General features: G+C 69.9%; 56 protein-coding genes, 3 tRNA genes and 1 pseudogene. 14 read left to right on the top strand and 46 right to left on the bottom strand.

The genetic code is table 11. The features are described 5' to 3' along the window. The 12 genes from H5J26_RS32110 to H5J26_RS02245 all read right to left on the bottom strand — a co-directional run. Positions 1 to 473, bottom strand: a 473-nt coding sequence (locus tag H5J26_RS32110) for a response regulator transcription factor (RefSeq protein ID WP_303647131.1), incomplete at its 3' end; no start/stop codon positions are given. After that, the gene (locus H5J26_RS02295; protein ID WP_181763941.1) at positions 454 to 681 is read right to left on the bottom strand and encodes a ferredoxin; all 228 of its coding nucleotides are present in this window, start codon (positions 679 to 681) and stop codon (positions 454 to 456) included. The genes H5J26_RS32110 and H5J26_RS02295, both read right to left, overlap by 20 nt. Next, positions 678 to 1289, bottom strand: a complete 612-nt coding sequence (locus tag H5J26_RS02290; protein WP_309237746.1) for a flavin reductase family protein — start codon at positions 1287 to 1289, stop codon at positions 678 to 680. The genes H5J26_RS02295 and H5J26_RS02290 overlap by 4 nt, the downstream gene beginning before the upstream one ends. A gap of 41 nt (positions 1290 to 1330) precedes the next feature. Beyond that, entirely contained in the window at positions 1331 to 2107 is a 777-nt protein-coding gene (locus tag H5J26_RS02285) for a thioesterase II family protein (protein WP_181763939.1), read from the bottom strand. 44 nt (positions 2108 to 2151) lie between these two features. Continuing rightward, positions 2152 to 2430, bottom strand: coding sequence for a phosphopantetheine-binding protein (locus H5J26_RS02280; protein ID WP_181763938.1), 279 nt, complete (start codon positions 2428 to 2430; stop codon positions 2152 to 2154). Further along, a complete protein-coding gene (locus H5J26_RS02275; protein WP_181763937.1) occupies positions 2423 to 3832 on the bottom strand; it encodes a salicylate synthase in 1410 nt (469 codons plus the stop codon). Before H5J26_RS02275 ends, H5J26_RS02280 begins: the two co-directional genes overlap by 8 nt. Continuing rightward, positions 3829 to 5448, bottom strand: a complete 1620-nt coding sequence (locus H5J26_RS02270; RefSeq protein WP_181763946.1) for a (2,3-dihydroxybenzoyl)adenylate synthase — start codon at positions 5446 to 5448, stop codon at positions 3829 to 3831. Before H5J26_RS02270 ends, H5J26_RS02275 begins: the two co-directional genes overlap by 4 nt. 59 nt (positions 5449 to 5507) lie before the next feature. Further along, on the bottom strand, positions 5508 to 5726 hold the full coding sequence (locus H5J26_RS02265) for an MbtH family protein (RefSeq protein WP_309237745.1): 219 nt from the start codon (positions 5724 to 5726) through the stop codon (positions 5508 to 5510). Between the two features lie 35 nt (positions 5727 to 5761). Beyond that, complete coding sequence (locus H5J26_RS02260) at positions 5762 to 17455, bottom strand: non-ribosomal peptide synthetase (RefSeq protein WP_181763936.1); 11694 nt, start codon at positions 17453 to 17455, stop codon at positions 5762 to 5764. Further along, positions 17452 to 31266 (bottom strand): non-ribosomal peptide synthetase, encoded by a 13815-nt coding sequence (locus H5J26_RS02255; protein ID WP_181763935.1) that lies wholly within the window; start codon positions 31264 to 31266, stop codon positions 17452 to 17454. The genes H5J26_RS02260 and H5J26_RS02255 overlap by 4 nt, the downstream gene beginning before the upstream one ends. Positions 31267 to 31375: 109 nt before the next feature. Further along, positions 31376 to 33055, bottom strand: a complete 1680-nt coding sequence (locus tag H5J26_RS02250; RefSeq protein ID WP_181763934.1) for an NAD(P)/FAD-dependent oxidoreductase — start codon at positions 33053 to 33055, stop codon at positions 31376 to 31378. A 14-nt stretch (positions 33056 to 33069) separates the two neighbouring features. Continuing rightward, the gene (locus H5J26_RS02245) at positions 33070 to 34692 is read right to left on the bottom strand and encodes an NAD(P)/FAD-dependent oxidoreductase (protein WP_181763933.1); all 1623 of its coding nucleotides are present in this window, start codon (positions 34690 to 34692) and stop codon (positions 33070 to 33072) included. A 707-nt stretch (positions 34693 to 35399) separates the two neighbouring features. Here H5J26_RS02245 and H5J26_RS02240 point away from each other — a divergent pair. After that, on the top strand, positions 35400 to 36584 hold the full coding sequence (locus H5J26_RS02240) for a cytochrome P450 (RefSeq protein ID WP_210770916.1): 1185 nt from the start codon (positions 35400 to 35402) through the stop codon (positions 36582 to 36584). A 52-nt stretch (positions 36585 to 36636) separates the two neighbouring features. Here the strand turns inward: H5J26_RS02240 and H5J26_RS02235 are convergent, their stop codons facing one another. Together H5J26_RS02235 and H5J26_RS02230 are read right to left on the bottom strand one after the other, a co-directional pair. Beyond that, positions 36637 to 37119: a DUF1707 and DUF4190 domain-containing protein gene (locus H5J26_RS02235; RefSeq protein WP_181763932.1), complete on the bottom strand. Its 483-nt coding sequence runs from the start codon at positions 37117 to 37119 to the stop codon at positions 36637 to 36639. Between the two features lie 171 nt (positions 37120 to 37290). Next, entirely contained in the window at positions 37291 to 38805 is a 1515-nt protein-coding gene (locus tag H5J26_RS02230) for an MFS transporter (protein ID WP_181763931.1), read from the bottom strand. 386 nt (positions 38806 to 39191) lie between these two features. On the opposite strand from H5J26_RS02230, the gene H5J26_RS02225 reads away from it, so the two are divergent. Further along, entirely contained in the window at positions 39192 to 39764 is a 573-nt protein-coding gene (locus H5J26_RS02225; protein WP_181763930.1) for a TetR-like C-terminal domain-containing protein, read from the top strand. A 12-nt stretch (positions 39765 to 39776) separates the two neighbouring features. On the opposite strand, the gene H5J26_RS02220 is transcribed toward H5J26_RS02225, so the two are convergent. From H5J26_RS02220 to H5J26_RS02180, 9 genes are all read right to left on the bottom strand, one after another. After that, the gene (locus H5J26_RS02220) at positions 39777 to 40547 is read right to left on the bottom strand and encodes an SDR family oxidoreductase (protein WP_210770915.1); all 771 of its coding nucleotides are present in this window, start codon (positions 40545 to 40547) and stop codon (positions 39777 to 39779) included. A gap of 37 nt (positions 40548 to 40584) precedes the next feature. After that, positions 40585 to 41790: an acyltransferase family protein gene (locus H5J26_RS02215; protein ID WP_181763928.1), complete on the bottom strand. Its 1206-nt coding sequence runs from the start codon at positions 41788 to 41790 to the stop codon at positions 40585 to 40587. Positions 41791 to 42070: 280 nt separating this feature from the next. Then, positions 42071 to 43249: an acyl-CoA dehydrogenase family protein gene (locus H5J26_RS02210; protein ID WP_181763927.1), complete on the bottom strand. Its 1179-nt coding sequence runs from the start codon at positions 43247 to 43249 to the stop codon at positions 42071 to 42073. 4 nt (positions 43250 to 43253) lie between these two features. Continuing rightward, positions 43254 to 43961: a 4'-phosphopantetheinyl transferase family protein gene (locus tag H5J26_RS02205; protein WP_181763926.1), complete on the bottom strand. Its 708-nt coding sequence runs from the start codon at positions 43959 to 43961 to the stop codon at positions 43254 to 43256. Further along, on the bottom strand, positions 43958 to 44707 hold the full coding sequence (locus H5J26_RS02200; protein WP_181763925.1) for a class II aldolase/adducin family protein: 750 nt from the start codon (positions 44705 to 44707) through the stop codon (positions 43958 to 43960). Before H5J26_RS02200 ends, H5J26_RS02205 begins: the two co-directional genes overlap by 4 nt. Continuing rightward, positions 44704 to 45459 carry a dihydrodipicolinate reductase C-terminal domain-containing protein gene (locus H5J26_RS32175; RefSeq protein ID WP_181763924.1) on the bottom strand — a complete coding sequence of 252 codons (756 nt, stop codon included), beginning with the start codon at positions 45457 to 45459 and terminating at the stop codon, positions 44704 to 44706. The genes H5J26_RS02200 and H5J26_RS32175 overlap by 4 nt, the downstream gene beginning before the upstream one ends. Continuing rightward, positions 45452 to 45751: a hypothetical protein gene (locus H5J26_RS02190; protein WP_235980309.1), complete on the bottom strand. Its 300-nt coding sequence runs from the start codon at positions 45749 to 45751 to the stop codon at positions 45452 to 45454. Before H5J26_RS02190 ends, H5J26_RS32175 begins: the two co-directional genes overlap by 8 nt. Further along, a complete protein-coding gene (locus H5J26_RS02185) occupies positions 45748 to 47199 on the bottom strand; it encodes a class I adenylate-forming enzyme family protein (RefSeq protein WP_181763923.1) in 1452 nt (483 codons plus the stop codon). Before H5J26_RS02185 ends, H5J26_RS02190 begins: the two co-directional genes overlap by 4 nt. Positions 47200 to 47205: 6 nt before the next feature. Then, positions 47206 to 48729 carry a nitroreductase family protein gene (locus H5J26_RS02180; RefSeq protein ID WP_181763922.1) on the bottom strand — a complete coding sequence of 508 codons (1524 nt, stop codon included), beginning with the start codon at positions 48727 to 48729 and terminating at the stop codon, positions 47206 to 47208. Between the two features lie 332 nt (positions 48730 to 49061). Between H5J26_RS02180 and H5J26_RS02175 the strand changes: the two genes are divergently transcribed. Together H5J26_RS02175 and H5J26_RS02170 are read left to right on the top strand one after the other, a co-directional pair. Further along, positions 49062 to 49961, top strand: a complete 900-nt coding sequence (locus tag H5J26_RS02175; RefSeq protein ID WP_235980306.1) for a helix-turn-helix transcriptional regulator — start codon at positions 49062 to 49064, stop codon at positions 49959 to 49961. 228 nt (positions 49962 to 50189) lie between these two features. After that, positions 50190 to 51563 (top strand): aminotransferase class V-fold PLP-dependent enzyme, encoded by a 1374-nt coding sequence (locus H5J26_RS02170; RefSeq protein WP_181763920.1) that lies wholly within the window; start codon positions 50190 to 50192, stop codon positions 51561 to 51563. An 88-nt stretch (positions 51564 to 51651) separates the two neighbouring features. Here the strand turns inward: H5J26_RS02170 and H5J26_RS02165 are convergent, their stop codons facing one another. From H5J26_RS02165 to H5J26_RS02155, 3 genes are all read right to left on the bottom strand, one after another. Beyond that, positions 51652 to 52809, bottom strand: a complete 1158-nt coding sequence (locus H5J26_RS02165) for a ThiF family adenylyltransferase (protein ID WP_181763919.1) — start codon at positions 52807 to 52809, stop codon at positions 51652 to 51654. Positions 52810 to 52872: 63 nt separating this feature from the next. Beyond that, complete coding sequence (locus H5J26_RS02160) at positions 52873 to 53919, bottom strand: ketoacyl-ACP synthase III family protein (protein ID WP_181763918.1); 1047 nt, start codon at positions 53917 to 53919, stop codon at positions 52873 to 52875. Positions 53920 to 54017: 98 nt separating this feature from the next. Continuing rightward, positions 54018 to 54782, bottom strand: coding sequence for an SDR family oxidoreductase (locus H5J26_RS02155; RefSeq protein WP_181763917.1), 765 nt, complete (start codon positions 54780 to 54782; stop codon positions 54018 to 54020). Positions 54783 to 55174: 392 nt separating this feature from the next. Here H5J26_RS02155 and H5J26_RS02150 point away from each other — a divergent pair, with 392 nt between their 5' ends. After that, positions 55175 to 56830: an FAD-dependent monooxygenase gene (locus tag H5J26_RS02150; RefSeq protein WP_181763916.1), complete on the top strand. Its 1656-nt coding sequence runs from the start codon at positions 55175 to 55177 to the stop codon at positions 56828 to 56830. Between the two features lie 107 nt (positions 56831 to 56937). Here the strand turns inward: H5J26_RS02150 and H5J26_RS02145 are convergent, their stop codons facing one another. From H5J26_RS02145 to H5J26_RS02130, 4 genes are all read right to left on the bottom strand, one after another. Then, the gene (locus H5J26_RS02145; RefSeq protein ID WP_181763915.1) at positions 56938 to 57375 is read right to left on the bottom strand and encodes a VOC family protein; all 438 of its coding nucleotides are present in this window, start codon (positions 57373 to 57375) and stop codon (positions 56938 to 56940) included. 54 nt (positions 57376 to 57429) lie between these two features. Next, on the bottom strand, positions 57430 to 58299 hold the full coding sequence (gene rfbA / locus H5J26_RS02140) for a glucose-1-phosphate thymidylyltransferase RfbA (protein ID WP_181763914.1): 870 nt from the start codon (positions 58297 to 58299) through the stop codon (positions 57430 to 57432). A 41-nt stretch (positions 58300 to 58340) separates the two neighbouring features. Then, positions 58341 to 59345 carry a dTDP-glucose 4,6-dehydratase gene (rfbB, locus tag H5J26_RS02135; RefSeq protein ID WP_181763913.1) on the bottom strand — a complete coding sequence of 335 codons (1005 nt, stop codon included), beginning with the start codon at positions 59343 to 59345 and terminating at the stop codon, positions 58341 to 58343. A 61-nt stretch (positions 59346 to 59406) separates the two neighbouring features. Next, a complete protein-coding gene (locus tag H5J26_RS02130; protein WP_181763912.1) occupies positions 59407 to 60531 on the bottom strand; it encodes a nucleotide disphospho-sugar-binding domain-containing protein in 1125 nt (374 codons plus the stop codon). A gap of 771 nt (positions 60532 to 61302) precedes the next feature. On the opposite strand from H5J26_RS02130, the gene H5J26_RS02125 reads away from it, so the two are divergent. The 5 genes from H5J26_RS02125 (at position 61303) to H5J26_RS02105 (ending at position 67486) form a co-directional block, all read left to right on the top strand. Continuing rightward, positions 61303 to 62448 carry a 3-deoxy-7-phosphoheptulonate synthase gene (locus H5J26_RS02125; RefSeq protein WP_235980334.1) on the top strand — a complete coding sequence of 382 codons (1146 nt, stop codon included), beginning with the start codon at positions 61303 to 61305 and terminating at the stop codon, positions 62446 to 62448. A 125-nt stretch (positions 62449 to 62573) separates the two neighbouring features. After that, positions 62574 to 63359 carry a 2,3-dihydro-2,3-dihydroxybenzoate dehydrogenase gene (locus H5J26_RS02120; RefSeq protein WP_181763910.1) on the top strand — a complete coding sequence of 262 codons (786 nt, stop codon included), beginning with the start codon at positions 62574 to 62576 and terminating at the stop codon, positions 63357 to 63359. Between the two features lie 104 nt (positions 63360 to 63463). Further along, the gene (locus H5J26_RS02115; protein WP_303647130.1) at positions 63464 to 64126 is read left to right on the top strand and encodes an isochorismatase family protein; all 663 of its coding nucleotides are present in this window, start codon (positions 63464 to 63466) and stop codon (positions 64124 to 64126) included. A 76-nt stretch (positions 64127 to 64202) separates the two neighbouring features. Beyond that, positions 64203 to 66143, top strand: coding sequence for an anthranilate synthase family protein (locus H5J26_RS02110; protein WP_181763909.1), 1941 nt, complete (start codon positions 64203 to 64205; stop codon positions 66141 to 66143). Between the two features lie 119 nt (positions 66144 to 66262). After that, complete coding sequence (locus H5J26_RS02105; protein ID WP_181763908.1) at positions 66263 to 67486, top strand: FAD-dependent monooxygenase; 1224 nt, start codon at positions 66263 to 66265, stop codon at positions 67484 to 67486. Between the two features lie 72 nt (positions 67487 to 67558). Here the strand turns inward: H5J26_RS02105 and H5J26_RS02100 are convergent, their stop codons facing one another. From H5J26_RS02100 to H5J26_RS02055, 10 genes are all read right to left on the bottom strand, one after another. Further along, entirely contained in the window at positions 67559 to 71458 is a 3900-nt protein-coding gene (locus H5J26_RS02100) for a DNA-directed RNA polymerase subunit beta' (RefSeq protein ID WP_181763907.1), read from the bottom strand. Between the two features lie 126 nt (positions 71459 to 71584). Continuing rightward, complete coding sequence (gene rpoB / locus H5J26_RS02095; protein WP_181763906.1) at positions 71585 to 75070, bottom strand: DNA-directed RNA polymerase subunit beta; 3486 nt, start codon at positions 75068 to 75070, stop codon at positions 71585 to 71587. 492 nt (positions 75071 to 75562) lie between these two features. Then, complete coding sequence (rplL, locus tag H5J26_RS02090) at positions 75563 to 75952, bottom strand: 50S ribosomal protein L7/L12 (RefSeq protein WP_181763905.1); 390 nt, start codon at positions 75950 to 75952, stop codon at positions 75563 to 75565. A 108-nt stretch (positions 75953 to 76060) separates the two neighbouring features. Beyond that, positions 76061 to 76600 carry a 50S ribosomal protein L10 gene (gene rplJ / locus H5J26_RS02085; protein WP_181763904.1) on the bottom strand — a complete coding sequence of 180 codons (540 nt, stop codon included), beginning with the start codon at positions 76598 to 76600 and terminating at the stop codon, positions 76061 to 76063. 294 nt (positions 76601 to 76894) lie between these two features. After that, positions 76895 to 77740 (bottom strand): hypothetical protein, encoded by an 846-nt coding sequence (locus H5J26_RS02080; protein ID WP_235980304.1) that lies wholly within the window; start codon positions 77738 to 77740, stop codon positions 76895 to 76897. Between the two features lie 194 nt (positions 77741 to 77934). Then, the gene (rplA, locus tag H5J26_RS02075; protein WP_181763902.1) at positions 77935 to 78657 is read right to left on the bottom strand and encodes a 50S ribosomal protein L1; all 723 of its coding nucleotides are present in this window, start codon (positions 78655 to 78657) and stop codon (positions 77935 to 77937) included. A gap of 107 nt (positions 78658 to 78764) precedes the next feature. Then, positions 78765 to 79202: a 50S ribosomal protein L11 gene (gene rplK, locus H5J26_RS02070; RefSeq protein ID WP_181763901.1), complete on the bottom strand. Its 438-nt coding sequence runs from the start codon at positions 79200 to 79202 to the stop codon at positions 78765 to 78767. A 165-nt stretch (positions 79203 to 79367) separates the two neighbouring features. Further along, positions 79368 to 80237, bottom strand: coding sequence for a transcription termination/antitermination protein NusG (gene nusG / locus H5J26_RS02065; protein ID WP_181763900.1), 870 nt, complete (start codon positions 80235 to 80237; stop codon positions 79368 to 79370). Between the two features lie 70 nt (positions 80238 to 80307). Further along, positions 80308 to 80577 carry a preprotein translocase subunit SecE gene (secE, locus tag H5J26_RS02060; RefSeq protein WP_309237747.1) on the bottom strand — a complete coding sequence of 90 codons (270 nt, stop codon included), beginning with the start codon at positions 80575 to 80577 and terminating at the stop codon, positions 80308 to 80310. A 119-nt stretch (positions 80578 to 80696) separates the two neighbouring features. Then, positions 80697 to 80769, bottom strand: a tRNA-Trp gene (locus H5J26_RS02055). 178 nt (positions 80770 to 80947) lie between these two features. On the opposite strand from H5J26_RS02055, the gene H5J26_RS02050 reads away from it, so the two are divergent. The 3 genes from H5J26_RS02050 to H5J26_RS02040 all read left to right on the top strand — a co-directional run bounded on the left by H5J26_RS02050 (position 80948) and on the right by H5J26_RS02040 (position 84735). After that, on the top strand, positions 80948 to 82186 hold the full coding sequence (locus H5J26_RS02050; protein WP_181763898.1) for a pyridoxal phosphate-dependent aminotransferase: 1239 nt from the start codon (positions 80948 to 80950) through the stop codon (positions 82184 to 82186). Positions 82187 to 82308: 122 nt separating this feature from the next. Then, positions 82309 to 83328: an adenosine deaminase gene (locus H5J26_RS02045; protein ID WP_181763897.1), complete on the top strand. Its 1020-nt coding sequence runs from the start codon at positions 82309 to 82311 to the stop codon at positions 83326 to 83328. A 147-nt stretch (positions 83329 to 83475) separates the two neighbouring features. Continuing rightward, positions 83476 to 84735 (top strand): MFS transporter, encoded by a 1260-nt coding sequence (locus H5J26_RS02040; RefSeq protein WP_181763896.1) that lies wholly within the window; start codon positions 83476 to 83478, stop codon positions 84733 to 84735. Between the two features lie 52 nt (positions 84736 to 84787). Here the strand turns inward: H5J26_RS02040 and H5J26_RS02035 are convergent, their stop codons facing one another. The 6 genes from H5J26_RS02035 to H5J26_RS02010 form a co-directional block, all read right to left on the bottom strand. Next, positions 84788 to 85843 carry a UDP-N-acetylmuramate dehydrogenase gene (locus tag H5J26_RS02035; RefSeq protein WP_181763895.1) on the bottom strand — a complete coding sequence of 352 codons (1056 nt, stop codon included), beginning with the start codon at positions 85841 to 85843 and terminating at the stop codon, positions 84788 to 84790. Between the two features lie 102 nt (positions 85844 to 85945). Beyond that, on the bottom strand, positions 85946 to 86380 hold the full coding sequence (locus tag H5J26_RS02030) for a MaoC family dehydratase (RefSeq protein ID WP_181763894.1): 435 nt from the start codon (positions 86378 to 86380) through the stop codon (positions 85946 to 85948). A gap of 5 nt (positions 86381 to 86385) precedes the next feature. Then, on the bottom strand, positions 86386 to 86865 hold the full coding sequence (locus H5J26_RS02025; RefSeq protein ID WP_181763893.1) for a MaoC family dehydratase N-terminal domain-containing protein: 480 nt from the start codon (positions 86863 to 86865) through the stop codon (positions 86386 to 86388). A 100-nt stretch (positions 86866 to 86965) separates the two neighbouring features. Next, entirely contained in the window at positions 86966 to 87130 is a 165-nt protein-coding gene (gene rpmG, locus H5J26_RS02020; protein WP_046706212.1) for a 50S ribosomal protein L33, read from the bottom strand. Positions 87131 to 87220: 90 nt separating this feature from the next. Continuing rightward, positions 87221 to 87293: transfer RNA gene (locus H5J26_RS02015), tRNA-Met, on the bottom strand. Between the two features lie 46 nt (positions 87294 to 87339). After that, positions 87340 to 87412, bottom strand: a tRNA-Thr gene (locus H5J26_RS02010). A gap of 234 nt (positions 87413 to 87646) precedes the next feature. On the opposite strand from H5J26_RS02010, the pseudogene H5J26_RS02005 reads away from it, so the two are divergent. Beyond that, positions 87647 to 87946: pseudogene (locus H5J26_RS02005) on the top strand (hypothetical protein); the annotation flags it as partial.

Raw genomic sequence — 87946 nt, 5'->3', positions numbered from 1 at the left:
CCGTCGGCGAAGAGCCCGTGGCGCTGCGCCGACGCCACCGCCTCCGCACGCCCCGAGACGCCCAACTTCCGGTACACACCGCCCAGGTGGGCCTTGACCGTGTGCTCGGAGATGTTCAGCCGGCGTCCGATCAGGCGGTTGGAGAGGCCCGACGCCACCAGGCCCAGCACCTCCTCCTCCCGCAACGTGAGCTGCTCGCGGCTGCTGCTGGGGCTTCGCCTGCCGACGGCACGCGGCCTCGTCCCCTCCTGTGACGGCGGGGCGGAGGCCAGATGGCGGGCCTCCATCACCGCGGTGAGGTCCTGCAGCGCCTCCGTCACCCGGGCGAGCGCGGCCTCCAGGTCCACCTCGTGGTGACGGGCCGGGTCCGCCGGGTGCGCCGGTTCGACGAGGAAGATGTCCCGGGCGTCCGGGGACTCCTCGCTGCCGGATGCGGGCCAGGAGCGTACGGGGTCAACTCGGGCTGACGACATTGCCTGTATCGACCTCCACGATGCTGATGGCCTCGCCGGGGCATCCCCAAGCCGCGTCGTACACGGCGTCATCGGGTTCGATCCCGGTCCGGAGCGCTTCGGTGCTCCCGTCCTCGCCGGGCCCGAAGTGCTCCGGAGCCAGCCCTTGGCACAGGCCGGATCCGACGCAGAGACCGACGTCGACACCGACCTTCCAACCGCCACTCATATCGATCTCCTCCTGTTTCCGTTGATCTGCCGGGCTTCCAGGGAGACCCCCGGCACGTTCGCTTCCTCGCCTGCATCTGGTCCGGGCCACTCCGCGTAGCGGCGCAGCCCGTACACAAGCGGCCTCGGCTGCGCGTCCAGCTGCACGGTGCCGTCCACGCGGCCGGTCACGATGGTGTGGTCTCCGGCTTCCACAGCCTGGTGGAGAACGCACTCGACGGTGGTGTGCGCGTGATCACGCAGAGCGGGCAGCGACCACCGGGGGGTCGGCTCCCAGGCGATGCCGGAGAACCGCCGCGGCTCGCGCGAGGAGAAGCGCGCGGCGCACTCCTCGCCGTTGCTCTGCAGCAGGTTGACCGCGAAGGCGCCGGTCTGGTGAAGCACGCCCAACGTCTCGCTGCCGGTACGCAGACACACGAGCAGCATCGCCGGGTCGAGGGAGACGCTGCACAGGGAGGAGACGGTCATGCCGTACGGGGCGCCGTCCTCGCCGAGAGCGGTCACGACAGCGACACCGCTCGGAAAGGTGCTCATGAGCCGGCGGAACTGTTCCGGTGGGAACGCCTCCTCCACGGGAGGACCGCCGGGCGGTGCGGTGTGCTGTGTCACGGATCCGTGCTCCTTCACAGGAGTAGGGGAAGAGCCGTCCATCACGCCGGAGCCTTGACCGTCGGGGCGAGCCGCTCCATCAGCTCTTCGAGCAGCTCGGCGCGCCGCGGTACGAGATAGAAGTGGTCGCCCTCGAACTGCCGCAGGTCGAACTCCCGGGTGGTCGTCTCCCGCCACTCCCGTGCCTCGGACTCGGTCACTTCGGTGTCCTGGTCGGCGATGAAGCCGTGGACCGGGATGTCCAGGGGCGGGTGGCCGCTGTGCTCGTAGGTCTCCAGCATCCGGTAGTCGCCGCGGGCGGCACCGAGGATCAGCTCGCGGAGCTCGGGGTCGTCCAGCACTTCGGAGCTGCTTCCGTCGAGCCTGCGCAGCTCCTGGAGCAGCCCCGCGTCGTCCCGCTCGTGCACCATCGCGCGGCGCTGCCGGTGCGGGGCGGGCAGGCCGGAGACGAACAGCATCTCGGGACGCACGCCGAACTGCGGCATCCGCTGCGCCACTTCGTAGGCGACCACGGAGCCCATGCTGTGTCCGAACAGGGCGAGCGGACGGTCCGCCAGCGGGCGTGACGCCTCCGCCACGGCCTGGGCGAGTTCCTCCAGGTTCTCCATGACCGGCTCGACGATCCGGTCCTCCCGCCCGGGGTACTGCACGGTCCGTACCTCGACCGTCTCCGGCAGGTGGGACTGCCAGTCACGGAAGAAGCTCGCCGAACCGCTGGCGTGCGGGAAGCAGAGCAGACGCATCCGGGCGTCGGGCCTCGGCCTCGGTGTGCGGAACCAGAGCTTGCACCGCGCGGCCGTGTCGTCGTGGGTCTCCAAGGCAACTCCTCGTTTCCTCGCCTCGTGTGCGGTGACGGAAGACGTCATCGGTCGGAGCCGCCCGCGCCGGCCTCCTCGCGGCTGCGGGAGGCCAGCTCGTACCAGCCGAGCAGGGTGGGGTTCTCGTAGAGCTCACGCAGGCTGACCTCGACGCCGCGGTACCGCCAGCGCGTGGCGAGCGTCATCATCGCCATGGAGTCCAGCCCGAGTTCGATCAGATCGCTGCCGTCCCCGACGGCGCTCTCCTCCACCCCGATCTGGGCGGCAACCGCCGAACGCATCTCGTCGAGGCCGAGCGGCCCGTTGTTCGTCTCCTCACGCATCGCGCGCTCCATTCCCCTTGTTCGTGTCGGTCTCCTCGGCGGGCACGATGTTGAGCGCGACGCTGCGCAGCTTCTCGCACGTCTCCTCGAACTCCCGCTCGGGGTCGGACTGTTCGACGACGCCTGCTCCGGCCCGCAGCCAGGCCAGGCCGCCCTGTTCGAAGACGGTCCGCAGTGTGAGGGCGGCGTCCATGGTCCCGTCCTCGTCGACCGTCAGCACCGTGCCGCTGTAGAGCCCGCGTTCGCCCTGCTCGTAGCGCTGGATGCACTCGTACGCCGCGGACTTGGGCACCCCTGACGCCGTGACGGCGGGAAAGAGCGCCGTGAGCGCGTCCCAGTTCCGCACGCCCTCGGGGAGCCGCCCGGAGACCGAGGACGCGAGATGCTGGACGGTGCCGCGTTCCTTGATGCTCATCAGGTCGTTCACGGCCACGGTTCCCGGGACGCACAGCTCGGCCAGTTCGTCATAGGCGACCTTGGCGGAGATGGCGTGCTCGAAGATCTCCTTGCTGTCGCTGAGAAGCTGGTCGTGCAGACGCCGGTTCTCCTCGCCGTCCTCGGTGAGCCTGCGGGTGCCGGCCAGCGGCTGGGTCACCACGTGACCGTCCGCGGTGACCTCGACGACCGTCTCCGGGCTGAACCCCACTGCCCGCAGGCCGCCGACGTCGAGCAGGAACGACCGTGCCGGATTGTTGCGCCGGCGCCCGAGCACGTACGTCGCGGCGGGGTCGAACCGGGACGGCAGCGGTACGACACGGGAGAGGACGACCTTCTGCAGCTTGCCGCTGCGGATCTCCTCGACCGCCTCGTGCACGATCTTGCAGTAGGCCTCGCTGTCGCCGCTGCGCTCGATGTCGACGTGCTCCGCGCGGTGACCGGGCTCGGCCGTCGGCTCACTGACGAGTGCCGTCAGCTCCGGCAGCCGCCCGGGGTCGAGGCTGCGGACGAGTGCCTCGCCGTCCTTCAGGCGCACCTCGCTCTCGGGTACGAACAGGTGCAGCAGGGGCGCGTCACCCCCGTCGGCGGGGAGACCGGCGTTGGCGTACGACAGCTCGAAGGACGCGATGCCGTAGGCCCGCCAGTCCTCCACGGGGAACTGCGCGGTCAGCCGTGCGACCTCGTCGAGAGGGCGCTCGCTCCACGGGGCGGCGTTGACGCCCTCGCCGGTCCGCAGCCGCACCTCGGTGCGCTCCACGGTCAGTTCGGCCGCGGCGCCCATTCCGATCGAATAGGTGCCGGCGTTCTCGTAGACGAGATACGGGCCGCTCGTCACCGCGCCGGCCAGGCGTGCGGCGACCAGCACGGGATCCCCGCTGAAGGGGACGGTCGTGCAGTGATATCGCTGAATCGGGGCCTCCACTGCGGCGCCACCTCCAGAAGTCGACAGCGAGGTTGTGGTCATCGGGGCTCCCCCGGGGCGATACGGCGGGCCAGTTCGGCTGCCAGCTGCTGCTTGCTGATCTTCCCGACGCTGGTGAGCGGCCATGACTCCTCCAGCTCCAGCCGGTCGGGCAGCTTGTACTCGGCCAGCCCGCGTTCGCGCAGGAAGCGCTTCACGGTGACGAGGCCCGGGGGATCCCCGTCGGGTATCACGAAGGCGCAGATCCGCTCGCCGAGCATCTCGTCGGGCAGCGCGGCCACGGCGGCATCGCGTATGGAGGGGTGGGCCACGAGGTGGTCCTCGATCTCCGTGGCGGAGACCTTCTCCCCGCCGCGGTTGATCACATCGCGGATGCGGCCCTCGACCGACAGATGGCCGGTCGGTCCGCGCCGCACGAGGTCGCCGGAACGGTAGAAGCCGTCCTCGGTGAACGCGGTGCGGTTGTACTCCTCCGCCTGGTAGTAACCCCGCAGCGTGTACGGGCCGCGCACCCACAGCTCCCCCAGCTCGCCCACGGGGACCTCCTCGCCGGCGGCGTCCACCACGCGCACCTCGTCGGCGGGGGCGAGAGGACGGCCCTGAGTGGTGGTCACCAGCTCCTCGGGGTCGTCGAGCCGCGTGTAGTTGAGCAGCCCCTCGGCCATGCCGAAGACCTGCTGGAGACGGCATCCGAGTGTGGGGCCGACTCTGGCTGCGGCGTCGGACGCCAGACGTGCTCCGCCCACCTGGAGCAGCCGCAGACTGGAGAGGTCGGCGGGCACCCACTCGGCGGCCTGCATCCACAGCAGTGCGAGCGGCGGTACGAGCGCGGTCGCGGTCACCCCTTCCTTCTCGATCAGGGGGAACGCCTCCGGCGGGTTGCCGTTGGCCGCCAGTACGACGCGCCCGCCGGTGTGCATCACGCCGAGGATGCCGGGGCAGGCCAGCGGGAAGTTGTGGGCGATCGGCAGCGCCGCGAGGTAGACGGTCGACTCGTCGAAACCGCAGACCTCCGCGCTGGCACGCAAGTTGTACGCGTAGTCGTCGTGCGTGCGCGGGATGAGCTTGGGAACTCCTGTGGTGCCGCCCGAGAGCAGCAGTACGGCCACCCCGGCGGGATCGGGCGACGCCGTGGCACGCGGCTCGGCGTCCACCTTCTCCAGCGACGTGAACTCTGCCGGATCGCCCAGCACCAGCACATGCCGCAGGGTGTCCACCCCCGCGTCCAGTTCGCGCGCCAGGTCTCTGTAGTCGAAGCCGTCGAAGGTGTCCGCGACGACGTACGCGACAGCTCCGGAGAGCTCGCACAGATGCCGGATCTCGGTACGGCGGTGACTGGGAAGCGCCATCACAGGCACTGCCCCCAGGCGGAACAGAGCGAAGCAGACGACCACGAACTCGGGCACGTTGGGGAGTTGGACGACGACCCGGTCGCCCGGCTGCACGCCCAGGTCCTGCAGTCCGGCGGCACGGCGGTCGGCGGCGGCGTCCAACTCGGCGTAGGTGAACCGGCTGTCGCCGTGGACCAGTGCGGTGCGCGGTCCGTAGCGTTCCGCCCAGTCCCGAAGCAGTCCGCCCAGCGTCCGGCCCTGCCAGTAGCCCTCCCGCCGATAACGGGCCGCCACTTCCTCGGGCCACGGCACGAATCCGTCGAGCAGGTTCGCCGCGTGCTGCCCGGGTTGCTGCGTGTCCCGGCCCGGCCGGTCCGTCGCTTCGCTCAACACGGCGCGGAACCCATCGATTCGGCGAGGCTTCTGGGCCGCATGTCCGTCCAGTTCTCGTTGATGTAGTCCAGGCAGGCCTCCCGGCGGTCCTCGCCGTGTGCCACGGTCCAGCCTTCGGGTACGTCCGCGAACGCGGGCCACAGCGAGTGCTGGCCCTCGTCGTTGACGAGGACGAAGTAATCGGCGTCCGGGTCCTCGAAGGGGTTCGTCACGATCTTGCTCTCCCTTGTGTCAGCTGGTCTGTCGGTCAGGGCCTGTCCGGGGCGTCGCTGCCGGCGCCGCCGCTTCCCAGATCGGATTCGAGTACTTGCGCGATCTCTGCGAGCGGACCGGGCTGGAGCATGTCCTTGTGTTCGCACTCCATCCGGTGCTCTTCGATCCGGCCGGTCACGTACGGCCGCCACCCCTCGGCCGCGGGGCTCACGCCTGCCGGGGGCCGCGCACCGAAGAAGCGCACGTCGCCGTCGAAGCGTCCGGGTTCCCACTCGGGGAGGAGCCGGTTGTTGTTGGCGAAGACCTCCACCATCGAGGCGAGGCTGCGCTCGTCCAGGCTGGCCAGTGCGCTGCCCTCGCTGCGCAGCACCTCGATGACGGCGGCACGGTCGAGGGGGCCCTCGCCCAGGCTCTGGGGGGTGTGACCGACGAAGTCGAGCAGCACTGCCAGCATCGTCGCCTCGTCGATCTCCGCTCCGTCCGCGTCGGGCAGCGAGGGCACCGCGGCGTAGGGGTCCAGGAGGGCGAGCGTCCCGACGGACTCCCCCCGGCGCTGGAGCTCCACGGCGGTGGCGTGCGCGACGACACCGCCGAACGACCAGCCCAACAGGTGGTACGGGCCGGACGGTTGGACGCCCTGCATCTGGTCGGCGCAGTCCGCCGCGATCTGCGCGACCGACTCCGGCAGGGGTTCGGGCTCGGCCAGGCCGCGTGCCTGCAGGCCGTACACGGGCCGCCCCTGAAGGTGCCGCGTGAGTCCGGAGTAGACCCAGCTCAGGCCCCCGGCAGGGTGAACGCAGAACACCGCGGGCAGCTCCCCGCCGCCGCGCAGCGGAAGCAGCGGAGCCAAGGCGTCCTCGGGGGCGTCGGTTCCCAGACGGGCAGCCAGACCTGCGACGGTCGGGGCCTCGAAGAGGCTGCGGATCGCGACGTCCACACCGAGTGTGGAACGGATCCGGGTGACCAGCCGCGCGGCCAGCAACGAGTGCCCGCCGAGTTCGAAGAAGCTGTCGTCGACGCCCACCCGGGGCACGCCCAGTACGTCGGCGAACAACGTGCACAGCAGCTCCTCCTGCGGCGTGCGCGGTGCCCGCCCCTGTGCTGCGGGAGCGCTGTGCGGCTCGGGGAGCGCGCGGCGGTCGAGCTTGCCGTTGGAGGTCAGCGGCAGCCGCTCCAGCACGAGCACGTCGGCGGGCACCATGTACTCCGGCAGCAACTCGGCGAGTTGCTCCCGCAGTTGCTCGGCGACCGGATGCGCTCCGGGCTCGGGCACGGCGTAGGCGGTGACCTGCTTCTCGCCGGGCTGCGGCTCCCGTACGACCGCGGCGCTCTGGGCGACACCGGCGCACCGGGCGAGCGCCGCCTCGATCTCGCCGAGCTCGATGCGGAAACCGCGGATCTTGACCTGGTTGTCGGCCCGTCCCACGAATTCGAGCACGCCCGAGGGCCGCCACCTGGCGATGTCGCCCGTGCGGTACATCCGGTCCCCGGCTCCCGCGAACGGGGCGGCGACAAATCGCTCCGCGGTGAGGTCGGGTCGGCCCGTGTAGCCGCGGGCCATGCCGTCGCCGGCGATGTACACCTCGCCGGGAACGCCCGGCGGAACAGGCTGGAGACGCTCGTCGAGGACGTACACGCTCATGCCGTCGAGAGGCCGGCCGATGGGCACGGTGCCGCCGGTTCCGGTCTCCTCCGCCTGCCCCGCCATCCGGTGGTGGGTGGCGAAGAGGGTCGTCTCGCAGGGCCCGTACCCGTTGCAGACCACGGCGTCCGGGAACCGGTCACGTACGCGCTGCACGGCGCCGGGCGCGACGACGTCCGCACCCGTCCAGACTTCGCGTACTCCCTCGAAGCAGTCGGGGGCCTCCTCCGCGAGCATGTTGAACAGCCCCGCTGTCACCCACAGCCGGGTGACGCCGTTGCTGCGGACCATGCGGCGCAGCTCGGCCGGGTCCAGGTCGCCCGGGGGTGCGACGACGACCTCGCCGCCCGCGAGCAGCGGGGACCAGAACTCGAAGACGAGCGCGTCCCAGGCGTGCGGCGAGTACAGCAGGGTCGTCTCCGGCCGGCCGCTCCAGCAGCTGTCGTCGGCCATGTCCACGATGGCCGCGTGCGTGGCGGCCACGCCCTTGGCGGTTCCGGACGAGCCCGAGGTGAACATCACCGCCGCCACCTGATCCGGATGGCAGGGAGCACCCGGGTCCGGGTGGTGCTCAGGGGCGTCGGTGCCGGTGCCGCCTTCCGAGCCGGTGCCGCTTTCCGCGCCGGTCCCGCTGCCGACGACGAGCGCCGAACCGGCGGCGCCCACCAGCGCGTCGTGCTGATGCGCCTCATCGGTGAGCAGTACCCGGGCCCCGCTCTCGGCGAGCAGCAGGCGCATCCGCGCCTCGGGCTGCCCCTGCGGCAGCGGAACGTACGTGCCGCCGGCCTTGGCTATCGCCAGCAGCGCGACCGGCAGAGCCGCCGAACGCTCCATCAGGACGGCCACACCGCTCTCCGGCCGCACGCCGAGTCCTGACAGCCGGTGTGCGAGACGGCCGGCCTCCGCGTCGAGCTCCTTGTAGGTGAGGGTGCGGGCGGCCGAGCGCACGGCGACCGCGTCGGGCTGTGCCGCGACCAGTTCGGCGAAGCGCCCGGGGACCGTACGGGAGACGTCTGCGCGGTCGACGGGGGCACCCTGCCATTCGCCGTTCAGCGCCTTCAGCTCTCCCGTGGTGCATACGCCGATCTCCTCGATGCGCCGGCCGGGATCGGCGGAGACGGAGTCGAGCAGCTGGATGAGGCGTTCGGTGAGCGCTTCGACGGTGCTCCCGTCGAACAGGTCGGTGCTGTACTCCACGACTCCGTGGATGCCGTCCGCTCCTCCGTGTTCGTCGAGGCGTTCCGCGAGATTGACGGTCAGGTCGAAGCGCGCGGCGCCCGTGTGCACGGGCTCCAGAGAGGCCCGGATGCCGGGCAGCCGAAGATCGGCGGGCGGGGTGTTCTGGAATCCGAGCAGCACCTGGAAGAGCGGCTGCCGGGCCAACGAACGTGCCGGACGCAGCGCCTCCACCACACGCTCGAACGGCAGGTCCTGGTGGGCGAAGGCGGCCAGGTCGGCTGCCCGCACCCGGTGCAGCAGTTCGCCGAACGTCGGATTGCCCGAGGTGTCGGTGCGCAGCACAAGGGTGTTGAGGAACAGCCCGACCAGATCGTCCAGCGCCTCGTCGGTACGGCCCGCCACAGAGGTGCCGACAGGGATGTCGTCGCCCGCTCCCATCCTCTTCAGCAGCACCGACAGCCCTGCCTGGAGCACCATGAACAGGCTGACGCCTGTCTGCGCGGCGACCTGCGCGAGCCCGCGGTGCAGGGGCCTGTCGATCTCGAAGGCGATGCCTGCGCCCCGGTAGCCGGCAACTGCCGGACGGGGCCGGTCCGTGGCCAGTTCGATGTGCTCCGGAAGTTCCGCGAGCGCTTCGGTCCAGTGGGCGAGCTGCCTGCTGGTGAGGCTCTCCGGGTCGTCCTCGTCGCCCAGCAGGTCCTGCTGCCACAGCGCGTAGTCGGCGTACTGCACGGGAAGGGGCGCCCACTGCGGGGCACGTCCTTCCAGGCGGGCGGCGTACGCCTCGGACAGGTCGCGTGCGAGCGGCCCCATCGACCAGCCGTCGCCCACGATGTGATGGAACGACAGCAGAAGCACGTGGTCTTCGGCTCCGCACACGAACAGCCAGGCCCGCAGCATGGTCTGCGTGGCCAGGTCGAAGCCCTCCCGCGCGGCCGATGCCAGTTCCTCGGCCAGGGCGGCCGGACGGCTCCCTTCTCCGTCTCCGTCATCTCCGTCCAGTTCCACCAGGCGGATCTGCGTGTCCGCCTGCTGCGGATCGAGCACCTGCTGGTACGGCTCGCCGTCGGCCTCGGGGAAGACCGTGCGAAGCGACTCGTGCCGTGCCACGACGTCGTTCAGCGCGGACTGCAGGGCGGCGCGGTCCAGTACGCCCGTCAGCCGCAGCGACAGGGGCATGTTGTACGTGGCGCCCCCGTCCATCTGGTTGAGGAACCACAGCCTGCGCTGCGCGAAGGACAGCGGCGGCCGGGCCGGGCGGTCAGCGCGCAGGAGCGCTGCCCGCGCGGGCTGTGCGTCGTCGACCAGCGCTGCCAGCTGAGCCGGTGTGGGTGCCTCGAAGAGGCTTCTCACGGCGAGTTCGACACCGAGCGCCGTGCGGATACGGCTGACCAGGCGGGTGGCGAGCAGGGAATGACCGCCGAGGGCGAAGAAGTCGTCCTCGGGTCCCACTGCCGTCAGGCCCAGCACCTCGGCGAACAGGCCGCAGAGGGACTCCTCCTGGGCCGTGGCAGGGGGCCGGCCGTTCTCGCCGACGGTGGCTCCGGGCTCCGGCAGCGCCTTCCGGTCGATCTTCCCGTTGGGCGTCAGCGGCATCTCGTCCAGCACGACGAACACGTCCGGCACCAGGTGCTGCGGCAGTGACGCGGCAGCGCGGGTGCGGAGCCTGGCGACGTCGGTGCCCTCCCCGGGGGACGGCACGTTGGCGTAGTCGGTGAGCGGTCCGTCCGCGCAGCCCTCGGGCACGCGCACGTATGCCGTGCCGCAAGCCGCAGCGTCGCTCCCGGCGACGGTGAAGAGGACGTCGAGTGCACCGTCGTCCCGGCCCGGTGACCAGGTCACCGCGGTGCGGTGGCCGAACTCCTCGCCGAGGGCGTGGAAGACCTCCGGGTCCACCGCGGCGCCGGAACCACCCGGCCCGCGCAGGTCGTGCTGCGCCTCCTGGACCGATCCGCCCTCCGCCAGCCGTCGCCAGGCCGCGACCTCGTCCGCGATACGGGAGTTGGGCACGCCTGTCACCCGTAGGGCCGTGGAGCCGTTCTCCGACAGCACCGCCCGCAGAGCGTCCAGGTCCGCGAGGTCGGTACCCCAGTGCAGCTGCCGCTCACCGGTCGCCACGGAGGCGCCGCCGGGCGTGGAGGATTCGCCGGAGCGCTTGCGCAGGACGACGTCGTAGCGGTGGCCGACGAGTTCGTGGGGTCCCCGGCCACGCTTGACCTGTATGTCGACCTCTTCGACGGCGGGCACGCTGCGGGGCAGCGCGAGGAAGAACTCCGGTGCCAGCAGCAGTTCCTGCTCGGCTGACGTCGCGTTCCGCACCGCCCTCAGCACCTGCTCCGCGTCGCCGCTTCCGGGACGGCCCAGCCGCACAGCGGTCTGCAGTGCGGGCAGCAGACGCAGATTGCGGATGTCGCCCAGGAACAGCGCGCCGCCGGGGGCGAGGAGGCGCATCGCCTGCTCCACCACGCGCGCCATGTAGCCGGCGCCCGGGAAATACTGCGCGACCGAGTTGACCACGACCGTGTCGAAGTGGCCCTCGGGGAGCCCCGTGATGTCGTCGGCAGCCTGGCTGCGCAGATGCACCCGTCCCGCGAGCTGCGGGATGCGGGCCGACTGGGCGCGTACGTGCTCGACTGCCGCCGACGACAGATCCGTTCCCCAGTACTCCTCGCAACGGGGAGCGACCCGGGAGAGGATCAGGCCGCTGCCCGCTCCGATCTCCAGCACCCGGCGCGGGCGGAGAGCCAGGACGCGTTCCACGGCCGCGGCTCGCCACTCGCGCATCTCCTCCAGCGGGATCGGGGAGCCGTCGTAGCTGCTGTTCCAGCCGGAGAAGTCCTCCCCGAACGGGACGTCACGGTCGTCGGCCGAGCCGTAGTGCGAGTCGTACAACTGCCGCCACGCATCGACCTGTTCGTCGCCCCGCTCGTCGGCGGGCCCGTCAGAGACCTCCGGCACGCCCGGGACCACGTATGCGACCAGGCGCTTGTCTCCGGGCCGGTCCTCGCGCGCGACCACGGCCGCCTGGGCGACGTCCGCCTGCTGCACGAGTACGTTCTCGACCTCGCCCGGCTCGATGCGGAAACCCCGCACCTTCACCTGGTCGTCGGCGCGGCCCACGAACTCCAGGGAACCGTCGGGGAGCCACCGCGCGCGGTCGCCTGAGCGGTACATCCGCGAACCGGGGGCACCGAAGGGATCCGCCGTGAACCGCTGGGCCGTCAGGGCGGGGCGCCCCAGGTAGCCGCGGGCCAGTGCGTCGCCCGCCAGGTACAGCTCTCCGACGACGCCCACCGGTACCGGGGTGAGACGGTCGTCGAGCAGCCGGACCCTGCTGTTGGAGATCGGCCTGCCGATCGGCGGCACCCCGCCGCCGGACAGCGGCCGGCTCATGGTGGCGCACACCGTCGTCTCCGTCGGCCCGTACGCGTTGATCATCGTGCGGCCCGTGGACCAGCGCTCCACGAGGTCGCCGGGGCACGCCTCTCCGGCGACGACGAGGGTGGTGTCCGCGCGGAAGCCTTCGTCCTCCTGTTCCATCGCGGCGAGCGCCGTCGGCGGCAGCGTCGCGTGCGTGATGCCGTGTTCGGCCACCAGTGAGGCGAGCGGCCGTCCGGGCAGCAGCTTGTCCGCCGGTGCGAGCACGAGCGTCGCCCCGGAGAGCAGGCTCATGCACATCTCCCAGAAGGAGGCGTCGAAGCTGGGCGAGGCGAACTGCAGAACCTTCGAGCCCTGCCCCACCCGGAAGGCTTCGCGCTGCGCGGCCGCGAGACCGGCGACTCCGGTGTGCGTCACGACGACGCCCTTCGGGGTGCCTGTCGAGCCCGAGGTGTAGATCACGTATGCCGGGTGCGCGGGGTCCAGCGGCGCGAGCCTGTCCTCGTCCCGCAGGGCGTCCCTGGAACGGGCGGCCAGTTCGTCACGGGTGCGGGAGTCGTCGAGGAGAAGGCACGGGAGCGCCTCCGGCTGCGGCAGACCGTCCGCGGCGGTACTCGTGGTGAACAGACAGGCCGGCCGGGCGTCGTCGAGGACGAAGCGGATGCGTTCGGCGGGGTAGGCCGGGTCGACCGGCAGATACGCGGCGCCCGCCTTGAGCACGGCGAGCACGGCCACGACGAGCTCCGGCGACCTCGGCAGGGCCAGTGCCACCGTCTGTTCGGGGCCGGTGCCGCGTTCCACGAGCAGCCGTGCCAGCTGGTTCGCCCGGCCGTCGAGCTGCTCGTACGTCATCTCGACGTCCTCGTAGCGCAGCGCCACGGCGTCGGGGTGTGAGGCGGCCCGTTCCTCGAACAGTTCCGGGAAGGTACGGACAGGCTCACTCCGGCCCGGGTCCGTCCACAGCCCGAACAACGTGCGGCGCTCCTCGGGCAGCAGCACCTCCACCCGGTCGAGCGGGCAGGCGGGGTCTTCGGTGACGCCGTCCAGGAGCAGCAACAGCCGTGCGTGCAGCGCGGCCACGCTCTCCCTGTCGAACAAGTCCGTGCTGTATTCGATGAGTCCGCCGATGCCGCCCGGTCCGCCGTTCGCGTCCCGGCTCTCGAAGAGGCTGAAAGACAGGTCGAACTTGGCGAATTCGGTGGGCACGGGCTCGATGCCGACGGTCAGTCCGGGCAGCTCGAGGTCTGCCCGGGGGGTGTTCTGGAACGCCAGCATGACCTGGAAGAGGGCCTGCCGCGAAAGGCTGCGGGCCGGGTTGAGCACCTCGACGATCCGCTCGAAGGGCAGGTCCTGGTTCGCGTAGGCGGCCAGGTCGGTGGCCCGCACCCGTTCCAGGAGGGTACGGAACGTCGGGTTGCCGGAGGTGTCGGTGCGCAGGACGAGGGTGTTCACGAAGAAGCCCACGAGATCGTCCAGGGCCTTGTCCGTCCGTCCGGCGACCGCGCTGCCGATGGGCAGGTCGGTGCCGGCGCCGAGCCTGGTCAGCAGGGCTGCGACCGCCGCCTGGAGCACCATGTACGGGGTGACGCGGCTCTCGCGCGCCAAGTCGATGATTCGCTTGTGCAGTTCGGGCTCGATGCGGAAGGGATAGGTGCTGCCGCGGAACGTCGCGACGGCGGGGCGCGGCCTGTCCGTGGGCAGTTCGAGCTGCTCCGGCAGGTCCTCGAGTTCGGACAGCCAGTGGCGCAGCTGTGTCGCGGCCGCGCTGCCGGGGTCGTTCTCGTCGCCGAGGAGGTTCCGCTGCCACAGGCTGTAGTCGGCGTACTGCACGGGCAGGCCGGCCCACTGCGGCGCCCGGCCTTCGATGCGTGCCGCGTACGCCGCCGTCAGGTCCCGCACCAGAGGTGCCAGCGACCAGCCGTCGCCGGCGATGTGGTGGACGAGCACCAGCAGCAGGTGCTCGTCCGCCCCGGCCTCGAACAGGGTGGCGCGGATGGGCAGTTCCTGCGAGAGGTCGAAGCAGTGGTGGGCGGCGGTGTGGATCTGCTCGGCCCGCTCCTCCTCCTCGTCCCCTGCCGCCACGACGGAGATGCTGGGCCGTGCCTGCGGGGAGCCGGCCTCGAGGACACGCTGGACCGCCACGCCGCCCGATTCCTCGAACAGCGTGCGCAGCGCCTCGTGTCGCGCCACCACGTCCTCCAGCGCCGCGCTCAGCGCCTCGACGCGGAGCGTGCCCGTGAGCCGCAGGCAGATCGGGATGTTGTAGGTCGGGCTGGGACCTTCGAGCCGGTTGAGGAACCACAGCCGCTGCTGGGCGAAGGAGAGCGGTGTCTGCCCCTCGCGCGGCATCGGCAGCAGCGCGGGGCGTACGTCGTCGGCCTCCTGGAGGCGCTGCGCGAGCAGTTCGGGTGTCGGGGCCTCGAAGAGCGTGCGGATGGCCATCTCGACGCCCAGGCCCGAGCGGATACGGCTGGCCAGGCGGGTGGCGAGCAGCGAATGGCCGCCCAGGTCGAAGAAGTCGTCCTCCGCTGAGACCCGGCGCATGCCGAGAACCTCGGCGAACAGCCCGCAGAGGATCTCCTCCTGGGCCGTCCTGGGGGGACGTCCCGCGGAGCGCCTGTCGGGCGCGGGCAGCGCGGCCTTGTCCACCTTTCCGTTGGAGTTGAGCGGGATGCGGTCCAGCATCTGGAGGGAGGAGGGGACGGCGTACTCGGGCAGCTGCTCCAGCAAGTGGCGCCGCAGCGCTGCCTGGTCGAGACCCTCCGCGAGATCCACGGGGACGAGGTATCCCGTCAACTGCCGTGCACCGGAAGGATCTTCGTGCACCGCCACCGCGGCCTGTGCCGTGCCGGGGAAGGAGGCCAGAGCGGACTCCACCTCTCCCAGCTCGATGCGGAAGCCCCGGATCTTGACCTGCCCGTCGGCGCGGCCGACGAACTCGAGGGCTCCGCCGGGCAGTCGGCGCACGAGGTCCCCGGTGCGGTACATCCGCTCGCCCCGCGTCCCGTAGGGGTCCGCGACGAAGCGTTCGGCCGTCGCTCCCGGCCTGCCGACGTACCCGCGCGCGACTCCCGTTCCCGCGAGGTAGAGCTCTCCCACCGTGCCCACCGGTACGGGCCGCAGGCGCTCGTCCAGAACGTAGCCGCGCATGTTGTCCATGGGCCGGCCGATCGGGATCGCCCCGCGGGCCGGCAAGGTGCCCCGCATGCGGTGGAAGGTGGCGAAGGTCGTGGCCTCGGTCGGCCCGTAGACGTGCACCACGTCCGTGTCGGGGAAGCCCTCGAGCGCCCGGCGGACGGCCTTCGGGGAGACGAACTCGCCTCCCGTCCACACCTGCCGCAGGCCGCGCAGGGTTTCCGGTGTCTCCTCCACCAGCAGGTTGAACAGAGCGGTGGTGAGGAACACGCTGGTCACGCCGTACTCGGTGACGACCCGGTGCAGGACACGGGTGTCCACGTCGCCGGACGGTGCGACGACGACGCAGCCTCCCCGCAGCAGGGGGACCCACAGCTCGTACGTGGAGCCGTCGAAGGCGTGCGAGGAGTGCAGCAGTACGCGTTCCTGGCCCTCGCCGTCCCAGCAGCCGTCCCAGGCCAGACCGGCCACGTCCCGGTGGGTGACGGCGACCCCCTTGGGGGTGCCGGTGGAGCCCGAGGTGTACATGATGTAGGCCAGCTGGGCGGGGTCGACGGACGCACCGGAGTCCTGGTCGCCGTCGGCGGCAGCGTCGCCGTGCGGGGCCTCGCCGTCGTCGGCCTCGCCGCCCGGGAGGCCGGCACCGTCGACCGTCACGGCCCGGTCCCCGAAGCCGAGCACGAACTCGTGCCCGGCGCTCGCGGGATCGGCCAGTACGACACGCGCCCCCGTCTCCTCGGCGATCATCCGCATGCGGGCCACGGGATAGCTGTGGTGCACCGGCACATAGGTGCCGCCGGTCTTCGCGACCGCGAGGAGCGCCGTCACCAGATCCGGCGACCGTTCCATCAGCACGGCCACCGCGGACTCCCGGCCCACGCCGAGGCTTCGCAGTCGGCGTGCCAACTGCCCTGCACGGCGGTCGAGTTCGGCATACGTCCACGAGACGCCGTCGGCGAGGACGGCAGGTGCGTCCGGAGTACGGGCCGCCTGATCCTCGAACAGCTGCGGCAGGGCGCGGTCGGGTACGGGCCGGCTCGCGCCCGTCCACTCGCCGAGCAGGGCGTCGCGCTCAGCGGAGGTGAGTACCTCCAACTCCCCCGCGGGCTGGTCCATATCGCTCGCCATCGCTTCGAGCACGAGGGCGAGGCGGGCCAGGACGGTCTCCGCCTCGGAACGGTCGAACAGATCCGCGCGGTATCCCAGACGGGTCTCGATGCAGCTGCCCGGCAGGACGACGAGACTGAGCGGGTAGTGCGTGGCGTCGTGGGACTGCACGTCCCCGACCCGCAGCCCGGACGAGGGGACCTCCAGGGCTCCGTCGTCGAGCGGGTAGTTCTCGAAGACCGTCGTGGTGTCGAAGAGTTCCTTCTGCCCCGACAGCTGCTGGATCTCGCCGAGACCCAGGAACTGGTGCTCCATCAGGGAGGTCTGTTCCTGCTGGAGCCGGGTCGTCAGCTGCGCCAGGGACTCCTCCGGGCGTATCCGCACCCGCACGGGCAGGGTGTTGATGAACAGCCCCACCATGGTCTCCACGTCCGGGAGTTCCGGCGGACGGCCGGAGACCGTGCCCCCGAAGAGCACGTCTTCGCTGCCGGTCATGCGGCCCAGCACGATGCCCCAGGCCGCGCGCAGCACCGTGCTGATCGTCAACCCGTGCTCGCGTGCCCGTCGTTGGAGACGGGCGGTGATCTGCTCGGGCAGCCGGTGCGTGACCCACTCCGGCAGCACGGGCACCCTGCCCGGGTCGGCGGGCGCGAGCAGCGTCGGCCCGGTCACGTCCGCGAGCGCCGAGCGCCAGGCGTCGCGGGCGGCGGAGTGGTCCTGCCCGGCCAGCCACGCCAGGTATGTGCGGTAGGGGACGGCCGGGGGCATCCCGGAGGCGTCGCCGCGTTCTCCGTAGAGGGTCAGCAGTTCGCGTACCAGAAGCGGCACGGACCAGCCGTCGAGCAGGATGTGGTGGTTGGTGAGGAGCAGCCGGTACTCGGCGGGTGCCCAGTGGATCAGCGTGAAGCGCAGCAGCGGCGGCTTGTCGAGGTGGAACCTGCGTGCCCTGTCCTCCTCCAGGATCCGCGCCAGTTCCGCGTCCCGCTTCCCGTCGTCCAGACCGCTGAGGTCGAACTCGGCCCAGGGCAGCTCGACCTCACGCGGCATCAGCTGAAGAGGCGTGCCCTTCGCGCGCTGCCGGAAGCCCGCGCGGAGCCCGGAGTGCCGGCGCAGCAGGGCCTCGGCGGCGCCGCGCATCACATCGGGTTCGAGCTGCCCGTGCAGTTCGAAGACCAGCTGTACCGCGTACACGTCGGGGGCCTGCTCGTCGAAGAGGCTGTGAAAGAGCAGGCCCTCCTGCAACGGCGACAGCGGAAGGATGTCTTCCAGTCCGGACCGTCCTGTCACGGGGTCCTCCACTCTTCTTCAAGCTCGTCGATCTCGTCCTGGCTCAGGGAGATCAGGGACAGGTCGGACGGTGTGTAGCCGCCCGCGTCGGGTTGTTCTGCGTGTACGGCCAGGGCGTTCAGCGCCCCGAACCAGGACTCGGCCAGCTGCCGCACCGGCTCCTCGGCCAGCAGCTCGCCCGGCCACGTCCAGGTGGCGGTGAGCTGCGGCCCCTCGGCGTGAGTCACGGTGAGCGCGTTCACTTCGAGGCTGTGCGCGAAGGGCATGCGCAGATCGACGCCGCCGCCGAGGGTCTCCGCCTCGGGGGCCGGCGCCCAGTCGTCGGGCTCGGGCGGAGCGAAACGGCCGAGGTAGTTGAAACCGATCTGCGGGCGCGCCGAACGCGCGAGATCCGGACCTGTGCGCGGATTGAGGTGGCGCAGCATCCCGAAGCCCAGACCGTGGTCCGGTACGGCACGGATCTGCTCCTTGACCTGCTTGAGTGCGGCTCCCATGGCGGGTCCGTCCGCGCGTGCGCCGTCCCACTCGACGACCCCGGGGTCGAGACGCAGCGGGTGCACCGTGGTGAACCAGCCGACCGTCCGGGAGAAGTCCGTCCCCGCCGTCAGCTCGTGCCGGCCGTGGCCCTCCACGTCGATGAGCACTCCGTCGGCTCCGCGGATGCCGCGGTCGCGCCGCCAGCTGCTCAGGGCCATCGCCAGGGCGGTCAGCAGTACGTCGTCCACCCCGGCGTGGAAGGCCGCGGGCACCGTGGTCAGCAGCGGAGCCGTGCGCTCGGCGGGGAGGGTCAGCGTCAGTGAACCGGCTGTCCCGGCCGTGTCCCGTGCGGTGTCCAGCGGCCGGTCGGTCAGCAACGGGTCCGGCCCGCTGAGCATTTGGCTCCACAGGGCCAGTTCGCCTGTGCGCTCCTCGCTCTCCGCTGCCTCCGCCAGCAGGGCGGCGTGCCTGCGGAAGGAGGTCCCGCACGGTTCGAGCTGTGGTTGCTCACCGGCTGCGGCGGCGCCGTACGCGGCGGCCAGGTCCGGCACGAGAATGCGCCAGGAGACTCCGTCGACAGCGAGGTGGTGCACGGCAAGCAGAACCCTGCCCTGCCGTTCCCCTCCCGCGTCCAGCCAGACGACCCGCACCAGGTTCCCGGCTGCCGGGTCGAGCCACGCCTGTGCGGCACGGGACTGTTCCTCCACCGCGGCGGCGAGAGCCGCACCGTCGAGCCCTCCGGCGTCGACCCGCAGCACGCACTCCTGCGCCCGTACGGTCCCGGCGGGCATGACCTCCAGCGTCGCCCCGTCGTCCCGTTGCCGGATCCGCAGGGCGTCGTGCCGGTCCAGCAGGGCCTGAACCGCCGTCACGAGGTGGGCGGTCTCCAGCGCTGCCGGGGCACGCAGCAGCATCGACTGGTGGAACCCGGCGAACGGGCCGCCTCGCTCGCCGACCCAGTGCATGACCGGGGTCATCGGCAGCTCTCCGACACCGTCGTCCTCGTCGCCCCGTGCGCCTGGCCCGTCGTCCCAGCCGGCGGTCGCGGCGAGGGCGGCGGGGGTGCGGTGCTCGAAGACCTCCCTGGGCGAGAAGGTCAGCCCCGCGCGCCGGGCGCGGCTGACCAGCTGGATCGAGATGATGCTGTCGCCGCCCAGGTCGAAGAAGCTGTCGTCGGGACCGACCTGGTCCAGCCCCAGTACCTCGGCCATCAGCGCGCACAGCAGTTCCTCGGCCGGTGTGCGCGGAGCACGGGCCGTGGATGCGGGAAGCTCGGGCGCCGGCAGCGCCTTGCGGTCCAGCTTGCCGTTGGGCGTGAGAGGAATCCGGTCCAGGGGAACGAACGCGCTGGGCACCATGTGCCCCGGCAGCAGGTCCTCCAGGTAGCCGCGCAGCGATGAGGTGAGCACGGCCAGACCGCGGCCCGCCTGGGGGTCGTTGGTGCATGCCGGGAGAGCGGGCTCTGCGGCGCCGGGCTCGAAGACCGTCCGCACAGCGGTGTCGCCGGCACGGGTGAAGACGACGTCGAGGCTGCCTTCGGGGGACGGGGCGGACCAGGTGACCTCGGCCCGGTGGCCGTACTGTTCGGCGAGCCGGTGGAAGGCCTCCGGGTCGGGGGCGGGGTACGCCTCGGCGGGAGTTCCGCTCTCCAGGGTCCGTACGGCGGCCAGTTCACCCGCAAGCCGTCCGTTGGGGACGTCCTCGATCCGCAGCCGGGTCCAGTCGCTCTCCGCGAGCCGGTGCCCGACGGCCTCCACGCTGCCCAGGTCACGCGACCAGTGCAGGCGCAGTTCGGCTCCGCGCTCCTGCGGGGCGGGGTGTGCACCGGGATGATCCGGCTTGCGGAGCACCGCGTCGTAGCGGTAGCGGGTCAGCTCGTTGTGGTGCTCGCCGCGCTTGACCCGTACGTCGGCGGTGGTGCCCGCTGGGAGGGAACGGGCCAGTGCCGGGAAGAACTCCGGGTCGACCAGCAACTCCCGCTCCATCAGCACGCTTTGTTCCGTCGCCCGGCGCAGCACAGCGGTATCGGTGTCGGGGGCGGCTTGCTGCAGGGTGACGGCGGAGTGGAACGGCCGGCAGAGGCGCAGATTGCGTACGTCTCCCACGAAGACCGTGCCGCCCGGCCGTACCAGCTCCAGCGCCTGGCGCAGCACCCGCTCCAGGTATGCGGCGCTGGGGAAGTACTGGACGACCGAGTTGACGACGACGGTGTCGAAGTAGTCCACCGGCAGCCCACGCAGGTCGTCGGCGGCCTGTGTACGCAGCTCCACCTTCTCCGCCAGCCCGGGCACGCCCGCGACCTTCGCGCGGAGTGTGTCGACTGCGGCCGCGGAGAAGTCGGTCGCCCAGTAGGCCTCGGTGTGGGGGGCGAGAGGGGCGAGCACGAGACCGCTGCCCACGCCGAGTTCCAGAACCCGTGCGGGCGCCAGCTCACGGATCCGCTCGACTGTGGCCTCGCGCCACTCGCGCATCTGCTCCAGCGGGATCGGCTCGCCGGTGTAACTGCTGTTCCAGCCGGAGAAGTTCTCGCCGAAGTCGAGCCCCGCGGTCTCCTCGTACAGCGTGTCGTAGATCTGGTGCCATTCCTGGACGCGCTGCGCGTGCGCCGCCTCGTCGGCCGTAGCGTCCGCTTCCTCCGCGGCGGTCACGTAGGCCACGAGCCGCCTGTCGCCGGGCTTGTCCTCGCGCACGGTGACGAGGCACTGCCCGACAGCGGGATGACGGGCGAGCATCGACTCGATCTCGCCGGGTTCGATGCGGAAGCCGCGCAGCTTGACCTGCGCGTCGGCGCGACCTGCGAACTCCAGCTGCCCGTCGCGGCGCCAGCGGGCACGGTCACCGGTGCGGTACATCCGGCTGCCCGGCGCCCCGAAGGGATCCGCGACGAACCGGTCGGCGGTCAGCGCGGGGCGGCCGAGATAGCCGCGCGCCACACAGTCGCCCGCGACGTACAACTCGCCGACGACGCCGGGCGCCACGGGCCGCAGCCGTGAATCCAGCACGTAGCAGCGGGTGTTGTGCACGGGCCGGCCGATGGGCAGGACGTCCTCGCCCTGCCCGGGATCGCTCGTGGTGACGCAGACGGTCGCTTCGGTCGGGCCGTACGCGTTGATCATGCGACGGCCGGAGACCCAGCGGCCCACCACGTCAGGTGGGCATGCCTCGCCGCCCACCAGCAGAGTGCTGAAGCTCTCGAGTCCCTCCACCGGAACGGTGGCGAGCGCTGCGGGCGGAATCAGCGCGTGTGTGATCCCGCTTCCGCGCAGCACGGCCGCCAGGGGTTCGCCGGCGAGCGGCCCCTGCGGAGGTACGACCAGCGCGCCTCCCGACGCGAACGCCATGAGCATCTCCATCACGCCGGCGTCGAAGCTCGGCGATGAGAACTGCAGCACCCGGCTCTCCGCGGTCAGCCGGAAGCGCTCCACCTGCGTGGCCGCCAGGCTGCCGACTCCCAGGTGCGGGACGACCGTTCCCTTCGGTGCGCCTGTCGAGCCGGAGGTGTAGATCACATACGCCGGGTGCGCCGGGTCGAGCGGCGCGAGCCGTGTGGAGTCGTCCACAGCTTCGCCGGCCACGGCCTCCAGGGCTTCGGCCGTCTCCGCACCGTCCAGCGTCATCCGTACGAACTGATCGGCGGCGGGGAGCCGTTCGGCGTGCTCCCGCAGCGTCAGCACCAGCGCGGGCCGGGCGTCGCGCAGCATGTACGCGATCCGGTCCGGCGGGTAGTCCGGATCCAGCGGCAGGTAGGCGCCTCCGGCCTTGGAGACGGCCAGGGCCGCCACGGCCAGCTCCACCGACCGGGGCAGCGCGAGAGCCACCACCTGCTCGGGGGCGACACCTCGCTCGATGAGCAGCCTGGCCAGCCGGTTGGCCCTCTCGTCGAGCCCGGCGTACGACAGCTCCACCCCTGGCCCTGCCAGTGCGAGGGCGTCGGGAGTACGCAGCGCCTGCGTCTCGAACAGTTCGGGGAGCGTGCGCCACGGCGCGGGCTGCGACGTCCGGTTCCACTCCTCCAGCACCAGCCCGCGTTCACCGGGGGCGAGGGCTTCGATGCCGCCGACCTCGCGGTCCTGCTGTGCCTCCATCGCGGACAGGACGCTCACCAGCCGCGCCATGAGGGTCTCGGCCTGCTCCCGCTCCATCAGGTCCGGACGGAAACCGAGCCGCAGATACAGCCGTTCGCCGGAGAGCGCGGCGATGAGGCTGAGCGGGTAGTGCGTGGCGTCGCGGGCCTCACGGCCCGTGATCCGCATGCCCGCCGCGGTGGTGTCGAACGAGCCCGGATCGAACGGGTGGTTCTCGAACACCGTGACCGTGTCGAAGAGTTCGCCCAGACCGGCGGCCTTCTGGATGTCGCCGAGGCCCAGCAGCGCATGGTGCTCCATCAGGCGGGACTGTTCGTCCTGGAGCCTGGCCAGCATCTCCGGCAGCGGCTCGTCGGGCCGGAGCCGGACACGAACCGGGAGGGTGTTGATGAACAGGCCCACCATGCCGTCGACTTCGGGGAGCTCCGGCGGGCGTCCTGAGACGGTGCCGCCGAAGACCACGTCGTCGCGGCCCGTCGTACGGCTCAGCAGAACCGCCCAGGCGCCCTGCACGAGCGTGTTCATGGTGAGGTCGTTGGCCCTCGCCCACCGCCGCAGCGACGCGGTGGCCTCCTCGGGGAGTTCGACGACGACCGGCTCGGGGATCACCGGTACGCGCCCTTGCTCCACGGGCACGACGACTGTGGGCTCCTCCAGGCCGTCCAGCGCCTCGCGCCAGGCCTCCCCCGCGGCATCGCTGTCCTGGCCGTCCAGCCAGTCGAGGTAGCCGCGGTAGGCCGGGACGGGCGGCAGGGCGGTGCCGTCGCCGTCCGCCTCGTAGAGCGCGAACAGTTCCTGCAGCAGCAAGGTCGTGGACCAGCCGTCCATCACGATGTGATGGTTGGTGATGACCAGTTGGTGCCTGCCGGCACCGAGCCGCACCAGCGTGAAGCGCATGAGCGGCGGCTGCTCCGGGTCGAAGCGCAGCAGCCGGTCCTCGTCCAGCAGCCTCATGCGTTCCGCCTCACGGGCCTCGCCCGTGAGATGCGCGAGATCCCACTCCTGCCATGGCAGCGGCACCTCTTCCAGCACTGCCTGCACGGGCCGGCGCGGGCCCGCCTCGCAGTAGGCGGCACGCAGCGTGGGGTGCCGGTGCAGCAGCGTACGCACCGACGCGCGCAGAGCGTCGCGGTCGGGCTCGCCGTCCAGGTCGAAGACGATCTGCACGGCGTAGACGTCGGTGGAGTCCGCGTCGTAGCGGGCGTGGAAGAACAGGCCCTCCTGGAGCGGGGAGAGGGGCAGCACGTCGGCCAGCCCGGGGAACTTGCGTTCCAGATCGTCGATCTCCCCCTGCTGGAGGGAGACCAGCGGAAGGTCCGAGGGCGTGAGACGGCCGAACTCGCCCTGGTCCGCGGTGTCCACCAGGAGAGCCAGCGCCTCGAACCACAGCTCCGCGAGTCCGGCCACGGCCTCACCGGACAGCCGCTGCTCGTCCCACGTCCACGTCACGCTCAGTTCGGGCCCCGAACCGCCGTCCGTGGTGAGGGCGTTCAGTTCGAGCGTGTGCGCGGGAGACATCCGCGACGCCGCACCGCCGAGGGCGTCCGTGTCGGGCACGGCCTGCCACAGGCCGGCTTCCTTGTGCGAGTCACCGAAGCGGCCGAGGTAGTTGAACCCGATCTGGGCCTGGGGGAGCGTCGCCAGGAGCGGGGCCGTCTGCGCGTTCAGATGGCGCAGCAGGCCGTATCCCAGGCCCCGGTGCGGCAGCGTACGCAGCCGCTCCTTGACGGACTTGACGGATGCGGCGAGGGCGGAGCCCCCCTTCCACGCCTCTTCGGCGCCGGCGTCCCCTGAGCCGAGCCGCACCGGGTAGAGGGAGGTGAACCAGCCCACGGTGCGGGAGAGGTCGAGTCCGGGTACGACGTCTTCCCGGCCGTGCCCCTCGACGTCGACGAGTACGGAACCGTCCTCGCCGAATCCGCGTTCACGGCGCCAACGCGCCACGGCCATCGCGAGCGCGGTCAGCAGCAGCTCGTCCACGCCCGCGCCGAAGGCCGCGGGCACAGCGGTCAGCAGCGGCCGGGTGCGCTCCACGTCCAGGGTCCTGGTGAGCGAGAGCCCGCCTCCGCTGGAGGGCGTGCCGTGTCCACCGGCCGCCGGCGGCTGCCCCTTCCCGAGTACGCCTTCGTTCTCGCTCAGCAGTGGATCGTGGCCGGCGAGCATCTCGGTCCACACCGGGAGTTCGTCCATCCGCGAGGGGTCCTGCGCCTGCTCCAGCAGCAGCTCGGCCCATCTGCGGAAGGACGTACCGCAGGCCGCCGGACTCGGGGTGCCTCCGGCTGCGGCGGATTCGTAGGCCGAGGCCAGGTCGGGCAGCAGGATCCGCCACGAGACGGCGTCGACCGCCAGGTGGTGAACCACCAGCAGCAGCCGTCCGGGCCCGCTCGTACCGCGGTCGAACCACACGGCCTGCACCATGGCTCCGGCCTCGGGGTCGAGGCGGTCACGGGCCGAGGTCGTGTGTTCGGCGACCGAACGGGACAGCTCCTCCTGGGTCGTTCCCGCGGCGTCCACGCGCCGCAGGCACTCCGCTGCCCGCACCTCGCCCTTCGCTTCGGTACGCAGACTCCACACGGCACCGCCCGCGACCCTCTCCAGCCGCAGCCGCAGCGCGTCGTGGTGGTCGAGCAGCGCCTGGAGGGCGGTGCCGAGCGCTTCCTCGCTCGCGCCGGCGGGCACGGGCACCGACATCGCCTGGTGGAATCCCGCGAAGTCGCCGCCGCGCTCGCGCAGCCAGTGCACGATCGGCGTCGGCGGGAGCGGCCCCACTCCGTCGTCCTCGGGGACCTCCGGTGCCTCTTCACGTACTTGCGCGGCGACGGCCAGCGCCGCCACGGTCTTGTGCTGGAAGACGTCCCGCGACGTCAGATGCAGGCCCTCCATGCGGGCCCGGCTGACCAGCTGGATCGAGACGATGCTGTCGCCGCCCAGATCGAAGAAGCTGTCGTCCGCGTTGACGTGGTCCACCCCGACGACCTCGGCGACCAGTCGGCACAGCTGCTCCTCACGCGGAGTGCGCGGTGCCAGTCCGTCACGGGAACCCGAACGGTCCGGAGCGGGAAGGGCGCCGCGGTCCAGCTTGCCGTTCGCGTTCAGCGGCAGCGCGTCCAGTACGAGCAGGGCGCTGGGCAGCATGTAGTCGGGGAGCCGTCCGGCGAGGTGCTCGCGCAACTCGCCCGGCCGGGGTGCGCGTTCGCCGCGGGGGACGACGTACCCCGTCAGGCGGCGCTCTCCGGGACGGTCCTCGCGGACCACGACGACGGCCTGCGCCACTGCGGGATGTGCGGCGAGGGCCGCTTCGATCTCGCCGGGCTCCACGCGGAACCCGCGGACCTTGACCTGGGTGTCGGCCCGTCCGGCGTACTCGAGGTCGCCGTTGCGGCGCCGGCGCACGAGGTCGCCGGTCCGGTACATCCGCTCACCCGGCGGCCCGAACGGGTCGGCCACGAAGCGCTCCGCGGTCAGAGCGGCACGGCGCAGGTATCCGCGTGCGAGGCCCGGCCCCGCCAGGTACAGCTCTCCGAGCACCCCGGTGGCCACCGGCTGCAGCCGGCCGTCGAGCACGTAGGCCCGTGCGTTCCACACCGGTTTGCCGATGGCGGGCTCGCCGTCCCAGCCTCCGTCGCCGTCGGCTCCCGCTTCCCACGAGGTGGCGTAGACCGTCGCCTCGGTCGGCCCGTATCCGTTGACGAGCCGGCTGCCCGGCAGCGCCTCGCGTACGTCCGCGACCGCGCTGGCGGAGAGCGCCTCGCCGCCCAGCACCACCGCGTCGGCCCGCAGCCGCAGCGCGCGGTCTCCGATGAGCCGGGTGAAGGCGGAGGGCACGGCGACGATCGTGCCGCCGCTCCACTCCCCGCCGGGCAGGTCGGTCAGGTCGAGCAGGTCCCGTACGACTTCGATGCTTCCGCCGGTCGTCAGCGGCGTGAAGACCTCGAAGACGGAGACGTCGAAGCTGAGCGAGGTCGCGGCGAGCACCCGGGACAGCGCATCCGGACCCATGCGGTCGGCGGCCCACGCCAACAGACCGGTCATGCTGCGGTGTTCGACGACGACGCCCTTGGGGGTGCCGGTGGAGCCGGAGGTGTAGATCACGTACGCGGCGTGCCGCGGCGTCAGCTCGCCGGTACGGTCCTCGTCCGACGGATCGCCGGCGGGCGCCTGCTCCAGCGACCGTGCCACGGTCTCGTCGTCGAGGACGAGGGCACGCTCGCGCACCCCCGGCGGCAGCACCGCTGCCACCTCCGCCGTTGTGATCAGGCGTGCCGGACCTGCGTCGGCGCACATGACGTCGATCCGTTCGGCCGGCAGCTCAGGGTCCAGCGGCAGGTACGCCGCACCGGACTTGAGCACCCCGAGGAGGGCGACGATCACGTCCGCGGAGCGCGGCATGACCACTCCCACGAACGCGCCGGGGCCGACACCCCCGGCGATCAGTACGTGGGCCAACTGGTTGGCCCGCCTGTTCAGTTCGCCGTAGCTGAGCACCGTGGAGCCGTCAGTCACCGCTGTCGACCGGGGGCTGCGCGCGGCCTGCGCCTCGAAGAGGGCGGGAAGTGTGACGGGCGGCCCGGTACGGCTCTCACCGTGCGAGGCCGCGAGCATCAGGGAGCGCTCGGCCGGCGAGAGGATGTCGACACGGTCGATCGGCTGTGCGGCGTCGGCGGCGACCGCCGAGAGCATCCGGATGAGACATTCCGCGAGCATCTCGACGGTCTCGCGGTCGAAGAGGTCGTTGCTGTACTCGATCCAGCCGTCCACGCCCGCGGACGTCCCGTCGGGTGAACGTCGTTCGGTGAAACCGATGGTCAGGTCGAAGCGCGACATCCCGGCGCCGACGACGTCGCCGTGCGCGGTGACACCGGGGAAGGCCACCTCGGCATCGGGGGTGTTCTGCGCGACGAGCATGATCTGGAACAGCGGGTGCCGGGCCAGCGACCGGACCGGGTTGAGCACCTCCACGAGGCGTTCGAACGGCACGTCCTGGTGTGCGTAGGCGGCCAGGTCCGCCGTACGCACCCGTTCCAGCAGCTCGCGGAAGGACGGCGTACCGGATGTGTCGGTGCGCAGCACCAGCGTGTTGACGAACGCGCCGACCAGTTCGTCGAGCGTCTCGTCCGTACGCCCCGCGACGGGGCTGCCGAGCGGGATGTCCTCGCCCGCCCCGAGCCTGGTCAGAACCGCCGCCAGAGCCGCCTGCACCACCATGAACAGGCTCGCTCGCGCCTCCCGCGCCAGCGCCTGCAGCGCGGTGTGCAGCTCCGCGTCGAACCGGAAGTCGATCATGCCGCCGTGGTGTCCCGACTCGGCGGGGCGCGGCCTGTCCGTGGGCAGTTGGAGCTGTTCCGGCAGGTCCTCCAGAGCGGCACGCCAGAACGCGAGCTGACGGGATATCGGGCTGTCCTCGTCGTCCTCGCTGCCCAACTGCGCGTGCTGCCACAGCGTGTAGTCGGCGTACTGCACCGCCAGCGGTGCGAGCGCTGGAGCGGCTCCCAGCCTGCGCGCCGCGTACGCGCGGCTCAGATCCCGCGTCAGCGGCGCCAGCGACCAGCCGTCGCCCGCGATGTGGTGGAGCAGGAGCAGCAGAACGTGCCGGTCAGGAGCCGTGCTGAACAGGGAAGCGCGGAAGGGCAGTTCGGCAGTGAGGTCGAAGGTCCGCCGGACGGCGGCCGACAGCACATCCGGGAGGTCGTCCTCTCCGACCGTACGGGTCTCCAGGCCCGGCCCGTCCGGCACGTCGAGGATCTCCTGCCGCAGCACGCCCGCCTCGGACACGGGGAAGACGGTGCGCAGACTCTCGTGACGGGCGACGACATCGGCGAGGGAGTCCCGCAGCGCGGCGGCGTCCACCTCACCCTCCAGCCGGAGGACCAGCGGCACGTTGTACGTGGCGCTGGGGCCCTCGATGCTGTTGAGGAACCACAGCCGGCGCTGGGCGAAGGACAGCGGAATCAGCTCCGGCCGTTCCCCGGCGACAAGGGGCCGCTCGGCCCGTGCGGTCCCCTCCAGGTGGGGTACGAGCTGGGCGACGGTGGGCGCGGCGAAGAGCGTACGGACAGTCAGCTCGACACCGAGTACGGACCGGATGCGCCCCACGAGCCGGGTCGCCGTCAGCGAATGGCCGCCCAGCTCGAAGAAGTTGTCCTCCGTACCGACCGCCCGCACTCCGAGAAGGTCCGCGAACAGTGTGCAGAGCACCTCTTCCTGAGGGGTGCGCGGCGGGCTGTGCTCCGAACGCTGCCAGGCCCCCTCGACCAGCTGCTCGCCGCCCGGCTTCGACAGGGCCGGACGCCCCTCCTGCTCCTGACCCGCCTCGGGCGTGCCGGGAAGCCGGGAGCGGTCCACCTTGCCGTTGGAGGAGAGCGGCACGGAGTCCATGAGCACGTACCGGTCGGGCACGAGGTAGGGGGGCAGCACCTGCTGAAGGGCCGCCCGCACGCTGCGCCCCAAGTCCCCCGCGTCGGCGGGCTCCTGGCCCTGCGACCCGGTCTGCTCCGGTACGAGGCAGGCCACGAGCCGGCTCTCGCCGCCGATCTGCTGTACGTGCACCAGCCCCCGGCGCACTCCGTCGCAGGAGTCGAGGTGCTGCTCGATCTCGCCCAGCTCGATACGGTGACCACCGATCTTGACCTGGAGGTCGTCGCGGCCGAGGAACTCGATCTGCCCGTCCGCTCTCCAGCGCCCCAGGTCTCCGGTGCGATAAAGCCGCCGGCCGCCCGAGGGGCGCGTGATGAAGGACGCCGCCGTGCGTTCCTCGTCCTGGAGGTAGCCCTTCGCCAGGCCGATGCCGCCGATGTGGAGCTGGCCCGTCACGCCGTCCGGACACTCCCGCAAGGACTCGTCAAGGACGTGGAAGGTCTGGTTCCGAAGCGCTGCGCCGTAGGGGATGCTGCGCCACTGGGGATCGACCTCACCGATCTCGTACGCGATCGACCAGATGGACGCCTCGGTGGCACCGCCCAGGCTCATCACTCGAAGATCCGGGTGCCGGAAGCGGCTGCGGATGATGGCGGGAAGGTCGACGGGAATCCAGTCGCCGCTCATCATCACCAGGCGCAGCGTCCCCGCCAGTGCCTCGCGCTGCGCCGACGGCAGGCCACCCGCGGCCTCGACCAGCATGCGCATGAACATCGGCACGGTGTTCCACACGGTCACCCTGTGCCGGATGAGCCAGTCGCACCACGCCGCAGGCTCCCGCCGGTCCTCGTCAGGCGGGAGGACCACGGTGCCGCCGGCAGCGAGGACGCCGAAGACGTCGTACACGCTCAGGTCGAACGTCAGGCTGGAGAGGGCGAAGACCCGGTCCCCGGCGCCGATCCCGAACCTGTCGTTGATGTCGGTCAGTGTGTTGACCGCTCCCCTGTGGTCGATCACCACGCCCTTCGGCGTACCTGTCGACCCGGAGGTGAAGATCACGTAGGCGATGTCGTCGGGCGTCTGGCGGGCCGGCGGGTCCGCAGGTTCGTCACCCGCGCTGCCGGGTTCGAGCAGCCCGTCCTCGATCAGGATGTGGCGCGGGCCCCCGTCGGCGGACAACTGCCCGGCGATCTCGGCCAGTTCGGGATCGGCTACGACGACCCGCACCCCGCCCAGGCGCAGCACCAGTGCGAGCCGCTCCAGCGGCCACTCGAAGTCGACCGGCAGATACGCGGAGCCCGCCTTCTGCACGCCGAGGCACCCCACGACCTGGCGCCACCCCTTGCGCGCCAGTACGGCGATCCGCTCGCCGGACTGGACGTCGGCCTCGGCGAGCTGCCGTGCCAGTCGGTTCGCGCCCCTGTTGACCTGGCCGTAGGTGAGACTCACCCGCTCGTCCACGACGGCGGTCGCTTCCGGAGCACGGCGTGCCTGACGCTCGAAGAGCTGATGCATGAGCTCTTCCGGCACGGGTCCCGCCGTGTCGTTGGCCGCTTCACGGCGTGCCTGTTCCGCCGCGCCCAGCACGTCCAGCGTGCTCAACGGACGGTCCGTGCCCGCCGCTTCGCACAGTCCGTCGAGGACGCGTACGAAGCGCTCCTGGTGTGCGGCGAGGTCTTCCTCGTCGTAGACGGCCGGGTTGGCGTCGAAGTCGAAACGCAGCCCGGACTCGTCGGAACGGTCGTACACGGCGATCCGCAGGTCGTCGATGGGGCCGCCGGCGAGGTTGTGCGTGGTCGCCCTGTGGCCGGCGAAGGCCAGCCCGTAGTCGAAGGGCATGATGTTGACGATGGGTCCGAACAGGCGCCTGTCGGAGCCGAGAAGACCCAACTCGCGGCGCAACTCCTCGGAGCGGAACCTCTGATGACGCATGCCCTGCCGGGCTCGGGCGTCGACTTCCGCCACCAGCTCGCCCACCGTGCCCGCGCCGTTGACCCGGACCCGCAGAGGCAGGATGTTCATGACCATCGACGGCGTGCGTCGTGCCGTGGGCGTCAGCCTGCACATGCTCGGCATTCCGAGCACGGCTTCCGCCTCCCCGGTCATGCGGGTCAGCAGGACCGCGGTGGCCGCGGTGACCAGCTGCGGCCATCCCGACTCCAGCCTGTAGGCCGCATCGTGAAGCCGCTGAACCGTCTCCTCGGGCAGCCGTAAGGTACGGCGCAGCACCCGGCCCGTACGGTCCGCGTACCGCCCCGCGAGAACAGCGGGACGCGGCCGGTCCGCGAACTGCTCCAGCCACCACCGGCGGTCTTCCTCGTAAGCGGCGGAGGCCCGGTAGGCCTCCTCCTCGCCGACGAGCTCCGCCGAGGTGGCGAAGTCCGCCTCACCGCCGGGGGCGGACTCGACGCACGCCGTGTAGAGCTCGGACACCCGGCGGGCGATGAGCGAGAGCCCGTAGCCGTCGACCGTGATGTGGTGCACCCGCTGATACCAGAGGAAGCGGTCGGAGGCGATCTTGAAGAGTGCCTCGGTGAACAGCGGTCCCCCGGTCAGGTCCACCGGCCTGGCCAGGTCCTCTTCCATCCATGCGACGGCTGCGGCGTGCGGATCGCGCTCCCCGCTCACGTCCAGTACGTGGAAGGGCCAGTCGTGGCCGACCTCGATCTGCTGCCCGGGGACCCCGTCCTGGGAGGACAGGATCAGGTGCAGCGCGTCCGTCTCCGCCACGGCTTGCCGTACGGCTTCCTCGAAGGCCGCCACCTGGACCGGCCCCGCGATGTCGACGTACTCGCCGGTGTTGTACGTCGCGTTGGCCGGATCCAGCTGCTGTCCGAACCAGATGCCCGACTGAGCGTCCAGCAACGGCAGTCGGGCACCTTGGCGATCACGCATTTGTCGCAGGCTCCAGGGCAGATCGTCGGCATGGGGCTGAAGAGCTGAAAGGGGACGGCCGGAGTCCGTGACGCGAACGCCACGCGGCCGGTGAAGTGGAAAGGCGCGTCTAGAACGGGCGGCGGCCCGAGGCGAGGGTCTTGACCGCCTCCACCGTCGGACCGAGGTAGAGCTTCCGCACGTCGGCGGGCGCCTTGGTCAGCAGCCACCGGAACAGGGAGAACATCACACGCGGCGTCGGCCGCAGCCAGCGCTCCTCAGCGTTGTCGAAACCGAGGGCGGAAGGCACGAAGTCCGCCTTCTTCAGCTGGGAGAAGAGCTCGTCGGCAGCGGCCTCACCCGTGATCACACCCTGCTCGCACAGCTCGGCCTGGGTGACCATGGCGTCGAAGAGGGACTTGTAGCCGTCGTGATCGGGCCACCACAGGCCCAGGTTGGGCACGTCCTCCAGCTCACGCAGATGCTGGACGTCCCCGGTGCGCCGGTAGCGCAGCAGCGCGCTCTGCAGCCGGTTCGCGCTCACGACCGAACCGAACGCCCAGATGCGGAAGATCGCCGACCACAGGCGGTAGTGCTCGAAGGCGATGAAGGAGGAGTCGACCAGGGCGTCGTTGTGGTCCAGCAGGCCCTGCTCCAGCCGCTCGACGTACTCGAACCGCTCCCTGGTGAAGTCGTCCTCCCGCAGAGCGTCGAGCAGGCGCCAGGCGAAGGAGTTGACCACGGTGGCCGTGTTGGAGATGCCGCGGGAGAAGAGCGGATCGATGAAACCGGCCGCGTGGGCCATCAGGCACCAGCGCGCCCCGACGGAACGCGTCGAGGAGTACTGCAGGCGCTCGGTGGACACCCACTCGCGGACCGCCCTCGCACCCTCGAACTGCCGGGCCACGGCCGGATACTTCGAGGCGAACTCGAAGAACTCCTGCTCCGGGGTGAGTTCGCGGTTCTTGGGGTAGCGGCGCGGGTCCATCGTCAGCCCCACGCTCACCAGCGGGTTCCGGGACTTGGAGGTGTTGTCGAACGGGATGACCCAGAACCAGCCACGCTCGAAGACGTGGTGCATGGTGCCGTTGTACCAGGGCGTCGGCGGACGCTGGCTGTCCTCGTGGTGCAGCACCTCGTCCCCCTTGACGTTCACCATGTGGGTGAAGAGGGAGCGCGAATGGTGCTTGAGCCTGCTGGGCTCCTCCCGCAGCTGCAGCTTCGCCGCGAGCGGAGAGCGGAAGCCGCTCGCGTCCACGAGGAAGCGGCCGGTGGTCTTGGTGCCGTCCACCCCGTGGATCCGCACCAGGTCGTCCTCGATGTCCACTTCGCTGACCGGGTGGCCCAGCCTCGGCACACAGCCGTGGCGCACCGCGGCGTTGAAGAGGAACTGGTCGGTGTCCTGCCGGAAGAGGTGACTGGTCTGGCTGAGCCCCGACGGGGTGCTCAACTGCGTCGCCTCGTGCCAGTTGGGCTCCTCGCCCTCCCGGTGCAGGAGGAAGCCGAAGTGCTCCTTCGTACCGAAGGAGTGGTTGATGTCCCCTGTGGCCTCGGCAAGGCTCGCGAGGGACGCGATCTCCGGGACGCCGTACCTGTCGGCCATGATCCGCAGGGTCACCAGCGTCTCAGGGATCGTCGACTCCCCGACGGCGAACTTCGGGTGCTCCCCCGCGTCGACCAGCAGGACCTTCGCACCGTTACGGGCGAGGATGGCGCCCAGCATCGTGCCGGCTATTCCGGCGCCCAGAACGATGACGTCGTACTCCGGACGCCCCTGGCCTTCACCCTTGTGTGACTTCTCTGCATGCATGAAGAGCTCCTCGCTCAGATACGGCCACTGGCCAGGTCGTCGGTCGCGGCCTGCAGGTACGCTTCCGCGCCGGCCGGTGCGTGTCGTTGCGCCCACTTCGAGACCGCGTCCGCGTTCGCACCGGAGACGCCGAGCAGACGTGCATCGGGGTCACCGAAGCCCGTCCGGGGCGGTGTGAGGGGAGATCCTTCGATGAGTTCGAAGATCCGCCGGGCCGCTTCCCGCGGATCCGCGCCGTCCTTCTGAACGGCCTGGCACTCCGCGGCGGCCGCCGCGAACAGCTCCTGGTAGCCGGGGAGCTGACCGTCGCCCGGCAGGGTCGCCGGCAGCGGCAGAGCGATCCGTACGGCGTCCCCCGAACGCTCCAGCTCACCGCAGGCGTGCCGCAGCTTCACGGCCGAGTGGAACATCCCCAGCTGACGGACGTGAAGCACCGCCCTGGCCAGCAGCCCGTCCTGAAGGGCGGGCCAGAACAGCGAGGCGAAGTCCGCCCCGGACTCCCGCAGCCGGCGGTCGAGTTCACCGATCTCCTCGAAGGCTCCGGCTGAGAAGTCCTTCGCGGGAACGGCTTCGAGCAGACGGGCGGCCAGCGCGTCGACGACATGGAGGTCGCGGATCAGCGCGTCGGACATGAAGTGGTCGTCGTACCCCGGGGTCTCCCCGATGGCGCACCACCTGTCGCCCACGGTGACAGGCCGTACGTACTGGTGCGGCTCCGGAGCGCGCCACAGTTGCACCGCCACCGCGTTCTCGAACCGGCCCTCGGCAGAGGGGACATGGCGGAGCACGGACCGGAACTCCGCCTCCGGCTGCTCGTCCGTGCGGGGAAAGCGCTCGGCGTTCAGCACGAGCTCCACGCTCGAGAGCTGGTTGGGGGCGCCCTTGTGATTGCCGAACGGGGTCACCCGAAGGCAGCCACCGTCGAAGAGGTGGTGCAGCGGCCCGTATCCGGCGTCCGCGTCGTCACCCGCCGCGCCCGCGAAGGGCCGGACACCGGTCATGTGGGTGTGCAGGACCCGCGTCGACGGGCCGGCCCCGCTTCCCTCCCGGGACTCGATGCCGAGCTGCTTCATCAGGGCCGAGTCCCTGCCGCCGGCGTCCACCAGGTAGTCCGCGCTGAACGTCTCGCCCCGCGAGGTGCTGACGACGACCCCGTCGTCCGAGAACTGCACCGACTCCACGTTCGCCAGCTGCCGTGCCTCCGCTCCGTGGCGCACCGCCGTGTAGAAGAGGTAGGCGTCGACGTCCTGCCGGTAGAGCGCCGCCGACGGGTGGCTGCGGGGGCCGGCGAGACACAGCAGGTCGCCGTCCGCGCTGCCTTCACCGTCCGCGGAGTGGTGGACGAAGCCCAGCCCGGGAGACTTCCCGACGGAGCGGCTCACCTCTTCGTAGGTGCTCTCGAAGCCGTCCAGAGCGACGAGTTCCGGCAGGCCGTAGCGCAGTCCTAGCGCGCGGAAGAGCGTTGACGCGTACGGAACGGCCGTCTCTCCCGCCGCGAACCGCGGATGAGTGCCCTCGGCGACGATGCCGACCTCGACCCCGGCACGCGCGAGAACCGCCGCCAGGACCGAAGCCGGAAGTCCGCTTCCGAGAACGAGGACGTCGTAACGCCGACCGGTGCTGCTCGCCGTGCTCATGCTTCTCCTTCTGTGCTCCGAGGAGCCTCATCTGCAAGGGCCGGGAGCAACCAGGCAGCACGGCGCATCCGCTGATCCGCAAAATGGCAGGCGGATCGGCAGCGCACGGCACGCGGACATGGTGGCGTCCAAGCGATGCACATCAAGATCGTGCGAAGGCGCACCGGGAGCGGCCCCGCCAGGGAGCGGCTTCTACCCGTCCAGTGGTCCGGAATCAGGCCGTGCGGTGGTGTCCGCGCGCACGGCGCACGCCTCCGTTGAGAGTTCCCCCATTCCCCCGTACTCGCTCATCACTTGTGCACGTCGCCACGGGCGACGCCTTGACCGACAGGTCCGGCGCTTGGGCGCCGAGGGTCGGCCACGGCTGAAACAACGATGACCAAGGGTCAGCTACCGGTCACCGCGCGAGAAACCTAAACGCCTCGGGAGAAGCTGCCAAACGATCACGGATCACTTCCAGCCAGCTCGAAATCCCCCTAGATCAGGGTGAGTTGGGGAAATCTCAAGGGGATTTCCCTCACATGATCACCGCTGTCTGAGAATGCGGATCCCTCCGCGACAACGTTGCCCGCAGCTCGGGCGGCTCTCGCGCGGCGCCGATCGTCCGCACCCATGTTTGGCTTGAAAGAACGCGTGTGCGGATCTTGCTCCGGTGGCGCTGGATAGCGTGTCCAGGTCCACGCCTTGACCACGCGCAGGAGACATCAGTGACGAACCCGACCACCTCACCGCCCTCCATGCGGGACGGCGGCACCGAGATGCTCGAGTGGCTGCGGTTCATGCGGGACGAGCACCCCGTCTGGCAGGACGCGCAGGGTCTGTGGCACGTCTTCCGCTACGAGGACGTGCAGCGTGCCTCCACCGACCACGCCGCCTTCTCCTCGGACCGCGGCAGGGTGATGTCCGGCACCAAGAACATCGACCGCGGCAACATCGTCACGATGGACCCGCCGGAGCACGGCCAGATACGCAAGCTCATCAGCCAGGCTTTCGCCCCCCGGGTCATCGCCGGTCTCGCCCCCCGCATCACCGAGGTCACCGAGGAACTCCTCGACGCCGCTTCCGGCGCCGGCACCCTCGACCTGGTCGACGACCTGGCCTACCCGCTGCCGGTCATCGTCATCGCGGAGCTCCTCGGCGTACCGACGAGCGACCGGGACCTCTTCCGCCACTGGGCACAGCAGTTCCTCAACATGCAGTTGCGCGGACGCGGCGACCCCGAGCTGCTGCGGGCCATCCAGGAAGTCCTGGCGGAGATGAAGCAGTACTTCGCCGAGCAGTACCGGGAACGCCTGAAGAACCCGGGGGACGACCTGTTCACCGCGCTCAGCGCCGCCGAGTCGGACGGTCAGCGGCTGGACGAGGAGGAGGTCGTCAACTTCACCGGACAGCTGCTTCTGGCCGGACACGTCAGCACGACCGTGCTGCTCTCCAACGTCGTCGTCTGCCTCCAGGACAACCCCGAGGCCGCCGCGGCGGTACGTGCCGACCGCTCGCTCATCCCCGACGTGGTCGAGGAGGCGCTGCGCCTGCGCACCCCCTCCATGCACCTCGGGCGCATCACCACCGAAGAGGTCAAGATCGGTGGCAAGGTCATCCCCGCCGACAGCATCGTCTCCGCCTGGCTTCTCTCGGCCAACCACGACGAGCGGCACTTCGAGAATCCGGGAGCCTTCGACCTCGACCGCCGGGCGCGGGACCACCTCGCCTTCGGGCACGGCGTGCACTTCTGCATCGGCGCCTCGCTCGGCCGCCAGGAGGGCCAGCTCGCGCTGAGCTCACTCCTCGACCGCTACAGCGACATCGAGACGGTCGACCGCGAGAAGCTCCAGTGGCACGACAACGGCATCATGTTCGGCCCGAAGGACCTGCTCATCTCCGTGCGCCCGTAGCCGCTGAAGAGCGTCGCCCGCGGCCGCCGGACGGCAGCCGCGGGCGGCACTCTCAGAAGGCGATGAGCAGCATCACGAGCGCGCTCAGCATGATCCAGATCCAGCCCAGCACGAGCCCCGCCGTCGCGGCGCTCTCGCCGGACTCCCCCGTACGCCGGATCTCGCCCCGCGCCTTGTATCCCAGGACCACGGCAGGCACCGCCGCGAACCCCCACAGCAAGGGGGCGGCCAGACCGCACACGAGTGATGCCACGGCAGCGCTGTTCTGCCGCCGGGGCGGCGGCGGGTAAGGCATCAGGGGCTGCTGCTGATACGGAACCAACTGCCCGTGTGGAAAAGGGCGTTGGTACGTGGGAGGCATGGCGCTCGGGCCGTTCGGCACGTCACTCGTCAGCTGCTGGAGCTCCTCGACGGTGCGCGCCGACAGGGCGCGTCCTGAACGGTGGTCGTACTCGTCCTTGGTGAGCCGTCCCTCGGCGTAGGCGGCCTTGAGCACATCGCCCGCCCGGTCCCTGTCCGCATTCCCCGCCAGCATGCAGCGCCTCCCCGTGAAGGAGCGGTGAATACCCGCCCCGCGTGGGGACGGGTACCTCCAAGGGCCCGGACACAGTGTCCGCCCCCTCCATCATCAGGGACGAGCACGCCGGGTGGCCAGTTCCCTTCCGCCGGTTGATTCCCGGACGGGACCGGCCACCCGGGGCCGTACTCAGGCGGCGGGTGTCAGGGGAGCGTCCTCCGGCGCCTGCTTCTCGGCGTTGACGGCCACCACCGTGATGAGCAGCGCGACGACGTACAGGGCCGCGGCCACGAGGAAGGCGACCGCGTAGCCGTGGGTGAGGGCGTCGAGCGCCTTCCCCATCAACGCGCCGTCGTGCGAGGCGACAGCACGGTCGAGGACCTCGTCCGCCGCGGGCACCCGGCTGTTGGCCGAGGAGATCGCCACTGCGGACAGCAGCGCCAGGCCGAGCGCGCCGCCGATCTGCTGCGTGGTGTTCAGCAGCGCGGAGGCGATGCCGGAGTCCTCCTGCCGCACCTTGCTCACAGCGCCGAGTGTCATCGGGACGAAGGTGAGCCCCAGCCCGGTGCCCACGACGGTCATGGGCGGCAGCAGCTGGGTGAAGTAGGACGCGGCCGGCTCCAGGGTGCCGAACCAGAGCATGCCGGCGATGCCGACCAGCAGTCCGGCACCGGCGATCACACGGGGCGCGAAGCGGGTCGCCACCTTGGTGGCCAGGGTGGAGCCGAGGGCGATGCCGAAGCTGAAGGGGAGGTAGGCGAAGCCGGTCCGCACGGGGCTGTAGCCGAGGACATCCTGCATATAGAGCGTCAGGAAGTAGAAGGTGGCCAGCATTCCGGCACCGACCAGCAGCATCGTGGCGTAGCTGCCCGAACGGCTGCGGTCCCGGAAGAGCCGCAGCGGCATCATCGGGTGCGAGGACCTCGCCTGGATGAAGACGAAGAGCGCGAGGAGGACGAGGGCCGCGGCGAGGCAGGCCACCGTGATGCTGTCCGTCCAGCCCGCCTCGCTGCTGCGGGTGATCGCATAGACGAAGGACACGAGCCCAACCGTGGCGATGACGGCACCCGGGACGTCCAGACGTCCGGCACTGCGCCGGCTTCCGGTGAGGGCGGTGGTGCCGGCCAGGACCGCAAGGCCGATGGGGACGTTGACGAACATCACCCAACGCCAGCTGAAGTCGGCGAGGACTCCGCCGAGCAGGAGCCCGAGGGTCGTACCGATCGCGGCCATGGCTCCGTAGACGCCCATCGCCTTCGTACGGGCCTCCCCCTCGGGGAAGTTGGTCGTGATCAGGGAGAGCGCGGTGGGCGTGATGATCGCCGCTCCGACGCCCTGAAGGACCCGGGAAGCGATCAACAGCGCCTCACCCGGTGCCAGTCCGCCGAGCAGCGAGGCGACGACGAAGAGGGCAAGGCCGATCCGGAACATGCGTCTGCGGCCGAAGATGTCACCGGCTCTGCCCCCGATCAGGAGAAGGCCGCCGAACGCCAGCACGTAGCTGTTGACGACCCAGGCCAACTGGGAGGCCGACACGTCGAGATCCGTCTGGATGCTCGGGAGTGCGATGTTCGTGATGGTGCCGTCCAGCGAGACCATCAGTACGGCGGCGGCGATGACGATCAGCGCCGAGCCGGAACGCGGACCGGCGGGTGGAATGCCGGCCTCCTTGGGATCGGCTTCCGTCCCCAGAGACTTGGACATGAATCTCTTCTCCTGCGTGGTCGGGATGGGTGACGGCGTGCGCCGGAAATCCGGCGCACGCCGTCTGCCGGGCACACCACGCTCCGTCCCGGGTGAGGACGTGGCGACGGGGGTTGCACGGCGTGAGATCACGGCTCGCTGCGGGCCGCCGGGGGGTACGGAACCCAGCCGGAGCAGGCCGCCGGTTCGTGCGAACAGCCGAACCGGAAGGGGGACTCCAGCGGTTCGGCTGCCTACCGGAATGCGACGCTTCGCGTACGGCTGCCGGCAAACGACCTTCGGATATCCTGCTCAGCCGTTTCTTTCACGCTCAGAACGATAACAACGCCTAGGTATATTAGGCAAGAACCAAGAGACATTAGGTTGCATTCAACCGGAGGTGCCAAATGGCCCGGGCTGGACTGACTACTAGACGGGTGGCGGAGGCTGCGGCAGACCTGGCGGACGCCGTCGGGTTCGAGAACATCACCGTGTCGGCGCTGGCACGGAGCTTCGGCGTCGCCGACGCCAGCCTCTACTCGCACGTCCGGAACGTGCGCGACCTGCGCACCAAGGTGGCGGTCCTGGCCTCGCTCGAACTGTCCGAGAGCATCAGCACTGCTGTGGCGGGGCGCGCCGGGAAGGACGCCCTGAACGCCTTCGCCAACGCCTACCGGGACTTCGCCCTGGCCCATCCCGGCCGCTACGCCGCGGCGCAGATCCAGCTCGACGCGGGGGACTTCGAGGAGTCCGGGCAGCTGCGCGCCGCCCAGACCACCTACGCGATGCTGCACGCCTACGGACTGCAGGAGCCGGACCTCACGGATGCGGTCCGGCTCCTGCGCAGTTCCTTCCACGGTTTCGTCAGCCTCGAGGCCGCCAAGGGCTTCGCCTACTCCCGGCCGGTCGAAGCGTCCTGGGAGCAGTCCGTCGAGGCACTGCACAACATGCTGCAGCACTGGCCCTCGCGGGCCGCATGACGGGCCAGGCGCTCAGGTGTTGGCGCCGCCGTCGACCGTGAGGGAGGCGCCGGTGATCCACCTGCCGCCGGGACCTGCCAGGTGCGCGACGGTCGCGGCGATGTCCTCGGGCTTCCCGAAGTGCCCGAGTGCCGTACGGGCGGCCTTGCCGCCGGCGTCCGGGCCGTCGGCGGGATTGAAGTCCGTGTCGACCGGTCCCACCCCGATGATGTTGGCCGTGATGCCCCGCGGACCCAGGTCTCGCGCGAGCCCCTTGGTCATGCCGATGAGGCCGGCCTTCGTCAGCGCGTACATGGTCAGTCCGGCGCGCGGGACGCGCTCGGCGACACTGCTGCCGATGGTGATGATGCGCCCGCCCTCGGACAAGTGCGGGATTGCTGCCTGTACGGCGACCACGGGTGCCCGCAGGTTGACCGCCAGCAGGTGGTCGAAGTCCTCGAGTGGGACCTCCTCGACGGGCCCGCCGACACCGGTGCCGGCGTTGTTGACGAGGATGTCCAGCCGTCCGAACTCGGCGACGGTGTCCGCCACCGAGCCGGTGACCGCCGCAGCGTCCGCACAGTCGGCCTGGAGCGCGAGCCCGCGCCGCCCCAGCCCCTTTATCTGTTCGACCACCTCGGCCGCACCGTCGGCGCTCCGCTGATACGTCAGTGCCACGTCGGCACCTTCCTCGGCGAGCCTCAGGGCGATCCCCCTCCCGATGCCCCGGCTTCCGCCGGTCACCAGCGCCACCTTGCCGTTGAGTGCAGCAGTCACAGATATCTCCCTCTCGGTTGGAACCATGTGCAAGGAACGTGGGAGCGGACGGGCCGCCGGGAGGTCACGCCTTCCCGGCCCCTCCGCCGTGCTCCCCGGAGCCGACCGGCTTCTCGTCGACCAGGGCAGGAGTGGGCGCGGGAGAACCGCTCGCGGGGGCGGGCTTCCGCGAGCCCGCCCAGTTCCGCATGACCGGCATCTCCACGAAGTGGTAGAGCAGGAAGGAGATGCCCAGGCTGACGGAGAAGGCGATCGCGACGGCCAGCAGCCCCGGGAGCAACCCGAGGTGTCTGTCCCAGCCGATCGCGGTACGCACCACCAGGATCACGATCTCGTGCACGAGGTAGAACGCGAACGAGGCCTCACCGAGCCTGCGCATCACAGGGGAGCCCAGCCAGGAGACGCCCCCGCGCGACTCGAACAGCGCCACCGAACCGATGAGCAGTGCCATCGGGATGACGGAGACCGCGTCGAGCGTGTAGTTGAAGGGCACGACCAGCGAGACCGCGTATCCGGCCAGCGCCACCAGCCCGGCCTGCGCGACGCTCACCTTGAAGCGGCCGGTGAGCACGAGCCGTGCGATCAGGATGCCCAGCACGAAGTCCAGGGCCCGTACCGGCGGGAAGGTCAGCAGGAACCAGAAGGGGTACATCGAGACCCCGCCGAGCATCGTGCCGTCGTACGAGCTGGGGAACCGCGGTGTCTCCGGCAGCACTTGGGCCACGACCGGCAGCAGCAGGATGACTGCCACCACGCCGGCGGCCCACCAGAGCAGACGGTCGGCCCTGATGCGCTTGATCAGCGGCAGCAGCACCGGGAAGAGCAGGTAGAAGAGCAGATCGCAGGAGAGCGACCAGCTCGGCCCGTTGCCGCCGCCGGGCTCCGGACGCCAGGAGTGCAGGAGGAGGACGTTCAGCACCGAGTCGAGGAACGAGGTGTCGGCCGCCGCATACAGGGCCATCGCCAGCGCGAAGGTGGCCAGATGGTTCGGGTACATCTTGCAGAGCCGACGGCGGAGGAACCGGCCGTAGCCCTCTCCCGACCGGGCCGACCAGGTGAGGACGAAGCCGCTCAGCATGAAGAAGAAGGAGACGCCCATCAGGCCGCCGCTCTCGAACAAGAACTTCAGCCCGCCGCCCATCGCCGAATCGGGCGCGAAGAAGTTGTAGATGGCGATGTGGCAGAGGAAGACCACCAGGGCGGCGACGAATCGCACCCCGGTGATGACGTCCAGCCTGCCACGGCGCACCGTGCTCACTTCGGCATCCATGTGCTCTCCTACCCAGGACTCTCATGCGTCGGGACATGACCGAGCCGGCCGCACGGGACATGTGCGGCGGCGATTCTCCGGACTCGCGGCGGCTCTTCCGCCTCTGCCGCTTCCGGCCGCAGCCCGCTCCGCGGCGCTGCCGTCAGTTCATCGGGGCCAGGCAACACCCGACTGACGGCCCCCCATCGCGCTTGATCCTTGCAGAGGCTTCGGCCCGGGTGTAGGGGCTCAGATGGCCGGTGCAGGTCGTGGCCCAGGACGGCCCTCGACGGCCGCACGGCTACAGGGAACGGGCGATGATCACTCGCTGGATCTGGTTCGTCCCCTCGATGATCTGGAGCAGCTTCGCCTCCCGCATCCAGCGCTCGACGGGATGGTCCAGGACGCAGCCGTGGGCGCCGAGCGCCTCCACGGCGTCGGCCGTGACCCGCATCGCCGTGTCGGTCGCGAACAGCTTCGCGCGGGCCGCGGTCGCCGTGACGAGCGAGGCGTCCGCTCCGGCGTCCATGGTGCGGGCGGCCTCGCCGACCAGTGCCCGGGCGGCGGCCACTTGCGTCGACATGTCCGCCAACAGGAAATCCATGCCCTGGGATTCGGTCACCGGGCGTCCGAACTGGTCCCCGGCCCTGGCGTACTTGACGGCGTAGTCGAGTGCCGCCGATGCCAGCCCGACCGCGCAGGCGGCGATGCCGAGGCGGCCCCGGTCGAAGAGGCCGGTGGCGATCAGGAAGCCCTTGCCGGGACGGCCGATCAACCGCCCGGCCGGTACTCGGGCCTGGTCCAGGACGACGGCCGCGGTCGGCGAGGAGCGGACGCCCATCTTCCGCTCGGGCAGCTGCACGGTCAGCCCTGGCGTGTGTGCGTCGGCCATGAGCAGCGACAGCCCGCGGATCCCCGACCGGCCCGTGCGGCAGAAGAGGTTGTAGTAGTCGGCCTGCCCTGCGTGGCTCGTCCAGGCCTTGGTTCCGGTGACGGTGTACTCCTCGCCGTCCAGCGCGGCGGAGGCACCGATCGCGGAGATGTCCGAACCGGCCTCGGCCTCGGAGATGCAGTTCGCTCCGAGCAGGTCGCCGCCGAGCATCCGCGGCAGCAGCTCGGCACGCTGCGCCTCGCTCCCGTAGGCCGCGACCCCGTAGCAGGACAGGACGTGGATGTTGACGGACTGGGCCACGCACAACCAGCGGCGGGCGAGCTGCTCCAGCACCGCCAGGTAGACCTCGTACGGCTGGCCTCCGCCGCCGTACTCCACCGGATACGGCAGACCGAGCAGGCCGGCCTTGCCGAGGGTGCGCAGCAGATCGCGCGGGAACTCGGCACGCTCCTCGAAGTCGTCCGCGCGCGGGGCCAGTTCCTTCTCCGCCAGCTCCTCGACCAGGGCGAGGAGATCTGCGGCCGGCGCGGAGCCGCCGCCCGCCTGTACGGCCGGGAGGGAGACGCCGGGCGAGTCGGAAGGTTGCATCGGTTCAGTCCTCGTCAAATTCGGTGGAGTCGTTGAGGGGACGGGAGGCGCAGCCGAGCACCGCCAGCCGGAGCCGGGGCCGGTGCCAGGGCGCGCCGAAGGCGACGGTCACCGCCGCCCCGGCGAACGACGGCAGTACGCGCCAGCCGATGCCTCCCGCGACACCGCCGTCCGCCCTCAACGGCCCGGGCAGCACCGGGAATCGGCGGGGCAGACCGGTACCGGCCGCCTTCGCACGTGCCTCGTGCACCGTCCAGCAGCGGGCGAGCAGAGATGCCTGCCGTCCGGACGGCTCCGCGGCCAGCTCCTGCCTCTGGGCCGGGGAACAGCAGCGCCGGACCAGTCCGGGCCGGGGCGGCACGGGCTGCTCCGTGTCCACACCGACGTTCCGGCCGCGGGCAACCGCGACAGCGACCACGCCGCCGCCGTGAGAGATGCTCACCCCGATGTCCGGAGCCTCCCGGACGACGGGCCTGCCGCGCCCCGTTGTTCCGATCCGGTACTGCAGCGCGTACTCGCCGAGGCTTCTGCCCAACGCCCAGCGCAGCAGCGCCCGGCCCGCCCTGTACTCCCGTGCCCGTATGGGCGGAAGGGCCGCGGCCCTCTCCCGTTCGGTGTCCGCCAGCAGCTCGGGACGCTGCGGTACGGCAGAGAGGCCGGCGCAGACCACCAGCACCTCCCTCGTCCGCTCCGGGCTGCCGGTGTCGCTCACCCGCTGCGCCAGTCGGCGGCCTCGGGCCAGACGCGGGCGACGCGGCGGGCGGCGTAGTCCCAGTAGGAGCGGACGGACAGGTCGGCGTAGATGAAGTCGCGCTTGAGCCGGACATCCGTCTCGGTGGACCAGTGGTACGACTGCCCGCTCTGTTCCGCCAGCAGCTGGAGCCGGCAGGCGCGTTCCAGCACCTGCGCGAACACGGCGGCATGACGGACGCTCTTGCCGACCACGACGCCGCCGTGGTTGCGCAGGAGAACGCCTTCGCCTTCGTCCAGCGCCTTGGCTATGGCCTCGCCCGTCTCCTGGTCGAGCACGGTGTTGCTGGTGTCGGTGAAGAGGCCGAGCCGGTCGGTGAAGTGGGCGCCCTCGTGCGACACCGGGCGGACCGGCAGGTCCGTGGCACCGAACACCAGGGTGTGCGGTGCATGGCTGTGAACGATGCCGTTCACGTCGGGGCGGGCGCGGTAGACGGCCTGGTGCAGCGGGAGTTCGGGCGGTGCCAGCGGATCGACCGGCGAGTCCGCGTGAACCGACGCCGCGACCACCTGGTCGGGAGTGGCCTCGTCGAACCCGCACAGGGCGTTCTTGATGTAGAAGGTGTCGGAACCGGGCAACCGGGCCGAGATCTGGCCTTGGTTGAAGTCGTCGTGCCCGTCGATGGACAGCATCCTGGCGCCGAGGGCGATCTGGACGGCCAGTCGTCCCGCGGCACGGGGAGAGCCGGCAGCGCTCGAGGCACTCATACGTGATCACCCCGGTCCGGCCCGGCACCGGGCCCGCCCATCGAGGCGAGCATGTCGTCGAAGATGTCGTGCACGGCGTAGTGGCCGGGGCTTCGGCCCACGGTCCAGCCCGCCACACCGATCGCGGTGGAGGCCGCGGCGTCCAGGGACAGCACGCCGTGGCTGACGGTGAAGGTCTGCTCCGGCCAGGTCAGCCGTATCTCGTGATCGCTGACCGCGCCGCCGGCCCGCAGCGAGGCGACGTCGGAAACGCTGCTGCCTGTGCCGTCCTCCCATCGACGGGCCAGGGCCGTGGCGGTGGCGCTGGGCCGGTGGGTCTTGGTCGCGGGGTGGCGCTCCAGCACGGCCGCCTCCGGCACGATGCCGGTGATGCCGGCCCGGTCCATGGTGCGCACCGCCTGAACAACCAGTTCCATGGACCGGGTCATCAGGTAGTTGCCGAGCGAGAGGTTGGTGGCGCGGACCACCGGGACGTGCTGCGCGAGCCCGTCCAGCAGCCTGAGGTGCTCCTCGTCCAGGTCGGAGACGCACTCCACCAACGGCACCCGCAGCCGGGTGCACAGCTCGACCGCGTGCCGTACGGCCGGGGCGGCGCTGCAGTCGACGAGCACGTCGGGAGCGAGGAGGGACTCCCACTTCTCCGGATGACGTGGATCGAACTCGTGGACGAGTATGTCCTCTTCGGCGCACTTCCGGGCGAGCGTGCCGCCGAGCCTGCCGAGGCCCGCGACACCTATGACGGGCTCAGGCACCGGTCGTCTCCCCGAGGTGCTCGTTGACGAGTCCCACGATGCCCTCGATCGTCTCGAAGCGCTCGCTCTCCTCCTCCGGGTCGAGGTAGACCCCGAGCTCGTTCTCCACCGCGTCGATCATGCGGATGTAGGAGAGAGAGGAGTAACTCACCCCGGACAGGGACCAGCCCGCGGCGGCCAGATCCGCCTCTGAGAGGTCGCCTTCCGCGGAGTGGAGCACGATGCCGACGATGCGGGCGCGCAGGGTGTCCGCCTGGGGCACCGTCATGGCTGAGGTCTCCTTCGATGTCATGCCTTCTCCTTGATGGGCTCGAACATGCCGCGCAGCTCCGCCATCGACGGCTTGCCGCTGGAACCGCGGGGGATCTGCGGTACGACCCGGAGCATGGTCGGCACCTTGTGCGCCGCCAGACGTCCGGCCACATGCCGGCGTGGAACCGCGAGGTCCAGTGAGGAGTCACCTGCGAGTACGGCTCCCAGCGCGGCACCTCCGTGCCGGTCGGTCACCTCCAGCACGACGGCGTCCTCTACGCCCTCGGCCCCGCGCAGTGCTTCCGCGACCTCGACGGCGTCGATCTTGCGACCGCCGACATTGATGACCTGGCTGGTACGGCCGGTCAGTACGAGGCTGCCGCCGTCCAGGTAGCCCAGGTCGCTCGTGCGGTAGTACCCGTCGGCGGTGGTCCTGCTCTCCAGCAGGCCGGCCACGTTGAGGTACCGGGTCCCCATGGATTCGCTGCGGACCTCCACGACGTCTTCCTGCCCGGCGCCGGTACCGGCTCGCAGGGAGACTCCCGGCAGCGGCTGGCCCAGGCCCGGGTCGGTGAGCGGGTCGGTGGCGAAGGTGAGAGGCCCGGCTTCCGCGGCTCCGTAGTAGTTCTGCACGGGCACACCTGTCAGTTCCGTGAACCGGGCCTTGACCTCGGGGCTCAGCGGCGCGGCCGACGAGATCGCCATGCGCAGGTGCTGGAAGCCGCCGAGTCCCGTGCCGCGCCGCACGAGCGACTCGAACAGTGCGGGGAAGCCGACCAGCCTGGTCGCCTCGCTCTGGTCGAGCCCCCGCACGACCTTGCCGGAGGTGGGCAGTCCGTGCCCGAGGTGGAGCTGCGCGCCGGGCAGGAAGGCTGCCAGCAGCGAGGTGTTGAAGGCGAGACCGTTGGAGAGCGAGGCGAAGCACACGATGCGGTCCTCGCCGGTCAGGCCGGTGCCGTCGACCCAGTTGACGGCGGCGCGGTGCACCGCGTGTCCCGAGAACTCGATGCAGTTTGGACGGCCGGTGGACCCCGAGGTGAAACGGCAGACCTCGGTGGTCTCGTGGAGTTCGGGGCGTTCGGCTGCCCCTTCCGTACGGGTGAAGGCGGAGAGCGAGAGCCCGCGCACGGCTCCCCTGCTCTCGGTTCCCGGCGGCGTGCCGGCACCTGCCTCGTGAACGAGCAGGTCGAGGCCGCAGTCGTCGGCTATGTCCAGCGTCTCCTGCGGGCCGGTCGCCTTGTCGAGGAGGAAGGGGACACAGCCCGCCCTGAGCAGTCCGAGGTAGAGGACCACGTACGCCGCGGAGTTGCCCGCGCGCAGGCCCACCCGGAGGCGACCCGCGTCAGCGGGCAGCCGCGTGGCCAGTTCGCGGGCCGTGTAGGAGCTCAGCTGCTCCAGTTCCCGGTAGGTGTAGGTGGTGCGGCTGTCGGCCACGGCCAGGCGGTCCCCGTGTTCCCGCAGCGCCGTGGTGATGAGGTCACCGAGCACTTGTTGTCACCTCTCGTTGTGGGCGTAGGCACGGTTCAGCCGGTCGAGCTTGACCGTGGACTCTCCCGGCATCCCGAGCATCGCCACGTAGACCACCTCGTGGCCCTTCGGCAGAGCGGCCAGGCGGCCCCAACGGCCGGCGTCGAAGCCGCCGATGGTGGTGATGGCGCTCCCCGCCTCGGTCGAACCGAGATAGAGCAGATGCGCGAGTGCGCCGGCCCGCAGCAGGGCGTCGTCCACACCGCGGGCCCCGTGCCGGAAGAGCTCCCCGCGCGGGGCGTGGAAGAGCACGACGGCGCCGGTGTGCCGCAGGTGTTCCTGGCCCATGCACAGGCGGACGAGTTCGTCCCCGTCGGGGGCGGCGGCACAGGCATCGGCGAGGCCGTCGCCATGGATCGGGTAGCAGCCCGGCGCCATGCCCTCGACTCTTCGTACGACGAGGGTCGCGCCCAGGCCGGTCACTTCCGGCAGATCGGTGGTGAGCGGAGTACCGAGAGCGGCCAGGGTGTGCTCCAGGGCGTCCCCGGGGAGCGCTGCCGCGCCGAAGTCCTTGGTGGAGCGGCGCCGCGCCGCCAGTTCGGTCAGTGACGACCGGCGCGGGAAGGCCTGGCGGCGGGCCGATTCCTGCACCCCCGGGAACAGCGCGGCGGGTGCCGCGGGTACCGCAGGGGAGACCGCGGAGCGGGGACGGTACTCGGTGAGGGTCTGCCAGCACTCCGTCTCCGGCCAGCAGGCGGCACGTCCGAGCGGTGCCCCCATGCGGTCGTCCACGCACCGCCAGGTCTGCGCGACGTCCGTCGCCGCTCCGCCGGAGTCCGGTCCGCCGTCGGCGCCGGCTCCGTCGGCCGTCGTCCCGCCCTGCAGGACCAACGCACTGTGCACGAAACGGCAGTTGCCGCCGAAGTCGAGCAGGAGCGAGAGCGAAGTGCTGATCAGCCGGGTGCGCAGCTCGGCTCCGGCGAAGTTCTCGGAGGCCAGGCACAGCAGATGGGTGGCGAGGTGCGCGGTGTCCAGCTGGGCGTACAGATATCCGCGGTCGCCGTACTTGCGCATCGACAGCCAGGGGCGCACCACGCTCAGCACGACCGAGGTCTGCTCCCTCGGCGCATCCAGACCGCTCTGCTCGAGCGCGTGGACTACCTGGGGGCCCGCCCGCAGGAGGCGGCAGCGGCGCTGGACCGGGTCCACCGCGTAGACCGCGGCGCCCTGCGGATGGGGGACGGCGGCGTAGTGCTCGTACGGGTAGAGGGCTCCCGCCGAGGGTGCTGACGGCTCGCCGGTCACCGATCCGCGGACCGCGGTCTCGAACAGCGACAGCACGGAGCGCAGCTCCGCCGGCACGGGTATCCGAGGTGGTGAGGACACCTCGGCCGGCGCTGCGGACAGCGTCATCCGCTTCCAGAACTCCTCGGCCCCGCTCGCGGGGTCGCCGGGAGGGCCGTCGGCGTACGTCTCGGCGCCGGGACGCTCCAGAGCACCGGGGATCCGCGCGACGGGCGCACGGCCCAGGACAGATAGGGAATCCTTCACCGGGCTGCCCCTGCCTTCCTGTTGTCGTTCCTCAACATCGCGCTTCGAGCGCCGAATCCTGGGAAATCCCTGCAGAGGCAGCGAAAGTGCTGATCATTTACTGCTCTCCCTGTTCCTCAAGGCGGATAGCGAACGGAGCCGCCCTTCCTAAGGGTTGGCTCACGTTTCTCTATTGATCTTGCCAGGAGTGAACTCTTCCGTGTAGACCTTAAATTGGCCTGTGGCGGCCGTGACCGCTAGCAGTCAGGTCATCGAGACCGGGAATAGTGGGGGATTGCGTGATTCCGGAAACAACGCCGTTAGACGACGCACCGCTGGGGACTCTGACGCGGTTGCTGGCACAGCAAGAGCGGGCTCTGGGCGCGGCTTCGCTCCACGCGCAATCTATACAAGCGCAAATATCCGCGCTTGCTCTGTGCTCCTCGTACGCCTCCGACGCGGCCTCGGCGACCCCCGGCGTGGAGGAGATCACGGACCCGGAACGGGAGCGCGAACTGCTGGACTCCGTCGCCGCACTGGCGCAGCAGCAAATCCGGGTGATCCACCCGTCGGTGATCACCCGGCGGCTGATGGGCGAGTGGCTGGAGCGGGAGAAGTACGGCCGCGAGCAAGGCGTGACGGTCCGCACCATCCATCAGCCCTCTGCCCTGCAGTCCGCCCGTGCCGCCGCCTACCTGGAGAAACTCGCCGGCCGGGGCGTACAGGTCCGGATAGCGCCACTGCTGCCGTTCCGCATGATCCTCGTGGACGACAGGATGGCCCTGGTCTGCCCTCCGGAGAAGCTCCTGCTGGTCCGGCAGCCGACGCTCGTGCAGCTGATGGTCCGCATCTTCGAGTTCTGCTGGGACGGTGCGGCGGGGATCATGCCGTGCACTCAGCTCCCCGAACCGGACGACGGCGAGACGGAGGACGTCGGCCCGGCCGAACGGCCGTTCCGGCTCACCGACCAGCAGCTGGTCGTCCTCAGGCTCTGGGCGAAGGGGCGGCAGGACGAGTCGATCGCCCGCGAGTTGCAGGTCTCGCCCCGCACCCTGCGCCGGATCGTCTCCTCGCTGCTGCGCCGGCTCGGCGCGAGCAGCCGCTTCGAGGCCGGGGTCATCGCGGGCCGCACCAGCCAGATCCTGGACGCTCCGGATCCACTGGCCGTCTCCGAGGTGCCGGATGCTCCCGAGACCCTGGCCGGTCCCGATCCCCTCGGCGCTCCGGAGGCCTTCGAACGCCGGGCAAGCTGACACCCGCTCTCCCGCTGTCCTCTCCCGGTCACGACCTGCACGGGCCACCGCGCCACTACAGCCGGGCGCCCGCTTCTGCCAGGCTCGTAACAGCCGGTCCCCCGCCTTCACCGCCACCGGGAAGCGCCGCGGACCGGCCGGTGCCGGGCTCCGCCCGCCGGACGCCCCCCGATCTTCATCCGCCGCCACCGCGGCCCACGCACACCCGTCCTCACAAGGGAGTTCAGCATGTCCGAGACCGAGGCATCCGTCACCCCCGAGCGGGCTTGTGACGCTCCGCTGCCGGTCCTCGGGAGCGATGTCGTAGTACCTCTGGTCACCGGGGGCGAGGTGCCCTACGCGGCCTTGGACTACGCCGCCAGCGCACCGTCGCTGCAGCGGGTCTGGGAGGACGTCGCGGCGTACGCGCCGTACTACGGCAGCGTCCACAGGGGAGCCGGCTATCTCTCACAGCTCTCCACCGACCTGTTCGAGCAGAGCCGGTCGACCGTGGCGGAGTTCCTCGGGTGCCGCCCCGACGACCAGGTGGTCTTCACCCGCTCCACCACGGACTCGCTCAACCTGCTGGCCTCTGTGCTCCCCGACAGCACGCGCGTCCTCGTCTTCGAGACCGAGCACCACGCCTCGCTGCTGCCGTGGCGGAAGGCCGACGTGCACTACCTCCCCGCCCCCCGCTCACGCCGCGCTGCGGTGCAGCTGCTGGACGAGGCACTCGCCGACGGGCGGCACGACGGCCCCACGCTGGTGTGCGTCACCGGCGCGTCCAACGTCACCGGAGAGATCTGGCCGGTGGAGGAGCTCGCCGCGACCGCCCACGCACACGGCGCGCGGATCGTGCTGGATGCGGCACAGCTGGCCCCGCACCATCCGGTGGACGTCGCCGCGCTGGACATCGACTATGTCGCGCTGTCGGGCCACAAGCTCTACGCACCGTTCGGGGCCGGTGTGCTCGCCGGTCGCGCCGACTGGCTCGAGAAGGGCGCGCCGTATCTGGCCGGCGGCGGCGCGAGCAAGCAGGTCGCGACGGCCGGCGGCAGGATGGCCGTCGCCTGGCACGAGGGCGCCAAGCGGCACGAGGCCGGCAGCCCGAACGTCGTCGGGGTCTACGCGATGGCCTCCGCGTGCCGGACGCTGACCGAGGCGGGCTTCGATTCGCTGGTGGCCCGCGAGAAGCGGCTGCTCTCCCAGCTCACCGACGGGCTCTCCCGCGTACCGGGCCTGCGCATGCTGTCCCTGCTGGACGAGGACTGCCCCAGGGTCGGTGTGGTCAGCTTCGTCGTGGAAGGCTGGAACAGCGCGCACTTCGCCGCGGCGCTCTCCGCCGAGTACGGCATCGGGGTGCGCGCCGGTCTCTTCTGCGCGCACCCACTGGTACGGACCCTGCTGGGGGGCGCGCCGGAACAGCCGGGGCACTGCGGAGCCCCGGACGGGCCTGGAGGCGGAGGGCTGAACGCCGTCCGTGTCAGTTTCGGCGCGGGCACACCGGACGAGCACGTGACGCGTTTCCTCGATGCCGTCACGGAGCTGGTACGCGAAGGGGCGCACTGGAGCTACCGGACGGAGAACGGCAACTGCGTGCCCGTCTCACGGGTGCCACGCTGACCTGCGCCTCGGTCCCGGTCTCGTAGCCGGACGACGGGAGTCGTCGGGTACGGGACCGGGACCGGCGCCGTCCGCGCCTCGTGGCCGGTCAGTAGACGGGCAGTCCGGGGTCGATGCGCTCGGCCCAGTCCAGGATGCCGCCGCCGAGGTGGACGGCGTCGGGGTGCCCGTGCTTCTTGACCACCGCCAGGACCTCCGCCGAGCGGATCCCGGCCCGGCAGAACAGCACGACCTTCCTGTCCTGCGGCAGCCGTCCAGCGGCGTCCCCGTCGAGGAAGTCCCCCTTGGGCATCAGGACCGAACCCGGCAGGTCGCAGAACTCGTGCTCGTCAGCCTCCCGTACGTCCACCAGGCACAGCGGCGCCTCGCCGTCCAGTAGCGACTTGAGCTCCTCGACGGAGATGGTGGACTCCCGGGCGGCCTCCGCCGCGGCGGGTGACAGCAGGCCGAAGAACGGTTCCGCGGCGGTCAGTTGTGCGGGACGGCTGGTCATCGGCTTCCGCGTGAGCGGCGTGTCCGAGCAGCGCCCACTCCGGACGTCGTTCTCCAGGACCCGGCCGACCAGCGGTTCCCCGCAGCCGGTGATCAGCTTGACCGTCTCCGCCGTCATCGCGGCCGCCATCGAGGCGCCCAGGATCTTCAGGAACCCGGCCATGCCACGGAAGTAGAGGGCCGGCGGCTGTGGATGCAGGTCGCGGTAGGTGGGGCCGTTCCTGTCCCAGAAGACGGAGGTGCGACCGCGGAGCCGGTCGACCCCTGCCCACACGAAGGGCTTCCCCAGTGCCGCGCACGCGTCGTCGAGCAGGTAGCACCGCGCAGGGTCTTCGCTTGCGCTAACGATGACGTCGTAGCGGTCGAGGATCGAGGCCGCGTCGGACGCGTTCAGACCTTCGGCATGCACCACCGTTGAGACAGTGGGATGCGATATCCGCAGCTCTTCGGCCCACCTGTCCGCGCGGGTATTCGAAGCCTTTGACGCGGACTCGGCACGGGGCATTCCCAGATACCGGTCCAATTCACCGAAAGGCTCGGTGTCGATGATTCCGAGCTGTCCGACACCGGAGTCCGCGAGATGCGCGAGAACCGGTCCTCCGATTTCATCGGCATCGACAACGAGGACCTTGCTGTTCTGCAGTCTGCGCTGACCCACGGCGCCGATGTCGGCGAGGATCAGCTGGCGTGCGTGCCGACGCAGATCGTCGTCACCGAGTTCGTCCACAGGATCGACGAGAGGTGGGAAAGGCATGTGACTCCTTGACGCGGAAGAGATCGGTCGTGCGGCTGCGGCGCCGCCCGAGTGCAGGGTTGGCTATGCGTTGCGCGCCGTGCTCCAGGACGGGTTCGAAACGATCTCCAGCACGGCGCAGCCCCAGTTGAAGCCGTAGCCCGTGCCGGCGATGACGACGCGGTCGCCCGGTTCCAGCTCCCCCGCGGCCAGCAGATGGTCCAGGCCGGCCACCTGGTCCCCCGCCCCGAGATGACTGATCGTCCGCCCGAACTCCCACGTGGTGCGGTCCTTGCCGATGCCCATCTCCGCGAGCATCTGCCACCACCGGACTGTCTGGCCGACGTTGGGCATGACGAAGCGCCGCACGTCGGCGACGTCGGTCTTGGCCTCGTCCAGCGCCTCCCGCATGCAGGCACCCACACCTCCGGCCACCTGCAGTGAGATCGCCTCGAGGTCGCTCATGTGCTTGCGCATGAACTCGGTCTTGCGCGCTCGCATGTTGATCGGCTTGTCGCCGGAGGCCGGCGCGTCCTTCAGCTTCCGGCCCCGGTACATGCCCTCCAGGGAGGGGTCCGACGTGAGGACGGAGGAGAGGATCCGCGCGAAACCCGGCCGGCGCGAGAGAACCATCGCGGTACCGCCGTCGGACATGACCGTGCCGCTCTCACTGCGGAACCGGTCCCAGCCCGGCGCGCAGAAGCGCTCGCCGGTGGTGATGACGACGGCGCCGTCGTCGTCGCAGGCGGACAGGTAACTCACCGCCAGTCCCAGCGCGGCCATGCCGCCGTTGGACTTCTGGTCGACCTCGATCGACGGCGCCCGGCCACCGAATGTGTGCTGCTGGATGTAGGAGGCAGGGGTCCAGATGTCCTGTCCCTGGAAGTAGGTGCTGGCGTGCAGCAGCAGCCGGATGTCGGCCGGGTCCACGCTGCCGCGTTCCATGGCCTGCCGCACCGCGGTGATGGCCATGTCGGGAGCGAACTCGTCGTCGGAGCACACCGCACCGAGCAATCCGTTCGCTGTGTGCTCCGACGCGGGGTAGCGCCCGTCGGCGACCGCGTCGGCCAAGTCCAGCTGCTCGCCGAGACGAACACCCAGCGCATCGATGTAGACATCGTGGAGAAGCATGTTGACCCCAGTTCAGAGTGCCGGCGGGAAGCGCCCCGCCGGTATGGCTCGTACGTTGAACAGCTCCGGACGGCTCGCGCGGGGAATCCCGGCCGCGCTCACAGGTAGGCTCCGCCCGCGATCTCCAGGCGCTCGCCCGTGACCCATCGGGCCTCCTCGGAAGTCAGGAAGGCGATCACGTCGGCGACGTCGGCCACCTGCCCGATACGCCCGAAGACGGACTGCGACGCGGCGGCTGCCGCCTCCTTCGCATCCTTCAGACGGTCCCCGTGGAAGTCGGTGTCGATCAGCCCGGGAGCGACGTTGTTCACGGTGATGCCCCGCTCACCGAGCTGCTTGGCCAGCGACCGGGCGAAGGCGTCGATGGCCCCCTTGCTCATGGCGTATCCGAGGATCTGCGGATGAGCGACCTGGGAGGCCGCCGAGGACACGTTGACGATCCGCCCCCCGTCACGCAGCAGTGGCAGTGCCCGCTGCGCCACCAGGACCGGCGCCCGTACGTTGACGGCGTAGACCCGGTCGAGTGCCTCCGGGGTGATGCCGGCGATGTCACCGCGGCAGCCGATCCCCGCGTTGTTCACCAGCACGTCCAGCCCGGTGGAGCCGGTCAGTTCCCGCAGCCCCTCCTCCACCTGGCCGAAAAGGACGTCCGCGGCGGAGACCTCGCCGAGTTCGGCGCGCACCGGGAAGGCCTCGCCGCCCTCAGCACGGACGGCCTCCACGGCCTCCTTCGCCGCGGCCTCGTCGTGCCCGTAGTGGACCGCGACGACCGTTCCCCTGCGGCCGAGACGCTCGGCGACGGCCCGTCCGATGCCTCTGCTCGCGCCGGTCACCAGAGCCGTGCGCGCTCCCGTGGCCGTCATGACCGCTCCCCCCGGTGGAACGGACCTGCGGTCCGCGCCACGCACGTGCCCGAACGGTCCGCGTCGGCCCGCGCACCCGGGCGCCCGATTCCAGGGACCGCTGCGCATACGCGCGGATGGGGAGAGGAATTCTGCCCGGCGAACCGGTCCGCGAGATTCCGGAAAGCGTGGGACCGGCTGCTCGCTCGGAACGGTGACACGTCACTCTGGATCAATTGGGGCAACCGCCTTTCAACAGCTCCGGAACTGCCACTGGTTGACAGTCCGGCATTTCTTGAGTCAATGTACGGCTGACTCCCTTTTCCGCAGGACCGGGCAGACGAATTGGCCCGGCACTGCCGCATGGAAACCGAATTCGAGATGCCGAGAAAAAAGAGGCAGAGAGGACATTCATGTGCGGTAGAAAGGTTGACGTCCTGGTAGCGGGGGGAAGCACGGTAGGCCTGTTCAGCGCCCTGTTCCTTTCCAGGCACAACGTTTCGGTTCTCGTGGCTGAACGGCACGAGGCGCCTCTGGCCCATCCCCGGGCCATGGGCATAGGTCCGCGTACCGTCGAGCTGTTGCGCGAGGCGGGCCTCACGGACGACGTGGACGCCGTGTGCGTCGACATGACCGGCAGCAATCTGCAGATGTTCTCCACACCGACCCTTGCCGAGGCCGACGTCCCCGCACTGGCGGACGAGGCCCCGCCCCGGATGGACGACTTCCGCCAGGTCACGCCGCAGACGCTCCGCGGCACCTGCCCCCAGGGCCGGCTGGACACCGTGGCCGCAGCGGCCGCGCGGTCCTGCGGCGCCGAGGTCGAGTTCGGCACGGAGCTGCTCGACTGGCAGGCGGACGACGACGGAATCACGGCCGAACTGCGGGGCCCTGAAGGCCTGTTCACCGTGCACGCCCGCTACCTGATCGCAGCCGACGGCGCCAGGAGCTCCGTCCGCGGGCGGCTGGGCATCGGGACCTCCGGTCCGGGGCCGCTGGGGCCGCCCGTGGTCAGCACGCTCTTCCGCGCCGACCTGAGCGCGCAGACCGGTGGACGTACGTTCATCATGTGCAACATCACCAGCCCCGAGGCGCCGGGCGGGCTGCTGCCGGTGGACGGCGACCGGGAGTGGATCTACCACTCCTACTACCACCCGGAGGCGGGCGAGTCCTTGGAGGATTTCACCCCTGAGCGCTGCCGGGCCCGTATCCGCGCCGCCGTGGGGGTGCCCGACCTCGACGTGGAGATCGTCGGCGTGCTGCCGTGGCAGGCCGGGGGGACAGTGGCCGACCGGTTCCGGGACGGCCGCGTCTTCCTCGCCGGTGACGCCGCCCACACCATCCCGCCGGTCGGCGCGTTCGGCATGAACACCGGCGTCGCGGACGCGCACAATCTGGCCTGGAAGCTGGCCCTGGTCTGCCGTGGCCAAGCCGGTGAGGAACTGCTCGACTCGTACGGGGCCGAGCGCCGCCCGGTGGCCCTGACAGCGATGGAACAGTCGACTCTGCGCCTGAAAGACCCCTCGCTCCACTGGGGCCGCGGCAGTGAGGCCGTCGCGCAACGAGCCGCCGCCGGAGCGCTCAACGCCCCCGTCGTGCACCTCGGCTACCGCTACGAGTCCGGCGCGGTGGTGGACGCGGTCCCCGAGCTGCCCTCCACCGAGGAGATCGGCCTGGCGCTGGACGGAGCCCCGGGCTCCCGGGTGCCACACGTGTGGCTGAAGGGCCCGGACGGGCACGTCTCGACGCTGGACCTGGTGGGTGGCCGCTTCACGCTGCTCGCCGGCCCCGCGGGAGAGGCCTGGCTGCCCGCGATGCGCGAGGCGGCGGACGCTATGGGCGTACCTGTCGGCGCTCACGTTCTCGGCGCAGGCCCAGGTGCGGGAGGCGAACTGGCGGACACCGAGGGCCGATGGCCCGTTGCGGCGGGCATCAAGGACTCCGGAGCGGTGCTGGTGCGCCCGGACGGTTTCGTGGCCTGGCGTACGGAGAAGCTCGGCGACGCTCCGTACGAACAACTCCGCGAGGTGCTGTCCCAGCTGCTGCACCGCATGGCGCGACCCGCATAACCCTCCGCGGGAGGCGCGCCCACGGCTGACTACGCGCGTCGACGGTCCGGCCCCCGCAACGGCGGGCCGGACCGGAGACGCCGTCGGCGTACGTGTCTCGCGTCGTATCACGCGTCGAAGGCAGGCATGCTTCCGCCGCCCGGGTTCCAGGAGTCCAGGAACGCGGACTGGCGGGAGACGTCCATCATTTCCAGCCGGACTCCCAGGCTTTCCACCGGGTGATAGGAATAGGGCCGTCCATAGGGGCAGCCGCTGAAATCCGCCGGAAATCCGTCGTCGGTGAGCCGTTGCGCGCTTTCCTCGACCGAGCGCGTCCAGAAACCCACGTGGTCGCAACGGGCACCCAGGGTCGAATCCCAGGGACTGCCCTTCGGCCCCTGAATCAGTTCGAAGTGCGGCGGCCCGCTGCGGGAGAAAGCCATGCGGTATTCCCACGGGCCGATGGCATCCTCTCTGATTCCGCTCCATTCGACTCCCGCCGTCCTGACGAGATCGTCCATCGCGAGCTCGATGTCCGGAACGACGAAACAGACGTGGTAGAACAACGGAACTCTTCTCCCGTTCTCGGAGGCGTGCGTTCGGACGGCGGACCACGGGCGTCACGCCGGAACCAGTGATCTGACGTATCTGTCGTACGCGGAGCCCGTGGACAACTCCTGGGCGAGGCCGGCCAGCTGCTCCTTGCCGATGTAGCCCATGTTGAACGCGGTCTCCTCGAGACAGGCGATCTGGAGGCCCTGACGCTTCTGCAGCACCTGCACGTACTGGCTCGCCTCCAGCAGGCTGTCCTGAGTGCCCGCGTCGAGCCACGCCGTGCCCCGGCCCAGCTGCACGAGACTCCCCCTGCCCTCTGCGAGGAGCAGCCGGTTGACGTCGGTGATCTCCAGCTCGCCGCGGTCGGACGGGGTGATCTTCTCCGCGTACGCCAGGGCGTCGTTGCTGTACATGTACAGCCCGATGACCGCGATGTTCGACTTCGGGTGGGAGGGCTTCTCCTCGATCCCGAGCAGCGTGCCGTCCTCCGCCACCGTGGCGACCCCGTAGCGCTCGGGATCCGCGACGGGGTATCCGAAGACCGTGCAGCCGTCGACGTTCGCGGCGGCCCGGCTGAGGGTGGCCGGCAGGCCCTGCCCGTAGCAGATGTTGTCGCCCAGGATCAGGCACACGTCCTCGTCGCCGGCGAAGTCGCGGCCGATGATGAGCGCCTCGGCGATGCCGCGGGGCTCCTCCTGCACCGCGTACCGCAGGTCCAGGCCGAGCCGGCTGCCGTCTCCCAGCAACTCCCGGAACCCGTCGATGTTCTTGTCGTCCCCGATGATGAGGATCTCGCGCATGCCCGCGAGCATCAGGACGGACAGCGGGTAGTAGAACAGGGGTTTGTCGTAGACGGGCAGCAGCTGTTTGGAGCAGACCGAGGTCAGCGGCCGCAGCCTGGTGCCGGAGCCACCGGCCAGAAGAATTCCACGCATGGGTGCGTCCTTTCCGAGGAGCCTGAGTCGAGAGGGTCCGGTCAGCGCAGGACGGCAGCGCCCGGCCTGGTGGCCGTGCCCTGAACGAGCGGCCTCCACCACTGCGGGTTGTCCCGATACCACTGCACGACGGAGTCCAGCCCCAAGGCGAGGCTGTGCCGGGGGGCGTACCCGAGCTCGTCGCGTGCCTTGCTCCAGTCCACGGAGTAGCGCAGGTCGTGGCCCTTGCGGTCGGGCACTCGGCGCACCCGCGACCAGTCGGCACCGCACGCCTCCAGGAGCATCCCGGTCAGCTCGCGGTTCGTCAGCTCGGTTCCGCCGCCGATGTTGTAGATCTCCCCGGCACGGCCCTTCATGCGGACCAGATCGACGCCCTGGCAGTGGTCCTCGACGTGCAGCCAGTCGCGGATGTTGGCGCCGTCGCCGTAGAGCGGCACGCTCTCGCCGTCGAGCAGCCTGGTGACGAAGAGCGGGATGATCTTCTCCGGGAACTGCATCGGCCCGTAGTTGTTCGAACAGCGCGTGACGCTCACGTCGAGGCCGTGCGTCCGGTGGTGGGCCAGGGCCAGCAGGTCGGAGGAGGCCTTCGACGCCGAGTACGGGGAATTCGGCTGGAGCGGATGCGTCTCGGGCCAGGAACCCCGGTCGATGGAGCCGTACACCTCGTCCGTCGAGACGTGCACGAACTTCTGCACACCGTGCCGGAGGGCGGCCGTCAGCAGGGCCTGCGTCCCGAGGATGTTGGTGCGTACGAACGCGCCGGCGTCCTCCAGGGAGCGGTCGACGTGGGACTCGGCCGCGAAGTGAACGACTGTGTCCACACCCGGGAAGATGTCGTCGAGCATCCGGGTGTCGTTGATGTCAACGCGGTGGAAGAGGAATCTGGCGTCGTGCTCGACGTCAGCCAGGTTCTCCCTGCGACCGGCGTAGGTGAGCTTGTCCACGACAGTGAGCGCGGACAGTTCGTCGGGCCCGAAGTCCCGTAACAACTTCCGCACGTAGTGGGAACCGATGAACCCCGCTCCACCGGTGACGAGTACATGCATGGGAGGACATCCTCATTTCGGGGCGCAAGACGGATGGGGAGCGGGACGGTGGGCCGGCGTCTCAGGGCAGCTTCTCGACGACACCGAGCACCTCGGGCGGGGACGGCATCGCGGCCATCTCCCGGGCCAGGTCCCTTGCCCGCTCCCGGTAGGAGCCGTCGGTGAGCAGATCGCGCGCCGCTTCGGCGATGGCCTCCGGCGTGTCCTCACCCGCCTCGAGTATCCGGGCCGCGCCGTAGTCGACGAGACGCCGGGAGGGCGGGACCAGCTTCGGCATGTTGGGGATCAGGAGCTGAGGGACGGCGCAGGCCATCCCGGTGAGGGCCGTGCCGCCGCCGGCGTGATGGATCAACAGGTCGCAGTTGCGCGCGACCACGTCCAGAGGGAGCCATCCGGCCTTCACGCCGAGCCGGGCGGTCAGCTCGTCGGCGACCTCTGCGGGGGCGGCGACGAGCAGTTCCGCATCGAGCTCCTTGGCCTTCTCGGCCAGCTCGACCAGATAGTCGTAGAAGTAGCCGGGGGCAACCTTGGTCCCCGCGGTGACGCAGACCCGCCGGGTGCCGGGAGTGCCCAGCATCCAGGGTTCGACCGGCCGCTGAAGGTTGCTCGGCACGTAGCGCATGGGCTGCGCGTCCGCCGCGTCGGGCGGTCGCACGCTCGGCGGGCAGATGTCGATCCACAGGTCGGGGTCGGGGATCCCGGCCAGGCCCAGCCGCTCCAGCTCGGGAGCGAGTTCCTCGGCAGCGGTGACGTCGACGACGGGCGGCTCGCCCGAGTCCCATGAGTGACGGACGCACGGCACGCCCAGCCGGGCGGCCACCAGCGGGCCGGCGAAGGTGAGCATCCCGCACACCACCACGTCGGGGCGCCAGGCGCGGGCGAGATCGGTGAGCGGCTCGAGGTAGTCCGCGGCCATGCGGCCGAAGCCGTGACCGATGTAACGCATGTGTTCCTGCGGATCGGACGGCACGGGCAGCACCTGACCGGCCCGGTCGCACGTGATGTGCTGCCGGATCGGGACGCGGGAGACGACCGTGCCGGGGAGCCCCGCTCCTGTGACGGCCTCCATCGTCTCCTCGTTGGAGGCGACGATCACCTCGTGACCTGCGTTGCGCGCGGCCGTTGCCAGCGGCGTGAGCGGAAACACCGTCGCCGGACTGCCCCCTGTGACGAAGAGCAGGCGCATGCGTCCCCCTGGAAGCAACTGTGGATGGCGTCGAGACACGTCGGCCGACCGCGGCCGACGGCTGGAGAAGACAAGGTGGACGGCACCGGCCACGACCAGAGTCGCCCGGTCCGCCGCAGCACCGTTCCCCGTGATCCCCCGTTCTTGGCACCCGCCGCTGCGCCAAACCCCCCGCCCAGCTGAATGCCGGGGTCAGACGGGTCAGCCGCGTGAGAGCGAGCCGCAGCATATAGTGCTGCAACCTAATCCTTCTAGGCAGGACCCACCCTAATACACCTAGGCAGAGCTTTGTCCAGCACTATTTCCCAGGCCTGAGAACGTGGCAGATGAGCACAATACAGACATACGATCCATGGCGCATGAAAGGCGGTATTCTAGACGCCCTGGGTTGACTCTCCGTGATAGGCCCTGATCGGAGAGGCCTGTCCGTCTGGACAATGCCCCTCTTTGCCCGACTTCGAGCCGGGCGGTGCGACGAAGAACACATCCCTTGACGCATCTGAGGGGGCGGTCTTAGATTGCAGGGCGCTTGCAAGCGGCGAATGGCGTCTGACTGCCGTTCCGTGGAATCTGACAGTCCACACCCGCATCATTTTCAGTGGTAACACATGCAAACACCTGCTTTCTTTGTGTGCGCTTTACCGATGCGTGGCGGGGCAATTTCCTGTCATCTAAAAACTAGGGGGCCTGGTGGGGAGAGTTCTCACCTATGCGGACGACGGGAAAACCGAGGAGACACTCAGACCTTTACGTCCCGAGGATTTACGTCCCCTGACCGGGAGACCGGCCGGCCAGCAGCCGACATGGAGCAATCCATGGCTGGCGGAAGAGGCCCGGGAGCAGCTGGCCGCACGGCCGGGGCTCGTCGGGCTCCGTGACGTGACCAGGCTCCGCACCCTGCTCGCCGAGGTCGTAGCGGGACGGATGCGGGTCCTGCAGGCAGGCGACTGCGCCGAGGACCCGGCCGAGTGCACCGCCGACGGCGTGCGCGCCAAGGTCGAGCTGCTCGACGCGCTCAGTCGTGCGATGGAATCCGCGGCGGACCTTCCGGTCCTGCGGATCGGCCGTATCGCCGGGCAATTCGCCAAGCCGCGCTCGAAACCGACAGAACTCGTCGACGGCCGGGAGCTTCCCGCCTATCGCGGCCATCTCATCAACGGCCCGGCCACGACCGCCACCGACCGCGCTCCTGATTTGCGGCGGCTCTCGGCCGGATACGAACTGTCCGCCGCAGTCATCAACCACCTCAAGGCCCTCGGCCGTGAGGCCTCAGGCGGCGGTGCGGACGCGCTGTGGACCAGCCACGAGGCGCTGGTCATGGACTACGAGCTCCCGCTGCTGCGAAAGCTGGAAAGCGGCGAGCTGCTGCTGACCTCGACGCATCTGCCGTGGGTCGGGGAACGGACCCGCGAAGCCGACGGCGCCCACGTGCGACTGCTCGCCTCGGTCGTCAACCCGGTTGCCTGCAAGGTGGGGCCCGGCATGACCGCCGAAGCGCTGCTGGAACTGTGCGCGTTGCTCGACCCGGGCCGCACCCCTGGCCGGCTCGTCCTCATCTCCCGCATGGGAGTGGACCACGCGCACCGGATTCTTCCACCGCTGGTGAAGGCCGTACGGGAAGCCGGACACCCGGTCATCTGGCTCTGCGACCCGATGCACGGAAACACCTTCCAGGACGCGCTGGGACTCAAGACCAGGGCTGTCACCGACATCGTCAGGGAACTCGAGGCCTTCCAGGACGCGGTCCTGGCCGAGCACGGAGTACCTGGCGGAGTCCATCTGGAAGCCACCCCCAACGCGGTGACCGAGTGCATGACCGAGCGGGGAGACGCCCCCGGTTCGGTCCGCACCTCGCTCTGCGATCCCCGTCTCAACCCTCAGCAGGCGCGAGAAGTCGTCTCGACCTGGCGGGCCTGAGCCCGTCACAGATCCGCTCAGGCTGACACCCCGTTTCCCGTCCGGCCCCCTTGCCGCGCTCCGGCACGCCCGGACGTGGCCAGATCACCTACACCGCCGAACCGATGGCAGGGAGTCCGAAGAAGATGGGCAGCAACGCATTCTCCGGCGCAGTGGCACTCGTGACGGGAGCCGCCGGCGGTATCGGCGCGGCCGTCACCCGCAGGCTCTCCGAAGCGGGGGCCGACGTCGCCGCCGTGGACGTCAGCAAGCAGGGCCTCCACGACCTGGAGCACGGTGCGACGAGTGAGCACGGCTCGGTCACCGGATTCGTGGCGGACCTGGGCGACTCCGCCGCCGTCGAGGCCGTCGTCGACGACGCGGAGCGGACTCTCGGCCCGCTGTCCTTCCTGGTCAACTGCGCCGGCGTACTGCGGGCCACGGAGGCGCTCTCCCTCTCGGAGGAGGACTGGGAGCAGACCTTCACCGTGAACGTGGGCGGGGTCTTCCGCGTCTCCACCGCGGTGGCCCGGCGGATGGTCGACCGCGGGCGCGGCTCGATCGTCACGGTGACCTCCAACGCCGGCCAGGTGCCGAGGATGCACATGTCCGCCTACGGCGCTTCGAAGGCCGCCGCCGGAGCATTCACGAAGACCCTGGGTCTCGAACTCGCAGGACGGGGCGTGCGCTGCAACGTGGTGGCGCCGGGGTCGACCGACACGGCGATGCTGCGTTCCCTGTGGAAGGACGGCAGCGGACCCTCGGGAACTCTGCAGGGCGACCCGGAGGCGTACCGGGTCGGCATTCCGCTCGGCCGTCTGGCGCAGCCCCAGAACATCGCCGACGCGGTGGAGTTCCTGCTCTCCGACAAGGCGTCCCACATCACCATGCACGAGATGTGCGTCGACGGCGGAGCAGCCCTCGGCTGCTAGGCCCTCCCCCACCACCACGACCAACCACCAACCACCCACGGGGCCTGCCCGGTCCACACCCACGATCAGGCAGGCCCCCACCCGTGACGAGGAGAACCAGAGCGTTGGCCATCCCCGAGATTGCTCCGTACGCGATGCCCGGTCCGACCGACCTGCCCGCGAACACCGCCGCCTGGACGCCGGACCCGGACCGCGCGGCACTGCTCGTACACGACATGCAGCGCTACTTCGTACAGCCGTTCCCCGCGCACCAGGAGCCCGGCAGCTCACTGCTCGCCCACACCCGGGCGCTGGTGCACACCTGTCGCCGGCTGCGGATACCGATCACCTACACCGCGCAGCCCGGAGAGATGACCGGCGAACAGCGCGGTCTGCTCCGGGACTTCTGGGGTCCGGGAATGAACACGTCGCCCGAGCACCGCGGCATCGTCGACGAGATCGCTCCCGACGCGAACAGCGTGGTGTTCACCAAGTGGCGCTACAGCGCCTTCCATCGCAACGGGTTGCTCGACCATCTGCGCGCGCTCGGCCGCGACCAGCTGATCCTGTGCGGGGTCTACGCGCATGTAGGTGTGCTCATGACGGCCGTGGACGCCTTCGCCCACGACATCGAGACGTTCCTCGTCGCCGACGCCGTGGCCGACTTCTCGGCTGAGCACCACCGGATGGCACTGGAGTACGCAGCCACCAGGTGCAGCGTCGTGCGCGGCACCGAGCCGGTGCTCGCCGACCTCACCCGGCAGGAATCGGCGGCCCCCGTCGGCTGACCTCCCGTCCACCGCGCGGCCCGACCGGCGGCGCGGTCGTCGACCCGCATCCGGCACACCCACCGAAGGGGAGCCCATGGCACTCGATACGGCACACCACTTACAGCTGCTGAACCGCCTGCTGGGTCCGGGGTCACCCCCCTTCGCCGTACTTCACCGTCCCGACGCGGTCGGCCAGCAGGTCGAGATTCTGACCGGCGACGTGACCGAAGTGGCCCGGCTGGCCGACCTTCCGCTGTCCGAGGCGGGAACGGCCGGAGCGGCGGGCCACGAGGTGCTGGCCATGGTGCCCTTCCGCCAGATCACCGAACGCGGCTTCGCCTGCCACGACGACAAGGCGCCGTTGCTGGCGCTCACCGTGCGCGAGCAGGCCCGCTGCCCGGTCGGGGAGGTGCTGGAACACCTCCCCGACGAACCGGTCACGTTGACGAACGCGCGCTTCGACATCGACGACGAGGAGTACGCGTCGATCGTCGGAAAAGTCCTGGACCAGGAGATAGGCCTGGGGCTGGGCGCCAACTTCGTGATCAAGAGATCGTTCGTCGCCGATGTGGCCGGCTGCTCGGTGCGCACCGCGCTGAGCCTGTTCCGACGTCTGCTGACCGGCGAGAGCGGCGCGTACTGGACGTTCGTGGTGCACACCGGCGACCGAACCTTCGTCGGCGCCACCCCCGAACGCCACGTCAGCCTCTTCGACGGCACCGTGGTGATGAACCCCATCAGCGGCACCTTCCGCTATCCGCCGGAGGGCCCCCGCTCCTCTCAGGTCATGGACTTCCTCGCCGACCCCAAGGAGACCGGCGAGCTGTGCATGGTCCTCGACGAGGAACTGAAGATGATGGGCAGCATCACCGAAGGCGGCGGCAGGGCGGTCGGGCCGTTCCTCAAGGAGATGGCCACGCTGGCCCATACCGAATACCTCCTCAAGGGCCGTAGCACACGGGACGTCCGGGAGATCCTCCGCGAGACGATGTTCGCTCCGACCGTGACGGGCAGTCCGCTGGAGAGCGCCTGCCGGGTGATCCGCGACTACGAACCCCAGGGGCGGGGCTACTACAGCGGCGTCGCGGCGCTGATCAGCCGGGACATCAGCGGTGGACGTTCGCTCGATTCGGCGATCCTGCTGCGCACCTCGGAGATCAGCGCCGGACGGCTGTCCGTCGCCGTGGGGGCGACACTCGTCCGCGACTCCGATCCGCAGTCGGAGGTCGCCGAAACGCACGCGAAGGCGCGCAGCATGCTCCGCGCACTCGACCCCCTCGACGCTGCGGCCGGTTGCTCGGCCGCACCGGGTCTCGCTGCGCTCCCCGAGGTACGGCAGGCGCTGGAGGCACGCAACAGGGACCTCGCGGCGTTCTGGCTGGACGACTCCGGCGACACTCCTGCGGTCCCCGTCGTCCCGGGGCTGGCGGGCCGCCGTGTCCTCATCGTCGACGCCGAGGACACGTTCACATCGATGCTCGCGCACCAGTTGGGGGCGCTCGGCCTGGAGGCCGAGGTGTGCCGGTACGACGAGCCGTACCGGACGGACGCCTACGACCTGGTCGTCATGGGCCCCGGCCCCGGTGATCCGCGGCGTGAGGACGACCCGAAGATCGCTCAATTGCGCTCCACGCTGCGGCAGTTGCTCGACACCGGTGCCCCTTTCCTGGCTGTGTGCCTGTCCCATCAGGTCCTGGGCACCGTCCTGGGCTTCGAGGTGGTCCGCCGGGAGCAGCCGAACCAGGGAGTGCAGAAGCAGATCGACTTCTTCGGACGTCAGGTGCGCATGGGCTTCTACAACAGCTTCGCGCTCCGGGCCGAGTCGGACGAGATCGCCTGCGAGGGCCTTACGAAGCCCGTCGAGGTCAGCCGGGACCCCCTCACCGGGCAGGTGCACGGGCTGCGCGGACCCACCTTCCGTTCCGTGCAGTTCCACGCCGAATCCGTCCTGAGCCCGGACGGGCTGTCGGCCCTGAGCGACATGGTCGCCTCGCTGCTGGAGCCCGACCACCGCCCGGAGAAGGTCCTCGCCTGACTGCCTTCCGGCCCGTCCCGCCCCGTACGTCCGTGGTCCCCCCGGGTCCACAACTCCCTGCCGGCTCCTGCCAAGTCCTGCCAAGTCCCGCCAAGTCCCGTCAACAACGAGGTCGAGAAGTGTCGAAGTTCATCGTCGCCGGTGGCGGCATCGGCGGACTCGCCACGGCGCTGAGCATCGCTCGCCGTGGACATCGCGTCGAAGTCCTGGAACGGAACGAGGAGTTCGCGGAGCTCGGTGCGGGAATCCAGCTCGCCGCCAACGCCTTCAGCGCGCTCAGCCTGCTCGGCGTCGGCGCGCAGGTCGAACGCACAGCGGTGCACGTCGACGAACTGACGCTGTGGGACGGCCTGTCGGGCCGTCCCCTCGCCACCATGCCGGCGGGCGAGACCTACCGTCGCCGGTTCGGCAACCCGTACGCCGTCGCACACCGGGGAGACCTCTACGCGGCCCTGCTCCAGGCATGCCGCGAACACGAAGGTGTGCGCCTGCTCGGCGGCCGTACCGTCGTCGGATACGAGAACCGGCCCGGGTCGGTGACCTGTCACCTCTCCTCCGGCGGCCGGATCACCGGCGACGGCCTCATCGGTGCCGACGGCATCCGCTCAGCCGTACGTCGGCAGCTCCTCGACGACGGCGAGCCCCAGGTGTCCGGCCACACCATCTACCGGGCGGTCGTACCGATGGAAGGCGTCCCGCACGAGCTGCGCTGGAACACCGTCTCGCTCTGGGCGGGTCCCGACTGGCACTTCGTGCACTACCCGATCGCCGGCGGACGGCTGCTCAATCTGGCGGTCACCTGTGACGACGGCGCGACCGAGGCGGTGGCCGGAGCACCGGTGCCCGAGGAGCAGGTCCGGGGGCGCTTCCCCGGACTGTGCGAGACGCCCCGCAGACTCCTGGAGCTCGGACGGGACTGGCGCACCTGGGTCCTCTGCGACCGTGGCCCGGCGCCCCGGTGGACCGAGGGGCGCGTCGTACTCATGGGCGACGCCGCTCATCCGATGCTCCAGTACGCAGCCCAGGGCGCGTGCACCGCGCTGGAGGACGCCGTGGCCCTCGGCACTCTGCTCGACGGCTGCCCCGAAGACCGGATCCCTGAGCGGTTCGAACGCTTCCATTCCGTGCGGCACACCCGGACGGCAAAGGTGCAGCAGGTGTCCCGGTGGATGGGCGAAGCCCTCTACCACCCGTCAGGCGCGGAAGCCGAGGCAAGGAACGCCATGCTCGCCGCGCTCGGCCCCGAGGAGCTCTTCGACGCGGTGTCCTGGGTGCACAGCGCCCCGCTGGACGACGTACCGGAGCCGACCCCGGCACTGGCAGAGCCGACAGCGCTGTCCTGACCCGCTACCCGGGCAGCCGAAAGGGCGGCCACCCCCTCGGGTGACCGCCCTTTCACTGCGTCTGACTGAAGGTCAGGCGTTGTACGGACCGTAGTCGTAGTCCTCCAGCGGGACCGCCTGGCCGGAGCCGGTGCCGAAGGGCGAGTAGTCGATGTCGTCGTAACCGACGGCCGAGTACATCGCAGCCTTGGCCTCCTCGGTGGGCTCCACCCGGATGTTGCGGTAGCGGGACAAGCCCGTACCGGCCGGGATGAGCTTACCGATGATGACGTTCTCCTTGAGGCCGATCAGGGAGTCGGACTTGGCGTTGATCGCCGCGTCCGTCAGGACCCTGGTCGTCTCCTGGAAGGAGGCCGCCGACAGCCACGACTCGGTGGCGAGCGAAGCCTTGGTGATACCCATCAGCTGCGGACGGCCGGAGGCCGGGTGGCCGCCTTCCGCCACGACGCGACGGTTCTCACCCTCGAACTTCGTACGCTCCACGAGCTCGCCCGGCAGCAGCTCCGCGTCGCCGGACTCGATGATCGTCACACGGCGCAGCATCTGCCGGATGATGATCTCGATGTGCTTGTCGTGGATCGACACACCCTGCGAGTTGTAGACCTTCTGGACCTCGCCGACCAGGTGCACCTGCACCGCACGCTGGCCGAGGATGCGCAGCACATCGTGCGGGTTGGTGGCACCCACGGTCACCGCCTGGCCGACGGTGACGTGGTCGCCCTCGCCCACCAGCAGCCTGGCGCGCTTCGAGACCGGGTAGGAGGTCTCGTCCGAGCCGTCGTCCGGGGTGACGACGACCTTCTTGGTCTTCTCCGTCTCCTCGATACGGACCCGGCCTGCCGATTCGGAGATCGGCGCGACGCCCTTGGGCGTACGGGCCTCGAACAGCTCGACCACACGCGGCAGACCCTGCGTGATGTCGTCACCGGCCACACCACCGGTGTGGAAGGTACGCATCGTCAGCTGGGTGCCGGGCTCACCGATCGACTGGGCCGCGATGATGCCGACGGCCTCGCCGATGTCGACCAGCTTGCCGGTGGCCAGCGAGCGCCCGTAGCACATGGCGCAGGTGCCGACCGCCGACTCACAGGTGAGGACGGAGCGGGTCTTCACGGTCTCGACGCCGTGCCGCACGAGCTCGTCGATGAGCACGTCGCCCAGGTCGGTGCCGGCCGGGGCCAGCACCTTGCCGTCGACGACGATCTCCTCGGCGAGGCAGCGCGCGTACACGCTCGTCTCGACGTCCACAGCCTTGCGCAGCACGCCGTCGGCGCCCTTGGCCGCGATCTCCAGCTTGAGGCCGCGGTCGGTGCCGCAGTCCTCCTCGCGGATGATCACGTCCTGCGAGACGTCGACCAGACGACGAGTCAGGTAGCCGGAGTCGGCGGTACGAAGGGCGGTGTCCGCGAGACCCTTACGGGCACCGTGCGTGGAGATGAAGTACTCCAGCACGGAGAGACCCTCGCGGAACGACGCCTTGATCGGCCGCGGGATGGTCTCGTTCTTCGCGTTGGACACCAGACCGCGCATACCGGCGATCTGACGCATCTGCATCAGGTTTCCTCGGGCACCCGAGTCGACCATCATGTAGATCGGGTTCGTCTTCGGGAAGTTGGCGCTCATCGCCTCGGAGACCTCGTTGGTCGCCTTGGTCCAGATCGCGATGAGCTCCTGGGTGCGCTCGTCCTTGGTGATCAGACCGCGCTCGTACTGCTTCTGGACCTTCTCGTCCTGAGCCTCGTAACCGGCGATGATCTCCGGCTTGGCGTCGGGGACGACGACGTCCGAGATGGCGATGGTCACGCCGGAGCGGGTCGCCCAGAAGTAACCGGCCGACTTCAGGTTGTCCAGCGCGGCCGCCACGGTGACCTTCGGGTAGCGCTCGGCCAGATCGTTGACGATCTGGGAGAGCTCCTTCTTGCCCACCGAGTACTCGACGTACGGGTACTCCTCGGGGAGCAGCTCGTTGAAGAGCGCGCGCCCCAGAGTCGTACGAAGGCGGAATCCGTCGCCCGGCTGCCACTCCGGCTCACCCTGCTCCGGCATCGGCGGCGCCCAGTCCGCGGGCGGAACCGATCCGATCGGGAACCGGATGTCGATCCCGGCCTGCAGGGACAGCTCCCCGGCGTCGAAGGCCATGATCGCCTCGGCCGTGGAGTTGAACGAGCGGTCGTTGCCGATGGTCTCGCGCTGCTCCTCGGTGGTTGTGAGGAAGAACAGCCCGAGCACCATGTCCTGCGTCGGCATGGTCACCGGCCGGCCGTCGGCCGGCTTGAGGATGTTGTTCGAGGACAGCATCAGGATGCGGGCCTCGGCCTGCGCCTCCGCGGACAGCGGCAGGTGCACGGCCATCTGGTCGCCGTCGAAGTCCGCGTTGAACGCGGTGCAGACGAGCGGGTGGATCTGAATGGCCTTGCCCTCGACCAGCTGCGGCTCGAAGGCCTGGATGCCGAGGCGGTGCAGGGTCGGCGCACGGTTGAGCAGCACCGGGTGCTCGGCGATGACCTCTTCCAGCACGTCGTAGACGACCGTGCGGCCGCGCTCGACCATGCGCTTCGCCGACTTGATGTTCTGCGCGTGGTTCAGGTCCACCAGGCGCTTCATCACGAACGGCTTGAAGAGCTCCAGCGCCATGGCCTTCGGCAGGCCGCACTGGTGCAGCTTGAGCTGCGGGCCGACGACGATCACGGAACGGGCCGAGTAGTCGACGCGCTTACCGAGCAGGTTCTGACGGAAGCGGCCCTGCTTGCCCTTGAGCATGTCGGACAGCGACTTCAGCGGACGGTTGCCGGGACCCGTGACCGGGCGGCCGCGGCGGCCGTTGTCGAAGAGCGCGTCGACTGCCTCCTGCAGCATCCGCTTCTCGTTGTTCACGATGATCTCGGGGGCACCGAGGTCAAGGAGACGCTTGAGGCGGTTGTTGCGGTTGATGACGCGGCGGTAGAGGTCGTTCAGGTCGGAGGTCGCGAAGCGGCCACCGTCCAGCTGCACCATCGGACGCAGGTCCGGCGGGATCACCGGCACGCAGTCCAGCACCATGCCCTTGGGGCTGTTGCTGGTCTGCAGGAAGGCGGAGACGACCTTGAGGCGCTTGAGCGCACGGGTCTTCTTCTGCCCCTTGCCGGTACGGATGATCTCGCGGAGCCGCTCCGCCTCCTCGTCCAGGTCGAAGGTCTCCAGGCGCTTCTGCAGAGCAGCAGCACCCATGGAGCCGTCGAAGTAGGTCCCGAAGCGGTCGCGCAGCTCGCGGTAGAGCAGCTCGTCGCCCTCCAGGTCCTGCACCTTGAGGTTCTTGAAGCGCGACCAGACCTCGTCGAGACGGTCGATCTCGCGCTGCGCGCGGTCGCGGATCTGCTTCATCTCGCGCTCGGCGCCTTCACGCACCTTGCGACGCACGTCCGCCTTGGCGCCCTCGGCCTCGAGCTCGGCCAGGTCGGCCTCCTGCTTCTTGGCCCGGGCCTCGAGGTCGGCGTCACGACGCTGCTCGATCTGCTGGCGCTCCACGCCGACGTGCGCCTCCAGGGAGGGCAGGTCGCGCGTACGGCGCTCCTCGTCGACGTACGTGATCATGTACGCCGCGAAGTAGATGACCTTCTCCAGGTCCTTCGGGGCGAGGTCGAGCAGGTAGCCCAGCCGTGACGGGACGCCCTTGAAGTACCAGATGTGGGTGACGGGTGCGGCCAGTTCGATGTGGCCCATCCGCTCACGGCGCACCTTGGCGCGGGTCACCTCGACGCCGCAGCGCTCACAGATGATGCCCTTGAAGCGGACGCGCTTGTACTTGCCGCAGTAGCACTCCCAGTCCCGGGTCGGACCGAAGATCTTCTCGCAGAAGAGTCCGTCCTTCTCGGGCTTGAGGGTGCGGTAGTTGATGGTCTCCGGCTTCTTGACCTCGCCGTGGGACCACTGACGGATGTCGTCAGCAGTGGCCAGGCCGATCCGCAGTTCGTCGAAGAAGTTGACGTCGAGCACTCTCGTCAATCCCTCTCAGGGTTGTGTCGATGAATGGTCTGAACGGGGTTTGGAGGGGTTACCTCCAGGCCCCCAGGGCCGAGGGGGAGGCCGGAACGCCTGGCGATCGCGTCCCGGCCAGACCCGTCAGACCTCTTCGACGCTGCTCGGCTCGCGCCGGGACAGGTCGATGCCGAGTTCCTCCGCTGCGCGGAAGACGTCCTCGTCGGTGTCACGCATCTCGATGGACATGCCGTCCGAGGACAGCACCTCCACGTTGAGGCAGAGCGACTGCATCTCCTTGATGAGCACCTTGAACGACTCAGGGATGCCCGGCTCGGGGATGTTCTCGCCCTTGACGATGGCTTCGTAGACCTTCACGCGGCCGGTGACGTCGTCGGACTTGATGGTGAGGAGCTCCTGCAGTGCGTACGCGGCGCCGTACGCCTCCAGAGCCCACACCTCCATCTCACCGAAGCGCTGGCCACCGAACTGCGCCTTACCACCCAGCGGCTGCTGGGTGATCATGCTGTACGGGCCGGTCGAGCGCGCGTGGAGCTTGTCGTCGACCAGGTGGTGCAGCTTGAGGATGTACATGTAGCCGATGGAGATCGGGTCCGGGAACGGCTCGCCGGAGCGGCCGTCGAACATGTGCGCCTTCCCGGACGGCAGCACCATCCGGTCGCCGTCCCTGTTGGGCACGGTGGCCTGGAAGAGACCGGCGATCTCGTCCTCACGGGCACCGTCGAAGACGGGGGTCGCCACGTTGGTGCCGGCGGCGACGTCGTCGGCGCCGATCTCCTGGAGACGTCGCGCCCACTCCGCGTCGATGCCCTCGACGCTCCAGCCCTGGGAGGCGAGCCAGCCCAGGTGGATCTCAAGGACCTGTCCCGGGTTCATCCGGGACGGGACGCCGAGCGGGTTGAGGATGACGTCGACCGGGGTGCCGTCCTCGAGGAACGGCATGTCCTCGACCGGGAGGATCTTGGAGATGACGCCCTTGTTGCCGTGACGGCCGGCGAGCTTGTCACCGTCGGTGATCTTCCGCTTCTGCGCCACGTACACGCGCACCAGCTGGTTCACACCCGGGGGCAGCTCGTCGCCCTCCTCGCGGTCGAAGACGCGGACGCCGATGACCTTGCCGGTCTCGCCGTGCGGGACCTTGAGGGAGGTGTCGCGGACCTCGCGGGCCTTCTCGCCGAAGATCGCGCGCAGCAGCCGCTCCTCCGGGGTCAGCTCGGTCTCACCCTTGGGCGTGACCTTGCCGACCAGGATGTCGCCTGCCTCGACCTCGGCACCGATGCGGATGATGCCGCGCTCGTCGAGGTCGGCGAGGACCTCCTCGGAGACGTTCGGGATGTCCCGGGTGATCTCCTCGGGGCCGAGCTTGGTGTCACGGGCGTCGACCTCGTGCTCCTCGATGTGGATCGAGGAGAGGACGTCGTCCTGAACCAGACGCTGGCTGAGGATGATCGCGTCTTCGTAGTTGTAGCCCTCCCAGGGCATGAAGGCGACCAGCAGGTTCTTGCCGAGCGCCATCTCACCCTGGTCGGTGGACGGGCCGTCGACCAGGACCTGGCCCTCGATCACCCGCGAGCCCTCGTCCACGAGGACCTTCTGGTTGAAGGAGGTGCCCTGGTTGGACCGGGTGAACTTGGCGACGCGGTACGTGGTGTAGGTGCCGTCGTCGTTGGCCACCGTGACGTAGTCCGCGGAGACCTCCTGGACCACGCCGTCCTTGTCGGCCTTGATGACGTCACCGGCGTCGACCGCGCAGCGGTACTCCATGCCGGTGCCGACCAGCGGCGACTCGGCCTTGAGGAGCGGCACCGCCTGCCGCATCATGTTCGACCCCATGAGCGCACGGTTGGCGTCGTCGTGCTCCAGGAACGGGATCATGGCGGTCGCGACCGACACCATCTGGCGCGGCGAGACGTCCATGTAGTCCACGTCGTCGCCCGGGATCAGGTCGACCTCGCCGCCTCGCCGGCGGATCAGCACCCGGTCCTCGGCGAACCGCATCTCGTCGGTGAGCGGCGCGTTCGCCTGCGCGATGACGAAGCGGTCCTCCTCGTCGGCCGTCAGGTAGTGCACCTCGTCGGTGACGACACCTTCGACGACCTTGCGGTACGGCGTCTCGACGAAGCCGAACGGGTTCAGGCGGCCGTACGAGGCGAGCGAACCGATCAGACCGATGTTCGGTCCTTCGGGCGTCTCGATCGGGCACATGCGGCCGTAGTGCGAGGGGTGCACGTCACGGACCTCGAAGCCCGCACGCTCACGGCTCAGACCACCCGGGCCGAGAGAGTTGAGACGGCGCTTGTGGGTGAGCCCGGAGATCGGGTTCGTCTGGTCCATGAACTGCGACAGCTGGCTGGTGCCGAAGAACTCCTTGATGGAGGCGACGACCGGCCGGATGTTGATCAGCGTCTGCGGAGTGATCGCCTCGACGTCCTGAGTGGTCATCCGCTCACGGACGACGCGCTCCATACGGGCGAGACCCGTGCGGACCTGGTTCTGGATCAGCTCGCCGACGTTGCGCAGACGGCGGTTGCCGAAGTGGTCGATGTCGTCGGTCTCGATGATGATCTGGTCGCCCTCGGCCGAGGTCGACTCGGTCTCACCTGCGTGCAGCTTGACCAGGTACCTGATCGTGGCGATGACGTCAGCGGTGGTGAGCACACCGGAGTCCAGCGGCTCCTCGCCGCCGAGCTTCTTGTTGATCTTGTGACGGCCGACCTTGGCCAGGTCGTACCGCTTCGGGTTGAAGTAGAGGTTCTCGAGCAACGTCTGCGCGGCCTCGCGGGTCGGGGGCTCGCCCGGACGCAGCTTGCGGTAGATGTCGAGAAGCGCGTCGTCCTGACCCTGGGTGTGGTCCTTCTCCAGGGTGGCGCGCATCGACTCGTACTGGCCGAACTCCTCGAGGATCTGCTCGTTCGTCCACCCGAGCGCCTTGAGCAGCACGGTCACGGACTGCTTGCGCTTCCGGTCGATGCGCACACCGACCATGTCGCGCTTGTCGACCTCCATCTCCAGCCAGGCACCCCGGGACGGGATGATCTTGGCGGAGTAGATGTCCTTGTCGGACGTCTTGTCGATGGAGCTGTCGAAGTAGACACCCGGCGAGCGGACGAGCTGCGTGACGACGACACGCTCGGTGCCGTTGATCACGAAGGTGCCCTTGTCGGTCATGAGCGGGAAGTCGCCCATGAAGACCGTCTGGGACTTGATCTCGCCGGTCTCGTTGTTGGTGAACTCGGCGGTGACGAAGAGCGGAGCGGCGAAGGTGAAGTCGCGCTCCTTGCACTCGTCGATCGAGTTCTTGGAGGGCTCGAAGCGGTGGTCGCGGAAAGTCAGCGACATCGATCCGGAGAAGTCCTCGATCGGGGAGATCTCCTCGAAGATCTCCTCCAGGCCGGACTTCGTCGGGACGTCGTTTCCGCTCTCCAGCGCAGCCTCGACCCGGGACTTCCAGGCTTCGTTGCCGAGCAGCCAGTCAAAACTCTCGGTCTGGAGTGCAAGAAGGTTCGGAACCTCGAGGGGCTCCTTGATCTTCGCAAAAGAGATACGCAGCGGGGCGGTGCTGGCGCCGTTGTTCGAATTGGCAGTCGAGGCAGTGCGCGAGGCGGCCAAGAGGGGGTCCTTCCGAGGGCTCGGACTCTCTACGCGCATACCGGTGGCCCCTGGTGACGGGCAGGGAGCAGCTAACAGGCAGCGCAAAGGGTCAGTGTAGCCTCAAGGCCCACTGATGTCCAGAGCAGACTTCCGGGGACCGGGAGCCTTCCCCGATCTCCGCCTCCAGCCGGTGGCAATCTCTCCTCCGGGAGGGGATCCCCCCTTGTTGTTTCTCTGCCGCGACCCGTCCCGGCTGCCTCGGTCGCCGGGGCGGAACGTGCTTGCCGCAACACTTCCCGCTTCGTCTCCGATCCATGCCTCGGAACACGGATCGATGTATGACGCGTCCAGAGAATCGCGTGCCGAGTCCCGTTCGTCAAGGGCCTCATGGCACCGACGATCACCATACGCGTCCACAGCGAGGGGTGCCGGGACCGTTCCAGGTACGCCGAAGGGCGACCACCCGGGTGGGTGATCGCCCCTGGCTGAAGGGTCAGCGGACCCCTTGTGTCACTTGACCTCGACGGAGGCGCCGGCGCCCTCGAGGGACTCCTTGGCCTTCGCCGCGGCGTCCTTGGCGACCTTCTCGAGGACCGGCTTCGGGGTGCCGTCCACGAGCTCCTTGGCCTCCTTCAGACCCAGCGAGGTCAGCTCACGCACGACCTTGATGACCTGGATCTTCTTGTCGCCGGCGCCGGTGAGGATGACGTCGAACTCGTCCTGCTCCTCGGCTTCCTCGGCGGCGCCGCCACCCTGGCCCGGGGCGGCAACGGCGACGGCTGCCGGAGCGGCGGCCTCGACGTCGAACTTCTCCTCGAACTTCTTCACGAACTCGGAGAGCTCGAGAAGGGTCATCTCGCTGAACTGCTCGAGCAGCTCGTCCTGGCTGAGCTTCGCCATGATGGCGGTCCTTCCACTAGTTCGGCTGGTGCCGTGTGTACGTATCGGCGGGCTTTCGGCCCGCTGCGGCCGGGCGCACTCGGCGGTCCGGCCTCGACGGGAGCCGAGTTACTCGGCACCGCCCTGCTCGCGCTTGCTGCGCAGCGCGTCCGCGGTACGGACGAACTTCGACAGCGGGGCCTCGAAGGTCGCCGCGGCCTTCGCCATGGACGCCTTCATGCCACCGGCCAGCTTGGCGAGCAGCACCTCGCGGGATTCGAGCGCCGCGAGCTTGTTCAGGTCGGCGGCGCTGTACAGCGCGCCGTCGACGATGCCGCCCTTGATGACCAGGGCGGGGTTGTCCTTGGCGAAGTCACGGAGACCCTTCGCCGCCGCGACCGGGTCACCGGCGACGAAGGCGACGGCTGACGAGCCCTGGAAGAACTCGTCGAGCTCGTTGATCCCGGCCTCGTTCGCCGCGATCTTGGTCAGCGTGTTCTTCACCACGCGGTACTGGGCGTTCTCACCGAGCGAGCGGCGCAGCTCCTTGAGCTGGGCCACTGAAAGCCCGGTGTACGCGGTGACCACTGCGGCGTTGGAGTCACGGAACTTGTTCGTGATCTCCTCAACGGCGGCGATCTTGTCGGGCGCGACCTGGTCCCTCGCCATGAGCCTCGGCCTCCTTCCGGGTGATGAGGACCGCTCGGAAGGGGCTGGAACGACGAAACGCCCCAGCGCAGGCGCATGGGGCGTGGCTCTACCGGGACGACGGGCGTCTCGGGAGCTTCCTCAGTCACCTGCACGGGTCGCCCGCAGCTAGCGGATCCTTCGGCCACCGTGCCCCTTGATTGAGCACGACGACGACCAGCGGTCTTTGGCTTCGTATGAGATTACGCGAACGCCCCGCCAGCGCCAAATCCGCTGCCGGGGAGCGTCCGCGCACCGTCCGGATGAACGGCGGGTTCAGTTCCGGCGGGCCAGTGCCTCCTCGAAAGGAAGGGTGTCGGAGGCGGGGGGTGCCTCGACCGAGACCCGGGTGCCGTAGTCCGTGTAGTAGGCCGTGGAGTCCAGATCGCCGTTCGTGCCCTTGGCGGTCTCCTGCTTCTTCACCAGCAGATCGTCGTCGCCGATCCAGACGTCGACCTTCTCACTCTTGAAACCCTGCTGCTCGAGCTGGTCGGAGAGCTGGTCCAGCTCCTTGTCGCTGAGCTTCTTGGACTGCATCCGGGCCATCTCGGAGACCGCGATGGTGCCGCTGTAGTGGTCGGTCCTCTGGCCCTTGACGGTCTCGGAACCGACCTTCTTCACCTTGCCGCTCGCCAGCAGCAGGTCCACGGAGCGGGCGGGGTTGTTGTTCTGCATCTGGTCCTTGATGAGTGCGCCCGCCGGGCCCGCCTGCTCGGCGAGCTTGTCGTAGTCGTACTTCATCCAGTGCTTGCCCTTGCCGGCGGACGACGCGAACTCCTCGCCCAGGTTGATGTACATCGCGTCCTCGGTGTAGCGCGCCGGCATGGCCTTCCCGCTGGTCGGCAGGCTGTCCGCGCCTGCGCCCTGCTGGGTCACGGTCATCTCGGCGGTGGTGCCGCCGCCGGACCAGTCCAGGACGCCCTCCGTCCTGGTGGAGATGTCGCCCTGAGGGGTGCCCTGAGTCTGGTCCGCCTCGACCTTCGCGGAGTGCTGCCCGTCCGTCTTCTTCGACGCTTGCTGGAGCTCGGCGAGCACGCCCTTTGCCGGCGAGAACTCGTCCTTGGAGCCGCCGCCCCCTTCGGCACGGTCGGAGCCGCCGCCGCAGGCAGTCAGTCCGGCCATCAGCACAACTCCGGCTGCTGCCGCGGCAATTGAAGCCTGACGCATCTGATTTCCCCCTGTGTGTTGCGACTTGTGCCGTCAGCAGACGACCTTATCCCCGGCGGAGCCGGCCCGTGACAACGCCGACGGGCCCCGCTCTCGAAGGAGAGCGGGGCCCGTCGGTCACATCACAGCCGGCGTGGCCTGAGCGGGGCTCAGACGGCGGCCGGGTCCTCCTCGGTGAGGAGGTTGCGGACGCGGTTGGGGTCGACCGGGATGCCGGGGCCCATCGTGGTGGTCATGGCCGTCTTCTTGACGTAACGGCCCTTGGCCGCCGCCGGCTTCAGCCGCTGGATCTCGTCCATGGCTGCGGCGTAGTTCTCGACGAGCTTCGTGTCGTCGAACGACGCCTTCCCGATGATGAAGTGCAGGTTGGCGTGCTTGTCGACGCGGAACTCGATCTTGCCGCCCTTGATGTCTGTGACTGCCTTGGTGACATCGGGGGTGACAGTGCCGGTCTTCGGGTTCGGCATCAGACCACGCGGACCGAGCACGCGGCCCAGACGGCCGACCTTGCCCATCAGGTCCGGGGTGGCGACGACGGCGTCGAAGTCCAGACGGCCGCCGGCGACCTCGTCGATCAGTTCGTCGGCGCCGACGATGTCGGCGCCCGCGGCCTCCGCGGCCGCTGCACGGTCACCGGTCGCGAAGACCAGGACCCGGGCGGTCTTACCGGTGCCGTGCGGCAGGTTCACGGTGCCGCGGACCATCTGGTCGGCCTTGCGCGGGTCGACGCCCAGACGCATGGCCACCTCGACGGTCGCGTCGAACTTCTTGGTGGCGGTCTCCTTGGCGAGGCGGACGGCCTCGAGCGGCGCGTAGAGACGCTCCCGGTCGATCTTTGCGTCCGCTTCGCGGAAGTACTTGCTGCGCTTCACTTCTGCTCCTGACAGTGACGTCACACGGCTTCGCCGGATGACGGTTATGGAGTAGTGGTGCGGGCCGGCGCGTGGCCCTTCCACGGGATGTTCGTGCTGCTCGCTGGTCAGCCTTCGACGGTGATGCCCATGGAGCGGGCGGTACCGGCGATGATCTTCGCGGCCTGGTCCAGGTCGTTGGCGTTCAGGTCGGGCATCTTCGTCGTGGCGATCTCACGCACCTGGTCGCGGGTGATCTTCGCGACCTTGTTGACGTGCGGTTCGCCGGAGCCCTTGTCCACACCCGCGGCCTTCAGGATCATCTTCGACGCCGGCGGCGTCTTGGTGATGAAGGTGAAGGAGCGGTCCTCGTAGACCGTGATCTCCACGGGGATGACCCAGCCGCGCTGCGACTCGGTCGCCGCGTTGTAGGCCTTGCAGAACTCCATGATGTTGACGCCGTGCTGACCCAGCGCAGGGCCCACCGGCGGGGCCGGGTTGGCTGCGCCGGCCTGGATCTGGAGCTTGATCAGCCCCGCGACCTTCTTCTTCTTCTTGGGAGGCATGCTCTCTCCGGGTCCTTGTGAGAGGTGATTCGTCCTCCACCCGTCATACGGATGGAGGCATACCGCACCACGATAGCCCGTACCGTGGTGAGCTCTGAAACCGGCAGCTCAGACAGGCCCGCGCGATGCGGTCCTGTCTGAGCTACGGAAAGCAGTTGAGCGAGTTCAGTTCTTCTGGATCTGGTCGAAGCTGAGCTCGACAGGCGTCTCACGGCCGAAGATCTCGACGAGGCCCTTGACCTTCTTCGAGTCGGCGTTGATCTCGTTGATCGTGGCCTGGAGCGTCGCGAACGGGCCGTCGGTGACGGTGACCGAGTCGCCGACCTCGAAGTCGAGCACCTGCACCTCGACCTTGCGCCCGGGACCGCCGGAGGGCTTGCCCTCCTCGTCGGCCGCGGCGGCCTTCGCGGCCTTCTCCTCGGCTTCGGGGGCGAGCATCTTGACGATCTCGTCGAGCGTCAGCGGGTACGGGTCGTAGGCGTTGCCCACGAAGCCGGTGACACCCGGGGTGTTGCGGACGACGCCCCAGGACTCGTTCGTCAGGTCCATCCGCACCAGGACGTAACCCGGCAGCTTGTTCTGCCGGACGGTGCGGCGGTCGCCGTTCTTGATCTGGACGACCTCTTCCTGCGGCACCTCGGCCTGGAAGATGAAGTCCTCGACGTTGAGCGAGACGGCGCGCTGCTCGAGGTTGGTCTTCACGCGGTTCTCGTAGCCCGCGTAGGTGTGGATCACATACCACTCGCCGGGCAGGAGGCGCAGCTCGTCGCGGAGCTCTGCGACCGGGTCGACCGGCTCCGGCTCCTCGACGTCCACGTCGGACTCGGCGTCCTCGCCCTGAGCGAGGGCGTCCTCGGCGGTCTCCGCGATCTGGTCCGTCTCGACGTGGAGGGCGGCTTCCTCGGCCGGCTCGCCGGCCGCGGCCTCGGCTGCATCCGCCTGGTCCGCGCTGTCGTCCGCCGCCTCGACGATGTCGCGCGCGGTGTCGTCGCCCTCGGAGGGGTCGACGGCATCGTTCAGGTTCGGATCAGACACGGTGGATGCTTCTTCCTGACTTCATGGGCTCGAACGTACGAGAGGCGCCGCTCGGCGGGCTTTCGCGGACTCAGCCGAAAACGTACTTGATGGCCTCGGTGAACCCGTAGTCAATCACGGTCACCAGACCGATGATGATGACGACGAAGACGATCACCACTGAGGTGTACGTCGACAGCTGGTGCCGGGTCGGCCAGACGACCTTGCGAAGTTCCGCGACGATCTGCCGGTAGAAGAGCGCGAGCCGGCCCAGTGGGCCTTTCTTTCCCCGCTTGCCCCCGCGTCGGGGCCTGCCTTCCGACGACCCTCCGGGCTCAGGGACCTCGGTGGTGTCCGTGATCTCAGTCACTCGTCCTCACCTGATCCGGGTCGTTGCCGTGCGGCGTCCGGCCCGACCGCACGGCGCTGCAATTCAGTACGTACGCAAACACACACGCGCCGTCGTGACGCTGTGTGGAGCAGGGCCGGAGGGACTCGAACCCACAACCGCTGGTTTTGGAGACCAGTGCTCTTCCAATTGAGCTACGACCCTTTGTAATTCCCCAACTTACCGCATCGGAACGAGTGCTCGGTCTTCGTGAAGACGGTGAGGTCGGGGACCGACGACGTAGGAGTGTACGTGTTCCACGGCTGGGCGTCGAACACGTAGGAACGCCCGCAGCGCGGCATCCCCGGTGCCGCGCGTCCGGGCCGTCTGGGAACATGCCCCTATGAGCGCTGCAACGCCACCTGCACAGTCCCCGACCGAACGACGCGTTTCGGCCCGCATCGGGTCGATCTCCGAGTCCGCGACGCTCGCCGTCGACGCGAAGGCGAAGGCCCTCAAGGCCGCCGGGCGTCCGGTGATCGGCTTCGGCGCGGGCGAACCGGACTTCCCGACGCCCGAGTACATCGTGGACGCGGCGGCCGAAGCCTGCCGCGACACACGCAACCACCGCTACACGCCCGCCGGCGGCCTCCCCGAGCTGAAGACCGCGCTCGCCGCGAAGACGCTGCGCGACTCCGGCTACGAGATCGAACCGGCCCAGGTGCTGGTCACCAACGGTGGCAAGCAGGCCATCTACGAGTCCTTCGCCGCGATCCTCGACCCGGGTGACGAGGTCGTCGTCCCGGCGCCGTACTGGACGACCTACCCCGAGTCCATCCGGCTCGCGGGAGGCGTGCCCGTCCCCGTGGTCGCCGACGAGACGACCAACTACCAGGTCTCCGTCGAGCAGTTGGAGGCCGCACGCACCGAGCGTACGAAGATGGTGCTCTTCGTCTCGCCCTCCAACCCGACGGGTGCCGTCTACCCGCGCGAGCAGGTCGAGGCCATCGGCCGGTGGGCCGTCGAGCACGGGCTCTGGGTGATGACGGACGAGATCTACGAGCATCTCGTGTACGGCGACGCCGAGTTCACCTCGCTGCCGGCCGCCGTTCCCGCGCTGCGCGACAAGTGCGTGGTCGTCAACGGCGTGGCCAAGACGTACGCGATGACGGGCTGGCGCGTGGGGTGGGTCATCGGCCCCAAGGACGTCATCAAGGCCGCGACGAACCTGCAGTCGCACGCGACCTCCAACGTCAGCAACGTGGCACAGGTCGCCGCCATGGCCGCCGTCTCCGGGGACCTCGACGCCGTCGCGAAGATGCGCACCGCCTTCGACCGCCGCCGCCGCACCATCGTGCGGATGCTCAACGAGATCGACGGCGTGGTCTGCCCAGAGCCCCAGGGCGCGTTCTACGTGTACCCGTCCGTCAAGGGCCTGTTGGGCAAGGAGCTCCGCGGCAAGCGTCCCACCACGAGCGTCGAGCTGGCCGAGGTGATCCTGGAGGAGGCGGAGGTCGCGGTCGTACCGGGCGAGGCCTTCGGCACCCCGGGCTACCTGCGGCTCTCCTACGCGCTGGGCGACGAGGACCTGGCCGAGGGCGTCTCCCGCATGCAGAAGCTGCTGGGTGAGGCGCGCGACTGACCGCCCGACACCACGAAAACGGTCCTCCGGCACCTGCCGGGGGACCGTTTTCGTGTTCGGGCAAGCCCTCGTTCAGGGAAGTGCGACTACCAGCACGCGAGCGCGTACGGCAGGATCTGTGGATGGCTGTCCGAGATCTGCGTGCCCTGCCCAAGGCGCACCTGCACCTGCACTTCACCGGTTCGATGCGACCCAGCACCCTGATGGAACTCGCCGACAAGTACGGCGTACATCTGCCGGCGGCCCTGAGCGGCGGCGAGCCCCCGAAACTGCGGGCCACGGACGAGCGCGGCTGGTTCCGCTTCCAGCGGCTCTACGACATCGCGCGGTCCTGCCTGCGCTCGCCGGAGGACATCCGGCGGCTGGTGCGCGAGGCCGCCGAGGAGGACGTGCGGGACGGCTCGCGCTGGCTGGAGATCCAGGTGGACCCCACCTCGTACGCGCCCCGGCTGGGCGGCCTGATCCCGGCCATGGAGATCATCCTGGACGCGATGGAGGACGCCGTCCGCACGACCGGTCTCGACATGCGCCTGGTGGTCGCCGCGAACCGGATGAAGCACCCGCTCGACGCCCGTACGCTCGCCCGGCTCGCCGTCCGCTTCCGGGACCGCGGCATCGTCGGATTCGGGCTCTCCAACGACGAACGCCGGGGTTTCGCACGTGACTTCGACCGTGCTTTCGCCATCGCGCGGCAGGGCGGGCTGCTCGCGGCCCCGCACGGGGGCGAGCTGACGGGGCCCGGCAGCGTGCGCGACTGCCTGGACGACCTGCACGCGTCCCGTCTCGGGCACGGCGTACGGGCCGCGGAGGACCCGAAGCTGCTGGCGCGGCTGGCGGCGAAGAAGGTCACCTGCGAGGTCTGCCCGGCCTCGAACGTCGCCCTGGGCGTCTACGACAAGCCCGAGGACGTACCGCTGCGCACGCTGTGGGACGCCGGGGTTCCGATGGCGCTGGGCGCCGACGATCCGCTGCTGTTCGGCTCGCGGCTGGCCGCCCAGTACGCCATCGCGCGGGAGGCGCACGGCTTCACGGATCCCGAACTGGCCGAGCTCGCACGGCAGTCGGTGCATGCGGCCGCGATGCCGGTGGAGGTACGGGAGAAGGTGCTCGCGGACATCGACAGCTGGCTGGGCGAGGCATAGGGGCCCCGGGGCCCGCTCGGCCGTGGAGCCCAGGGGCTCGCGCTGCACGGAAGCACGCGCGGGCGCGAGGGGGCTCCGATGCGCCGCCAACACGTGTGACCACCGACAACATGGGTTGTTCAAGCCGGCGAGAGAACGCATTCAGTTATGGCAGGCAGACGGGCGCTGGGCAGACGGTTCAGGTGGTTGTGGGCGTCGTTCGCCGTCAGCTCGTACGGCACATCGCTCGGGTTCGGCGCCTTCCCCATGATCGCGATCCTCGTGCTGAACTCCGGGCCGGCGCAGGTGGCGGCGCTGGCCGCCACGGGGCGCGCAGTGGGAGCCGTGGTGGCGGTGCCGCTCGGTCCGTGGGTGGAGTTCCGCCGCAAGAGGCCGGTCATGGTGGCCATGGACCTGATCCGGTTCACGGCCTTGATGAGCATCCCCGCCGCGTTCGCGCTCGGCTGGCTCAGCTTCGCCCAACTGCTCCTCGTCTCCGTCGTGGTCGCCGGGTCCAACATCGCTTTCAACGCGGCCGGCGGTGCGTATCTGAAGGCACTCGTGGCGCCGCAGGACCTGCTCATCGCGAACGGCAGATTCGAGTCCACGACGTGGAGCGCGACGATGGTGGGGCCACCGCTCGGGGGAGCCGCGATCGGGGTGTTCGGCCCGGTGGCGACCGTGATGGCCGACGGGTTCAGCTACCTGCTCTCAGCCCTGGGCATCCGCGCCATCGGCGGGAGTGAGCCGCGCCCCGCGCGGACCGGGGTTTCGCGGCTCCGAGCAGGTGATCTGCTCGAAGGATGGCGCCAGATCCTCGCCCGGCCCGCGCTGCGCCCGCTGTTCTTCAACTCGATCGTCGTCAACGGCCTGATCATGGCCTCGGAGCCTCTGCTCGCCGTGCTGATGCTGGGCCGACTCGGGTTCACACCCTGGCAGTACGGGCTCGTGTTCGCGGCCCCGTGCGTCGGTGGCCTCGTCGGCTCACGCCTCGCGCGGCGGCTCGTGACGCGGTTCGGGCAGCACAAGGTGATGCTCAGCGCAGGGGTGCTGCGTGCGATCTGGCCCGTCGGTCTGGCGTTCGTTCAGCCGGGGGTCTCCGGAATGGTGCTCGTCATCGCCGTCCAACTCGGCCTGGTGACCTGCTGCAGCGTCTTCAACCCGGTGCTGGCCACCCACCGGCTCGAGCACCTCGTCCCCGGCCTGGTCGCCCGCACCATGACGGCGTGGTCGGTCAGCAGCAGCGCCGCCATCGCCGCACTGACCGCAGCGTGGGGCCTGCTCGCCGCCCTCACCGGCCCTCGCACCGCGATCGCTGTCGCCGGGGTCCTCCTCCTGGCCACTCCGCTGCTGCTCCCCCGTCGCGAGAACGCGCCCCCTGACGCGACCACGGGTGCCGGAGCCCGAGAAGCCGTCGACCGCGTCTGAGACCGGAGCTGCGGACGGCTCCGGAGCGGAGACGTCCCCTGACGGGTGGGCGTCAGAGCGCGCAGCCGACCGTCACCGGCTCGTTGACGAGCGTCACGCCGAAGGCGGCCCGCACGCCGTCCCGTACCTCACGGGCGAGCGCCAGCAGGTCCTCGGTGGACGCGTCGCCGCGGTTGGTGAGCGCGAGCGTGTGCTTGGTGGAGATGCGGGCGCGGCCCGTCCCGTAGCCCTTCTCGAACCCCGCCCTGTCGATCAGCCAGGCCGCCGAGGTCTTGGTCAGGCCTTCTCCGGCCGGGAACGCGGGCGCCGCAACGTCGGCACCCAGACGTTCGGTCACGCGGGTGACGAACGCGCTGAACTCCTCTTCATCGAGCACCGGGTTGGTGAAGAAGGACCCGGCAGACCATGTGTCGTGGTCCTCCGGGTCGAGCACCATGCCCTTGCCCGCGCGGAGCTTGAGCACGGTCTCACGCGCGGTCCGGGCGGGGACGCGGTCGCCGGGTTCGACGCCGAGGACGCGGGCCGTCTCGGCGTACTTGATCGGGGCGGACAGGCCGTCGGCGTCCTCCAGTTCGAAGCGGACCCGGAGGACGACGAAGCGGGAGGGGTCGGCCTTGAAGCGGCTGTGGCGGTAGGCGAAGCCGCACTCGGCGTTCGGGACGGTGACGGTCCTGCCCTCGCGTCGGTCGTAGGCCACGACCTCGGTGATGGTGGCGGACACCTCCTGCCCGTACGCGCCCACGTTCTGGATGGGCGTCGCGCCGGCGGAGCCGGGGATGCCCGCGAGGCACTCGACGCCCGCCAGGCCCGCCTCGACCGTACGGGCGACCGCGTGCGACCAGTTCTCCCCGGCGGCCAGTTCGAGTCGTGTGCCCGAGAGTTGGAAGCCGGTGGTAGCGATGCGCAGGGCGGTGCCCGGGAAGCCCTCGTCGGCGATGACGAGGTTGCTGCCGCCTCCGACGATGAGCAGCGGTGTGCCCTCGGCGTCGGCCTCGCGGACGGCCGCGATCACCTCGTCGTCGGTGGTGGCCGTACGGAGGCGGGCGGCGGGCCCGCCCAGGCGGAAGGTGGTCAGCGGGGCGAGGGGGGCGTCATGGAGTTCCTGCACGCGCTCAAGCGTACGAGAGCGGGGCCGGGGCGGCGCACTCCCGTCGCGGCCCGACGGACGGCGTGCCCGCTCCCGTGCTCTCTGCCCGGTCGGTCCGAACCGTCAGGCGAGCCGGACCACCGCGCGCGACATGCCCAGCACCTTCTGGCCCGAGCTCATCACCGTCAGGTCGACCCGCACGGTGCGCGCCTCGTCGTCGAGCTTGGCGGCGACCTTCCCGGTCACCTCGATCTCGGCGCCCTTGTCGTCGTCGGGCACGACGACGGGCCTGGTGAACCGCACCCCGTACTCGACGACCGCTGCCGGGTCGCCGGTCCAGTCGGTGACGACGCGGATCGCCTCGGCCATGGTGAACATGCCGTGCGCGATGACGTCCGGCAGTCCGACCTCCTTGGCGAACCGCTCGTTCCAGTGAATGGGGTTGAAGTCTCCCGAGGCGCCCGCGTAGCGCACGAGACGCTCACGGTCGACGGGGAAGGTGCACGGCGGCAGCTCGGTGCCGGACTCGACATCGGCGTACGCGATCTTCGCTGACATCCGGATCACTCTCCCCCGGCCTGCGAGGTGGACGACGTCTCCTCGGCCCCCCGGGCCACGAGCTTGGTGAAGGCGGTCACGACGAGCTCGCCGGACTCGTCGTGCACGTCGCCTCGCACGTCCAGGATCTCGTTGCCCGCCATCGACTTGATGGCCTCGATGGTGGTGGAGACCGTGAGCCTGTCCCCCGCGCGTACCGGCCGGGTGTAGACGAACTTCTGGTCGCCGTGCACGACCCGGTCGTAGTCCAGGCCCAACTGCGGGTCCTCGGTGACCTGTCGGGCGGCACGGAAGGTGATGGCGAAGACGAAGGTGGGCGGGGCGATCACATCGGGGTGGCCCAGCGCCCGGGCGGCCTCGGCGTCCGTGTACGCGGGAGCGGAGTCGCCGACGGCTTCGGCGAACTCGCGGATCTTCTCGCGGCCGACCTCGTAGGGCCGGGTGGGCGGATAGCTCCGCCCGACGAAGGACTGGTCGAGCGCCATGGGCGCGGCACCTCCTGAGGCTGATGGTGAGCCGTGGCCGTACTCGGGAATGCGACGAGGCCGCCCCCTGGTCGGGGACGGCCTCGTCGAATGGCCTGGTTCAGCGCGTCTCGCGGTGCGCGGTGTGTGCCTTGCAGCGCGGGCAGTGCTTCTTCATCTCCATGCGATCCGGGTTGTTACGCCGGTTCTTCTTGGTGATGTAGTTCCGCTCCTTGCACTCCACGCAGGCCAGCGTGATCTTCGGGCGGACGTCTGTGGCAGCCACGTGAGTGCTCCTTGACGGACAGATGGGCTAGAACGCAGGAAGAGTAGCCGATCGAAGGACCGAACCCACAATCGGCTACATTCGGTGAAGTAGCGGTGACCGGACTTGAACCGGTGACACAGCGATTATGAGCCGCTTGCTCTACCGACTGAGCTACACCGCCACGATGTGCAGAACCCCATCGTCCGACGGGGGATCTCACACATCAGAGCCCCAAAACGGAATCGAACCGTTGACCTTCTCCTTACCATGGAGACGCTCTGCCGACTGAGCTATTGGGGCGAGCGATGAAGACATTACACGCCTGACAGCCAAAGGTGAAATCCGTATAGCCCCCGCCCAGCACCCTTCCTGAGCCTCACTCACGGGCCTCACCGGGCGTCCCGGAAAACCCCAACGTCCCCTCGCACCACGTCAGTACGACTATTCGCCTCCTCCTCGCCGGTGCACACGCGGCGCCCTACTCTCGACTCACGCTGCGTGATCATGATCATCCGTCGATGTGGGGAGTGCGCGATGGCCGACAGCCAGCCACAGGGGCCGGGGGACGGCGACGGCCCCCGCGACGACCCCCGTGACGCGAACAAGAAGCCCCGCCGGGACTCCACCGGCCGAGGCGGCTCACGCGACGGCGCCGCGAACAAGGGCGGTTCCGGTAAGGGCAGCGCCTCCGGGAAGGACCGGGAGAGCAGCCCCCGTGAGAACGCCTCCCGCGACAGCCCTCGCGACAACAGCGGCGACAGCAACTCCGGCACGAGCGGTTCCAGCGGCACCAGCAGTTCCAGCAGCTCAGCCGCCCGCCCCGTCATGCTGTGC

It is taken from the genome of Streptomyces albidus (ex Kaewkla and Franco 2022) (assembly GCF_013870515.1).
Classification (GTDB): Bacteria; Actinomycetota; Actinomycetes; order Streptomycetales; family Streptomycetaceae; genus Streptomyces; species Streptomyces albidus.
The sequence above is the reverse complement of the archived record's forward strand: the minus strand, read 5'-3'. Positions and strand labels throughout refer to the sequence as shown.

Bases quoted from the DNA above. Each gene is read 5' to 3' on its own strand.
- H5J26_RS02295 (WP_181763941.1), bottom strand. From the start codon at position 681: ATGAGTGGCGGTTGGAAGGTCGGTGTCGACGTCGGTCTCTGCGTCGGA.
- H5J26_RS02280 (WP_181763938.1), bottom strand. From the start codon at position 2,430: ATGCGTGAGGAGACGAACAACGGGCCGCTCGGCCTCGACGAGATGCGT.
- H5J26_RS02275 (WP_181763937.1), bottom strand. From the start codon at position 3,832: ATGACCACAACCTCGCTGTCGACTTCTGGAGGTGGCGCCGCAGTGGAG.
- H5J26_RS02255 (WP_181763935.1), bottom strand. From the start codon at position 31,266: ATGCGTGATCGCCAAGGTGCCCGACTGCCGTTGCTGGACGCTCAGTCG.
- H5J26_RS02250 (WP_181763934.1), bottom strand. From the start codon at position 33,055: ATGCATGCAGAGAAGTCACACAAGGGTGAAGGCCAGGGGCGTCCGGAG.
- H5J26_RS02245 (WP_181763933.1), bottom strand. From the start codon at position 34,692: ATGAGCACGGCGAGCAGCACCGGTCGGCGTTACGACGTCCTCGTTCTC.
- H5J26_RS02235 (WP_181763932.1), bottom strand. From the start codon at position 37,119: ATGCTGGCGGGGAATGCGGACAGGGACCGGGCGGGCGATGTGCTCAAG.
- H5J26_RS02230 (WP_181763931.1), bottom strand. From the start codon at position 38,805: ATGTCCAAGTCTCTGGGGACGGAAGCCGATCCCAAGGAGGCCGGCATT.
- H5J26_RS02225 (WP_181763930.1), top strand. From the start codon at position 39,192: ATGGCCCGGGCTGGACTGACTACTAGACGGGTGGCGGAGGCTGCGGCA.
- H5J26_RS02220 (WP_210770915.1), bottom strand. From the start codon at position 40,547: ATGGTTCCAACCGAGAGGGAGATATCTGTGACTGCTGCACTCAACGGC.
- H5J26_RS02215 (WP_181763928.1), bottom strand. From the start codon at position 41,790: ATGGATGCCGAAGTGAGCACGGTGCGCCGTGGCAGGCTGGACGTCATC.
- H5J26_RS02210 (WP_181763927.1), bottom strand. From the start codon at position 43,249: ATGCAACCTTCCGACTCGCCCGGCGTCTCCCTCCCGGCCGTACAGGCG.
- H5J26_RS02200 (WP_181763925.1), bottom strand. From the start codon at position 44,707: ATGAGTGCCTCGAGCGCTGCCGGCTCTCCCCGTGCCGCGGGACGACTG.
- H5J26_RS02190 (WP_235980309.1), bottom strand. From the start codon at position 45,751: ATGACATCGAAGGAGACCTCAGCCATGACGGTGCCCCAGGCGGACACC.
- H5J26_RS02170 (WP_181763920.1), top strand. From the start codon at position 50,190: ATGTCCGAGACCGAGGCATCCGTCACCCCCGAGCGGGCTTGTGACGCT.
- H5J26_RS02165 (WP_181763919.1), bottom strand. From the start codon at position 52,809: ATGCCTTTCCCACCTCTCGTCGATCCTGTGGACGAACTCGGTGACGAC.
- H5J26_RS02160 (WP_181763918.1), bottom strand. From the start codon at position 53,919: ATGCTTCTCCACGATGTCTACATCGATGCGCTGGGTGTTCGTCTCGGC.
- H5J26_RS02155 (WP_181763917.1), bottom strand. From the start codon at position 54,782: ATGACGGCCACGGGAGCGCGCACGGCTCTGGTGACCGGCGCGAGCAGA.
- H5J26_RS02150 (WP_181763916.1), top strand. From the start codon at position 55,175: ATGTGCGGTAGAAAGGTTGACGTCCTGGTAGCGGGGGGAAGCACGGTA.
- rfbA (WP_181763914.1), bottom strand. From the start codon at position 58,299: ATGCGTGGAATTCTTCTGGCCGGTGGCTCCGGCACCAGGCTGCGGCCG.
- rfbB (WP_181763913.1), bottom strand. From the start codon at position 59,345: ATGCATGTACTCGTCACCGGTGGAGCGGGGTTCATCGGTTCCCACTAC.
- H5J26_RS02130 (WP_181763912.1), bottom strand. From the start codon at position 60,531: ATGCGCCTGCTCTTCGTCACAGGGGGCAGTCCGGCGACGGTGTTTCCG.
- H5J26_RS02120 (WP_181763910.1), top strand. From the start codon at position 62,574: ATGGGCAGCAACGCATTCTCCGGCGCAGTGGCACTCGTGACGGGAGCC.
- H5J26_RS02110 (WP_181763909.1), top strand. From the start codon at position 64,203: ATGGCACTCGATACGGCACACCACTTACAGCTGCTGAACCGCCTGCTG.
- rplL (WP_181763905.1), bottom strand. From the start codon at position 75,952: ATGGCGAAGCTCAGCCAGGACGAGCTGCTCGAGCAGTTCAGCGAGATG.
- rplJ (WP_181763904.1), bottom strand. From the start codon at position 76,600: ATGGCGAGGGACCAGGTCGCGCCCGACAAGATCGCCGCCGTTGAGGAG.
- H5J26_RS02080 (WP_235980304.1), bottom strand. From the start codon at position 77,740: ATGGCCGGACTGACTGCCTGCGGCGGCGGCTCCGACCGTGCCGAAGGG.
- rplK (WP_181763901.1), bottom strand. From the start codon at position 79,202: ATGCCTCCCAAGAAGAAGAAGAAGGTCGCGGGGCTGATCAAGCTCCAG.
- H5J26_RS02050 (WP_181763898.1), top strand. From the start codon at position 80,948: ATGAGCGCTGCAACGCCACCTGCACAGTCCCCGACCGAACGACGCGTT.
- H5J26_RS02045 (WP_181763897.1), top strand. From the start codon at position 82,309: ATGGCTGTCCGAGATCTGCGTGCCCTGCCCAAGGCGCACCTGCACCTG.
- H5J26_RS02040 (WP_181763896.1), top strand. From the start codon at position 83,476: ATGGCAGGCAGACGGGCGCTGGGCAGACGGTTCAGGTGGTTGTGGGCG.
- H5J26_RS02030 (WP_181763894.1), bottom strand. From the start codon at position 86,380: ATGTCAGCGAAGATCGCGTACGCCGATGTCGAGTCCGGCACCGAGCTG.
- H5J26_RS02025 (WP_181763893.1), bottom strand. From the start codon at position 86,865: ATGGCGCTCGACCAGTCCTTCGTCGGGCGGAGCTATCCGCCCACCCGG.